The following is a 115343-nucleotide window of genomic DNA, read 5'->3' as shown; positions in this document are numbered from 1 at the left end:
CATTTTCAACGTTTAAATTAGAATCTGTTCAGCTTTTTAAGCATAAAAAATTCGGCATACTACTCCTATACTTAAGTGCTACTTATATAATCGGTATCATATTCGCATTCCTTGGGGTGAAATTAGGCGGAATATAAAAAAGAAAGCGACTCTTATCAGTCGCCTTCTTTCATAAAAAGTATGTTGCCCCATATGGAATTGAAAATAAACCAGCTGGATACACATCATAATGTATACTTTGCACAGGAAGCTGTGAATACGACATATACTGACTCTGCATCATTTGCGCTACTTGTGCTTGTTGTTGCATTTGAATAGCCTGATGCACTGCCTGAATTGTCATCTGTGCCCCGGCCAATGTAATAGCTGGTCCTACTTGCCTTCCAGTGTAAAAATAATGGTTCATCATTATTCAGCTCACTTTTTATTTTTCTTCCATATCGTATGTTCCTATTTCATAGTAAGTGTTTTATCTCGCTTGGTGAAAGCTAATAATCAGTAGGTAATGCACAAAACCCCCACTGTTTAAAGTTTCACTGTATCTATTACTGTTTTTTCAACTTTGAAGTAATAAATCCAAATAGCGACACACCAATACCACTAAAGAACAGTAAATAACTTATTGGTACTAGGAAAAAGAACGGTTCTACAAGCAAACCATTTTCCTCCACTTTACTAGTTGCACCTTGTATTAATAAACAAGTAACTCCTAACGATATCAGTACGATAGCTAATAAATATTTATTTTTCATAATATATTCTCCTTTAACTTCATAATTAATTTTCCATATCCCTTTGACTACCATCATAATAAGCCCCACCACATTACAAGTCAACATTTTTTTATCGTTTTACAATAAACAGTTATTGTTTTAAACAACAAAAAGACTATAGACAATCATTATCTATAGTCTCTTCACTCCATTATTTCGATCTAAAATATTCTTTTTGAAACATACACATTCTTATCGCATTATGGTAGTTGCCATCAACGAAGAACTCATCTTGAAGCTCACCTTCCACTATAAATCCGACTTTTTTATAAACGTGTACAGCTTTTTCATTCTCTTTATCGACAACTAAATATATTTTATGCATATTTAATACGGAAAAAGCGTAATCCATTGCTAAACGCGTTGCATCAGCTGCATAACCGTAACCTTGGTAACTCGGATCAATAATAATTTGGAATTCAGTTCTACGGTGAATATAATCGATTTCTACTAATTCGACCAATCCAACCATCTCATTATCTTTCTCAACGATAAATCGGCGCTCGCTTTGATCATGTATATGTTTATCATATAAATCCTGTAGCTCCACAAAGGCCTCATACGGCTCTTCAAACCAATACGACATAATATGCGCGTTATTATTAAGTTCGTGTACAAACTTTAAATCTTCTCGTTCTAATGGACGTAATTTCAATTCCTTATGCATTCCTATAACCTCCAAGTAAAAGAAACCTCTTCACTTAATTTCTCAATTTTTTTCAATTTCAAACGCCCTATTTACATTGTAAACTTTCAAGTAACTTGAAGGTCAAGGCATAAAAAAGCAGTGCAAACTTATATCTGCACCGCTACTCTTTTCTCAAATCTCTCAAATTTGATATGTATAAAGCAATAACTAAAACAAGAATGGAACCTGCATATAATAACGTCTCAAACGGTTCATCATGTGACACGATAATCAATCGAATTAAAGCCGTAATCCCGATATAAATAAAATAGCGTAACGGAAAATGATAATTCGATTTAAAATATTTAATAATTAATGCGATGAACTCAAAGTATAAGAAATAGACAATAATACTTTCCACTAATTTATAAGATGTATACTTCTTCGCCGAAAATATGTATTGAATAAAAGTAATCGTCTCGTTAATTAAAAAGATCGATAACACAATGGATAATATAATTAAAGCTATATTTAATATCCATTGCAAAACACTAGCTATAACATGATCGATATTAAATGACTTCATTTTCTCTTTAAACTCCCCTTCATATAAGTACCTATTTATTATAGCAAAATTATCATTGGAAAGAAGTTAAATCATATATTCGTCCTTTGTTTTCCCCGGTGTAGGGGATATTCATTGTTTGGAGGAGTCTTTTAACCGCAGAGCTAGATTGCATATTAAGAAAGTCCCTCAATTTGCTATTAGTAGTTATCATGTCAATCAGAAGTGTGTAATCTTGTAAAGCACGTAAATGAGCATGTTTAGACGTACTATTACAGTTTGAGCAACGCCATCCCTGTTTTTCTTCTAACATTGCCATTGTAAAACATTCCTCACACTGTACTCCCCTGAGCAATTCCTCTTTTTTAATTTTATATTGTGCAAGAATATTTTGTCGCTGTGGAAAGTTCTCATTCATAATTTGATTTATAAGTCCTTTTGTATTACCAATTGCTTCTTCTTTATATTGATTTTCAATTTGTTTGATTCTATTAGGTAAATTTGCACCGTGGATAATTTTACTAGGAAGTATTTCATCTGAAGTTTTAATAATTGTACGAGGTGAACTAATTACAACGAGGGATTCCATCGGGATATTATATAAACCATGCAAACTCAGCCATTTTCTCAACTGCATCTCTTGCCGCTTCAGTTGTAAAATCGGATCTGGGAAACCTTCTTCCGAAGTACCATCTGCTATTCGAATGAGCTGATTAAACTTTGCATCAAAGATTAATGTACCAATAATATTTTTTATTTCAAGAAAAAGAAGAAAACGTGAGGAAACTATGAGGGTATCAATTTGGAAATAATGTTTCTGATCAAACAACCTAATATCATGTAAAATACTGTATTCTGTTTCAGATAAGAAACTAAGCGGATATTCAATGGCCTGCTCTCCTTTATAACTAGCCATAAATTTTGCTAGATTTTCAGCCACCATATTCCTTTTGGGATGATGGATAGGCAATCTTCTAAGGAGAGCGTCTAACTGAAGCAAATATACGGGCATTTTCCGCTCTTTCACAATCATTTTTATCCCCCTCCAAAATATATCAGCGCAACTCCAAATATATCGGCGATTTTCGAAATATACCGACTTACCGACAAAAAACGACACACACATCAAAAGCCTATACACAGTATAGCATCACATCAAAAATCGCACTGTAATCATAATGTTAATCCCCCTATTTGATTATGGCATTTTCAAAATGAAAGAGTAACATTCACCGCATGTAAAATTCCTTTTTATAAATATGAAAAAATTTTAGGAATTAGTTTATCTTTTTTTAATGATTTATTTAGAGGGAGTTTATACTCGGCTATTAACATAATAAACGTAGTAACTACTTTCAGAAAGACAAACTATTACTATAATCGCAAACCGTACTACTTAAATTCATAAAATGAGGAGACGATACAAAATGAACAAAAAAACGAAAGCACTATCATCCATACTGCTCGGATTCACATTAGCATTAACAGGTTGCACTGATACTAAAGCCGAAGAAAATCATAGTAAACAAAAACAAGAACAAACTGCTAAAGAGACAAAAAAGGAAAATAAGTTAACGAAAGGCCAAAAAATGGCTAACCTTCTTAGCGATACAAATTGGCAAGGTACAAGAGTGTATGACAAAGATAAGAATGACTTAACAAAAGAGAATGCAAACTTCATTGGCCTTGCGAAATATGATGCAAAGTCCGGCAGATATGAATTCTTTGATGCTAAGACAGGTGCAAGTCGTGGCGATAAAGGAACTTTCTTTGTCACAAATGATGGGAAGAAGAGAATATTAATTTCAGAATCAATGAAGTATCAAGCTGTTGTTGACATGACAAAGCTAAATAAAAATGTATTTACGTATAAACGAATGGGGAAAGATGCTAACGGTAAAGATGTAGAAGTTTTCGTTGAACATGTTCCATATAAAGAAAAAGAACTTTCTTTCACGGATCCGGACAAGCAATTGAACTCTACTACAGGCGATATCGTGAAAAACGTTGACGGAGATAAAATTTTAGGTGGAACCCTTTGGCATGGAACAAAGGTATTAGATGAGGCTGGTAATGATGTAACACAATTTAATTCAAATTTTATAAGTCTAGCAAAATTCGATGACAAGTCTAATAAATATGAGTTCTTCAATAGTGAAACAGGTCAAAGCCGCGGTGACTATGGCTATTTCGATGTTTTACATGAAAATAAAATAAGAGCTCATGTATCAATTGGTAATAACAAATATGGTGCCGCTCTTGAACTTACCGAACTGAATAATAATAAATTTACGTATAAAAGAACTGGTAAAGACCAAGCTGGTAAGGACATAACGATATTTGTTGAACATGAACCTTATAAAGGTGATGTTAAACCACAATTTAGTTTTTAATAAAGTTGGATTAAAAATCCTGTACTGAGCTGCAGGATTTTTCTTATTAAGCAAGAGGACGAAAAGAAAACAGATATACCAGACACAGAAATTAAACCTTATGAAGAAGTACAGAAAGGCTGATTTACCTGCAAAAACAAAAGAAAATTTAGGTGTAAAATAAATTCCTAAAAGTAAAAGGATCATCAATTAATTGATGGTCCTTTTACTTTCCTTACTGATAAAGTGTTAAATCATACTTCCTCCCTTTACTCTCACCGGTATATAGAACTTCCAATACTTGAAGTAACCTTTTCACGATTGAGCTTAATTGCACATTCAGAAGCTCTTCCAACTCACTATTATTAATCGCCTTTTCAATAAGACGTGTTTAATCTTGTAAAATACACTTACTTCTGTGCATAGTTAGAAACACTATTACAACTCGAACACTGCCATCCTTTTTTCACCTTAACAGATGAATATTTTTTTCGTACATAATAAAAAAATAAAAAATTTTGTCACAAAACCCGTTATTCCGGGTTCTCTATAATACAGGCATCAAATGAGAGTGAGGTTTTAACTGACATGTTAAAAATAAAAAAGGAAGACAGGCCTTTTTCGGATGTGACATTTGAAGATTTGTTTAAACAAAACTATGTTTACGTTGTGAAACAGATCGTATGGATTGTCAAAAATCAGACTATCGCTGAAGAATTAGCCCAAGAAGTCTTTTTACAGCTATATCGCAACGATTGGAAGAGAATTGAACACTTACCTGGATGGCTAATAAAATCTTCTACTTATGTAGCGTATAAATATCTACGATCTGAAAAACGACATCAGGCGAGAGTAGATAAAACCATACAATATCATGAAGTACAACATATTTCATCATTAGATGATGACTGGATTAGACAAGAAGAAATTACAAAGGTACAAATGGTACTCCGTAACATGGATGAACGAGATCGAACCATTTTATTGATGAAATTTTCTGGTTTTCAGTATAAGGGAATTGCCGAAGTGCTTCAAATCGACATATCTTCTATTGGAACATTATTGGTCCGAGCCAAACAAAAGTTTCGTAAGATTTATAAACAATTAGAGGAGGCTTAATAAATGAATTGTTATGATGTGGGATTTATTCAAGCATATATGGATGGGGAATTACCTTATGAGACAAGAAAAGAATTCACAAAACATTTAGATACGTGTAACGCATGCCAAGACTTATTACTAGAAATTAGTAAATTAAATCAATGGGAAAATGTCATGTTAGAGGAAGAAATAGTACATTCATCAAAGGAAATCAAAATTGATGTAGACCAAGCGTGGAAAGCATTTGAAAGTCGCGCGAAATTAGAAGATGTTTCTTATATCAATCAAAAACCTGAACAGAAGAAGGGATTATTTACAAATATGAATAAAAAATCAAAACGTTTCATGTATATAGCAGTAGCGGTAGCAGGGCTTTTTTCAACAGCCATGATTCCACAAGTTCGAGTGGCAGCTACAGGTGTTGCCTCTTATTTTTCCAATGCAATTTCAAATGATACGATTATCGATGAAGGAAGAGACGTTACAAAAGGGCAATTTATTCCTCTTGATGAAAAGATTACAGATCAAGGTGTTACAGTATATCTGAAAGAATTATATGTAGCGGATGCACGTATATCCGTTCATTACAAAATTGAAAAAGAAAATGGAAATGTAGTACCGTTTGAATTTGATACAACGGGGTTACAACTTGAAGATGACGGCAAAGTAAATGGTCAACAAGAAAAAAAACCAGAGTATAAGAAAGATGGGTACTTCGGACAATTAGCATTTATTCAAGGAGCAAATGGTGGACCATTCGAACTAAAAGCATCAGGTGAAGAATTAAAGCATATAGGTATTCGTTTTAAGGATAGACCAGAAGGTGTCATTACATTTATCGAAGGTCCTGAAGGGAAAAATTCTTTCAAACAACCACTTACATTAGATATCAATATAAGCAGAATTGGAAAAGTAGCTGGTTCTTGGAAAGGTCAACTTCAAATTGATCCTACCAAATTGAAAAAATAAAGTAAATTTGAATGAAAAAAAGAATAGAACGATGTGTATCCAATACCATGCTTATATTCTTCCTTGTGTTACTTACATTTATTTCATACCTGATTTCTACTCTATCATTTTTAATTTCATAATCATAAAAAGGTAGTATATAAAGTAGCCGGTTCCTTAACATACAGGGAATCGGCTACTTTTTGTCCAAACGCACAATTTTCTTTTTTCGTATGGTGCCCCTACATGCAAAACTTACATAAAATCTAGATGAACTCCAAATAAACTCCAGATACTCGTTTTATGCTAAATGTAATCTTAAACAAGGAGGTAATGGAAAATGTTTAAAACATTATTAGCAGGAACACTTTTAAGTACAGGATTATTAGCGGGTGGTGCAGTAGATACAAAAGATATGAAAACGAACAAACTAGAATCGAATAAAAAAATAGAATGGAGACAAACAAATAAAAATGAAAAAGAATCCGCAAAAAAGATGGACAAAGGTACAAAAATTGATCAAAATCAACCAATATCAGTTACAACAAGTGTAGATGGAACAACAACTTCTTCGCCAATCCATAATTCACCTGAAGACGCAGTGCCAGCAATTCCTAACGAAGATGTGAAATCTAACCATAATCAAACCTTTGAAATGCCTAAGGACACTAAATCAAAACCTGCACATGATTCTTCTAAATAAGCTATAAAATGAAATAGGATCATACCGTCAGATAAGTAATAATAGAATCTCTGTTGCATACAGCGCAGGGGTTTTGATGTTAAAAAAGTTCCCTTCACTAGTCAAAAGTAAATAATGAAAAAAGAAAAATCAGATGTGAAATAATCAATAATTATTAAAAACAAATAAAAGGAGTATCTCTTATTAAATAAGAGATACTCCTTTTATTTGTTGAACCATGTCTTAGCCACAAGCAAAAAGAACCATAAACTTGCAGAAAGTTTATTTTAACTTCCCTATTGATAGGTTAACACGGTAATTCCCGTACTTTAATAGTCGTCCTAGAAAGTTATCCAACTCTTCATTGGAAGAAAAATGTGTTTTTAATAAATAACATCCATCACCACTTATACGATGTACTTCAGAAATCCCTTCTTCTCCTTGAAAGAAATTCATAAACTCATGATGGTTAGCTGTTGTTACGAACAAAGTAACAAACGCAGTCACTACTTGTCCTAATTTGATTCGGTTTATTGCGATTGTGTATTGCTCAATAATCCCTAAATCCTCTAACCTTCGAATTCGATTTCCTACAGCCTGCCCCGTCATATGTATTTTCTGACCAAGTTCTTTCCATTGTATTCTTGAGTTTTCTCCTAATAATTTTAGTATCTCAAAATCTGTTTGATCAATGATATAAACCAATCCTTTCACCGTGAAAGTAGAAAGCCAGAAAGTGTTTCGCCAGCTTATTCTGCTTATCGATACAATTCACTATACTTAGTTTATCCTCTTACATCACATTATTTATCAGTTATATTCACCTATAACATAGAGGACGCAACAAAAAAATACATCTAGATTTAAAGGAGGTTACAAATATGTTATTACAAGAAATCCTATCGTTCAATGAACAATTTGTAGAAAATGAGGAATACACTCCTTGTGAAGCGACAAAAATGCCTAAAAAACGTATGGTTGTTGTTTCTTGCATGGATGCTCGTTTAATTGAGCTACTTCCAAAAGCTTTAGATATACACGATGGTGATGCAAAAGTTATCAGAAATGCAGGTGGTAAAATTGCTTCTGCTTTCGATAGTGTTATGCAAAGTGTTGTAGCATCAGTATATGATCTAAATGCAGATGAAATCTATCTTATCGGACACCATAGATGTGGTGCAAGCCAAACTAATCCAAAAGGAACACTTCAAAAAATATTAGATCGCGGAGTAGCTTCACCAGAAATTTTATCAGCAATTGAATATGCTGGTGTTGACCTTGAAAAATGGTTATTTGGATTCGATGATGTCTGCGATTCAACTCAAGCTAATGTTGATTTAGTAAGAAATCATCCACTTATTCCAAAAGATGTTCCTGTACATGGTTTAGTTATTGATCCTCACACAGGTAAATTAGATTTAGTAGTTGATGGATATAAAACATTACATGGTATGAAAAATTAATTATTACTTAAATGAAGGGAAGTTATTAGATATGAATAGACAAGAAGCTACGCAAAAAATTATGGAAGCAAAAATCACAAAAGGTTTAACATGGGAAGAAATTTCAAAAGTAAGTGAAAACTCTGAGACTTGGGTTGTAACAGCATTATTAGGACAAGCTACAATGACACGTCCGGAAGCAGAAAAAATTGGTAAACTATTAGAATTAGATGAAGAAGTAGTTCAGGCATTAACAGTAGTTCCACTTCGAGGTCAAGTAATGCAAATGCCTCCTACTGACCCAATCTTATATCGATTATATGAAATGATGTTACAATACGCACCAACTCTTAGAGAATTAATCTTAGAAAAAGCTGGCGAAGGTGTAATGAGTGCAATTAACTTCAATCTAGGTGTGGATACACAAGAAGATCCAAAAGGTGGCGATCCTCGTATCGTTATTACACTTAACGGGAAATTCTTACCGTTCCGTACATGGTAATTAATTAAAAATCTATCTATATAATTAAAATGATTTTATAGATTTACAAAATCCATCCTTTTTAATCTAACTGTATAGAAAGGGTGGATTTTTACTATGAGATTCTTTTTCGGCAAAGGAGACTAATATGAATAAAAAATACTTTAATACGAGCTTTAGTATTCTACAGTGGTTTGTGTTTTTATTAGCAAATGCAATTGCATTGCCTATAATTATTGGTGGCATATTCTATTTATCAATAGAATATATCTCAACATTAATGCAGCGAACTTTTTTAGTCGTGGGAGTAAGTTCATTTATACAAGCATGGTTTGGGCATCGCTATCCCATAGCAGATGGTCCAGCCGGTTCATGGGTAAGTATATTTGTCATACTGGGACAAGTAGCTATGCATCAGGGCCAAAGCGCAAAAGACGTGTTGCAACTTTTAGAAGGCGGGTTAATTATTGCAGGTATATTACTCTTCGTTCTTGGTATAACAGGGCTTGTTCATCGAATTCTACGCTTATTTACACCTTTGGTTACAGGCACTTTTCTTTTAATATTATCTCTTCAGCTTAGTGGTGTGTTACTAAAAGGAATGATGGGATTACAAGGAGCTGTAACTCATCCTGATTATACAACGGCTACTATTGCGCTCTTTGTTTTTGCCCTTATTACTTTCTTATCAATTAAAGGGAAAGGATGGATGAAAAGTTACGCTGTGTTACTTGGAATTTCATGTGGTTGGCTTTTGTATGCTGTATTAGGAAAATCATCTCATATGCCTTCACACACACCGTTAGTTAAGTTACCAGAGCTATTTTCTTGGGGCACACCTAGATTCGATATTGGAATGACTCTAACTGCGACTTTATTTACCTTTCTTTTAGTTGCAAATACAATTGCTGCTATTTCGGCTGTAAAACAAGTGGCTCCGTTATCTAAAGAACATGAAAAGCAAACACTGAACCGTGGTGTATGGGTCGGAGGTATATCACATATTATCTCGTCATTGTTCTCTACAATTGGAATTGTACCATTACCTGCATCAGCAGGATTTATTCAACTAACAGGCCAAAAAAAAGTGAAGTCGTTTCTTATAGCAAGTCTTATATTAGCAGGTATTTCTTTTATCCCCTCAATTGTAAACTTTATATCCTTGCTACCAGGTCCTATTGCTAATGCTGCACTTTTAGCAACATTTGTCCAAGTAATAGGCATTTCATTTCAATCCATTTTACGTGAAGAATTAAATCAACGCCGATTAACTATATTAGGAATTTCATTATTAATCAGTTTGGGAATAATGTTTCTTCCAGAAAGTGCATTTAGCGGAATTCCTTCTTCCTTACAATATGTTTTAAGTAATGGATTACTTGTGGGTACCATGCTTGTCATTCTATTGGAACAGTTTTGGAAAGAGTAAAATTTGTGACTAAGTAAAAAAGCGCCCTGCTTACAGGGCGCTTTTTTATACCTAATGACTAATACTAGCAGTTGGGTATAATGTTGTTCCTCCAATTGAAACTTTTATTTCATTTGTTAATGGAACATTTTGTTCATTAATAATTGTTCTCCACCATTCCCATGCAAGACCAGTACATTCTCTTGCTACGATTTTTATATTTTTTGAATTTGGTGGAAGAGGGATAACTGTAGAGTAATGAGCCGTTTTGTCTTTGCCGCTACCATCCCATGTTTTATGTGTTAGTACTTCTTTACCATTTTGATCAAATGTGAATTCATCCCAAGATACATCAAATTGCGCAACGTAAGCACCGTAATGATCCAGTGTCATTTTAGCACTTGAATATTCTGTAGTTGTCGTCTCGATATAATCTGTATTGTTATGAACAGCAGCAGTTGCATTATCTTTTAAAAAAGTACTTGTATATGAAATTGGGTATGCTGGATTTTTAAGACTTAATTCAGCATTATCTTTAATGATATTTCGGATTTCATTGAAATCTTTAGTAACAACCTTGTTATGCTCTTTCGCATCTCCGCCTAATACTACAGCGGTAAAGGTACTTTCTTCAAAAATATCTTTGTACTGTCCACTCGTTTCGACGCTGTTATTCTTAAGTAAGGCTTTAAAAGCAGCTTGTACATCTTTGCTCTTAGATGTTGTTTCTAATTTTACATAAACAGTTCTACCATAAGCTACATTTGAGACCATAACAGGTGGAGCCGAATTACTTACACCTTTACGAGTTAACTCACCAAAAGTAACACTATTATCAAAAAGATCGGATGGATTGTTAGGTAGTTCAGCACTTACGGTATAAAATATTTGCTTATATGCCGCTACCATCACTTTTTTCTCTCCATTTGCAACCGCATTAAAATCAATGTTTAGACTGTTATCAAGATATTTGGCGTTAACGTTAAGGGCACTTGCGATTTGTGATTTACTATAAACCATAGATTCTGTATACTGCATTCTTGCGGGTAACGTATGTGTTTTAGAATACTTTTCATTCCAAGTAGATACTAAATCATCTACTGCTCCAGCCACATTACCATATGTCGGATTTTGGACAGTGATTGTATTTTCTTTTCTCATGCCAGGTAAGTCTATACTAATATTCAAAGGCTTTCTCTTAGCCACTAATAAACTCGGTTGATTGTCTGCAAAAGCTTTATTTGCAAGTTGTACAGCTCCTGGATACGTGCGATTCACTACAGAATCAATAATTGAAATATCGACTGGTGACGTTGTAAGTGATTTTTTCTCGCGTTCCACTACTACAAATTTACCATTTGAATTGATACTTTCTTTCGGAACAAAACTCTCTACTTTATCACCATTTACAGCTAAAACCTCTTGATTATTATATTTAAGATTTGCTATACCAGTATCAATGCCACTAGCATTTTGGGTTACATCAGTTGCATTACTTGCTTGTGTTTCTGCGAAGGAAATAGATGAATAATTAATAGTGCATAGACTAACTAATAAACATGCAAGGAACTTTCTTCTTTTAGTGTTTTTCTTAATATTCAGAAAAATCACCCCGTTCTTTTTTTAGTAAAATATGATAATGATTGATAAATGATAGCTAACTAATAAACCTACATAAATGCTTTTAAAAGTTCTTGAATTAACGGGATTACGCCACCTACAAATTTCAAAACTGCCATTGCGATTTCCATATTATTTCCTCCTTTTTATTGCTATGAAAATGTGATTTATCTTTATGCCCTCATTATAGTGACCCCTTACACTTTTATCAATACACTCTTATATGCAATATTACATACAAAAAAACAAGCTGAATTCTTATAAAAAGTTATACAGAGATATTTTTTTCGTTTGGTAGATACTTGAAAAGGTGAAGCATTCTTTTGCATTTTATGAGTAATCTACAAGTTTATTGTTGGAAGCGTCACAGGACCAGAAGTAATGAAATACCTGAGGGACTGTTGCCAGCAGCCAGAAACATTAAGAGTCATCATGAGCAATCACATAAAAAAAGCTGCTGCCTATAAAATACAGACAGCAACTTCAACTAGGGTAGCTTGCATAATCTACGCAAGTTACAGTATTTTTTTACATTTTGTAACTAATAAACAGCGATTGGACCATAAGGACCATTGATAATTTCTATTTTTGTTTCAAAAATATCTGTCAAAATTTCTGGGTCCATAACCTCTTCTACTGTTCCAAAAGCAGCAATTTGTCCATCTTTCATAGCACAAATTTTGTCAGAATATTTAGCCGCAAAATTTATATCATGCATAACAGTCAGAATTGTTCTTCCGAATTCATTAGCTGCACGTCTCAAATGCTCCATCATTTGAACAGAACGAGCAACATCAAGGTTATTCAGAGGCTCGTCCAAAAGTACATATTCAGTCTCTTGGCACAATACCATCGCTACATATGCCCTTTGTCTTTGACCACCAGAAAGCTCATCTAAATATCTATTCTCTAAATTAGTTAAATCTAAAAAATCGATATATTTAGAAATGATAGCTTCATCCTCTTTAGTTAATCTTCCCTTTGAATAAGGAAAGCGCCCAAATCCAACTAATTGTCTAACAGTAAGCCTAGTTACAAAATGATTTTCTTGTCGCAATATAGTCAAAACTTTTGCTAGGTCTTTTGATTTGGATTCAGAAACATCCATATTCGCTACCTGAATTTGACCTTCATCCATATCTAAAAGTCTGCCAATCATCAAAAGTGTCGTTGACTTTCCAGCGCCATTTGGTCCAATTAAAGAAGTAAAGCCTGCTTTTGGTATTTCAATATCCAAAGGTCCTATTTTTACCTTATCAGTATAGAACTTTTTAACATTATCAATTTTTATCATAAAGCCCTCTTCCTTAAAACTATAGTTAAGAATATGATTCCACCAAATAATTCAATAATAACTGAAACTACACCTTGAGCATGGAATACATGATACATTAAAAAGTATGCACTCGTCATTATTAAAAATCCTATTGCAAAAGCCATCGGAAAAATATATCTATGATCATAAGTTGACGCCGCCTGATAACTCAAAGTTGCTACTAAAAAGCCGTAGAAAGTAAGTGGCCCAATTAGAGCTGTTGAAATGGACATCAAAATAGCAACTAATACAAGCGTATAAATTACACTAGGTTGATATTTAACTCCAAAAGAAGTAGCAACATCCTTTCCTAGTGACAAAACATTCAAATTCTTAGAATGAGCAAAAATTAATACTGCTACAATTATGATCATAGGAATTACAATAGGAAAATATGCAGGATCTGCATGATTAACAGAACCAAATAATCTCGCTTGTAAAATATCAAATTCTGAAGGCGCAAGTAGTTTCCTCATGAAAGTTGACACAGAATTTAGCCCGGTACCAATAATAATTCCAACTAAAAGCATAAGTTGTAAATTCCCGTATTTACCGGAAAGTAACCATCCATAAAGTATCAAACTCATAAAGACCATAACAACGACTTGAAATAAAAATGATCCAATTCCATTAAAATTTATCAATGCACTAGCACCAAAGAAGAATATTGTACTCGTTTGAATTGCTGAATAAAGTGATTCGAAACCTAAAAGCGAAGGCGTAATAATCTTATTATTCGTAATAGATTGGAAAGCAACTGTCGACAAGCTATGGCAAACAGCTGCAATAATCATTGCAACAATAGCTACTATCCTTCTCTTAACAACTGGGATAAAAGAAGGTGAATCTATCGGAACTGGATTGTTATAAACTAAAAGTCCATATGAAGAAAGGAGGCCTAAAGCAATCAATGTTATCAGTACAATCCAATAACGTCTTGCTTCCTTCTTAGAACGAAAAGCACTAGCTGATCTACTTTCATTATGAAGGCTAGAATCGATTTCGACATTTTCTTTATTTTTATATTCTAATGTGATCATCGTAGCCTCCTTGGTTTTCTTTGCCTTAATAAAATAGTAATAAACACGACTGCTCCCACTGTTGCAAGTATTAAAGAAACAGGTACTTCAAACGGCTTTATAATTGTTCGAGAAATGATGTCACAGGCAGTTATTGTCCCCATTCCGATCACACACACCCAAGGTAAATTACTCCTAAGATCATCGCCTCTAAACATCGAAACAATATTTGGAACAATTAATCCCAAGAAAGGTAAGTGTCCAATAACAGCTGCAACAATTCCAACTGCAACAGAGATAAGGCCAGTCCCAAAAAGAACAATTCTATTGTAATTAACTCCAAGGCTTGTTGCGACATCTTCTCCTAGTCCAGCTAAAGTCAATCTATTAGCATACATAAAAACAAGCAAAGTAATGATAACAATCAGCCATAAATATTCATATCTTCCAACCTGAACGTTAGCAAATGAACCTACAAACCAAGTTTCAATACTTTGCGTCATTTGAAAAAGGAGTCCCAAAAAAGTAGACACTGCAGAAATAACTGCTCCAAGCATCAATCCAATAATCGGGACAATTAAAGACGAACGAAGTTTAACTCTTCTTAAAAATAAAAAGAAAATCATAGTTCCTATAAAAGAAAAAATGATTGCACCAGTCATTCTTTGAACTAAAGTCGGGGCAGGAAATAATAAATATACAAAAAGCAGGCCTAAGCCTGACCATTCAATAGTCCCCGTTGTAGTAGGTTCAACAAAACGATTCTGTGTAATGAGTTGCATTACGAGTCCTGCCATCGCCATTGCAGCACCAGTAAGCATTAATGCAACTGTTCTCGGAACACGAGTTATGAAAAACATCTCCATTCCGTCCTCTTGTCCGCGTATATCATAAACTCCAGTAAACAGTGATATAATCCCTAAAATTATAACAATCATAATCGCGATTATAAAAGGTTTTGTCCATAATTTATTGTGATTATAAAACTGGGGTTGAGAAGTATTCTCAACCCTAGAAATTATATTTTTTGACACTGTTTCGTACTCCTTTACACTACTTAGCTAAAGTTTTTGCAATATTACCAAATAACTCTATGTAAGTCTGAATTGATTCATTTGTGTAAGTATCTTCTGGTGCATAAACAACTTGTTTTTTAGAAACAGCAGTTGTGTTTTGAAGAGCAGGTGATTTAGAAATAACATCTTTAGCAGGAGCTGAAGTAGCTGCATCAGATGTTGCAGCATCACGATCTAAAACGAAAAGCCAATCAGGATTTGTTTGTGCAATAGCTTCAACAGAAACGTCATCACCTTTATGACCTGCAGTAGAATTAGAAACTTCTAGTGCTGGAGTCCAACCGAAAATTTCATACATCGGTCCCCAAACGCGACCAGAATGTGGAGCAGCAAAACCAATATTTCCACCAGTAACGATAACACTCATAACTTTATCTTTTCCGTTATAAGCAGATTTTGCTTTTTCAATAGATTTATCAAAATCAGCTACTAATTGTTTAGCTTCTTTATCTTTATCAAAGATTTTCCCTAAAGCAATTGTAGAATCTTTAAGTCCTTTTACTAAGTTTTCACCAGGCTTAGTAGCTTTCTCAGAAACATCAACATTAAGATCAATAACAGCTGCATTTGGCACTAATTTTTTGATCTCTTCGTAATGACTAGCAAATCTTTGACCAACGATTACAAGTTCAGGGTTTGCCGCTGCGATAATTTCAAGATTTGGTTCGCGGTGATTTCCAATATTTTGAACTTTTTCATCCTTTACATATGCTGAATCTGCAGGCATTACATCCTTTGGAGCAGCCGCTAATTTAATTCCCCAATCAGCTAAAGTTTCAAAAGTTCTATTATCTAAAGCAACTACATTCTTTGGATTTACAGGGACTTTAACAGTTCCATGAGCATCAGTGATTTCAACCGTTTTTGGCTTATCACTACTATCACCTTTATTAGCCTTCGAAGTTTCCTTACTTGAATCCGAGCAAGCTACTAACATTAAAGTGAAGATTGCTAGAATACTCACTAATTTTAAAAGCATAGATTTTTTCATACGTATACTCCTTATAATGTAATTTAGTTCGAAAATGATAAAGTCCATAGATTGAATTAGATAGTAACTTTTATGCACCCAAATCGCTATTGATAATCATTTTCATTTGAACATCCTGTTAATTAGTATAGTCATTAGTTCTGTGAAAATCTTGTGAATGGTGTGAGTTAATAAAATTAAATATAAATTGGATACGTTCTCAACTAATGCGCGCTAGAGTCGTCCCCTCCACACTAACCAATAGATAAGCACCTTATAAAGTGAAACTTTATAATCAGTGGGTTTTGTTCATCCCCCACTGATTATTAACCTTCACCAATCGTGCTTTACGGACAGCACGCCCCCCACCTAACTTCTTTGCTTTCGCTGAATTTTGAGGTTGGGGTCTTACTACCCGGCAAATAGCGGGATAAACCATGATTTCTCCTACAAAGCACGCCCATTAATAGCTAATATTTTCATAATTCATTGCCTGATAGAAACATTCTTTTTATAGTTTCCGTCTTTTAATATTTCTCAGAAACTATTTGATTATCAAATTTAATACAAAAAAACGAGTAAAACTGAATGAAACAGTTTTACTCGTTTTTTCTATTATAACAAACTGCACTTTACCTATTATCTTATTTTTATCAATCAACCATTGAATAGCCTCTGCCATGTATCGTTTGAATATATCTGTCTTTCTTCTCACACTTTAATTTTTTTCTTACATACCCAATATATAAGTCTACTACATTGGGATTTACTACTACGTTATATCCCCAAACCTGATTCAAAAGCATTTCACGGCTCAATATTGTGTTTTTATTCTTGATTAAAAATACAAGTAAATCGTACTCGCGCTTCGTAAGTGAGAGATTTTCACTACCTTTTTTCACAATATTGCTAGATGCATCAACAAAGAGATCTTTAAACTGAAAAAAGTTTATCTCATTTTGCTGGATACAGTCAGTTCTTCTTAAAATCGCTTGAACCCTTGCTACTAATTCTTCTTTCACAAATGGTTTTCTTATATAATCATCTGCTCCTGCTTGTAACCCTGCTATACAATCCTTGCTAGAAATATTGTCGGTCACAATAATGATCGGTGTCGTTTTAACAAGTCGTATTTGTCTACAAATTTCTGGTCCGGATATACTTAATGAATCCCAATCCAATATGATAATATCCCAATCTTGTTCATATATTATATTTAAACCCTGGTTTTCATTGTGAAGTTTTAAAATGAAAGAGCCTTCTTGCGTTAGACCGCTTACGATTTTCTTCGCTAAAGACCGTTCATTCTTAATTACTAACACCTGCTTCACCGATGGTTCACCTCTACTTCAATATAACTTAGTTAGATAAAAACATAATTTAAGATTTATAAATGTTAAATCCCTAAAAAAAGCCATTATAACAGCTTATTAGGAGAACTCTATATAATCTTACAATAGATACGGATAGAAACACAAAGGATATGAAGATTTAAATACATATTATTTAATCATTAAGAGTAGCTATTATATAGTAACTGCAATTTGTTCCATCATTGATATTTATTATTTTATTTGGAATATAATAAAAGCATAGTCTACAGAAAAATTTCAACATATTAAAAGCCAATTTTCTATTAAGAAAGTTGGCTTTTTGATTAGTTAGATTCTTATGCAACATGAGCGAAATTATAAATTGTTCCGTAAATTGTAGTACAACTAAAAAGCCCTGTAGGTGGATAAGCTTTGCTAAAAAATCTTTTTAAATTTGCAAAAAGACGAAAACCATTTAGATCTCCGTCTTCACAATATTCTCACCTTACAGTTGATGATTTACAAAAGCCAAAATCATGCCAGCACAAAATGAAATAAATCCAATTAGGACTAAAGGAAGAGTGAAGCCCCCCCAAGCAGGTTTATTAACAAACGCCCTTATTCTAAAATTAATTCTTGCTAAAGACATGATAACGATACCTGCTATTGATAAAATTGTAGTTAGATAAGTCATTTATAACGATACTCCTCTTTTATATTGATTTCGTATTTCCGGAAATTATCTGTTTTAGCAACATATTCTCTACTAAACTCAGCAATTTCTTATTACTGAATTGACAGCGTTTCTTCTTCACATATGTCATATAACACCATAGTTTCTCTAACGCCCCTTTTTAAAGAATTTAAACTCTATTGAAATATAAATACCAGGGATTATAATATAGAAGAATTGAACTACAAATTATCTGTGCAGGTGTTACAGCCTCAATTCGCTCCTAATAAAAAAGGACAAACCAGACGGTTCGATCCTTTTGTTTTTATAACACACTCTCTTATTTTCTAAAATGTCTTAACCTCTTTGCTCTAACACAGCTACTAGTTAATTTGTCCTAACTCATTATGAGGCACCGTTCAATTTGTCTACGATACCTTTATCTATTTTTGCTTGATCTACTTTAGCTATTTTAGAAACAATCCCACGACGATCTTCCCAATCAATCAAATAATATTGATTTTTTTCCAATTTATCTTGTACGGAAATTTGCAGTTTTCTTTCTTCCCCTTTTTTATCGTACACCTTCTCATCGTAAACATGATACGTAAGAACTTCTCCATTACTCAATTTTTCGTTTTCTACTTTAGAATCCGTCATTACTTTTACATAATATTGTTTAGTTGAATAGTATCCATTCCCTGACTTCAGGTAGTAGAAAGCCCCTCCTACTATAGCTAATAATACAAAAATTCTCATGATCCATTTCATACGATAATACCTAACCTTTCTGCTCTACTTGTAAGATTTATATTCATTAACATATAAATCTTCCTTACCTTAAGTATGCTTTATCTAAAAAAAAAGGGGCAATTCAGTTTCCTTACACCCACATTACACTTTTGTAATCCTATCATTCTGGCTTACAACATTATTAGCATTTTATAAAAGAAGCATAATTTTGCCGCAAACAAAAAGACCCTTTGCTCATACTAAATAAAAGAAAGCATAACAAGAGCACTTACCCATAGAATAAGTGCTCTTGTTATGCTTTCGCGATCGTATGATATTGATTTCCTTTAGGAAAGTGTAGTGTCACTTTTGTATATTCGTTCTCTTTCGATTCAATAGAAATATCATGCCCTAATTTATGAGACAATCGTTTCGCTAAATATAATCCTAATCCCGTTGATTTCGTATGAACTCGTCCATTCACTCCTGTAAATCCACGTTCAAATACTCGTCCAGCGTCTTCAAGCTTAATACCAATTCCATTATCTTGAATAATGAGACGCTTTTCATTTTCGCTTTCCTCTCCAATAAACTTAATTTCTCCATGCGAATCAGTATACTTCAATGCATTTGCCACAATCTGATCGACAATAAAAGATAGCCATTTTGTATCACTCTCTACTAAAAGTTGTAAGTTTGTGCGTTTAAATTGAATGCGTTTTGAAATAAATGACTTAGCATATTTTTTCATACTAGCTCCCGTAATCGCCTCTAGAGAAACTTCTTGAATAAAATAATCTTTTGAGAAGGAATCAAGCCGTGAATAATATAAAGCTTGTTCAACGAAGTGATCTATTTTCCCTAACTCATCCTCTAATTTATCAATTAAAATAGGAGTTCGTCGTGAGCTATTAGCGAGATCTATCTATAAGGAGTTATTGTTAGTATTCTTATTCCCAGCTACTATTGGCATCTCCCATGTAATTGTTGGTATGAATATGTTCTCCTTCATTATGGTTGACCTATACTTCCGTATTTGGGTTCCACTGGCGATTTTTGCGGTAATCTACACTGTTTATTACTTAATTACAGTTCAGTTGTATAAAAGTATTGTGCTTCCGAAAGAAAGATAATACAAAAAGCTGGTGACATGCTGTCATCAGCTTTTTTATACCCTTATTAATCATTTATCCACTATACTAATATATGAACTAAATTCTATTTTTAAATTTCAACAACTGATCTGAATAGACGAAAGGAGTTATTTTATTGCAACATGTGAAACAACTACTAAGAAATTCTCTACACTTTTTCTTTAGTAAACAGATTAGAAAATTTTCCGCCTATAACTTAAGCAAAAAAACAAATGCATTTATTTGTATTGCTATTTATATGTATATAGGGACCAAAATCATTTCTATTCTCTTTAACCCCAAGGAGTTTTATGGGCTATGGTTCGTTAATATGAGTTGGCTTATGGTCATGTTACTTTATCTATATTTCGCTAAAAATATTTACTTCGAAATGAAACAAGAACATCAAAAGGTGAAAGAATTGACCTTCTTTTCTCTCTTTGATTCCCATAAAGAATTACCTTATCGAAGGTACATTTACAAGTGCTATACAAAAATATTGTATAGCTTGCTCATCTCTGCATCGAGCTTCAATAGCTTATTACAAATTAATGCATCCATCTCATCTTCTTTTTCAGACCTAATCTCTAATGTGATGCAAATGATTTTACTTTTAAGTGCGGTAACAGTGACTAGCCTTTATCTTGCACTACAATGGACAAATATATTAATGACCATATTATTAATACTCTCTTCAGTTATCACTGGAACGATAATAAGTACTAGTTTATTATCAACGATAGGTAGTTTAACTCATTTTGACCTTTTAAATAACTTCTCCATCATCTTAACAATTTTCATCGGAATTATCGTCCAAATGGGAATTGTATGGATACGACCTCCTTATCAACTAAGTCGTACAGAAAATGCTTTTTTCATATCCAATTCAATGATTGCAACAACGCTATTATTGCTCGTTATTTTTATTCAGGATGTTTCTGTACTACTTGGCGAGGAAATGAATTTTAATATGAGTGATTTTAAAACGAATTTAGAAAAGAAAGCTCAATTAGCTTTATTACCTTATACAATTGGCGCAACCATTAATTTTATGTATATAAAGTTAAAATCTAATCGTATCGCCCAAAAAGCAGAAATAAATATGTTAGAGGTTATTTATTTGTTAGAAGAAAATGACATCGATCGTCTTTCTCCTACACAAAAACAAACAATAGTTACTAAAATCAAGAAATGTGTCTATTACGGTGGAACATCATTCCGCTTACTTCTCCTTACAAATCCAGCAACGAAACAGTTCATAAAAAAAATGAAGTTAGATGAGAGAACTTCCTAAAATCATCTACTTCAGACTTCGGCTATTCTTTCAATAGAATAGCCTTTTTTCATACTTCTGTAAGATTCCTTACAATACTGTAAGCCAATTGTTAGTTACTTCGATGTTTCCAATCTTACATTTTATATAAACTAAAAGTAGATAATCAATCAACAATAAAGACACTTTTAAAGGAGCGAATTCTCATGAAAGAAAAACAAGACTTATTATTCAGCTACATCGCTACCGTTTCTTGCTTAGGCGGTTTCATTTTACTATCTGGCGTTGCCGCTATTATTAAAATCACTCAACAACTTTTCATGTAATATACAAATTCATTGCAATCATACATTATTAAATCACTTAAAGGAGCGAATTCTCATGAAAGAAAACCAAGACTTATTATTCAGCTACATCGCTACTGTTTCTTGCTTAGGCGGTTTCGTTTTACTATCTGGTGTTGCTGCTGTTATTAAAATCGCTCAACAACTTTTCATGTAATATATTTTCATTACTACTTTAAATTTAAAATCATTCAAGATGACGAAAAATCACTTTTTATATAGATAGATTTCAAAATAAGGGTTCCTTACAAAAATGTAAGTTTCCAGTTAGATACATCGATGTTTGCACATATATATTCCTTGTAAACTAATAATTAGTTAGTCCAGTTTAAACATACAAATAACTTTTAGAGGAGTTTTTATATGAAAAAATACTTGCTTCATGCGCAACTTTCGCCCTATTCGCTAGCTTTGCGGTAGGATGTGATGTATCTTCTCCAAGCAAAATTGGTACAGAAGAATACTACGTTCAAATCCAAGGTGAAGGTGAAATTAAAGAAAATAAACGTGTCTATACTTTACCTACTTACGGTGAAGATGGAGGCGAAAAAAAAGTTACTTTCGCTAGTCAAAAACCAAGTAATGAAAAAATGAAAGAAAATGCATTTTTACGCCTTTACATTAAACAAGAGGACAAAAAGAAAACAGATATACCAGACACAGAAGTTAAATCTTATGAAGAAGTACAAAAATCAGATTTACCTGCAAAAACAAAAGAAAAATTAGGGATAAAATAATAAATGATTATCAAAAACAAATAAAAGGAGTATCTCTTGTTAAGCAAGAGATACTCCTTTTATTTGTGGAAGCATAAGTTGGCCGTGTGTTAATTATTAACCCATAAGCTGACCGTGAATTTCACAAAACAGCAAATAAAAATACCTATTAGCAGCAGAGGATATTCAAAATTACTAGCTTATTCATTAGAATCTTTATATGATACACCCATGACCTCTAACAAAGAAGAGGAAATTGATAAAGTCTTGCCGTGGTCAATGGATTTACCATCTAGTTGCAGAGTGCCGAAAAAAAGTGAAGTAAACAAAAAATAACTCTAAAATCAACTTTTATTGTATATTTTGGAGTTACTTTACGTTTACAATTACATGGTAGAGATGATTTCGTGCTTTTTCTTTTGATTTTCTACTTCGCCTTAATAAAAGATTTATTCCTGCTTTCCTACACATACTTAAAAGTAGGAGACTTCTTTCAAATTGTGTTAAAATTTTGTGAGATACTATTCGATATACATTAATAAAGGTGAGGGTACCCAGTGAACAATAACGACAATACATATTGCACTATGGTTATATTTGGAGCAACAGGAGATTTAGCGAAGAGAAAATTATTCCCTTCTATATATAGCCTATATAAAAAAGGACAGCTCTCTAAAAATTTTGCTGTTGTTGGTGTAGCGAGACGTGAATGGAGTGACGATGTATTTCGTGAAAATGTATTAACCTCTATTCAAGAATCAAAAATTGAACCAGGGAATGATTTAGATGAATTTTTAACTCATTTCCGCTACTTAGCGTTTGATGTTACGAATACTGCTTCATACCAAGATTTGAATGCATTAATTACTAACCTTGAAGAACAATTCACTATTCCAGGAAACAGAATGTTTTATATGGCGATGGCTCCTGAATTCTTTGGAACAATTGCTTCTTACTTGAAATCAGAAGGCGTGACAAACTCAAGCGGCTGGAATCGATTGATTATCGAAAAACCTTTTGGACATGACTTGCCATCCGCACAAAAATTAAATGAAGAACTTCGTCACGCATTTGCGGAAGATGAAATTTATCGCATTGACCATTATCTAGGAAAAGAAATGGTTCAAAACATTGGCGTTATTCGTTTTGCAAACGCAATATTTGAATCATTGTGGAATAATAGATACATCTCTAATATTCAAATTACATCCAGTGAATCTTTAGGCGTAGAGGATCGCGGAGGATACTATGACAATTCCGGTGCCTTAAGAGATATGATACAAAATCATATGTTACAAATGGTTGCTTTACTGGCAATGGAACCGCCAATTCGTTTAACAACAGAAGAAATCCGAAGCGAAAAAATTAAAGCATTACGTACACTTCGACCAATAGCAGTAGACGAAGTGGATCAATACTTTGTGCGAAGTCAGTATGGTCCAGGAACAATCAACGGAAAAGAAGTTCCTGGGTACAGAAGCGAAAATAAAGTGGATCCAAACTCAAGAACGGAAACATTTGTGGCGGGTAAATTATTAATAGACAATTTCCGCTGGGCTGGTGTGCCGATCTACATTCGTACGGGTAAACGCATGCAAGAGAAATCAACAAAAATCGTTATTCAGTTTAAAGAATTGCCAATGAATTTATATTCTAAATTAGAAAACAGCGTTCATCCGAACCTGCTTATTATTCATATTCAGCCGGATGAAGGAATTTCTCTTGTTTTAAATGGTAAGAAAATCGGTACTTCTGAAAAGACGAAACCATTTAAACTTGATTACTGCAATGACTGCGTAGACGGAGTAAATACACCAGAAGCTTATGAGAAGCTGATATATGATGCAATTCAAGGCGATGCAACAAACTTTACTCACTGGGATGAAGTAGCGTTATCATGGAAATTTGTTGATGTTATTTCTAAAGCATGGAAACAGGATGTATCAACCGATTTACTTACTTATGAATCAGGATCAATGGGACCTCAAGCTTCAGATGATTTGCTTGCAGAAAACAGCTTACATTGGTGGCCAATTTCCGATGATAGTGACTATTCAATCTAATCCTAGCAAAGGCAAAAAGAGAATTTTTATGAAAAAAGTATATGACATTACAGTACCTATTTACGAAGGAATGCCTGTATATAAAAATAAACCAGAAAAAACAGCCTCAACTTTCTAAAGTTACAAACGGTCATGTAACAGAATCCACATTAAAAATGGATGCTCATACAGGAACGCATATTGATGCGCCTTTGCATATGATCAATGACGGAGACACGTTTGAAACACCTGATATCGAGAAATTGGTGGGCGAAACAAAGGTTTTTGACCTGACACATGTTGAAGGTGGTATTACTTCAATAAAATGAAACTGCCCGTTAATGCAGAATAAAAAAATGGACCAAGATTTCAATCTTGGTCCATTTTTTATTTTATATCCATTTCGTATGGAATGTACCTTCTTTATCTACTCGTTTATACGTATGTGCTCCAAAATAATCGCGCTGCGCTTGTAACAAGTTTGCAGGTAGTGTTGCAGTACGATAGCTGTCATAGTAAGAAATCGCTGCTGAAAATGCAGGTACCGGAATACCTTGTTGTACAGCCAATGAGATAATTTGACGTAATCCGCCTTGGTATGACTCCACAATTTCTTTAAAGTATGGGTCAAGTAAAAGATTCGGTAAGTCAGTGTTCTTCTCATAAGCTTCTTTAATGTTCTGTAAAAAGGCTGCACGAATAATACATCCGCCTCTCCAAAGCATAGAAATGCTGCCAAAATCAAGGTTCCAGTCATATTCCTCAGAAGCTGCCTTTAATTGCGTGAATCCTTGCGCATAAGAACAAACTTTACTCATATATAAAGCTTGGCGCACTGCTTCAATTAATTCTGCTTTTTCAATTCCAAGCGCTGGTTTATCTTTAGGGCCAGATAATAATTTGCTTGCATGCACACGCTCTTCTTTTAAAGCAGAAATACAACGTGCGAATACAGATTCTGTGATAATCGGAAGAGAAATACCTAAATCAAGTGCACTTTGGCTTATCCATTTCCCTGTGCCCTTTTGTCCCGCAGTATCAAGAATAACATCCACTAATGGCTTTCCAGTTTCTTCATCTTTCTTCGTGAAAATGTCTGCTGTAATCTCGATTAGATAACTGTTCAGTTCGCCCTTATTCCATTCAGCAAATATTTCATAAAACTCTTCTGCAGTCAAATCAAGTGTTTGTTTCAAGAAGAAATATGCTTCACAAATTAATTGCATATCTCCATACTCAATACCGTTGTGAACCATCTTTACATAGTGGCCCGCACCATTAGGTCCGATATAAGAACAGCAAGGCTCGTCATTCACTTTTGCAGAGATATTTTCAAGCATATCCTTCACTTTTTCGTATGCAGCCTTCTGTCCGCCCGGCATAATAGACGGTCCCTTCAATGCCCCCTCTTCTCCGCCTGACACACCTGCTCCAATGAAATTGATTCCATTTTCGGCAAGACGTTTGTTTCGGCGAATTGTATCGACAAAGTATGTATTACCGCCGTCAATTAAAATATCACCTTTATCGAGGTGAGGAAGCAGAGAATCAATCGCCTTATCTGTAATTTCCCCTGCATTAACCATTAACAAAATTTTTCTAGGTGATTCAAGTGAGTTAACAAACTCTTCAACCATGTGAGTACCAACCATGTTTTTACCACGGTTTTCCTCAATGATTTCATTTACTTTTTCCTTTGAAATATCATATAGGGCAACAGAATACCCTTTACTTTCAAAGTTAAGTGCGAGGCTTTTTCCCATAACGCCCACACCAACAACTCCAATTTTTTGCTTTGGCATATTTCATCGTTCCTTTCTATGCATGTTACTCTGTCTATATTATAGTATATATACCTAAAGTAACACTTTAATCAAATAATCCATCTTATTCATTTCAATATGCTCCGCCAAGATGCGTGTAAAAGATCATAGGAACACGGCACATCGCCATCAAGTTAAAAAATAAAGAGAAACTTCCATCCTTATCAATTAATCATGAAAAATCACATCATCCAACTTCCGTATCCCACTTATGATCTTGCTCTACAAACACAATGCCTAATTCATGATGTCCACCGCGCTGTTTGAGCAAGGTGAAGCTAACCTTTTGTATCAAGTACTTCTAACTTACAAAATGCCCCTGTCGTCTTGGACTGCAGCGCATCATAAAACTCCTCTGTACTTTTAGGAATCACGCCGTTTATTTTCGTAATAACCTCTCCGGGCCTCAGATTAAATTCTGCACCGACTGTATTCGGGATCGTGCCTAACAACTACTAATCCATCATTGCGCGCTGTAAAATACGCTGGACGCTTTTCATCAGCAAATCGTTCCCTCATTGGCATACGGCTACGATCCGGACATTGACCCGCCACATCTGTAAAAAATAGAATTTTTGTATCTGTTTACTTTTCCAAACCCGAAATATTCTATTTAAATTGTTTTTTAACAATATACATTTTAAATTCATCCCAGTAGAGTGTACTTAATTGGGACGGTAGACTATTTGCCAATTTCCCTAAGGAAAGAGTATCCCATATGACTTATCCCAAAAGTTTAATTGAAAAAATTTTCAGATGTGGCGGGTTATTTTTTGAATCGTTTCCGTACCCCTTTTACTGTCTAGAAAGGTCTATACAAATAAGCTTAGTAATAAAGTAAATCCTAATCCGGCTACGGAAATGATAGTCTCAAGCAAGGTCCATGTTGCAAATGTTTCTTTCATGCTTAAACCAAAGTACTCTTTGAACATCCAGAAACCAGCATCGTTCACGTGTGAAGCAATTAAACTACCAGCTCCTGTTGCAAGGACAACTAAAGCAAGGTTAACGTCAGAGTGACCTAACATTGGGATCACTAAACCGACAGTTGTTAATGAAGCAACCGTAGCAGACCCTAATGAAATACGTAAGATGGCAGCGATAATCCATGCGAGCAAGATCGGTGATAATGAAGTTCCTTTGAATAATTCGGCTACATAGTTACCAACGCCGCCATCAATTAATACTTGTTTGAAGGCTCCGCCTCCGCCAATAATTAAGAGCATCATCCCAATATTTGAGATCGCTGTTGTACAAGATTCCATCACGTTCTTGATTGGAATATTTCTTGCCAATCCCATTGTATAGATCGCAACTAATAAGGATATTAACATGGCAGTATCCGCATTCCCAATAAACTGGATCGCTGCTAGTAAACTATTATCTTTAAATCCCATTGTTTTTTGCAGCAAAGTAATAATTGTAGCGATTGCCATTAAAATAACAGGCAGTAAAGCGGTAAAAACACTGATTCCAAAGCCAGGAGTTTCTTCAAGTTTAAATACTCTCTGCTCGCCTAAAGATTTGATATTACCAGTTTTTGTGAATGCTTCAGGTACTAGTTTTTTTGCAATTTTAGTAAATACAGGTCCCGCTAAAATAACTGTTGGAACCGCTATCATAAAACCATAAAGTAATACTTCACCGATGTTTGCATGCAACTCACCAGCGATAGCAGTTGGTCCTGGGTGTGGCGGTAAAAATCCGTGTGTTACAGATAAAGCTGCTGCCATCGGAATACCGAGATATAAGATAGAAACTTTTAATTCTCTTGAAATAGCAAATACAATCGGAATTAATAATACTAATCCTACTTCAAAAAATAATGCAATACCGATAATAAATGAGGCAGTCACAACAGCCCATTGAATGTTCTTTTCACCAAATTTGTTCACAAGGGTCATGGCAATGCGTTGTGCGCCCCCAGAATCTGAAAGCAACTTACCTAACATCGCACCAAGTCCAAAAACGAGTGCTAAATGACCAAGTGTTCCGCCTAATCCTGCTTCAATGGTTTTAACAATTTTTTCTGGCGGCATTCCAAGTGCTAAAGCAACGCCGAACGATACAATGATTAATGAAATAAAGGTATTTAATTTAAAGCGCATTATCAGTAAAAGTAATGCTAAAATCCCAATTGCTACAATGACTAATGGCATCGTAATTCCCCCATAATATTAGCTGTATTTGTGTTTATCCCCTATTTTTTTGGTAGTAACCCCCAACCTCAAAATTTAAAGAGAGATGAGGAGTGGGGGATCACTGATGAAAGTTTTACTTTATTAAATTTCTTTGATAATTAGCAATTCGTGTATAATCGTCTTCTAATACTCTTGATAGGTTGATAAATATCGGTAGTAATTGTCTATATTCTTTTGTTGCTTCTTCTTTCGGTGTGTGTTTATAGGTGCTGCCAACCATTTCGGAAACGATTTCAAAAGAATCAATTTTTCCTGTAGCATAGAGACCTAATATACATGCACCTAGACAGGAGCTTTCGTAGCTTTTTGGAACAACGACTTCAGATGAGAAAATATCGGACATCATTTGTCGCCAAACGTCAGACCTTGCGAAGCCTCCTGTTGCTTGAATACGGGTCACAGGGCCGTCCATACATTCGATTAATGCTAAAAATACCGTGTATAAATTATAAATAACGCCTTCTAAAGCTGCACGAATCATATGTTCCTTCTTATGTGACATAGTTAAGCCGAAGAATGATCCACGTACATCTGGATTCCATAATGGCGCACGTTCACCTGCGAGGTATGGGTGGAATAATAATCCGTCTGCGCCAGGTCTCACTCGTTCAGCAATTTTGGTTAATACATCGTATGGATCAATTCCTAGTCTTTTCGCAGTTTCTACTTCTGATGAAGCAAGTTCATCGCGAATCCAGCGAAGGACCATCCCTCCATTGTTTACCGGTCCACCAATTACCCAATGTTTTTCCGTTAAGGCATAACAGAATATTCTTCCTTTTTCATCTGTTTGCGGCTTGTCAATGATGGTTCGAATGGCACCACTTGTTCCGATTGTGACTGCAATCTCACCTTTTCTAATTGCATTCACACCTAGATTAGAAAGCACTCCATCACTGGCACCAATGACAAACGGTGTTTGTGAATCGATACCAATCTTTTTAGCTAAATCCGGATTGCAGTTGCTAAATATTTTGGTGGTTGGTACGAGCTCAGATAATTGAGCAGGTGTTACACCAGCAATTTTTAAAGCTTCTTCATCCCAATCTAGTGTTTGTAGATTCATCATCCCCATGCATGAAGCGAGAGAATGATCCACAACATATTGATCAAAGAATTTTTTAAAGATATATTCTTTTATTCCGATATATTTTTTCGTTTTGACTGCGATTTCAGGATAGTCATTCACAATCCAAGTAATTTTACTTAATGGTGACATGGGGTGAATGGGTGTTCCTGTTCGTCTATAAACTTCATGGCCATTCAGTTCATCTTTGATTTTATGTGCCCATGCCTCACTGCGATTATCTGCCCAGGTGATACAAGGTGTCAGCGGATGGTCATTTTCATCCATTGCAATGACACTGTGCATGGCGCTGCTAAATGAAATAAACGATGGTTTTTTATCTGAATGATGTCTCGTTATATTTGAAATCGCTCGCAAAACAGCTTGAAAAATCTCTTCTGGATCTTGTTCCGCTGTGGATATATCCGGTGTGCGAAGTGGGTAACCAATATTCTCTGTTTGGACGACTTCTCCTTTTTCAGTAAATAATACTGCTTTGGTACTTGTTGTACCGATATCTATACCTAACATATAGCTACTCATGTTCTTGCTCTACTCCTTTAGATAACATTTGTTGTGACATCCAGAGGTCTTCAACTTTCCCTTGAACATCATCAAAGTTTTGATGTAAGACCTCAATCATGAGGGCTCGATCTTTTGATTCAATCGCTTTTATATAAAGCTCATGATTTTTGATAATCCGTTCAAAGTCTTCGTATTTTTCCTTGAAACGGGTACGCATTGATAAAAGGACTAAGCTTTCCATAACAGGCTTTAAATTATTCCACATCATCAGGATATGGGAATGATGGATAGTGCGAATAATCGTTTCATGGAATAAGACATCTTGATAAGAAAACTCATCAGCATCATGATATTTAATGGCGATTTTCATCATTTCTATAATTTTATTCAGTTCCTTTACTAACTCGTTCGTGTCCATTTTTACAAGCCGTTCAAAGATAAACGTTTCTATGAGTAAACGAACATCGTATATTTCTTCAATTTCTTTTTCGGTTAAACCAATGACAACTGCGCCCATTCTTTCTAAGCGAATGATATTTTCTGAGGCCAGTACTTTTAATGCTTCACGAACAGGTGACCGACTTACAGAAAAATCGGCGGCTAATTTATTTTCTGATAGAATGGTACCGTTTTCAATTTTACCTGCAATAATACGCATTCTAAGTTCGCTCGCAACACGATCACCAGTAGAAGCTTTTGAAAGCCATTTTTCAGGATAAAGAAATTCCATTGATTCCGTCATAACGTCACCTTCTCATATTAATCAAGTATACTTGTATACAAGTATTATAACTCAGATTTTTAATTATGCAAGCGCTTTACTTTTTGTGTCGATTTTTTAGGAGGACAGCCGAGATATTGGAATTATCTTGAATTTTCAAATCAAGAAGTATAAGTTGGCCATAAACTAAAAGAAGCATAAGTTGGCCAAAACGGCCATCTTATGCTTCTTGTTATATACAAAATAAAAAAACCACCAAATATGTATTGGTGGAGACGGTGGGAGTCGAACCCACGTCCAAAAATATCGGCACTTAAGCTTCTACGAGTGTAGTCGATATATTAGTATTTCGCAAACTCTTCAGCCTATCGACAGGCTTCCAAGTTGCTAGTCTGATTGTTCTCTTCCTTCGCCCTCAGACGGCGAACTCCGGCGTAGTCCACTTAGTTTGAGTCCCTTACCCTACCACATGGACGATGGAGGGAGGAACCTTTAGTGCAATTAAGCAGCTAAAGAAAGATTGTTTTGTTTGCCAATTATAGGCTTTGACGTTTTAACGAGGCCGATCCCCTCGACTCGCAACCTAAGCTCGAACTATCCCTGTCGAATCCGTAACGTCCCCATGATAAAAATGGAGCATACGAAGAAAATATCGTGATAGCTACTAAGAGCTGTTTTTCAATGTGCAACAACCTTACATAAGTTATTATATCATACGCGCGCCGTTTTACAAATGTAAATATCTGTATTACATCTTTTGGCGATCACGGAACACGCGTGCAATCTCACGTTTAGCTTCTTTCTCTTTTAAATCGTGACGTTTATCATATTGCTTCTTACCTTTTGCTAAACCAAGTGCCATCTTTGCAAATCCATTTTTCAAATAGATTCTAAGTGGAACTAATGCGTAACCTGTTTCTTTTGCAGCTCCCGCTAGTTTATCAATTTCTTTTTTATGCAGAAGTAATTTTCTCGTACGAAGTGGATCATGGTTGAAACGATTCCCTTGTTCGTACGTATTAATGTGCATATTATGAACCCATACTTCACCATTATGTACACGTGCAAACGCATCTTTCAAGTTTACGCGACCAGCGCGAATCGACTTAATTTCCGTTCCTTGAAGGACAAGCCCTGCTTCGTATGTTTCTTCGATGAAATAATCATGAAATGCTTTTTTATTTTGTGCAATAACCTTACCTGTACCTTTTGGCATATAACGTCCCTCCTCTATTTTTACTATTGTAACAAATGTAAACAAAAAGCGAAAGTGGCTCGCCCAGAATGTGAGGTGGATGGAGCTTCTGACCTTGAGGCGTTCTTTGCCTCTAGGGAAGAAGCGAAGCCGCCGAACATTCTAGCCACTGTAGCTGGATTAAACAAAAAGCGAAAGTGGCTCGCTCAGAATCTTTGGACATTGGAGCTCCCGACAGAGAAGCGCTTTTTGCTTCGTCCGAGGGAGTGAAATGGCCAATAGATTCTAGCCACTGTAGCTGGATTACAATAAAAAGAAAAAGCCCCGCTTTTCATCAAAGCGAAGCCATCCTTTTCTTACTTACGCTTTTTCTTTTTCTTCTTGAATCCTGGTACATTTTCAAAGAATCCTTTTTTCTTCTTACCATTCCCATCTTTTTTCCCTGACTGGCTAGCAGATGTGGATGTGGAGGTGGAAGCGGATGCGGATGCTTTTCCTTTACCGCCACGGTCAAACTTTCTTCCTGCGCCGCGTTCGCCACCGCGCTCATTACTACGCTCGCTACGTCCACCGCGTTTCTTTCTGCCTGTTCTTGGCTGTTCGATAACGACTGGACGATCTTTGAACTTACGACGAGGTGTTCCTTTCATGCCAACGATTTCAAAGTCGATTGCACGCTCGTCCTTGTTTACATTAATAACGCGAATTGTAATTTCGTCACCGATACGGAACACGTTACCTGTACGTTCTCCAATCATTGCGAAATGTTTTTCGTCATAACGGTAGTAATCATCTGTTAAGTAGCTAACGTGTACAAGACCTTCGATTGTATTTGGAAGCTCTACGAATAAACCGAAGTTTGTTACAGAGCTAATCATACCGTCATACTCTTCGCCAATCTTATCAACCATATACTCTGCTTTTTTCATTTCATCTGTTTCACGCTCTGCTTCAACAGCACGGCGTTCCATATTAGAAGAGTGCTCTGCAATCTCAGGTAAGTTTTCACGCCATTTCGCTTGCGTTTCGTTGTCGACTTTACCGTTGATGATATATTCACGAATTAATCGATGAACAATCGTATCTGGATAACGACGAATTGGTGATGTGAAATGCGTGTAGAACTCCGTTGATAAACCGAAATGTCCTAAGCTGTCCGAATCATAACGTGCTTGCTTCATAGAACGAAGCATAACTGTTGAAATAACTACTTCTTCAGGCTGACCTTGAACCATTTCAAGAATTTGCTGCAACGCACGAGGATGTATTTCATTCGCACGTCCTTTTACTGCATATCCGAAGTTTGTTACAAACTCAAAGAAACGCTCAAGCTTATCTTCTTTCGGATCTTCATGGACACGGTACATAAACGGTACGTTCATCCAGTGGAAGTGCTCTGCTACTGTTTCGTTCGCAACAAGCATAAACTCTTCAATTAACTTCTCTGATACAGAACGATCACGCATTACAACATCAGTCGGTTTTCCTTCTTCATCTACTAACACTTTTGCTTCTTTAAAGTCAAAGTCAATTGCACCACGGCGCATACGTTTTTCACGTAAAATTTGAGCTAATTGGCCCATCTCTTTAAACATCGGTACTAACGGCTCATAGCGTTTGATTAACTCTTCGTCCTCATCTTCTAAAATGCTTCTTACGTCAGCATACGTCATACGCTCTGTCGTTTTAATAACACTTTGGAAAATCTCGTGCTTTACAACATCACCTAGATTGTTGATTTCCATTTCACAAGATAGTGTCAGACGGTCTACTTTTGGATTTAACGAACAAATACCGTTTGATAAACGATGCGGAATCATCGGAATTACACGGTCTACAAGATATACACTCGTCGCTCTCTCTGCTGCTTCAACATCAATTGGAGAACCTTCTTGAACGTAATGACTTACATCCGCAATATGAACACCAAGCTTGTAGTTACCGTTCTCAAGCTTCGTTACTGTAACAGCGTCATCTAAGTCTTTTGCATCTGCGCCGTCAATTGTAACAATCATTTGATCACGTAAATCACGGCGATCTTTTAAATCTCCTTCTGAAATCGTTTCTGGTACACTGTTTGCATGTTCCATAACTTCTTCAGGGAACGCCAACGGTAAATGATGTTTATGAATAACAGATAAAATATCTACCCCTGGATCATTTTTATGACCTAGAATTTGAATAACTTCACCTTCTGCACTTAAACGGTTCTCTGGATAGCTCGTAATTTTCACAACTACTTTATGACCTTCCACAGCGCCCATAGATGCACTTTTCAAGATGAAAATGTCACTCGTCCATCGCTTATTGTCAGGTATGACAAATCCAAAGTTTTTCGACTCTGTATATGTACCAACTAGTTCCTTCGTTCCACGCTCTAAAATACGTACAATTGAACCTTCTTGGCGTGATCCACTTGATTGTGAGCTAACACGTGCTAATACTGTATCGCCATGAAGTGCACCGTTCAACTCTGTAGGCGGGATGAAAAGATCATCGTCTCCCGTTTTCTTCTCATCTGGTACAACGAATGCAAAGCCACGTGCGTGTCCAATTAATTTACCGCGTACTAAGCTCATTTTTTCTGGAAGACCGTAGCGATTACTACGTGTGCGGATAACAAGTCCCTTCTCTTCCATCATTACAAGTGCCTTTACAAAATCTTTAAAGCCTTCAGAACCTTCAATTCCAAATGCCGCTTCTAACTCTTGTATTGTTAACGGTTTATACGCTTCTTCTCTCATAAATAATAACAACTTATCAATATGTTCTTGTATGATTTCTTCCAAGCAGAAATACCTCCTTTAAACCCTTATATTATTTAGTGTATCCGAAAGATGGGGGATGTATAAAGCGAAACTTTAATCATCTCCCAATGATTTTTTACAGTTTTCATAAAATGAAACTTTAATCAGTAGAGGGTTATCCATCTTCACTGATTATTAGCCCACAACCACCGGGATAAAAAATTCCCTTATGAAAAAAAGAGGCAACTAGACCTTACCAATCTAGTTGCTCCAAGAAGTTATATACATCCTCATGTAGCTCTTCACGCTGTTTATCAAGTGTGATGACATGCGTAGAGTCTTCATACCATTTAATGTCTTTTAACGTAGATTCTACACCGTTATAAATAATGTTAGCACTATCTGTATTAATCATTTCATCATGGCGTGCTTGTACAACGAATGTTGGCGCATAAATCATATCCACATTATTGCGTACGTCACGAATTAACTCTTGTAATGCTTTTAATGTATTCATCGGTGTCTGTTTAAATTCAAACATTTCCTTTTCAATTTGCTCTGGTGATTTTTGTTCACGTTTTTTATATTCGCGTGCATATGCCAATATACCTTGGTACATAATTTCTTCACTTTTAATGTACATCGGTGCACACATTGGTACAACACCTAAAATCGGTAATGTATAAGCAAGTTTTAATGAGAATACTCCGCCTAATGATAATCCAACCGCAGCTATTTTCTCGTAACCTTGATCTTTTAAATGCTGGTAGGCATTCATTACATCTTTCCACCAGTCTTCAGGACCTGTATGAACAAGCTGCTCTGGTGGTACGCCGTGTCCTTTATAAATTGGCGCATGACAAGTATAGCCTTTCTTCTCTAAGAAACGCCCTAGCATGCGTACATCAGCTGAGTTCCCTGTGAATCCATGTAATAATAAAACAGCGCGGTCTCCACCTTCAAATGTAAATGGTTTTGGAGATGCTAATTTCATCATGTACTTCTCCTCTTTCTCTTCTGTAATCTAGTCGTATTCTTTCTATATCTAGTGTACCATATTTATATTTCTATAATCTAATTAGAAACATCTTTCAAATGGCAAAACAAAAAAAGAAGAACCATTAGTACATCTTACTAACGCTTCTTCTTTCAATTCTATAAGTTTAAGTACGTAACACCAATTGTTAATGCGAAGAACAATACAGCTAAAACAATTGTAATGCGGTTTAATACCGCTTCAATTCCACGTGCTTTTTGCTTACCAAATAATTGCTCTGCACCGCCTGAAATTGCACCTGAAAGGCCTGAGCTATTACTAGACTGCATAAGTACCATAACAATCATTAAAATCGATACAATAATAAGTAAAACGGATAATAACGTATGCACTTGGCGTACCTCCTACAAAGATTCAGTTATTCCAACTGTAGCATAAATCCTATAGAAAAGCGAGAGCTATAGGGTCGCTCTCGCTTTTCTTCTATTACATAAACATCATTGCAAATAATGGTCCGAGCACGCATGTCAAAATTGCTGTTAATGTCATTGTTACCGATCCAATAACACCTTCATGCTCATTATTTTTCATCGCTCTCATAACACCCATAATATGAGACGCACATCCAAAGCCAATCCCTTTACCAACCGAGTTTGTAACGCGGCTCCATTTTAACAAAATTGGTCCTGTAATCGTTCCGGTAATCCCTGCGATAACGACGAAAGCCGCTGTTAAGGATGGGACACCACCCACTTGTTCAGATACACTCATCGCAACTGGCATTGTCACTGACTTTGGTAAAGAAGATAAAATTAAACTTTTATCTGTTCCCATAAGTGTGGCGATAGCCATATCACTTGCAATCGCCACTGTCGTTCCAACAATTACACCACCAGCAATTGGTACAACATATTTTTGCAGAACATGACGTTGTTTATAAAGCGGGATTGCAAATGCTACAACACCTGGCCCAAGTAACTTCGCAATCCAGCCACCACCACTTTCCATATAATTTTGATATGGTATATCAAGCACTATAAATAAGAAAGCCATTAATCCTGTCGCTACAAGCATTGGAATGGTAAATGGTGTTGGAAATAATTTATAGATTTTTTTAGATAATTGATATAATAGCACCGTAAAAAGAACCCAACCGATTCCGATTAATATTTGGCTCATTGTGTCTCTTTTTCCTTTCTATTCGCAAGGTATTGTCCTGTATGTCCTGCGACAATAATAATTAAAAATGTACTCGCTATAACTGTAATGAAAAGAGAAATTCCTTTACTCATAAAAAAAGCACCGTAATTCATTAGGCCAAGCGTTGGCGGAATTAATAAAAACGGCATAATAGCAACGAGTGTTTCTGCTCCTAAATCAAACCATTTCACTGGAAGTACTTTTAGGCTAAGTAAAACAAGTAAGAAAAACATCCCAATCAAACTTCCCGGAATGGGCATATTTAACATTTCTTGAACCCAATTTCCAACCATATAAAACACGTAAAGAGCAGCAATTTGGACAAGAATCTTTGTAAATTTCATGTTCATCATCCCTCATGTTTATACGATCTTCTGTTAATATCTTTATCATAGTATAAATTGTAAAAAGCTGCAATTTATCAAATCAACAACAAAAAACCGGCATGATATACGCTTACACCCTTGATATGACTGTGTTTCCGAATGAATTTTACGTCAAAAACCTTGACCTATTATGTAAAGTTTATATTTTCTGAATTTAAGGGGTTATTATTTTAAGAAAATAATCTTTTTATTCTTCTCATCCCAAATCTTACATATATATAAATAAGATAGGTGGTGAACATATGCCAAAAAAGGTTCTCATTTTTTGTGATCCTGGAATTGATGATACGATGGCTCTTCTCTTAGCATTCTTTATCGATGAAATAGAAATCATTGGTATTGTTGCAGATTACGGCAATGTTCCAAAAGAAATGGCCGTGCAAAATGCTCATTTTCTTAAGCATGAAATAAAGAATAGAAACATTAAGATATTCGGTGGTTCAGAACGTCCTCTTACTGGTTCCCCTCCTGCTTTCTTTACGGATGTACATGGGAAGCAGGGGCTCGGGCCAATTATCCCTAAGAAAAATGTGACTAACGGAGAAATGGAGAATTTTTTCGAAGTTATTCCTCTTATTGAACAGTATAAAGATGAATTAATCATTGTAAGTTTAGGAAGACTTACCTCCCTAGCAATTTTATTCATTGTATGTAAACAGTTAATGAAGCAAATTAAATCTTATTACGTAATGGGTGGTGCCTTTTTGCATCCCGGTAACGTTACCCCTATTTCAGAAGCAAACTTTTATGGCGATCCTACTGCTGCTAATATAGTCCTTCAATCCGCAGCTAGCATGTACATATACCCATTAAACGTAACCCAGTATTCCGTCATTACACCAGAAATGGCTGAGTACATTGACGCAAAAGGAAAAGCCCCACTTGTCAAACCGTTATTCGACCATTATTACTACGGATATTATAAAGATATCTTGCCGCATTTAAAGGGAAGTCCATTTCATGACACAATACCAATACTAGCTTTATTTGATAACTCTATGTTCACTTATCACCAGTCACCAATTGTTGTCATGACAGAATCTTATGCACAGGGGGCAAGTATTGGAGAGTTTCGATCTTTAGCTCAGCCGAATCCATTTATTGATTGGCCGAGTCAGCAAATCGCAATTGATTTTGATTATAACCGCTTCTTTAAACATTTCATGTCGCTTATGACAGGTGAAAAATTTTAACAAAAAAACAGACCGTGATTTCTCACGGTCTGTCGTTATTTTCTGCAATTATCGTTTGATATTGTAGAAAGATTTTAAACCATCGTAAACAGCGATTTCGCCTAGTTCGTCTTCGATGCGTAATAATTGGTTGTACTTAGCAATACGGTCAGTACGGCTCATAGAACCAGTTTTGATTTGGCCAGCGTTAGTTGCAACTGCGATGTCAGCGATTGTAGCATCTTCAGTTTCACCAGAACGGTGAGATACAACTGCTGTGTAACCAGCACGTTTAGCCATTTCGATAGCTTCGAAAGTCTCAGTTAAAGTACCGATTTGGTTAACTTTAATTAAGATTGAGTTAGAGATACCTTTTTCGATACCTTCAGCAAGTTTTTGAGTGTTAGTTACGAATAAGTCGTCACCAACTAATTGTACTTTATCACCGATACGCTCAGTTAATAATTTGTGACCATCCCAGTCGTTTTCGTCTAAACCATCTTCAATAGAGATGATTGGGAAGTCTTTGCAAAGCTCTTCGTAGAAATCAACCATTTCTGCAGAAGTTAAGCCAGTACGGCCTTCGCCTGCAAGGTCATATTTACCAGTTTCTTTGTTGTAGAACTCAGAAGAAGCAACGTCCATTCCTAAGAATACGTTCTCGCCAGCTTTGTAACCAGCTTTTTCGATAGCTTCGATGATTACTTCTAGAGCTTCACGGTTAGAACCAAGGTTTGGAGCGAATCCACCTTCGTCACCTACTGCAGTGTTAAGACCTTTGTCATGTAATACAGCTTTAAGTGCATGGAATACTTCAGCACCCATACGGATTGATTCTTTGAATGTTGGAGCACCAACTGGTAAGATCATGAACTCTTGGAAGTCAACGTTGTTATCAGCGTGAGAACCACCGTTGATGATGTTCATCATTGGAGTTGGTAATTGTTTTGCATTGAATCCACCAAGGTAACGGTATAATGGAAGACCTACGAAGTCAGCTGCTGCGTGAGCTACTGCCATAGATACACCAAGGATAGCGTTAGCGCCTAGTTTACCTTTGTTTGGAGTGCCATCTAATTCGATCATAGCACGGTCGATACCAGCTTGGTCAGTTACGTCGAAACCAACGATTTCTGGAGCGATTGCTTCGTTAACGTTGTTTACTGCGTTCATAACACCTTTACCAAGGTAACGAGATTTGTCACCGTCACGTAATTCTACTGCTTCGTGCTCACCAGTAGATGCACCACTTGGTACGATAGCGCGTCCGAAAGCGCCGCTTTCTGTGTAAACTTCTACTTCTACAGTTGGGTTACCACGAGAGTCAAGGACTTCGCGAGCATAAACATCAATAATTGTTGACATAATAAATTCTCTCCTTTTTATATAAGCAAATTATTTAATAATTGTTTTACCTGTCATTTCTTTCGGTTGTTCCACATTTAAAAGCGTAAGCATTGTTGGAGCGATATCTCCTAAAATACCACCTTCACGAAGCTCTACATCATTTTTTGTAACGATGAAAGGAACCGGGTTAGTTGTATGAGCTGTCATAGGCCCGCCATCAGCAGTTAACTCCTGATCAGCATTACCATGGTCAGCAGTAATAAGTGCTACACCATCTTTTGCAAGAATCGCTTCTACAACTTTTCCTAAACATTCGTCAGTTGCTTCTACTGCTTTAATTGTTGGTTCCATCATCCCAGAATGGCCAACCATATCACAGTTTGCAAAGTTAAGAATGATAACATCATGTTTATCATTTTCGATTTCATTTACTAAAGCGTCCGTTACTTCGTAAATGCTCATTTCAGGTTTCAAGTCATACGTTGCAACCTTCGGTGAGTTAATTAAGATACGCTCTTCTCCTGGGAATTCAGCCTCACGACCACCGCTAAAGAAGAATGTAACGTGCGGATACTTTTCAGTTTCCGCGATGCGAAGTTGCTTTAATCCCGCTTGCGCAACAACTTCACCTAAAGTGTTATCAAGATTCATTGGCTTGAATGCCACGTAACCATCTACAGTTTCACTGAAGTGTGTCATACAAACGAATTCAGGAATGTGAGGTACTTTTTCACCACGATCGAACTCACGGAAATCTTCGTTTGTAAATACACGAGCAATTTGAATTGCACGGTCTGGACGGAAGTTATAGAAGATAACTGCATCATCATCATTGATTGTTGCAACTGGCGTGTCATCTTCGTTAACAATTACAGACGGCAATACGAATTCATCATAGATACCATTTGCATAAGAGTCTTCTACACACTCTTCTGCTGATTTATAAGTAGGGCCTTCACCATTCACCATAGCACGGTAACATTTTTCTACGCGATCCCAACGCTTGTCACGGTCCATGGAGTAATAACGACCAGAGATAGTCGCGAATTGTCCTACTCCTGTTTCTTTAATTACTTCATTTGTTGCATCGATATAACCTTTTGCTGTTTGTGGTCCAACATCGCGGCCATCTAAGAATGCATGGATATAAACTTTCTCCACGCCTTCTTTTGCTGCTAAACGAAGAAGAGCAAACATATGGTTCATGTGACTGTGCACACCACCATCAGAAAGTAAACCGAATAAATGAAGAGCAGTACCTTTTTCTTTCACGCTTTTAATTGCATTTTGGAACGTTTCGTTCTGATCGAACTCACCTTCACGAATTGCAACGTTTACGCGTGTTAAGCTTTGATATACTATGCGGCCAGCACCGATATTTAAGTGACCAACCTCAGAGTTACCCATTTGACCTTCTGGAAGACCTACTTCCTCACCACAAGCTGTAAGCGTTGTATGAGGGAATTTGTTCCAGTAACCATCAAAATTAGGTTTTTTAGCTTGTGCTACAGCATTCCCGTGAGTTTCTTCACGTAGTCCGAAACCGTCAAGGATGATTAAAGCTGTTGGCTTTCTCATTTTACCGCCCCCAGAAGACCTAAGAACGAAGCAGGCTCTAAGCTAGCACCGCCGACTAAAGCGCCGTCGATGTCAGATTGTGCCATATACTCTTTAATGTTTTCTGGTTTTACGCTACCGCCGTATTGAATACGAACAGCTTCTGCAGCTTCTGGAGAAACAGCTCCTGCAACAACTTTACGGATGTGCGCACATACTTCATTTGCATCTGCAGAAGAAGAAGATTTACCTGTACCGATAGCCCAGATTGGCTCATAAGCGATAACAGTTGCTTTAACTTGCTCTTCTGTTAAACCTGCAAGTGCTTTTGTCACTTGACCTGCTACTAGATCAAATGTTTTTCCGCTTTCGCGCTCTTCTAAAGTCTCACCACAACATACGATTGGTGTTAAACCATGTTCAAATGCTGCAAGAGTCTTTTTATTTACTGATTCGTCTGTTTCAGCAAACATTTCACGACGCTCAGAGTGGCCAAGTACTACGTAGCCTACTTTTAAGTCGCTAAGTGCTACTGGGCTAATTTCGCCAGTGAATGCACCATTTTTTTCGAAGTGCATGTTTTGTGCACCTACTTGTAAGTCAGTTCCTTCAGTTGCCGCTACTAAGCGCTCTAAAAATAGAGCTGGAGAGCAAACTACTGCATCAACAGCTGAAGCTGCTGGGATTTGACCTTTAACTTCCTCTACGAAGCTAACTGCTTCAGATAGAGTTTTATTCATTTTCCAGTTACCTGCGATAATTGGTTTACGCATGCTTTGCACCGTCCTTTTTCTTTGGCTGCTACTTATTTGTCGTTAAGACACACTACACCTGGAAGTTCTTTACCTTCCATGAATTCTAATGACGCACCGCCGCCAGTAGAAATGTGGCTCATTTTATCAGCCATACCGAATTTTTCAACAGCTGCTGCAGAGTCACCACCGCCGATAACAGAGTATGTATCTTCTGCATCTGCTAATGCTTGTCCTACTGCTTTTGTACCTTCTGCGAATGGAGTCATTTCGAATACACCCATTGGTCCATTCCATACAACAAGCTTAGAGTTTTTAATTACATCTGCATAAATTTCACGTGTTTTAGGACCGATGTCCACGCCTTCCCATGTAGAAGGGATAGAGTCGATACCAACGATTTGAGTTGTTGCAGTTTCAGAGAATTCCTCAGTGATTACAACATCAACTGGCATGTAGAAGTTTACGCCTTTTTCTTTTGCAAGTTGCATAAATTCTTTAGCTAGTTCAATCTTGTCATTTTCACATAGAGATTGACCAATTTCATGACCTAATGCTTTAACGAATGTGTAAGCAAGTCCGCCACCGATGATTAGGTTATCTACTTTGTCTAATAGATGACGAATTACACCGATTTTATCTTTTACTTTCGCACCACCGATGATAGCTGTGAATGGACGTTCTGGGTTAGAAAGTGCTTTACCTAATACATCTAACTCTTTTTCCATTAATAAACCAGATACTGCTGGTAGGTAGTCTGCGATTCCTGCTGTAGAAGCGTGAGCACGGTGAGCTGCACCGAATGCATCGTTTACGAAGATATCAGCAAGAGCTGCAAATTCTTTCGCAAGTTCTGCATCGTTCTTTTCTTCGCCCGCATAGAAACGTACGTTTTCAAGAACTAATACGTCGCCTTCGTTCATTGCTGCAACCATTTCTTGTGCAACTGGTCCGAATGCTTCGTCCGCTTTTTTAACATCTTTACCAAGAAGCTCGCCTAAACGTGCTGCTACTGGAGTAAGACGTAATTCTTCTACTGCTTGACCTTTTGGACGGCCTAAATGACTTGCTAAAATTACTTTCGCACCTTGCTCTACTAAATATTGAATTGTAGGAAGAGCTGCACGGATACGAGTTTCATCTGTAATTTTGCCTTCTTTCATAGGTACGTTGAAATCAACGCGGCAAAATACACGCTTACCTTTTAAATCTACGTCACGAATTGATTTTTTGTTCATTGGATTTCCCTCCGACTACTAGTTAGGATTGACAAAACCCATTCAAAAGCTTAACACATTTGCTTCTAAAACGAAAGAAGAGAGAGAGGGAACAAACCCTCTCCCTCGTTTTGTCATTGATTACTTATATACTTAAGAATTAAAGACCTTTAGAAGTCATGTATGCTGCTAAGTCTACTACGCGGTTAGAGTAACCAGTTTCGTTATCGTACCAAGAAAGTACTTTAACCATGTTACCTTCCATTACCATTGTAGATAATGCATCGATTGTAGAAGAAGCTGTACATCCGTTATAGTCGATAGATACTAATGGCTCTTCGCTGTATCCAAGGATACCTTTTAATTCGCCTTCAGAAGCTGCTTTGAATGCTGCGTTTACTTCTTCAACTGTTACTTCTTTGTCAAGTTCAACAACTAAGTCAACAAGAGAAACGTTAGCAGTTGGAACACGTACAGCGCCACCGTTTAATTTACCTTTAAGTTCTGGTAATACTAATGCTACAGCTTTAGCAGCACCAGTAGATGTTGGGATCATGTTTTCAGCTGCTGCACGAGCACGACGTAAATCTTTGTGTGGTAAGTCTAAGATTTGTTGGTCGTTAGTGTAAGAGTGAATTGTTGTCATCATTCCGCGTTTTACGCCGAATTTTTCGTTTAATACTTTAGCAAATGGAGCTAGACAGTTTGTAGTACAAGAAGCGTTAGATACTACGTTGTGGTTAGCTGCATCGTATTGTTCGTGGTTAACACCCATAACTACAGTGATATCTTCGTCAGAAGCTGGAGCTGAGATGATAACTTTCTTAACTGATCCACCTAAGTGTTTCTCAGCATCTGATTTTTTAGTGAAACGGCCAGTAGATTCTACTACTACTTCTACTCCGTAGTCGCTCCATGGTAATTGAGCTGGGTCACGCTCAGCGATAACTTTAATTTCTTTACCGTTAACAACGATGCTGTTTTCGTTAGCAGATACTTCTGCATTTAAAGTTCCGTGAACTGTGTCATATTTTAAAAGGTGAGCTAATGTTTTAGCATCTGTTAAGTCGTTGATTGCTACTACTTCTACCTCAGAGTTGTTAAGAGCTGCGCGGAATACGTTACGTCCGATACGTCCAAATCCATTAATACCAATTTTAGTCATTTGAATTTCCTCCTTGGGGGATTATATTTAAAGGGTAATACCCTTTGTTAACTGTTTTGCTGCACCTTCATCTGTAATTAGAATTGAAGTGTGCCCTTGCTTTATTACAGCCTGTATTGCCTTTGCCTTTGAAGAACCTCCAGCGACTGCAACAACGTGAGATACATTTTGTAAATCTTCAAGTTGCATACCAACCGTTCTTACTTTATGAACAACATTTCCTTGTTCATTAAAGTAGTAACCGAAAGCTTCGCCAACTGCTTCGCTTGCCTGAATCTTTAACCAATCTGCTTCTGAAGTATTTCTGCGACGTGCCATTGTTAACGCATCACCAATTCCATGAATGACGATATTGGAAGATCGAATCAACTCAAGAACTTCTTTCACGGAGGGCTCTGTTACAATGGACGCATATGCTTCGCTACTAACGTGATCCGGAACATACAATAAGCGATAATTACTCATCGTATTTTGTGCCATTTTGGCGCAAATGGTATTGGCTTCTAACTCAACACCTTCTCCAATTCCACCACGTGCTGGGACAAATAGCATATGTAAATCTTTGCAATCAAGTTGCATCATGTCCGCAGCAGCAGCTAGCGTAGTTCCTCCAGCCACAGCAACGATATTATTCACTGTCAGACGGTCTTTTATACAAGTCACACAAGCACGGCCCATCTCCAGTTTGACCCAAGGTGATTCATCACTATCACCAGGGACAACGAAAACTTCATCCAAGTCTAATGTTTCCTTAAGTTGTTTTTCTAAAACCTTTAACCCGGAAATTTCTTTCATAAAGTCTTCCAAAGCAAGAACTAAAGCTGTTCCTTCTTCTGTCAAAGTCATTCCAGAAGAAGCGACGTGAACTAAGTTTTGTTCTTTCAAAACTTGAACTTCACTTCGCAATACTCGTTCTGTCATACCGAGACTTGCTGATAAGTTCCTTCTTCCAATCGGCTGCATGAGCCTGATGTATTGAAGAATTTGCATTCTCGTTTGCATAACAGGTAGCAGATCAGGTAATAATTTTTTTGTGTTCTGAATCCATGAGCGCATATCTTTTCTCCTCACTACATTGGTTCATTTCCCCTTGTGGTCACTTTGTGTCCCGTAGTGACATTTTATGTCCCACATAGGTTAAAAAAATAATCCCTGCTACGTGTATTATTGTAACAGGAGATAGAAACTTATTCAACTCTTAACTGCATTGTTTATATAGTTTATTATGACACCTTTGTGAATGTTACCATATTCTACCTGTTTTCCGCCTATTTCTACAACCGGAATCATTAAATGATATTTCTCCAAAAGGTCATTATCTTCATATATATCTATTTCCTCGATTTGAAAAGAATATTCACATTGTACTTCCTGTAAAACTTGTTTCGCCTGCACGCAAAGGCCACAATCTTTTTTTGTATACAGTACAACTTTCATCTTCTTCACCTATCCGATCGTTTTTCGTAATGACGACGCTGGAATATGCATTTGTTCTCTATACTTCGCCACTGTTCTTCGAGAAATAACGATTTCATGCTCTTCTTCTAATAATTTTGAAATCTTTTGATCTGAAAGTGGCTTCTTCTTATTCTCCGCTTCAACAAGTTTTTGAATAAATTGTTTTACACGCTTTGTAGAAACTGCTTCATCTTCAGTAGTCGAAACGGCATTGCTAAAGAACGATTTCATCTCAAATAAGCCGTGTGGTGTTTGCACATATTTATTTCGCGTTGCACGACTAATTGTAGATTCATGCACACTTAATTCTTCTGCTACTTCTTTTAAAGCGAGCGGTTTTAAATATTCTGGACCTTCCCAGAAGAAATCACGCTGTTTTTCCATTATAATGCCCATTACTTGTAAGAGCGTTTGTTTTCTCTGTTTCAAACTGCGCATAATCCATTGCACATGCTGATATTTCTCCGATACGTAAGAAGCAACTTCACTTTCACTATTATTTAGAAGTGCACTATACTCAGAGTGAATTTCAATTCTTGGCATATTTCTCTCATTCATTTGTAAAACGAGACGATCACCATCTTTTTTCACCGCCATATCAGGCACAATATAAAGTGGTTTATCAGAAGAAAATGCAAGACCTGGCTTTGGTTGTAATGACGTTATACAATTTACCGCACTCTGCAATTCCTCATTACTACACTTCAGCACTTGAACGAGTTTTCGCCAATCTTTCTTCACGAAATAAGCAAAGTGATCCTCTATAATCTCTTCCGCTAATCCATTTCGTCTTTGTAAGCGCTTCAATTGCAAAGTTAGACATTCCCGAATATTACGTGCCCCTACCCCTGCTGGCTCGAGTGATTGGACAAGCTCAACAGAGCGGTCGACTACATGAATCGGTGCGGAAAGGAGATCTGCTAACTCTTCATTCGTTTCTTGTAAATACCCATTTCCATCCATGTTCATAATAATGAAGGAAGCTACTTTTCGCTCTTCTTCTTCTATTTTATAATACTGTATTTGATTTAATAAATGTTGCTGAATCGTTGTTGAATCCACACTGTAGATTTCCATCTGATTCTCGACTTGTTTGCTGGTACTTTTACTGTTGTTAGAGCTCTTTTTCTTCTCCCTCTCAAAACCACCTAACTCAATAAGGGGATTCTCTAACGATTGCTCATATAAAAACTCCGATAATTCTTGTACATTATACTGGAGCATTGTAATCGCTTGCCTTAACTCTTGTGTCATTGCCAAACGTAAGCTTTGTTCTTGTAAAAGACTTGCCTTCAAACTAATCTCCCCCTTGTTTCTATTGTACAATAAGTTTGGTAAAAGGAGAATGCTATCACAGACACCCATTCCAAAATATTATTAATTTATATGTATTAATGAGATTTACAACTTACAACCGAAATTTGAATAATATTGAAATAAAATAATAACGTACAAAAAATTATTACCACATACTAATAGTAAATCTTACTACCAGATATAACAAGAGAGAAATAAAAAAAGGTCCTAACTTACAAATGTAAGTTAGGACCTTTTTACGCGCCCAGAGGGATTCGAACCCCCGGCAGACGTGGTACCGGAAACCACCGCTCTATCCGACTGAGCTATGGGCGCATGATTATAAAACAGACTTCATTTTCTTCTCATAATAATAGCAATAAAAACCATTTAAATCAACAAAAACTCTTTGATAACGCATTATATGTACGCTATTTTCTGCATAAAAACGCCTCCTGATTTTTACATTTAGGAGGCCATTCTTATCTGTCTTATTTATCCCGCCATTTGTGGGCAGTAAGACTCCCACCTCAAAACTCAGCTGGAGCAAAGAAGTTAGGTGGGAGCCCTGCTACCTGTAAACGCCTGATTGGTGAGGGCTAATAATCAGTGAGGATGAACAAAACCTCCACTGATTAAAGTTTCACTTTATCTAGTTTCTCTTTAATCTCTTTTGGAATCTCATTCGGCTGTACTTCTTGGTATGTTTCAATATATTCACCTTTTGTTTTAACCTTTACATACGCTCCCTCTCTAAGCCCACGAGGTGCATAAAACTTAACATCTCTTCCTTCACCTGAAGTGTAATAACCAGTAAGTTTATAGTCTCCAGCTACCTCTCCAACTGTGGATAGTCGGCCAGACTCTTTCGCTTTTACATATACAAAGTCTTCTTTCACAAGCGGATTATATCTATCAGTCACCTCATTATGAGAAAAGCTTGCCACACCAATAACTAATATAAAAATTCCAATTAAACCTAATAATAATTTCTTCATTTTTCTCTCCTTAACATATCCTTTTAACTTGCTTTACGTTCTTTATTCTAGGAGAAAAAGGTTTTTTCCACTATCGCTTATCCTTACATATTCATTACAAAATTGTAATCTACACGTATAACAAACCTAAATTTTCCAATCATAAATTCACCTCAACTCACAAATTATAATCTTTGAATTGATATTCCAAAGGGGGCTTCATTCAATGACTGTAATTACTAAACTAAAGCAAACTGTTTCTGGATTAAAAAGTGCACAAGCTAGCTTAGAGGGATTCGCTCTTGATACGGATAACCAACAAGCAAAGCAACTTTTCCAAACAGCTGCGCAGCAAACACAAACAATTATCGATTCTTTAAACCCACGTGTTGAAGAAGTTCAGCAAGAAGAACCACAATACACACAGCAATAACGAGTCAATCTTGCTGTGAAATAGAAAAAGGATGATATGCAGTCATCCTTTTTCTATCACATTACATATTGCAATAGAAATGGAATGATTATAATGCGAAAACTTGGAATCATAACCGCGTTATTTATGCTCCTATTCGGTTCACTTACCGGATGTGATAATAGCCCGTTAGATAAAAAGGTAAAAAAAGAAGAAGCTAAACGAACGGAAGAAGACAAGGGCCCTAAATTAACAAAAATGAGTACAGAATCATTTAATCAATCTATATCGCAAGACGCTAAGAAAAAAGCTCTTGCTATGGAGGGAATTATAGAAGCTACCGCAGTTAATACAAATTTAGATCTTTACATAGCCGTCAAGCCTGAACATCACGAAAGATTTGGTTTAAAACCTTTACGAAGTAAATTAAAAAAAAAACTAAGTGATGAAAATCCTACTCTCGATATTCGTGTAAGTACAGACAAAAAGATTTTTATGCTCATAGAAGAACTTGAAAACAAAATTAAGAAAAAGAAAGTAAGTAAAGATGGGATCAAAAAACAATTGAAACTCATTCAATCAGAAATGGGATCTAATATTTAAGCTTTTTAAAAGAAAAGGAAGGATTCAAATGTCTAGTAAAGATAAAAATTTAACACCTGTACAACAAGAATATAAAAAATTTGAACAACAGCGCGAACCGAAGCGCCCCGTTTTAAAAAATTGTATAAAAGCTTTTCTCGTCGGGGGATTCATTTGTCTAATAGGCCAACTGATTTCCACCTTTTATATTACGTATTTTGATTTCACTGAACGCTCTGCCGGGAACCCTACCGTTGCAACTCTTATTTTTATCTCCATGCTACTGACGGGATTTGGCGTCTACGATCGCCTGGGACAATTTGCTGGTGCTGGTACCGCAGTTCCCGTTACTGGATTTGGTAACTCTGTTATTGCCGCATGTATTGAACACCGTACAGAAGGCTTCGTTCTCGGTGTTGGTGGTAACATGTTTAAACTAGCAGGATCGGTCATCTTATTTGGCGTATTTTCAGCTTTTGTCATCGCTCTTATTAAAACGATTCTCTTTCAATGGGGAGGGCTGTAAATGTTACAAGGACACCGAACATGGGTATTCGAAAACAAACCAGTTATCATTTCAACAGGTGTAGTCGGCGGCCCATTTGAAGCAAATGGAAAAATCCCTGAAGACTTCGATACCCTGCATGAAGATTTATGGCTCGGACAAGATTCCTATGAAAAAGCACATAAAATTTTGTTTGAAGAGGCTTGTAGCCGCGCTACAGAAAAAGCCAGACTTAGGAAAGATGATATTCAATTCGTCCTCGCTGGAGACTTAATTAATCAAATAACTCCAACGAGCTTTGCATGTCGTACACTCGGAACACCTTATCTCGGATTATTCGGAGCTTGCTCTACTTCTATGGAAGGATTAGCACTCGGAGCAAGTATCGTAAATGCAAAAGGTGCAAAATATTTATTAACCGGTGCATCAAGCCATAACGCTGCCGTTGAAAAACAATTCCGATATCCAACTGAATATGGTGGTCAGAAACCTCCTACCGCCCAGTGGACAGTGACGGGTGCAGGCGCAGCTATTTTAAGTGATACAGGAGATGGTCCAAGAGTAACATCTGCAACGATTGGTCGGGTTATTGATATGGGATTAACAGATCCATTTAATATGGGAGGCGCGATGGCTCCAGCTGCTGTCGATACAATTGAAGCCCATTTACGCGAACGACAAATCGACGCCTCTTATTACGACTTAATCGTAACAGGTGACCTTGGACATGTTGGTCGCCAAATTGCTTACGACCTGCTACATAAACACGGAACAAAAGTAAAGAGCGAGCAATTTCAAGATTGCGGAATCATCATTTATAGAGAAGGACAACCTGTCATAGCTGGTGGAAGTGGTCCTGGATGTTCCGCAACAGTCGTTTACGGGCATTTATTAAACCGAATGAAAAGAGGAGAATTTAATAAAATACTTGTCGTTGCAACAGGTGCTTTACTATCCCCTCTTACATTCCAACAAGAAGAAACGATTCCGTGTATCGCTCACGCTGTTTCGATTGAATTTGGAGGTGCAACGCAATGATTTTTTTCTGGGCTTTCGTTATTGGTGGCCTTATATGCGTAATTGGACAACTTATGTTTGATGTCGGTAAACTTACACCTGCACATACAATGGCAACACTCGTTGTTGCTGGAGCTATATTAGATGGATTCAATTTGTATGAACCACTAATTGACTTCGCTGGGGCCGGGGCAACAGTACCAATTACAAGCTTTGGCAATGCCCTCGTTCACGGTGCGATGGAAGAAGCGGCTAAACACGGAATCGTCGGCGTAATTACCGGTATGTTTAAAGTAACGAGTGCTGGTGTATCAGCCGCTATCATTTTCGGATTCATCGGAGCATTGCTATTTAAACCGAAAGGATAAGAGGTGTTTTCATGACTGTTATCGCTAGTGTAAAAACATGCCTCGCTAGTTTAAGGGGCGCTCAAGCAAGCTTAAGTTCCCTTTCGCTAAATTCAGAAGACGAAGAAACAAAACGCGTCTTTCATGAATGTATGTTAGAAATGGACAGCGTCATCGCTGATCTAAAGGATAGAGTTTCAGTATTAGAACGTGAAGAACCTCAATATAAAGGTTTTTAAGCAGACTGGAGGAAATCGCTATGTCTCACCTACCTGAATGGGCACTTGTCATTCTTCGTTCTGTATTTATATTAATCATTTTATTCGCTATTACGAAATGGTTAGGGAAAAGACAAATCTCTCAGCTCTCCTTTTTTGAATACATAGCTGGAATGACAATCGGTGACATCGCTGCCCAAGTATCTACAGGGCTCGATTCAAAATTTTTCCACGGCGTCTTTGCGATACTCATTTTCGCTGTGGTACCTTTTTTCACAGGAATCCTCTCCTTAAAGAACAAAACAGCTCGGGACTTCTTTGAAGGGAAATCTACCGTATTAATAAAAGATGGAAAAATACTCGAAGATAACTTAAAGAAAGAAAAATATACAAGTGACGAATTACTTGAACTACTCCGGGGAAAAGATGCGTTCAGCGTAGCTGATGTTGAATTTGCAGTATTAGAACCGAGCGGAGAGTTAAATGTATTACTGAAGAAAGATCGCCAACCACTCACAGCAAAAGACATCGGTTTAAAAGTACCGAATGAAAAAGAACCACAAACTGTTATTATGGATGGAAATGTACTAGATGAACCTCTTTCAGCAAGTGGACATAACCGTGCTTGGTTACATTCTGAACTAGAAAAACTCGGCGTTGTCATTGAGAATGTCTTTCTCGGTCAAGTTGATTCGTATGGACAACTTACTATCGATATATATAATGATAAACTCCAAATGCCTTCTCCTCAAAACAAGCCTTTATTATTAGCATCCTTAAAGAAATGCCATGCTGATCTTGAATTATTCTCTCTAGAAACGAAATCAAAATCAGCAAGTGATATGTATAGTAACAACGCAAAACAAATCGAGAAAATTTTAAATAGAGTAACCTATCTTTTAAAAGAATAAAGAATGAAAGAACGCTTCTATACAAAAGGCGTTCTTTTGCCTTTTCTACACCTTTAATCACGTTTAAATTTATGTAATTCGGTTATGATGTTGAAGATACATAAGCAGGGAATTTCAAAAACATAGCGAATAAATCATGGTACAACTACATATTTTTTTGATTTAAAGTGGTTTCGTTTGACCTTTATTGACCATAATTGTATTATAAGACTAAGAAAGCTTTAGAAGGAGGAAATAACAGATGAATTTAATTCCTACAGTAATTGAACAAACAAATCGTGGAGAACGCGCTTACGATATTTACTCTCGACTATTAAAAGACCGCATCATTATGCTTGGTAGTGCAATTGATGACAACGTAGCAAACTCAATCGTTTCCCAGCTTTTATTCTTGGAATCTCAAGATCCAGAAAAAGATATTCACATCTATATCAACAGCCCTGGTGGTTCTATCACAGCTGGTATGGCAATTTACGATACAATGCAGTTTATTAAACCACAAGTATCAACAATCTGTATCGGTATGGCTGCATCTATGGGTGCATTCTTACTTGCAGCAGGTGAAAAAGGAAAACGTTACGCACTTCCAAACAGTGAAGTTATGATTCACCAACCACTTGGCGGAGCACAAGGTCAAGCGACTGAAATCGAAATCGCTGCAAAACGTATCCTATTCTTACGTGAAAAATTAAACCAAATTCTTGCTGACCGTACAGGTCAACCACTTGAAGTTCTACAACGCGACACAGACCGCGACAACTTCATGACAGCAGAAAGAGCTCTAGAATACGGTTTAATCGATAAAATCTTTACAAATCGTTAATAGATTTAAAGCGGAAACGGCTCGTTCAGCTCTGACTGGCTAAGGTTCTTTCGCATAAAAGGCGCTTTTTGCCTTCTTATGCGGAAGGTTCTTAGACACGAAGAGCTTGCCGCTGGAGCTAGATATACTAAAAGCAGAAGCGGCTCGTTCAGAATCGCAGGGTGTTGGAGCTCCTTCATTCGAGGCGCTTTTTGCCTCGAATGAAGGGGCGAAACAACCGGAGATTCTAGCCGCTGGAGCTGGATATAACTAAAAGCGGAAGTGGCTCGTTCAGAATGTGAGGAGGATGGAGCTTCTGACAAAGAGGTGCTTTTTACCTCGACGGAAGAAGCGAAGCCACCGAACATTCTAGCCGCTGGAGCTAGATATAACTAAAAGCGGAAGCGCCCTATTACAGGGCGCTTTTTTATCATGTACTCCCGCTCACATACCCCGCCTAGTATTCACCGAGATATATCAGCGATTTTTCAATTATATCGAACACAACTCAAATTATATCGGCGATTCTTTAAATATATCGACGTTTCGACACAACATATCGACTTACCGACAATTCCCGACAAGCATGAACCACCAACATACCCCCACTTATTGTTAGCCCGCACAAATCAGAATGCCCGCAAGTAACAAAACAAAAAAGCTATCGCACATGCGCGATAGCCATTTATTGTACATATGCAGCTAAGGCTTCTAAAGCTTCCTCTGCATCTGAACCTTCTGTTGTGATTGTAATCATGCTACCAGTTCCGATTGCTAAGCTCATAATCCCCATTATGCTCTTTGCATTAACTGTCTTTCCATCTTTCTCAATGAAAATATCAGAATGAAAGCGATTTGCCTCTTGTACAAACAACGCAGCCGGACGTGCTTGTAAGCCGTTTTTTAATGCAACTTTAACCAATTTTTGAACCACAGCTCCATTTCCCCTTTAACCTCTTATTTTTTTGCTACTGTTTCCCCCGCGCGTAATTTCTCTGCAATATCATCGATTTTACGCAAACGATGATTAATACCCGATTTACTAATTTTCCCCCCGGATACCATCTCACCTAACTCTTTCAATGTTACATCTTGATAATCTCTTCGTAACTGTGCAATTTCTCTTAATTTATCTGGCAAAATATCAAGCCCAACCGTCTCGTCAATATAGCGGATATTCTCGATTTGCCTTAGCGCTGCACCAATTGTTTTATTTAAATTAGCTGTTTCACAGTTAACTAAACGATTTACTGAATTACGCATATCGCGAACAATTCGAATATCTTCAAATCTTAAAAGTGCATTATGAGCACCTATAATATTTAAAAACTCTGTAATTTTCTCAGCTTCTTTCAAATACGTAATGTACCCTTTTCTTCTTTCCAACGTCTTACTATTTAAATCAAATCCGTTCATCAGTTCACATATAGAATCATTATGTTCCTTATATAACGAAAAGATCTCTAAATGATAAGATGATGTTTCTGGGTTATTTACTGAACCACCTGCTAAAAATGCACCTCGTAAATACGATCGTTTACAACATTTCTTCTCGATTAATTCCTGCGATATATTTCGAATTAACGAAAAGTCATCTCGAACAATACGAAGATCTGCTAATATTTCGCGAGACTTCTCAACAAGCCGCACGATATATACATTATTTTTCTTCAATCGCATTTTTTTACGAACAAGTAATTCTACCGTCACATCATATCCTTTTTTCAAAAGCGTATAAATCCTTCTTGCGATTGCTGCATTTTCCGTTTGAATATCGATAGATAAGCGACGGTTTGAAAAAGAAAGCGACCCGTTCATTCGAAGCAACGCTGATAATTCAGCTTTCTCACAGCATTCCTTCATTTCAAGGTTGGTCAACTCTTTCTTGGTTTCCGATGCAAATGACACAGTCAACACCTCCTTATACGATTATTTTGGAACAAAAATCTTGTCCTATATGAATGAGGAGCGTTACCTCAAACGAGGCAACGCACATTTATAGCAGTGAATATAAAATAGAAGCTAACTTTAATGTATCATGTCTTACAACACGCTCATCATACTTCGCTAATTGATCTTGAATGATTTCGATATTATTTGCAGCAAAACGATCTGTATCCACTACAACTGGTCCCGACATTTCTTCCTCATATAACTTACGTAATTCACAAGGAATATCACGATTATTTACAATTGCAGTGTCGATAAATGGTTTACCTAAATGATCATGTAACGCCTGCACATGATCGAACGCAGTATACCCCATCGTTTCACCCGCTTGCGTCATAACATTACACACATATACCTTCTTTGCTTTTGCAGCAAGAACAGCGTCCCCAATTTTATTAACAACTAAATTCGGTAATATACTCGTGTACAGACTTCCTGGACCGAAAACAAGTAAATCAGCCCGTTTAATTTCCATCAACGTTTCATATAGCGGTTCTACATCTTCTGGAGTTAAAAAGACACGATTAATCTTCTTCCCGAAATATGGGATCTTTGATTCACCTGTTACAATTTCCCCATCTTCTAACTCTGCATGAAGTACCGCACTTTGGTTCGCTGCTGGCAATACACGTCCTCTGACATTTAATACTTTACTTGTCTCCGTAATCGCGTGGTAAAAGTCTCCTGTAATCGAAGTCATACCTGCCAATAATAAATTTCCTAACGCATGACCTTTCAGTCCGTCTCCAGTTGTAAAACGGTGCTGGAATAAAGCTTCCACTAATGGTTCTACATCCGATAACGCAACAAGTACGTTACGAATATCACCTGGGGGTGGAATTTCTAGCTCATCACGTAGTCTACCTGAACTGCCTCCATCGTCGGCTACTGTTACAACTGCCGTAATATCAACAGGATATTGTTTTAATCCTCTTAATAAAACAGAAAGTCCAGTTCCTCCTCCCATGATGACAATTTTAGGTTTTCTCTCTTTTTTCATCCCTTAATGGCCCTTTCTCTTCTCCACATCACGATGAGATACATGAACGCTATACTCTGGTTTCAAATGTTTCCCAAGGTACTCTGTAAGCGTAACAGAACGATGTTGTCCCCCTGTACATCCAATCGCAATTACAAGTTGACTCTTACCTTCTCTTTTATAATGAGGCAGCATGAAAGTAATAAGATCCGTCAATTTCTCTAAAAACTTATGTGTCTCATTAAATTTCAGCACATACGACGAAACTTCTTCATCCAGTCCTGTTAATGGCTTCATATGTGGAATGTAGTATGGATTTGGTAAAAAACGAACATCAAATACTAAATCAGCGTCAATTGGAATTCCGTACTTAAATCCAAATGACATAACATTTACACGGAACGCTTGCTCAGTTTCTGTTGAGAATATGTGAACAATTTTTTCTCTTAATTCTTTCGGTTTCAAATCTGATGTATCAAGCACAATATTCGCACGCGCCTTCATATCAGTTAATAGACCACGCTCAGCTTCAATTCCCTTTAACGGCAAGCCAGTTGGCGCAAGTGGATGCGAACGTCTCGTTTCTTTATAACGAGTTACAAGCGTGCTATCTTTCGCATCTAAAAATAAAATATGAGGGATAATCCATGTACGTTCTGATAAATCATCAAGCGCTCCCCATAAATACTCAAAAAACTCTCGGCCACGTAAATCAATACCGAGTGCCACTTTATTCATTTTACCTTTTGAATCCGCCATAAGTTCAATAAACTTCGGCAATAACATCGGTGGTAAATTATCTACACAAAAATATCCTAAATCTTCAAAACTTTGTAACGCTACCGTTTTTCCAGCTCCAGACATCCCTGTAATAATTACCATTTTTATATCATTATTCTCTGTCATCGTATCCTCTCCTTGCAGATTTAACTCGGATCTAATCGATATGAAAGCAACTCAAAATCTGGGGTATATACAAATGTACCGTAGATTATACCATTCCCTTTAATTAAATAATCAATAATGTGATAATCTCCTGGTGCCATTGCTAAGTCATCAATTTTATCAAATGTATGCCAACCAATGATGCCTTCTTCGCTCTCTAATTTGTTTTCTCCTGCAAAATCTGTTGCTAAAAAGGAGAACATCATCCATTCAGAAACAACCTTATCACCTTCTTGGATGACGAAGGTGAAGACCCCTTTTAATGCTGGGTTCTTTAAATAAATACCTGTTTCTTCACGATACTCGCGAACAACGGAATCTCTTACCGTCTCACCACGCTCCATCTTTCCGCCTGGTGCAACCCACCAATTTCGGCGAGGTTTTTGGAGTAAGAGTACTTCATTATCTCTAATTAACACACAGTTTGTCACTCTTTGCATGTTTCTTCACCTCAGCTACTTGCAGCAAAATTTCTCACTGCATACTCATTTCATTATACTATCAAAAACAGTTTGCTACAACGAAGGTGCCAGTCCCCTTTTGCTAAGTAATTGTAAAAATTTTTTCTATAACAAGCAATCAAAATGCCTTACTTCCCATGAATAGCACATAAAAATCCCCTTAACGTTTTTACCGTTAAGGGGACGAAAAATCCTTATTTCTTACCGAAATAAGTAACGACCGCAAATCCTAAAATAAAAGTAATAATTGAACTTACAATTGAAATTCCACCAGTCGGAATGCCAGGGAACACAATGACAATTGAACCGATAACAAGTCCAATAATTGCCGCAAATGTCATACTTTTATAACGATCTAATAAAAAGCTAATCCCTTTACTACTTACAACAAATCCAACCATAACGCCAGCACCGATAACCGCGATTAATGGTAAATTGAGTGTAGTTAAAGCGTTAATTGCTGTCGGGTACACACCAATAATTAATAAAATAAACGATCCGCTAATTCCAGGAAGAAGCATAGCCATACTAGCCATCCATCCTGCGAAAAATAAACCAATTGCATTTAAAATTGTTAACGTCGTAATTGGATCAGCTGCCTTATCTGGTTTAAAAAATGCTGTTATCGCAACAAGAATTGCTGCAATTATTAATAAGACAATATGACCACCTTTAAACGTTGCCTTTGCATCCGCTTCTCTCATTAACATCGGTAATATACTAATAATTAAACCGAGGAAGAAAAATTGAGTCGGTTCATAATGATTTGCTAATAAATATTTAATAACGTGACTTAACGTTAGAAAAGCTGCCGCTACACCCGCTGCAAGTGGGATTAAAAATGCTAAATGTTTTTTCCATTCGCGACTAAAGAATCCGCTAATTGCTGCCAGCAATTGTTCATAAATCCCTAACACAACAGCGATTGTTCCGCCGCTCACACCAGGAATTAAATCACTAACGCCCATACAAAATCCACGATATATATTACGCCATTCCATACTGAATAAATTCCTCATTTCTTATAGTGATTTTTTCCGTAAATTCTAGTATAACAATAAGAAACATTAAATTCTTAATTATTTTTGACAAAAGTTTGACATTTGAACAAAAAAAGAAAGCCACCCATCGGTAGCTTTCTTCTCAAAAGGAAAAATCCCCTTATTTTTCTGTTACAGTTTTTAATCCTTCTAATAACTCTTCTACGTAGTGCTGTGCACTCTGCGCTGCAATACTACCATCGCCTGTTGCAGTTACAATTTGACGAAGCATTTTTTCACGAACATCACCGGCTGCGAAAATACCAGGAACTTTCGTTTCCATACGCTCGTTCGTTTCAACATAACCATTTTCATTTGTAATACCTAACTCAACAAACGGTTTTGATAATGGTAGCATACCGATGTATACGAAAACGCCGTCAGTTTTAACTTCTTGTTCTTCTCCACTGTTTACATCTACAAGTGTTACGCTTCCTACTTTACCATTTGCATCGTTAATTTCTTTAATCGTGTGATTCCAAATGAAATCTACTTTCTCATTTTGGAAAGCACGATCTTGTAAAATTTTCTGTGCACGAAGAGTGTCACGACGGTGAACGATCGTTACTTTTGATGCGAAGCGTGTTAAGAACACACCCTCTTCAACAGCAGAATCTCCGCCGCCAATAACAACAAGTTCTTTCCCTTTAAAGAATGCACCATCACATACTGCACAATATGATACACCGCGGCCACCAAGTTCCGCTTCGCCTGGCACACCAATTTTTTTATACTCTGCACCGCTTGCAACGATAATTGCACGTGTTTTATATTCTTTTTTACCAGCAATAATTGTTTTGTATTCTTTGCCATCGATGATTTCTTTCACATCACCGTATGCATATTCAGCACCAAATTTCTTCGCATGCTCAAACATTTTATTTGATAAGTCTGGTCCTAAAATAGACTCATAACCTGGATAGTTCTCTACATCTTCTGTATTTGCCATTTGTCCACCTGGAATACCACGCTCAAGCATCAATGTGCTTAAATTCGCACGAGATGTATATACCGCAGCTGTCATACCAGCTGGTCCTGCACCAATAATAATGACATCATAAATTTTTTCTTCTGACACACTATTCACTCCCATTCATTCATACACATTAAGTTACCCTCATTATACTGTTAGCATCACTTTTTTCCCAATGATTTGCCTATCCTACGTGTGCGTGCGCTTAACAGCCTGCACATACTTTCGTACAGTCGCTACAGATACATTATATACATCACCAAGCTCTGCCTGTGTCATCTTATTTCTTTGTTCGCCGCGCACAATGTATTCAATTGCCGCTGACCAACCGTACACATTTGTAAAAGTCGCTCCAGATGTATATAAACGTATGAACGTACAAAACCAAAAGTTTAAACACTCTTCGATTAATTCATCGTCTTTTTTCGTATAATTGTATAATGCATCCGCGATTCGCGCGCACTGTTCAAATTGCTGTAAATCAGCTGGGATGCTTTTATGACTATTAAGTAAAAAGAAATATTTTGCAAGTTGCGATACGATTGGAACACCATTTTTCGCTTGCGTTACATCAAAGAAGAATCCAACCTTCTCTGGTGTTGACAACTCATTCATTAAATATAAAGCTAGCATTTTCTCTTCTAGCGTTGTACTTTTCTGAAATGATTTCCGTAACTCTTCAAATAAAAGATTTTGTCCTTCATCTGCTAAATTCAGTGCATTCCACGGTTCTTTTCCTTTTTTATCAGGATGCAACTCTACTACATGTTGCCACATTTTTTCAGCCACTTGCTGATCTTTCATCATATAGGCAGAATATGCAAACCAATAATAAAAACTAACGTCTCCCTCGTATCCTTGACGCTTTAATACTTTGAACCATTTATAGGCACACTCGAAATGACCAATTGTTGCAAGCGTCGTTGCAAGTTTCAAACGATGTTCAAATGAAATCGGATATACTGAAACGAGCTGTCCCGCTAATGCTTCTACTTGTTTATGTTCTCCAATTGAATATAGAAAAATAAGCGTATTACAAAGCGCATGAATATTACCAGGATTTTCCTCTAAAATCATTTCTGTTAACTTAAGCGCTTGATCTACATTACCTGATTGGAAATGTGCAATCGCTAAATTATTATGACCCGACCAAAATTCTGGATATTCTTTCGTAACAACTTCTAGTGTAGCAATCGCCTCTTCTAATTGTCCGTTACGAATGTAACGGTTCGCTTCTTCCTGCATAACAATTAACTCATCTTCATCTTCAATCTCTTCCGCACCCATTGCTTCTTCTTCCATAATCTCAAGCAAATCTAACGTATCTTCTACAAACTCCTTCTCTTCCGCAACTTCTAAATATTGCTCTGCATACTTTTTTGCCTGTTGAAACAAGCCCATATATGCATAATTATTTGCAATAAAATAATAGCATTGCTCAAGTTCCGGATTGGATCTAACAAGCTTTAGAAATATCTGATTCGACTCTTGATATTCACCAGATTCAGATAATGCTATTGCTAGTTGGCATAAAATAAACGGCTCCTTCTCGCTTTGTGCCGCTCTTCGAAAATATTTAATTGCATCTTGCAATTTTTGCCCTTTATAAGCCCTCATCCCTTTTTTATAAAAGAAGTCCGCTAATTGATTAAAAGAGATAACTTGTCCGTTCTCCTTATATATTCTTTGATTTTTCCCCATATATCCTCCAGTTTTTTGTTTTCTTCGTTCACACATTCTTCTATCTATAAGTATAAACGATTCCGTAAAAAACAAAACAGTATATTATAATCAATTATTTCCTTTTTATTCATAAAAAGAGAAGGGAAATGTTACATTTTTAACATCAACCTTCTCTAGTGGCCATTTCCTCTTTCGTATAAATAATACGCATCGGATTTCCGCCTACGAAAGCGCCCTCTGGTACATCTTTATGGACAAGTGTGCCAGCAGAAACGATAGCACCATCTCCAATCGTTACACCTGGTAAAATTGTCGTATTCGCTCCAATCATAACTTCATTCCCTATGATGATTTCTCCGAGTCGATACTCACGAATTAAATATTCATGCGCTAAAAGCGTTGTATTATAGCCGATAATTGAATTGTCTCCCACAGTAATCTTTTCTGGAAACATAATATCTGGCATTACCATAAGTGCAAACGAAGTTTTCTTTCCTACCTCCATCCGCAAAAACGTGCGATACAACCAATTCTTCACGGATAAAACGGGCGTGTAACGTGCGATTTGGATAATAATAAAGTTTTTCATTACCTTCCAAAAAGAAACTGTTTTATACACATTCCACAATGAATTCTCTCCTGAAACAGGATAGCGCGTTGTCCGTCGCACTTAACTCTCTCCTCTACTAAAAAAAGTGAAACTTGAAGTTAGTAGAGAAACATTTCCCCTACTTGCTTACTTGGACCTTTATGAACGGTTCATATTAGACAAAATCGGTAGTAAATCACTCATTTTATCTAGCATAAAGTCCGGTTTGTAAGCCTCTAAATACGCTCTACCTTTCAATGTCCATGAAACCGCTACTGTTTTCGTACCTGCATTTTGTCCACCGACGATATCATGATGATTATCACCAACCATCAATGTTTCTTCTGGTTTTGCATCTAATAATTTCAATGCTTTTTGAAGTGGTTCTGGATGTGGTTTCACATGTTCCACATCATCAATCGTCACGACAACATCAAAAAATTGATCAAGTTTTGAAAGCTTTAATCCCATTTCAACCGTCTGTCTCGCTTTCGTTGTAACGATACCGATTTTATAGCCTTGCTTCTTCAATTCTTGAACAGTTTCATATACAGTCTCATATTCTTCCACTAACTCATCATGATGCTCATGATTAAATTGGCGATAACATGCAATCATTTCTTCAACCTTACTTGTATCCATCTTACTAAAAGTGTCATGCAAAGATGGACCGATAAATGCCAATACATCTTCACGCTTATATTGATTTGGATAATATGTATGTAACGTATGTAAAAAAGAAGAGATAATAAGTTCATTTGTATTAATTAACGTTCCATCTAAATCAAATAACACTGTATTTATTTTCATCGTCCTTAATCCTTTCATTACCTGAATATGAAAGAAGCAGCATCTTATATAAGATGCTACTTTTCTCTAATTTTCTAAATATCTTTTATCAGCTTGCCCCATCTTTCGTCTCACAATAATGAAAATGATAGAAATAACAACAATTCCAATAGACATTACTTGTGCAATACGAAGTGGTCCTAACATTAAACTATCTGTACGCAAACCTTCTACGAAGAAGCGTCCAACTGAATACCAAATTAAATATGTGAAGAATAGTTCCCCGCGGCGTAAATTCGCTTTTCGTAACGCGAGTAGTAAAATAACACCTGCAAAGTTCCATAATGATTCATATAAAAACGTTGGGTGATAATACACACCATCAATATACATTTGATTAATAATGAAGTCCGGTAAATGAAGACCTTCTAAAAACTGTCTCGTTACTTCATCACCATGCGCCTCTTGGTTCATAAAGTTTCCCCATCGGCCAATTGCTTGTCCTAGTAAAATACTTGGCGCAGCAATATCCGCTAACTTCCAGAATGAAAGCCCGCGTCGTTTCGCAAAAAGTATCCCTGTAATAACAGCCCCGATTAAACCACCGTGAATCGCCAAACCACCTTGACGAATATTAATAATTTGACTCGGATTTTGCGAATAATATTCCCATTCAAAAATGACATAATACATTCTCGCAAAAAGAATGGCAATTGGTACTGCGATTAATACAAGATCGATAAATGTATCTTTGTGAATACCTAGCCTTTCTCCCTCGCGAGTCGCTAGCCAAAGACCTAATAGCACACCTGTACCGATAATAACCCCATACCAATAAACAGGGAACGGTCCGAGCTGAATTGCTACGCGGTCAAGCTGTGGTACGGAACCTAGCAGCATATGTATGACCTCCCTCTCCAGAGTCTACTCTTGATTTCCTAACTCAATCGCACTCATTAATCGTTCAGAGAACTGCTGTGCCGCATTGACTCCCATGCGTTTTAATCTGAAATTCATCGCTGCTACTTCAATAATAACAGCCAAGTTTCGACCAGGACGAACTGGAAGTGTAATCTTCGTAAGTTCTGTATCAATAATCTTCATCTTCTCTTCATCAAGACCTAAGCGATCATAATTTTTCTTTTGATCCCAAATTTCAAGATTAATAACAAGTGTAATACGCTTATAATTTCGTACCGCCCCTGCACCGAATAACGTCATTACGTTAATGATACCTAGACCACGAATTTCTAATAAATGCTCAATTAAATCAGGTGAGCTTCCTACTAATGTGTCTTCATCTTCTTGACGAATTTCCACGCTATCATCTGCGACTAAACGGTGACCACGTTTTACAAGCTCCAGTGCTGTCTCACTTTTCCCGACACCACTTTGACCTGTAATCAAAACACCAACGCCATAAATATCTACTAACACACCATGAACAGCTGTTGTTGGCGCTAACTTACCTTCCAAGTAGTTTGTTAAACGACTTGATAATCTCGTCGTCGTTTGAGCAGAACGTAATAAAGGCACGCCTGATTCACGTGATGCTTGTAATAACTCATCCGGTACATCTTGATTACGAGTTACAATAATACATGGCGTCTCCTCAGTACAAAGCGCTTTCATTCTCTCTTGCTTTTGTTCTGTCGTTAACGTATCAAAGAACGTAAGCTCCGTTTTTCCAAGAAGCTGCACGCGATCAGCTGGATAATATGTAAAAAATCCTGCCATTTCAATTCCAGGTCGTGATAAATCACTTGTATCAATCGGACGATGAATCCCTTCTTCACCACTTACTAACTCCAATTGAAATTGTTCAATTAAATCTTTTGTCCTTACTTTCGGCATATGTATAAACCTCCACTCCGCTGCGGGTTCAGTCTCATTTGATGTAAAATTCCATTCTATCGGATATTGTACCATTTTTTTCTGGAAACAAGAAATACGGTTTCTAATAAATAGAAAAAAACATTTCATACGAATCATGAAATGTTTTTCTTTTTGTCATTTTCTCTTTTTTTCGTATAACGGTTCAACAATTGCCTTTTCGATTATCATATTAAAAATCGAAATACAAATTGCCGCAACAATCGCTACACCAAATCCTGATATATTAAATGCGTCTCCCAATAATGAATCTGCCATTTTTAACGTAATCGCATTAATAACAATTAAGAAGAAACCAAACGTTATAACAGTAATCGGTAGCGTAATTAAAATTAAAAACGGCTTTACGAACACATTTAAAACCGCCAATATAATACTCGCAATAATTGCCGTTTGTATATTTGCTATGTAAAATGCGTCTGGTGCAACCCCTTTTAAAAGTCCGGATACAGCAATTAACACAACGCTATTTACAAGAAGTGATACAATCCATCTCATTTCGTTACACATCCTTTTAACATATATATTTCATCATACGCTAATAGTTAATAAACGCAAGTATCCTACAAACACTTATACCAACTTATTCTATTCTATATGCTTGTATACCTACTAACACTCTTACCCGTTTTCCTTTGCAAAATAAAAACCAAGTGTACTTCCCACTCGGTTTTCATAAATAAACTTATTGCGATAATTCTACTTCTTTTATCTTCTCTTTCATTCTTGCTTTATCACGATTTAAAATCTCTTTTAAATACTTACCTGTATACGAGCGTTCTTCTTTTACTACTTGCTCTGGAGTTCCGGAAGCAACGATTTGTCCGCCTTTGTCTCCGCCTTCTGGTCCAAGGTCAATGATATAATCCGCTGTTTTAATAACATCTAAATTATGCTCAATTACAAGTACTGTCTCGCCACTCTCAACAAGACGTTGCAACACTTCTAGAAGACGTGCAATATCATGGGCATGTAAGCCAGTCGTTGGCTCATCTAAGATGTATAACGTACGCCCTGTAGAACGACGGTGCAATTCAGAAGCTAATTTCACACGCTGCGCCTCGCCGCCTGATAACGTCGTAGCTGGTTGCCCTAATTTCATATAACCAAGCCCTACATCTACAAGCGTTTGAAGTTTACGCTTAATTTTCGGGATATTAGCAAAGAACTCTACCCCATCTTCAATCGTCATTGCTAATACTTCAGAAATGTTCTTATCTTTATATTTAACTTCCAACGTTTCACGATTATAACGTTTACCGTGACAAACTTCACACGGAACATACACATCTGGTAAGAAATGCATTTCGATTTTAATAATTCCATCACCGCGGCACGCTTCACAACGGCCACCTTTTACGTTAAAACTAAAACGTCCCTTTTGATATCCGCGTACTTTCGCTTCATTCGTTTGTGCAAACACATCACGAATATCATCGAATACACCCGTGTACGTCGCTGGATTAGAACGTGGTGTACGACCAATTGGCGATTGATCAATATCAATAACTTTATCTAACTGCTCAAGACCCTTAATTTCTTTATGAGCCCCTGGCTTCGCTTTCGCTTTATATAGCTTTTGAGCTAACGCTTTATATAATACTTCATTAATCATCGTACTTTTTCCAGATCCAGATACGCCTGTTACTGCTACGAATGTACCTAGAGGGAATGACATTTTCGCGTTTTTCAAGTTGTTTTCTTTCGCACCGACGATCTCCACTTTACGTCCGTCACCTTTACGTCTTTCAAGTGGTACTGGAATGAACTCTTTACCGCTTAAATATTTCCCAGTTAATGAATTCTCGTCTTGCATCACTTCAGCTGGTGTACCCGCTGATACAACTTGACCACCATGAATACCTGCACCCGGTCCGATATCAAGTAAATAATCAGCAGCCATCATCGTATCTTCATCATGCTCAACGACAATTAACGTATTTCCTAAATCACGCATTTCCTGCAATGTACGAATAAGACGATCATTATCACGTTGATGCAAACCGATAGAAGGCTCATCAAGAATATAAAGCACACCCGTAAGACGAGAACCAATTTGCGTCGCTAAACGAATACGCTGCGCCTCACCACCTGATAAAGTTCCTGCAGCACGACTTAACGTTAAATAATCTAAACCAACGTTCACTAAGAACCCAACGCGCTCCTGAATTTCTCTTAAAATTAAATGAGCAATTTTTTGTTGTTTCTCCGTTAACTCAACATTTGAGAAGAATTCCTGTACTTCTTGAACAGAATATTTCGTTACGTCAGCAATCGTTTTATCACCAACGAAAACAGCTAAACTCTCAGGCTTTAATCGTCCGCCTTTACACTTCGGACAAGCTTGCTCTGCCATATATTTCTCCATTTGCTCACGAACATAATCAGAACTCGTCTCACGATAACGACGCTCGATATTCGGAATAACACCTTCAAATAAAATCTCATTTTCCTTTACTTGACCAAATTCATTCACATAGCGGAAATAAACTTTCTCTTCCCCGCTTCCGTACAATACTTTATCAAATAAATCTTTCGGTATATCTTTCACAGGCATATCCATATCAACGCCGTAGTGATTACATACAGATTGTAAAAGTTGCGGGTAATATTGTGAACTTGTCGGTTCCCACGGAGCAATCGCATGTTCATTTAATGATAAATCCCAGTTCGGAATAACAAGCTCTAAATCTACCTCTAGCTTTGAGCCAAGTCCATCACAAGAAGGACATGCACCGAACGGACTATTGAATGAGAACATGCGCGGCTCTAATTCTCCAATTGAAAAACCACAATGCGGACAAGCATGATGCTCACTAAATAAAAGTTCTTCTTCTCCCATAACGTCGATTAAAACTCGGCCCCCGCCAAGCTTTAAAGCACTTTCGAGTGAATCTGCAAGACGACTCGCAATTCCTTCTTTTACAACAATACGGTCAATTACAACTTCTATAGAATGCTTCTTATTTTTATCTAACGTAATCTCTTCAGATACATCAAGCATTTCACCATCGACACGTACACGAACATAACCTTGCTTCTTAATATCTTCAAGCACTTTTACATGTGCACCTTTACGCCCTGACACGATAGGTGCTAGCACTTGCAGCTTCGTACGTTCAGGATATTCGAGAACACGGTCTACCATCTGTTCTACTGTTTGCGATGTAATTTCAATTCCATGATTCGGACAAATTGGTGTACCAATTCGCGCAAATAATAAACGCAAATAATCATAAATCTCCGTTACCGTTCCAACCGTTGAACGCGGGTTACGACTCGTCGTTTTTTGATCAATTGAAATCGCTGGAGATAAACCTTCAATCGTATCAACATCCGGCTTATCCATTTGCCCTAAAAACTGACGTGCATACGCAGATAACGATTCTACGTATCTGCGCTGCCCTTCTGCATAAATCGTATCGAATGCTAACGATGATTTTCCTGAACCAGACAATCCCGTCACAACAACAAGCTGATTTCTCGGAATGGTTACGTCAATATTTTTTAAATTATGCGCTCTAGCACCTTTTACAACAATAAAATCTTTACTCACTATTTTCACCCTTCCGCTTTTAATTCTAATAGTAAATCTCTTAATTCAGCTGCACGCTCGAAATCTAACGCTTTTGCTGCTTCTTTCATCTCTGCTTCCATCTTCGCAATTGTATTTTCACGTTCTTTTTTCGTCATCTTCTTAGCTGGTGTTGCTTCATATGTTTCCGTATCCTCAGCTGCTGTTGTCGCACGAATAACGTCACGTACTCCCTTTTGAATCGTCTTCGGCGTAATACCATGCTCTTCATTGTAAGCTTCTTGTATAGTACGACGACGCTGCGTTTCTTCAATTGCAATTCCCATTGATCTCGTTATACGATCTGCGTACATAATAACGCGGCCGTTTGCATTACGCGCCGCACGACCAATTGTTTGAATTAATGAACGCTCTGAACGCAAGAATCCTTCCTTATCAGCATCTAAAATAGCTACAAGTGATACTTCTGGAATATCTAATCCTTCTCGTAATAAGTTAATACCGACAAGTACATCAAATTTACCAAGACGAAGGTCACGAATAATTTCAATACGTTCTAACGTTTTAATTTCAGAGTGAAGATAGTTCACTTTAATTCCTACATCTTTCAAGTAATCTGTTAAATCCTCTGACATTTTTTTCGTTAAAGTCGTAATTAATACACGTTCATTTTTCAAAATACGATCTTGAATTTCTCCTAACAAGTCATCAATTTGACCTTCAATTGGTCGTATATCAATTGGTGGATCTAAAAGCCCTGTTGGACGAATAATTTGTTCTATTACTTCTGGTGATTGCTCTAATTCGTATGGTCCTGGTGTTGCCGAAACGTAAATAACTTGATTCGTTTTCTCTTCAAACTCATCAAACGTGAGCGGTCTATTGTCTAAAGCTGATGGCAGACGGAACCCATGATCCACAAGCACTTGCTTACGCGCTTGGTCTCCGTTATACATCGCTCTTACTTGCGGCACCGATACGTGCGATTCATCCATAACAATTAAGAAATCCTCTGGAAAATAGTCTAACAGTGTATATGGTGTTGAACCTGCTGGACGAAGTGTTAATTGACGGGAATAGTTTTCAATCCCTGAACAAAAGCCCATCTCACGCATCATTTCTAAATCATAGCGTGTACGTTGTTCTATACGCTGCGCTTCTAACAATTTACCGTTATCATTTAATTCTTTTAAACGTTCTTCTAATTCTTTTTCAATATTTTCAATAGCAACCTTCAGCTTTTCTTCACGTGTAACGAAGTGAGATGCCGGGAAGATTGCTACATGATCACGTTCTGCTAATACTTCACCCGTTAATGCATTTACTTCTCGAATACGATCGATTTCATCACCGAAAAATTCAATTCGAATACAATGCTCGTCAAGCGATGCCGGGAAGATTTCAACTACATCTCCGCGCACACGGAATGTACCACGCTTGAAATCAATATCATTACGTCCATACTGTACATCAACAAGTTCACGAAGCAATTGATTACGATCCTTTTCCATACCAACTCGAAGTGAAACAACTAACTCGCGGTATTCTTCCGGTGAACCTAAACCGTATATGCACGACACACTCGCAACGATAATAACATCATCTCGTTCGAATAAAGAAGACGTTGCTGAGTGACGTAATTTATCGATTTCATCATTAATTTGCGCATCTTTTTCAATAAATGTATCCGTATGTGGTACGTACGCTTCCGGCTGATAATAATCGTAATAACTAACAAAATACTCAACAGCATTGTTAGGAAAGAAATCTTTCAACTCACTATATAACTGTCCTGCTAACGTTTTATTATGAGCCATTACAAGTGTTGGCTTCTGCACTTCTTTAATGACATTTGAAATCGTAAATGTCTTACCCGTCCCTGTCGCTCCAAGCAACACTTGCTTTTTCTTTCCACTATTAATTCCCTCTACAAGCTTCTCTATCGCTCCCGGCTGATCACCTTGCGGGGAATATTCTGAGATAATTTCAAATGGATGTTCCAACTAAAAACCGACCTCCTCATAAAAATCTGTATTATTATTTTACCACGAATGCCCATAAAAAACCTAAAAAAACGAACAGATATTCGGTAAAGTTTTCGACAAGTTATACATAGAAAAAGGAAGGAATAAAAAACGTCCTTCCTCTATCAATTTTATTTTTTAGGTATATATAATAAGTCATATCCATTGCGCCCATTTTCATTCGCACAATCTATTAACCTATAAGCCGTTTCTGATTCACGTTGCTCTTTAACAATCCTTTTACAACTATCTTTATGTAACCCTTTATGGTCACCAGCAAATTGGTCTTGTCTATTATCTAACACATAAAGTATTTCTTTCTCACTATGCTCTAACGTTTGAAAAACCGGATCACCTTCATGTGTATAATTTACAATTCTTATTTTATCAACTTCCCCTTGTTCCACGTTCAAAACGAACTTTTCGAATTTATCTAGATTAGAAATTTCTGCCCCCTTTGCAACGACATCATTCTTCTTATCAATTGCACTGTTAGGTTGTGAGCATGCTACTAAGCTAAAGAGAACTAGGCATATAAAACCGCTTCTTTTTTCTATTATCATCCTCTCCTATAAAAATTATTTGTATACCCAAAAAGCTACTTTCCTCTATGAAAGTAGCTTCTCGTTTCCTTTCTCCTTCTTCGGAAAAATCACATATGAAAATGAAATTGCAGTATCCGCTAAAAGAATAATAGCCCACACTTGGCTTACACGGCTTGCTGCTTTATTTAAAACGATTCCTGACTCTAACCAATTGCTCCACTGTTCAAATGGAATAAATCCATACGCGAAGAAAAAGAATATATGAACAACAACGAATAAAACAAGATGTAATAACCAAGTTTTCATTTCTTGCTTCGCGTGCGCCATGCCTGTTACTTCAAGTGGTTCTTCGATAATAGGCGCCGGTTCATTCCGCCACTTCGCAACTAATTTTTGTACATATATATCTAATTTCTTCAAATCCTTTTTCCCATAAAAAACTGCATATAATAAGATGATTACCGTAATGATTTGAAAATTAGAGAACTTCCCTGTTTGATAATAGTCCAATACCCCTAAAGTTAAAATAAACACTTCATTTATGAGTAGCACAATCCCCATAATAAAGCTCGCCTTTTTCAAGCGAAATCCATACCTTAGTAAAAAGAATCCAATAGCTGATAGCCAAAATACAATCTCTGCACCAATTAAAAAGTACCATCGATATTCTGCGAGTATACTCATTTATTCCTCTCCCTTTCATCATATATACGAAAAGCCTCATCCATATATACTAGAAGCTCTTCCTCAATTGGATACATACTCATTTTTTGTGAATCTTCTTTTGACTTTCTTACTTCCCACAATTTATCTAAAAATGCTTCGTCACCATTTGCCATCTCTAAACACTTCTGCATTAATTTCTTTGTTGCACCTTGTACCTCATCACACGATGCTTCCTTACCGTCTTTCATAAAGTTACGTAATTGCTTTAATAAATCTACCCACTCTAACACATTCGGATCTTCCTCACTCATATTTGGCAAATTATGAAGTAAATCTTGCTCTTCTTTCGAAAAGACTTCATTTTGAAATATTTCACGTATACGAGGAGACTGTTTCGAAAGCTGAATGAGTTCAAACATAACTTTCCAATCCAGTTCCCCTTCTACATCTACTGAATAAACAACTGCTTGTAAAATACGTTCCATTCGATTAAATTTTTTCTGTTCTTCTTGTACAAACTTAAGTTGCTTTTCAAGCGATACTTTTAAATTGAGCTCATCCGTTATTAACATATTCGTAATCTCTTTTAATGAAAAACCCATTTCTTTTAAAAATAAAATTTGCTGCAAACGAACAACATCTCTCTCGCTATATAACCGATGTCCCCCATCAGTTTTCCCACTCGGCTTTAATAAATTGATTTGATCATAATATCGTAACGTCCTTACTGTAACCCCTGTTTCCCTCGTTAGTTCTTGAATTGAAATCAACTCCATCACCTCTTCTCCTTCATTATAAAAGGTGACGTAACGTAACTTTCAAGTAGTTTGTAAAAAAAATACAAAAAGCTGTTTATACCTTTTGTATAAACAGCTTTTATGGAAATAACCCCTTTTGTATAGTACGCCCACAAGATAAAATAATTGCCCCAACAACAACACTTGTTGCTGTTTTATGATAATGCGCTAAGACTAATAAATAGTATGATAAACCTACAGCACCAATCATAATACATACACTTGGCACTGGATTACGAGAGAAGTTTTGCATCCCCCACAAAAGTGCAAATATAGCCGTCGCAACACATAATACCGCTAATCCCATCCCGTTTCCCCTTTATGCATTTATTTGATTTCCCTTGTTGCTAATACACTCGTCAATGCCCCGCTAAAGATAAGCTTCCTATAAACCTTATAACCTCTTGCTTATTCATACATGATTAGCCTCTTTTTGATTTCTATATTTCCATTTCGGCCAATAGTTCACAAAGAAATAAACAAACTGTCCTAATACAAATAAAACAAACGGCATGCCCGCATTTCCATAAACAATTAAATTGTACAAACTCCATACCGCTAAACTCATTGTTAAAAACAACCCTAAATATTTAAACGCTTTATCCGATTGAAATCTCTCAAACTCATCTTGCATTTTCATTCCTCCTATCGCTATGCTCTTTTTCCAGCCATTACCCCTATGATGAGGCTACCAGCAAATAAGAAACTACATACAGTAAATATTTCTGGCGTAGGTATGACATCTCTGCCTATGACTTTGCTCGCACCAATGTAAACAATAAGAAGAACAAATGCGAATATAAGCGAGACATTTACATGCCTTTTTATATTTTCATTTACTCGCTCATCTGTATCTGGAAGTTCTTCTTTTTTGTACTTACGCTTTTTGTAATACACATATACAGTTAAAAGTAGAATTGCTAAAATATTACTAACTATTAGCAGTAACATCGGTATAGATGGGTCCATAATACGAACTAAAACGTCTCCTCCACATAATCCTAAGACAGTAGCGATATACAACTTTTTAGTGTCATTCATTTTCTCTCCCCTTACTCCAGCGTAAATATTTCCTCTACCTTCATCTCAAAATATTTGGCGATTTTTAGGGATAACTCTAGACTCGGGTTGTAATGATGGTTTTCAATCGCCACGATTGTCTGCCGTGTCACCTGCATCACCTTTGCCATTTCAGCTTGTGTTATATGATGTTGCTTTCTTAATTCTTTAATTTTATTTTTTACACCCATAGGCTCCACCTTCAAAAGTAAAGATATCTTTACTTAAATTATAAATATTTTTCAGTTATAAGTAAAGATATCTTTACAAATTTTCAAAAAACTCTTTTACTGAACATCTTCTCTAACGTAGTGCGATAGGAATTGCATTTATATCGGCGATTTTCCAAATATATCGACTTAACGATAAATACCGACATCCGTAGCGCTATAATCATAAGAAAAAGCTGTCCCAAAATATCTTTTGGAACAGCTTTTTCCTCTACTACATAAATCCTAATGCCCATACAAGAATATATCCAAGAATCGATAGGCAAACCGAGCCAATCAGCCCTGCTACAAATGCTTTGCTTCCTAATTTGCGGAACGTTTTAAACTCTACATTTAAACCGAGTCCTGCCATCGCCATTGCGATAAGCATGTACGCAATGACTACAATATATCCCGCAACAACTTCCGGGATAATCCCAAGCGAATGCACCGCACTCATTGCTAAAAATCCGAAGATGAACCAAGGAATCGGAAGATCGCGCCACGATCCTTTTTCTTTGCTTCCCTCGCTCTTACCAAACCATAATCCAATTAAAATCGCTACTGGCACAAGCATCGCTACGCGCGTTAATTTCACAATAACCGCGATGTCTACAGCCGTGCTACCGCCTGGCGCTGCAGCCGCAATTACGTGAGCAATTTCATGCAGCGTCGCCCCTGAGAATATACCGTAACCGTACGGAGATAAGCCGAGCACTGGGTATAATAGCGTATAAATAAGTGTAAATATCGTACCTAAAATTGCAATAATCGCTGCCCCAACTGCCGTTTCTTCATCTTTCGCTTTCACTTGCGGTGCAATTGCCACGACCGCTGCCGCACCGCAAATTGCCGTCCCGCATGCTGTTAAAATCCCAAGTTTCTTTTCTACTTTAAATACTTTCGTTAGTCCATATACAACGAAAATGGTAAATGTAATGACAACCGCTGCGATGACCAATACTTTCGGCCCAGCCTTCGCAATATCTACAAGATTTAACCGCATTCCAAGTAAGATAATCCCGAAGCGAAGCAACTTCTTACTCGCAAAGTTCGTTCCCGCTATCGCTTCTTGAGGAATCCCGATTGCCGCACGCCAAACCATCCCGATTAGAATAGCGATTACTAATTGTCCCATAATATTTAAAAATGGAAGCTCTGCTAAATATTTCGCGGCAATGGCAATCAATAACGTAATCCCAATACCTTGCGAAAATCCAAAGCCCTTCTTCTTTTGTATAACAAGTGTTTGTTCCACCTTGTACCACCCCAATAATCATATTGGAACATGCATGTTCTTTCTACTTACATTATAAGAGAGTTTTAATAATAAGTTTAATATCAATATTGAATCTCTATCATCATAAATACTTATGATAAAATAAAATCAAAAATAAAGGGGCCTAACAAATGAACGTCGATATTTTAAAGATCTTTGTTACTGTCGTTGAGCAAAAACATTTCTCTCGTGCTGCGGAACTATTAAACCTTTCACAACCCGGCGTAAGCATGCACATACGTAACTTAGAAAACGAATTTGGAACTACACTCATTCAGCGCTCCCCGAAGCATGTCCAAGTTACGGAAGCCGGAAACATATTATACATACATGCAAAACAAATGCTCTCTCTTTATGAAGAAGCAAAACAAGAAATTAACGAACTACATAACGTTGTAACAGGGACACTTCGCATCGGTGCTAGTTTTACAATTGGCGAATATTTGCTTCCAAAAATACTCGCTAACTATGCGAATGAAAATCCACACGTCGAAGTTCATACATTTATCTCAAATACAGAAGAAGTTTTGCAAAGCCTTCGCTCTAATCAAATTGATATCGGCTTAGTGGAAGGCCAAGTCGTATACGCTGATGTAGATGTTGAAACTTTTATGCAAGATGAAATGAAACTCGTCGTCCCGCCAAACCATCCATTGCTCCATATCAAGGGGATTAACGAAAATACATTGCAAGACCAAGTCTGGGTATTAAGGGAGAGCGGTTCTGGCACACGTGCCTATAGCGATCGCTTTATACACCAACATCATTTAAAAATGAAACGCTTCTTTACATTTAGCAGTATTCAAAGCGTGAAGGAAGCCGTTGCAGCCGGTCTTGGCATCGCTATCCTGTCAGATTGGACTGTTCGAAAAGAACTGTTGGCACAAGAAATATTCCACATCCCTGTTCCCAACGAAGAGCTAATCCGTCCATTCTCCATCGTGCGCGGCAAATATTTTATCCCGTCTAAAGCTATTCAAGTCTTTTTAAAACACGTAGATTCTTTTGCGAAAAAACAAAGTTGACCTTCACATTAGTGTGAAGGTTTACAATACATGTAAAAGGAGTGAAACGCATTGCGAATTGGAGAGTTATCAAAAGAAACTGGGGTTAGCGAAAGGGCATTAAGACATTATGAAGAAAAGGGATTACTCCCTTCGAAACGCCTAGCAAATGGCTACCGTGATTTTGATGAAAGTGCAATCGAAAAAGTAGAGCTGATTCAAATGTACTTGCAAATCGGCTTAAATTTAGAAGAAACCGAACGAATGCTACGTTGCCTCGAAATCGAGCCACATCTCTACGAAAATCCGTGTAGTAGTATCCTTGCACTTTACGAAGACAAACTTGATGAGGTAACAAAGCAAATTACATTACTTTCCAACATTCAAACGAATTTACAAAAACACGTTTCACTCCTAAAACAAGCAAAAGAAAAGGGATGATTACATGTTTGTTATACATGGCAGTTCAAGACAAAACGGAAATACGGAAGCTTTAACACATATGGTGATTGATGGGATTGAAACAGAACAAATTTACTTGCGTGATCATATTGTCCATCCAATCATAGATCAGCGACATGATGTAGAAGGATTTCAACCTGTAAATGATGACTATCAACAGTTAATTGAGCGCATGCTAGAGCACAACACGATTATCTTCGCTACACCGCTATACTGGTACGGAATGAGCGGCCACATGAAGAACTTCGTTGATCGCTGGTCACAAAGCTTGCGTGATAAATCTCTTCATTTCAAAGAAAAAATGAAAGGCAAAAAAATGTACGTTGTCATCGTTGGCGGAGACAGTCCAAAACTGAAAGCATTGCCGATTATCGCCCAGTTTCAATATATCTTTGATTTTGTTGGTTCATCATTTGAAGGGTATATTATTGGGGATGCGAATGGACTAGATGAAATCAAGAACGATGCTGAGGCGCTGGCAAAAGCACAATTGTATAATAATAAATTCAAAAATAGCACACAGAAATAAGTTTGACAAATCCATTTGTATGCGCATACAATAAAAATAATATTATGAAAGGAAGGTACTTTGACCAATGAAGTTCTAATTCTCTTATTTATTTCATCCATCACAAATAGTGAACAAAAATGATGAAAACTAGCAGAGGATTAGTCTGTCCATTTGTCGATACTTTCTTTCGAGACGATCATGTAAAAAATCGTTTATTTATGTACGATTTTTACATTGAAGGGCGACGTTTATCCTCTCTAGTGAAACTAGGGAGGTTTTTTTATGACTATTTTAATCGCACGTAATATCGAAAAGAGCTTTGGTGATCGCACCATATTTACGTTACCATCACTAGAAATTCAAGCAAACGATCGTATAGGAATTGTCGGAGTCAACGGAGCTGGAAAATCTACGTTATTACAAATATTAAGTAAAGAAATAGAAGCCGACAAAGGCACAGTAACTCATCATAGTTCAATCGCCATCATTCCACAGCTTAGCGAGGGGATACCGGAAACCGCTTCTTCCCTCGCTAAAGGCAAATGGAATATTTCAAACGTCGCAAATTCAATGAGCGGCGGTGAACGAATGCGCCTAAAGATCGCCCATGCCCTCGAACAAGATGCAGGCATTCTATTTGCTGATGAGCCAACAAGTCACTTAGACATGTTCGGTACAGAGCAATTAGAAAAGGCACTTTTATCTTATAAAGGTGCACTTGTTTTAATATCGCATGATCGTGATCTTTTAGATGCCATATGTACAAAAATCATCGAAGTTGAAGACGGTACTATTCAAGAGTACAAAGGGAATTATTCAAACTATCGAAAGCAAAAAGAACGTGAGCGAATACAAAAGCAAGCAGAATATGCTCAATATATACAAGAAAAAAATCGGTTAGAACAGTCAATTTCACAAAGAAAGCAACGTGCTTCTAGCATGACAAAAATCCCAACACGGTTCAGTTCATCTGAATCTAAACTTTATAAGTGCAGCGGGGCTCATGGGCAAGAAAATGTTAGCAAAGTAGCGAAAGCACTAGAAACACGCCTTGAAAAGTTGGAACAGAAAGAAAAACCGAAGGACTTTTCTCAAGCTCATTTTGACGTACAATACCACACACCAATTCATAGTAAAGCAGTTGTTCAGTTTAATAAAACAACGAAGAAAATAGGGGATCGCACACTATTTAAAAATATGAATGGAACTATTGCTCCTGGTGCAAAGCTTGCTGTTTTAGGGGCAAACGGAAGCGGAAAAACAACTTTGTTCAAAATGCTTCTCGCGAACGAGCGTGGCATTCAGCTTTCGAAAAGTTGTAAAATTGGATACTTTGAACAAACATTATCTATTTTAAAAACAGATAAAACAATTTTAGAAAACGTTCTAGAAGAAACAAACTATACAGAATCGTTCGTTCGAACAATACTTGCAAGACTCCTATTCCGCCGTGAAGATGTTCATAAACCTGTGCACGTCTTAAGTGGTGGAGAACGCATGAAGGTTGCACTCGCAAAAGTATTTTTAGGAAACTATAATATGCTTCTGCTCGATGAACCGACAAACTATTTAGACTTAGCAACGCAAGAAGAATTAGAAATCATGTTACAAGAATATCCTGGCACAATACTTTTCATTAGCCATGACCGTGCCTTCATTCGTTCTGTTGCAGACCATATTCTACAAGTAGATGAGAGTGAACCAAGAGTATTCCACGGTAATTACGAGCAATACACAAAAAGAACAACCGGGGATTCTGTAAACGTTACTGAACAAGAATTATTACGATTACAAACAAAATTAACAGAAATCATCGGCCGAATTTCCATACCAAATCATCACGATGACATCAAATCTCTCGAAAAAGAATACGAAACATTATTAGTTCAAATACAAGAATGTAAAGAAGCGCTCTAATGTCTTCCCTATATATCGACAGGGCCTTCCGCATTTCCCAAGAAATATTGGAACTTCGACATAGAAATATTAGACATAACAACAAAAGGCCGTGCACCAGCACGGCTTTTCACTTTATATTCGGACAGCAGTCCCGCTCACAGCAACCATTAGCATCCCTTCGCGAACTACTTCGTAATCCACGTCGATACCAACAATAGCATTTGCATTTTTTTGTCTTGCGAGAGTTTTCATTTCTTCCATTGCGATGTCGCGCGCTTCTTTTAATTTACTTTCATAAGCGCCAGCACGACCGCCGACAACGTCACGGACAGAGGCGAAAAGGTCACGAACGATATTCGCGCCCATAATCGCTTCTCCATTGACGATATCGATATACTCAATAATTTCTTTTCCTTGAATTGTAGACGTTGTTGTTACAATCATACTTTATAGCCTCCCATATGAGATTTCCACCTACTTATGGTGCACTAATTCAGTACAAATTATATTTACGAACTAAACTGAGCTTCGTATAACCTACTGTATCCTCCGCCTTGCTCAATTAGTTCCTCATGCGAACCTTGTTCTGCAATACCATCTTTATTTACAACAACGATACGATCTGCATTTTTAATCGTTGCAAGCCTGTGAGCAATAACTAATGTTGTACGGCCAACAGATAGTTCTGCAAGTGATTTTTGGATAGCAAGTTCCGTCTCTGTATCTAGCGCAGAAGTTGCTTCATCTAAAATTAAAATTGGCGGATTTTTCAAGAACATGCGAGCAATTGCTAAACGCTGCTTCTGTCCACCTGAAAGTTTCACGCCGCGCTCACCAATAACCGTATCTAAACCGTCTGGCTGCGAGTAAATTAAATCCTCTAACTGTGCTCTCTTTACTGCCTGCCAAATGTCATCTTCTGACGCTTTTAAATTTCCGTAAGCAATATTTTCGCGAATTGTTCCTGAGAATAAGAAAACATCTTGCTGCACAATCCCAATTTGTTTACGAAGTGACGATAACGTCATCTCTTTTGTATCAATGCCATCAATTTGAATCGATCCAGATGATTGTTCATAAAAACGTGGTAATAAACTACATAGTGTTGTTTTCCCTGCCCCTGATGGCCCTACGAAAGCAACTGTTTCACCTGCATGTATTTTCAAACTAATATCGTTTAAAATCGGCTCTTTATTTTCATATCCGAACGTAATGTTGTTATATTGAATATCACCGTGTACATGTTTTACTTCTATCGCATCTTTAGAGTCTACAATATCAGGCTCTGTTCCCAAAAGTTCTACATACCTTTTAAAACCTGCGATCCCTTTCGGATAACTTTCAATAACAGCATTAATTTTCTCAATTGGGCGGAAGAAAATATTCGTTAATAGAACGAATCCGATAAATCCGCCGTACGTTAATTCACCTTGCAGAACAAACCATGTACCACATATTAATACGAAGAGCGTTACGAGACGCATCAGCATATAACTAATCGAAGAATTTAACGCCATAATTTTATACGCCATTAACTTCGTAGTACGGAAACGAGCGTTGTTAACACCAAACTGTTCTTTCTCAAATTTTTCATTTCCGAATGCTTGTACAACGCGAATACCACCAACGTTATTTTCAATACATGCATTGAAATCAGCAACGTCTGAGAATAATCGTCTAAACGTACCTGTCATTTTTTTATTAAAGTAAAGTGCCAACCATAATAAGAATGGAATTACGAAGAATGTTAGAAGTGCTAACTTCCAGTTAATCATCATCATAAATGAAAATGCCCCAATTAAAGTCATTACGGCGATGAATAAATCTTCTGGTCCGTGGTGAGCAATTTCCCCAATTTCCATTAAATCATTTGTAAGACGTGAAATTAAATGACCTGTTTTATTATTATCAAAAAATCTGAATGATAGCTTTTGAATGTGATCAAATAATTTCTGCCTCATATCTGTTTCAATGTTAACACCAAGCATATGTCCCCAGTATGTAACAACATATTGCAAACCTGCATTTAACATATAAACTGCAAGTAAACCGAAACAAGCCCATAAAATAAGCGTCCAGTTTTGCCCTGGCAATAACTTATCGATAAATTGGTTTACGATAAGCGGGAAGCCAAGTTCCAGTAATCCTGCGATAACTGCGCAAGAAAAATCGAGTATAAATAAACCTTTGTACGGTTTATAGTAAGAAAAAAATTTACGTAGCATATATTCCCTCCATTTTCCAAATTAAAAACACTCCCTAAATGATAACCATTATCAAATAATTATTCAAGTTATCCGTCTATGAAACTAAAAATAAGATTAGCGATAGTTGTCATTTTTTGCCGGAAAGTCGATATATTCGAATAATCGCTGATATAAATTTCATTTACTACCTATCCCATCTAAACCAAAAGAAAAGGGTGTCACCTAATGGTGACACCCTCATTTTATTATATAGCTTCTGAATCAAACTCATGCTCCTGCTGGACAAACACAACACCTAATTCGTGATGGCCCCCGGCGTATAATGCCGTTTGAGCAAGACGAAGCTCCCCATTTGTATCTAATACTTCTAATTTACAAAATGCTCCTGTTGTCTTCGTTTGAAGCGCATCATAAAACTCTTCTGTACTTCTTGGAATGACTCCATTTACTTTCGTAATAACTTCTCCAGGCTTTAAATTCATCTCTACCCCAATTGTATTCGGAATTGTATCTAGCACAACGAGCCCATCATTACGTGCGGCAAAGTACGCCGGCCTTGTCTCATCCGCAATTTTCTCTTGCATTGAAATTGTGAAACGCCCAAGCATTGCAACTCCCATCGCGATTATCGCGAATACGTGCCACCAATAACTTGCGATTCCTAAAACGAGCACGAGTCCTGCTAGTCCATATACACGTCTTCCTGTAAATAATAAAGCTTCCGTTGGCTCATAACTTCTAATCGTTCTCATAAATCCAATTAAAAATGGAACGAGGAATAAAGAGTATGTAGTTGAACCTATTGAAACGACAGGCCACCAAGGAATAAAACTTGTCACCGCGTCTCCTGGTATAAGAATAAATACTGGTACAAGCCATAAACGATTTGATTCATGTAGCCCAATTCGTAGCCCACGCTTACCTTTTTTAATTTTCGGCGTAGAATACCGTACTGCATTTTTAGAGATTAATAAACCCTCTACAACGAGCATAACGCCTAGTAAAATAGCAAGGGATACAATCGTACCCTCTTCACCTTCTCCAAGCTGTAAGAAGGAAACTGGCACCTTAGACGATAACAACACGAATGCAATAGCGATACCGAACGTATACGCTACAGATAAATAGCGATACATAGCAGTTAATCCAAATAATAACGTCCAAAGTAAAATTGCCCATAAACTCGCTTTTGAAACGACGAGCCCGAGCCCAATCGTAATAATAGATACGATTAATCCGTACTTAATACCTGCAAATAGAGTTGTTCGCAGTTCAAACCAAATATCATATACTTTAAAAGAAAAATCTTTTCGTTCTCTTAATATACGTAAGTATCCAACGAAGATACTACTAATTAAAAATACATAGACAGCAGGGTGTAAGAAAAAACGTCCAACTGCTCGTAGTATTTCAAAAAGCCATGCCTCCACGAATTCATTCACCACCATTTATATCATTCTTTCTTTTTATCTTATCATATTTAACACATAAAAAAATACAGGCATCAAAGTGCCTGTATTCTTTCTTATTTCGCTATTAATTTCAATGCCGTTTGTAGTTGTAAATCGTTTTCTCCAGAACGGATTTTTTCAATGATTTTATTTTGAATTGCTTCAGCTGTCTTTTTATCAAGTTGTCCTGTCGCTTCCATCTCATTTGCATTTTGGAATGCTTTCAGTGCTGATTCTGTCTCTTTACTAAAGTATCCATCATCACGGCCTGGTACATATCCTAAGCTCTTGAGCATTTCTTGCGCGTGTTTTACTTGCACATCATTCGAATTGTATGAAAGTGTCTTTTCAATTTGAATTGGTGTCGCGTGATAATAATCTGGTTGCTTCACTTCTACAGTTGGCGCGATTCCTTTTTTATGAATCCAATTACCGTCCGGTGTTAACCATTTAAACATCGTTAATTTAATGTTACTGCCATCTTTAAATGGAACAGCCTGCTGAACAGTACCTTTACCAAACGTTTTTTCACCAATTAAATCGTATCCTTCTCCTTCTTTTAGCGCACCAGCTAAAATCTCTGAAGCAGAAGCACTTCCGTTATCAATTAATACTGAAATTGGATATGACTTTCTCTCTTTCAATTCCGTAGAGAATTTCTTCTTCTCACCATTTCGCTGTTCTACTTGCAACATTGGCTTTTTATCTGTCATGATGTCTCCTAGTATGTCCTCTACACTATTTAAATAGCCACCAGGATTACCACGTACGTCAATAACTAAGCCTGCTATATGTTTCTTCTCTAATTCTTTTAACTGATCCTTAAATTCTTTCGCAGTATTTTCAGCAAAAGAAGTAATTTGCATATAACCGATATCTTTTCCGCTCTCTTGCTTTACGGAACTAAATACAGTGAAGATTGGAATCTTTTCACGCTTAATTTTAAATACAATCGGATCAGCCAATCCTGCGCGCTTAATTTCAATTGCAACAGTCGTTCCTTTTTTACCACGAATTTTCAATACTGCTTCTTCACGTGATAAATCTTTCACACTATTTCCATCTACAGATAAAATTTGGTCATTTGGTTTAATTCCTATCTTTTCTGCTGGTGAACCTTTAATTGGCGATACGATAATAAGCTTACCGTCCGTTTTGTTCACTTCAGCTCCAATCCCTTCAAGTTCAGGATCTAGTGATTGACTAAACTGTTTTGCCGTTTCTTTATCCATATACGTGGAATAAGGGTCCTTCAGCGTAGACAACATGCCTTGTATTGCACCTTCGACTAACTTGTCGTCTTTCACGTCTTCCACATAACGTGAATCAATTAGTGCATACGCCTCATTAATTTTTGCCAAATTCCCTTGCGCTGTGCCAGCATTACCATTCGATACTGTTTGCGTTACATACGCTGGGTTTATCCCAAACCAGTACATACCACCAAACATCCCGCCAGCACCAATTAAAAATGCAACAACCATTCCAATAATTGCAACTCTACGTTTCAATGCGGAATTCCCCTTTCCAGAACACACAGGTGGTGTAGCAAAAGGCATCACACGATGTGTGATGCCTTTACCTATTTCTACTATATGATAAGCTTGTACGAATTATGTTTGCAACTTTTTATACTTTTAAGAAGCGACGAATTGACATTACACTTCCCCACATACCAATTAATGCACCGATTAACACTAATAAACCAGCTAATTGGAATACGAACGGGTTGTATGGTAGAAGCTCGAAAATTGTTCCGCCAAGTTTTTCATTAAACACACCTTGCAATGAATTATATATAACTAAAATTACTCCGATTGGAATAATTGATCCTAATACTCCTAGGAATAATCCCTCTAACAAGAACGGCCAACGAATAAACCAGTTTGTTGCACCAACAAGTTTCATAATTTCAATCTCAGTACTACGAGCATAAATTGTAATTTTAATTGTGTTAGAGATTAAGAACATCGCTGTGAATAGAAGACCAGCAATTAGCAGAATCCCGATATTACGACCAGTTTTTACAGTATCAAATAATTTTTCAACTTGGCCTTTACCGTATTGAACATTACTTACAAACTGCATTTTCTCAATCTTTTTCGCGATTGCTGCTGTATCAGTCGGCTCTTTCGCCTTTACAACAAATACGTCTTTCAGTGGGTTATCTTGCTCAAATAGTTCGAACGTTTTTCCACTATCACCTAAGCTTTTAATTAAACGTTTCAACTCTTCTTCTTTAGAAGAATATTTAATAGAATCTACTTTCGCAATTTTACTCATATCTTCTTCTAATTTCTTTTGATCAGCTTCTTTTGCTGCTGGATCAATATGCACACGAATTTCCACATCTTGCTCTACTTTCGTCGCAAAATGGTTCATATTCATAATCGCTGTTAAAAAGACACCTACAAGTAATAATGTAACCGTTACTGCACTAACAGAAGCAAACGTCATCCATCCGTTACGGGATAGATTCTTTACACCTTCTCGCAAATGTCGACTAAGGGTCTTAGTCTTCATATCCGTATCCTCCCTCAATCTCGTCTCGAACAATTTTTCCGCCTTCAATCGCGATTACACGATGACGAATTGTATTTACGATATCTGAGTTATGCGTCGCCATAACAATCGTTGTACCACGCTCATTAATGCGCGTAAAAATCTTCATAATATCAAGAGCCGTTTCAATATCTAAGTTACCTGTTGGCTCATCGGCAATTACAACCTTTGGTCTATTTACAATCGCTCTTGCGATCGCCACACGTTGTTGCTCTCCGCCTGAAAGTTCACCTGGAAGTGCATCTGCACGATCATCTAGACCTACAAGACCTAACACTTCTGTAACACGTTCACGAATCGCATCTGGTTCTTCTTCAATTACCTCTAAAGCAAACGCAACATTCTCATATACCGTTAATTTAGGTAGCAATTTAAAATCTTGGAAAATCACGCCTAATTGACGACGGAAATACGGAACATCTCTTTCTGCTAATGTTTCAATTACAAGTCCATTTACATTAATTGATCCTGTAGATGGTTTCTCCTCACGATACATCATTTTAATAAATGTAGATTTTCCGGCTCCACTCGGTCCAACTACGTATACGAATTCACCTTGTTTAATGTTAACTGTGAGACCAGCAATGGCTTTCATACCATTTGGGTACTCCTTATAAACATTCGTCATTTTTATCATTATTTATCACCCAATACTTAATGATTTTTTTCGAAATACTTTTCTGTACATTTGAAAATAAAAGAATAACCTTATTCTCGCTTGACCATTCTTGTTGAAGGTAGCTTCCATACATGCTTTTTATTAGCACCGCTACTCTATGTAATATATTTCAGCAAAATTCTACAAACCTCATTGTAACATCAAACGGTTTCCAGTTCGGATACATTTTTGTTACAGTTATGTTACATCCCCAAAAAAGGTAAACGAGCTGATTGTATTGCTTAACCTAAAGCGCTTTTCGGTCAAGTTATACAATCAGCTCGTTTATTAATTACGTTTCTTATTTATGTTCAGCTAACCACTCAGCTACTTTTTTCGCGTCCTCACCTTGAATAAGTCCAGGTGACATTGAGCCGCGACCTTTTTTAATAATTTCTTCGATATCTGCAGCGTCATACTTACTGCCTACTTTTCTTAAATCAGGTCCAGTTGCTCCTGCTAAATCTTTCGCGTGACAACCAGCACAACTTCTTTGGAAAATTTGTTCTGCACTATCTGTACTTGCAGATTGTTTCGACGGTTTACTTTCTTCTTTATTTCCACATGCTCCTAAAGCAAAAACGACTGATGTTCCTAACGCAATAGCCAACAATTTCTTTTTCACTTCTATCGCTCCCCATTGTTGATATTCTTTTCATTCATAACTAGGCAATAGTCCTCATAACACACTCAATATTCATTATAAGCATTATCTTTATATAGAAAAACCAAGGTGTATTTCATATTTTTTACAAATATATCGAGAAGCCTAATAAAATAAAGCTTTCACGAATTGTTTCAATTCTGTGAACACCTTAGAAAGTTCTATAAAGAACCTCTTTCTTCAAAGCAAATTAAAAAATTCCATATAAGGTCCTACTCTATTACCGCTTTGTTTTACTATTCTCTACTTTTTACAAAACAATATGCAGCGTTGTATTCTACATATAATCTCATCAAAAAGAGAAGTTGTCGTTTTCAACTTCTCTTCTTCATTATTTCATCAATATAAATAAGATAAACCTCTTTATATCCTCTTTTACCTCAGCATGTGCCAACAATCCTGTTGGCTTTTTCTCTTATTAAATACGAGAACGTAAATACGCATCAATAAATGGATCAATTTCTCCATCCATAACTGCTTGTACGTTACCCACCTCTGTATTTGTACGGTGGTCTTTCACAAGAGAATACGGGTGGAATACGTAAGAACGGATTTGGCTACCCCATCCGATTTCTTTTTGTTCCCCGCGGATTTCATCTAATTGTGCTTGTTGTTCTTCTAGTTTCTTTTGATATAATTTTGCTTTTAACATTTTCATCGCATGCTCACGGTTTTTAATTTGAGAGCGCTCTGACTGACATGTTACAACCGTATTTGTCGGTGTATGCGTAATACGAACCGCTGAATCTGTCGTATTAATGTGCTGCCCACCAGCTCCACTTGCACGGTACGTATCAATTTTCAAGTCTTCTGTACGCACTTCAATTTCAACTTCATCATTGAACTCAGGTACAACTTCACAAGATACGAATGATGTATGACGACGGCCTGAAGAATCGAACGGTGAAATACGTACAAGACGATGTACACCTTTCTCTGCTTTTAAGTAACCGTAAGCGTTATGACCTTTAATTAATAAAGTAACACTCTTAATACCAGCTTCATCACCTGGTAAGTAGTCAACCGTTTCTACTTTAAATCCACGTTTTTCAGCCCAGCGTGTATACATACGTAATAACATAGAACCCCAGTCTTGTGACTCTGTTCCACCTGCACCTGGGTGTAATTCTAAAATAGCGTTATTTTTATCATAAGGATCGCTTAGCAGTAACTGAAGCTCATACTCATTCATATCTTGAATTAAAGTTTTCACTTCTGACTCTAATTCCTCATGTAAATCCTCATCATACTCTTCTTTTAACAGTTCATGCGTCATTTCTAAGTTTTCGAACGTCTCATCTAACTGACGGAAACTTCCAACCATATCTTTCAGCGCATTCGCTTCATTAATTACAGCTTGTGCGCCTTGTTGGTCATCCCAAAATCCTGCGCCCATCATTTTTTCTTCTAACTCTGCAATTTGTTTTTCCTTAGTAGGGAGGTCAAAGAGACCCCCTAAAAGCCGCTAATCTCTTAGCCATTTTTTCTAATTCTTGCCTAATTTCTACTAATTCCATTTCCTTCACCTCTATGTAATTGCTGTTACTTTCATACGAAAACAAGGGAAACTCTCTCCACTTATTACGGAGAGAGTTTAATCCTTTTTATTATATATTTTTGATGTAAAAGTTTGCAAAGCAGTCTGAACTACAGTTTCCTATTACTGCCCAATGCCACAACAGTTTTTATATTTCTTGCCACTACCGCATTTACATAAATCATTGCGTCCCATTTGGTCACCTTTTACAACCGGTTTTTTCTTCGCTTCTTCGCCATCGCTAGATGGATGAACAGCTTCACCTTGAACAACTTCTTGACGCTCTAAGTTTTGTTCAATTTCGGCTTTCATAATGTAACGAGAAATTTCCTCTTCGATAGAAGCAATCATTGACTCGAACATTGCGAATCCTTCCATTTGATACTCACGAAGTGGATCAATTTGACCGTAAGCACGTAAATGAATACCTTCACGAAGATGATCCATCGCATCAATATGCTCTGTCCATTTCGTATCTACAACACGGAATACAACAACTTTTTCGAATTCACGCATTTGCTCTTCTGGCAGAAGCTTTTCTTTGTCGTTGTAACGCTCTATTAACTTCGCGATAATTGGCTCGCTCATTTCCTCTGGAGCAAGGCGACGTAATTCTTCTTCTTTTACATCTCCTTCTTGCAGAAGGTTTGTATTTAAGTAGTCAACAAGACCTTTAATGTTCCAATCTTCTTCAATTTCCTCTTGTGTATGAAGCGCAACAGCACGTTCTACCGTAGATTTCATCATACCTTCAATAATACTGCGTAAGTTCTCAGAATCCATTACTTCTTGACGCTGTTTGTAAATAACTTCACGTTGCTGACGAAGTACATCATCATACTGCAGTAACTGCTTACGTGCATCATAGTTATTTCCTTCTACACGTTTTTGTGCAGATTCTACCGCACGAGAAACCATTTTACTTTCGATCGGCTGTGAATCATCCATACCAAGACGATCCATCATCGCTTTCATATTATCAGAACCGAAGCGGCGCATTAGTTCATCTTCCATAGACAAGTAGAACTGCGTTACACCAGGATCCCCTTGACGACCAGCACGACCACGTAACTGATTATCAATACGACGGCTTTCATGACGCTCTGTACCGATAACTGCTAGACCAACGTTTTTAATATCGTCTCCAAGCTTAATATCCGTACCACGACCAGCCATATTCGTCGCAATCGTTACAGCACCTTTCATACCAGCTTCTGCAATGATATCCGCTTCACGCGCATGGTTTTTCGCGTTTAAAATGTTATGGCGTACACCTTTACGTGTTAACATTTTTGAAATAAGCTCTGACGTTTCAATTGCAACTGTACCAACAAGAATAGGTTGCCCTTGTTTATGACGATTTACAATATCCTCAACAACTGCATTGAATTTACCTTCCATTGATTTGAAGATTAAATCAGCACGGTCATCACGAATAATATCTTTGTTCGTTGGAATTACGATAACATTCATATTGTAAATGCTACGGAATTCTTCTTCTTCCGTTTTCGCTGTACCAGTCATACCAGATAACTTTTCATACATACGGAAATAGTTCTGGAACGTAATTGTTGCGAGTGTCATACTTTCATTTTGAATTTCTACGCCTTCTTTTGCTTCAATAGCTTGGTGTAAACCTTCGCTATAACGACGACCTTTCATAAGACGACCAGTGAATTGGTCTACAATTACGATTTCGCCTTCTTGTACAACATAATCTGTATCAAGGTGCATAACAACGTGTGCACGAAGCGCCTGATTAATATGGTGAAGAAGTGCTACATGTTTTAAATCGAATAAGTTATCGATATGGAAAGCTTTCTCAGCTTTCGTAATACCATCTTCTGTTAACATTACATTTTTCGTTTTCACATCAAATGAATATTCTTTTTCATTTTCTAATGTACGAACGAATGCATTGGCAAACATATATAGCTCTGCTGATTTTTGAGCTTGTCCAGAAATAATAAGTGGCGTACGTGCCTCATCGACTAAAATGGAATCGACTTCATCGATGATAGCAAAATGAAGTGGACGCTGAACGCACTGCTCTCTATATAACACCATGTTGTCACGTAAGTAATCGAATCCAAGCTCGTTATTTGTGCTATACGTAATATCAGCAGCATAAGCAGCTTGCTTCTCTTCACGTGACATACTATTTAAGTTAATCCCTACAGTTAGGCCAAGGAACTCATGAAGTTGTCCCATTTCACTTGCATCACGTTGTGCTAAGTATTCATTGACTGTAACAACGTGAACACCTTTTCCTGTTAAAGCATTTAAATATACAGGTAAAGTAGACGTTAACGTTTTACCTTCACCCGTTTTCATCTCAGAGATATTCCCTTCATGTAAGGCAATACCACCCATTAACTGCACACCATATGGACGCATTCCAAGAACACGAGTTGCTGCTTCACGAACAACCGCAAAAGCTTCAGGAAGTAGATCGTCTACTGTCTCACCTTTTGTTAAACGCTCTTTAAATTCAAGCGTCTTTCCTTTTAATTGCTCATCAGTTAGTGGCTTAATAGATGATTCTAATGCATCAATTTGCTCAACTGTCTTCTGCATACGTTTAATTTGGCGTTGGTTAACATCGAACACCTTTTTTAAAATACCGATCATAGGGAATACGCTCCTCTTTTTATTAAAATAAAACTTCCGATTGCTTTTTTCTTTCTCTCTTTACAATCAGTCGTTATAAAAATCAAATATATGTTATGCCAATTTTTCTCCTAATTAAAAAACTAAAATGTATAAACCTAATGATAATTGTAACACTTGTCTTATAACTATGACAACAATCGTCCAAATGTCTAGCCCTATATTCAGAAAAAGTTTGTATTTCATTTGTTCCAACAAACTATTCTCTCTTCGCTACAAATTTTGTATTAAATCTAAGTAGTATTCTTTTAAGTTCTCTTTTAAAGAAGATGGCTCAATTATTTTTATAGTTTTACCAAAACTAGCTAGATACGAGATGATAAAGTCAATTTCAGCAGGCTCATAAGTTCCTATTAAATACGTCCCTTCATGTTCCTCCCGTAATTTCATCGAAGGATATTGTTGTTGCTTAAATATCTCTATCCCCCTCGCAGTAATTGAGCATTTAAATTGAATAGCTTGTTCAGTTGCTTTCCAAAGACTATGTGCGTTATGTATATTTATATTTTCCAAATCCAGACTATCCTGAGCATCTACTATTTCTGACGACCTAATACGATCACAGCGAAACACTCGATAAGCAGATTTATCTAAATCGTAAGCCTGACAATACCAATAACCTTTCATTGCATAAATCGAAATCGGCTGAATACGGCGCATTGTCGTTTGTTTCGGCGTTACATAGTTTATAGTTAAAGCCCTATTTTGAACAGCGGCTAACAAAATCTCTTCTAGATAACCACATTCATGTGCTTGTTCCGAATGAAAAAAGGAAACTCTTTTTTGCAAGTTTTCAATTTGCTCACGCTGTTTTGATGAAACACTATCCAAAAACTTCTTATTGATGGAACGAAACGAGATTTGAAAGGGAATACTTACAAAACTACTTAGTGCTTGCATTGCAAAATAAAGTGCTAAAACTTCATGATTTGTAAATAAAATCGGTGGTAATGTCATCGATTTTATTAAACGATATCCTCCATATCGACCATACTCTGCAAAAAGAGGTACACCCATTTCCTCTAAAGATACAATATCACGTAAAGCTGTCCTTTTTGAAATTTGAAATTCATCCATTAAATCTTTCAATGTGAATGTTTGTTTTTGATTAATAAAGCGTAGCATCTGATTTAAACGTTCAACTTTTTTCATAAACTCTCCCTATAGGTGCCAATGTGTGGCACCTTATACTTGTATAGTAATAAGTGTAAACATATTATGAAGGAGGCAATACAATGAACTTTGAAGTAATCACTTTTTTATCATTAAATGGGCAAGGTGCTAAAGCAATTGCATTTTACGAACAGCATTTAGGTGCAAAAGTTTTATTTAAAAAGAATTATAAAGAAATGAAAGAAATAGATCCGAATTTCACGTATAAAGAAAGCCAAGAACATTATATTACCCATTCCGTTTTACAAATTGGTACTAATAAAATTATGATTGCAGAACAGGCAGTGGATTCCACACGCCCTTGGCAATTAAGTAATAGCTCATCATTATGCATTCAATCTAAAGATTTCCAAACCATTGAAACACTCTATCACAATCTAATTCAAAATGATGAGGTTTATATTTTAACACCTTTTGAAAAAAACTCCTTCAGCCCGGGTTATGCCATTGTGCGAGATCCTTTTGGAATAGTAATACAATTAACCGTGACAAAACATGACTTCTAAATTTCATTACGAATTAGCCATTAAAATTCATATCAATATTACAAGATAAGGAAGCAAAAAAACATATAAAAAAAGCGTAGCCATTTTGGCTACGCTTTTGAATAATTATTTAGTTTCGATTAAACCATATTTCCCGTCTTTACGGCCATATACAACATTAGTTTCATTTGTATCAGCATTTGTGAAGACGAAGAAACTATGTCCTAGCATATCCATTTGCAAGATCGCTTCTTCAACGTCCATCGGTTTTAAATCGAATCGTTTTGTACGTACAAGTTCTAATTCATCCTCTTCTACCGCATCCAGAACAGCTACTGCTTCCGGAAGGATAAAGTTAGTTTTCACAGAACCTTTCTCACGTAACTTACGATTTACTTTTGTTTTATGTTTACGAATTTGTCGCTCAATTTTATCAACTACTAAATCGATGGCAGCGTACATATCGCTATTAGTTTCTTCTGCACGAAGTAATAAATCTGTAAATGGAATTGTTACCTCGATACGTTGCTTGTCAGAGTACACTTTTAAATTAACCTTAATCTCTGGGAATGTATCAAAATAACGCTCTAATTTACTTAGTTTTTTCTCTACATATTCCTTTAATGCTGGAGTTACTTCAATATTTTCACCACGAATGTTGAATTTCATAGATGAATTCCTCCTTTCAAGCCTATGTACTATAATTTCGACATTGGCTTAAAAACTCCTTCTAATTTTTTTAAAAAAATTAGTGGAATTGCGATTTTTTTATCATTTTTTGTTGAAATGAAAAGATGCATCGTTTCTATCTTTATTTTATCCTATTAACATCGTGAATAACGAATGTAACTGTGGACAATTGGTTACAGAAAAGAAACAACTTTTTGACAACTTACCCACAACAAAAAAGCCCTTGTTACGAGCAAGAGCTTTCGCCATCTATATAATGCTGCTAAAAATACAGCTCTATCTTTTCCCAAAACTTAATTTTTACAGTTTCACAACATTAGCCGCTTGTGGTCCACGTGCTCCATCAACAATATCAAACTCCACTTGTTGACCTTCTTCTAACGACTTATACCCATCTTGTTGAATAGCAGAAAAATGAACAAACACATCGTCACCATCTTCACGCTCAATAAACCCAAATCCCTTTTCTGCATTGAACCATTTTACTCGTCCTTGCATGTTCATTCCATTCCCTTCACTCTTAAAATCAGGGCATTCGCCCCATATTCTGACTATAACGAATGACAAGACTTTTAGTCAAAGAAGATTTGTCGTCTTTTTATTATTCCTTTCGACATTCACATATTAACCTCTATAAAGCGTCAAACAAGAAACTTCTCTCGCTCCTCGATCATACAAAAGGCTTCCAATTTGCCTAACAGTAATTCCTGTCGCATACACATCATCCACGATTAAAACACGTTGCTCATGAAACATCTCTTCTCCCTGAAAATAAAAAGAATTAACTCCCGATATCCTTTCTTTAAGCTTCTTCTTACTTTGTTTTTCTGTTTCAATTCTTCTTAATGATGTACAAAATATTTTGACAGGCAAACAAGAAGCTAATAACTCAGCTTGATTAAAACCACGCTCGTATTCTCGCTCTTCACTAAGAGGGACCGGAATCACAGCTGAAACATTCGCAAAATATTTTTGAAAAAGACTTCGAATAGGCTGATGAACAATATGTACTAATTCAGCATCTCCTCGAAATTTAAACTGTGCTAATATTTCTTTCATTCCTTCATCATACACATGCAACGAACGATTTATGAGAGACGGAAACCTCTGCTCGTTCGCCCACCTTATGCAATCCGTACAAATATCACCGTTCTTATATTCCGCTGGTACAAGTTCTAAAGGCCGACCACACTCCTTGCAAATATCCCCTATAATATAGGAAAGTTTTTGCTCACATCTATCACATATATACTTTTTATGAGGCTTAACAAAAAAAGTGTACCAACTAATCGCATACAAAATATATTCATCACAAAGTAGACAATGCATCAATCTATCAGTCCTTGTTTTTTAGCATTTTTATTCATACTTTGAATATGTTTTTTCGCGCGCACCATCGCCTCTGTCTTTCCATAATGAAAATAGATGACATCTCCATCCGGTTCATCAGCGCTTCTGCCAGCACGCCCTGCGATTTGAACGAGAGCACTTTCTGAAAATATTTCTTCCTCAGCTCCTAAAATTGCCACTTGTAAATTTTTCACAGTTACTCCTCGTTCCAAAATCGTCGTTGTAACTAATAAAGGGATTTCTCCCTTCCTGAAAGCTGCTACCTTCTCTTTTCTCGCCGGATCTTCTGCGTACACACCATCAATTTGATTGTTTAATGATTTTAATAAGTGGCTAATTTCTTCTACATATCGCACATGAGGAACAAATAGAAAAATGGGGTATCGTTTAGATAAGTACATATTTAACCATTGTAATAACGCACGAGGGATTTTTTTACGCATAAGACCCTTCTTCCAATTTCCGCACCACCGAAATATCGGGACTGGCAATGGATGACGATGATAACGTCCTGCAATAATAACCCCTTTTTGCTTACCATTCTGTAATTTACGCTTCCAATTTTCATCTGGAGTTGCAGTTAAATAAATACGTGCTGCCTCCTCTTTCATCGCTTCGTTTACTGCATAATGCAACATCTTATCCGCATGATATGGAAAAGCATCTATCTCATCTACAATCATGACATGGAACGCTCTATAGTAACGTAACAATTGATGTGTAGTCGCAACGATTAACGCCGCATCTTTTTCTCCGTCTAAACTCCCTCCGTATAAAGCAGCTACATTTATATTCGGAAACACTTCTTGTAATCTTGGTGCTAACTCAAGTACAACGTCCGTTCTCGGCGTTGCAATGCAAACTCTCTCTCCCCTTTGTAGTGCCTCTGCAATTCCACGAAACAACATTTCTGTTTTTCCAGCCCCGCGCACCAGTACAGCACATTCACTGACCCTTCCCATCGTTATACACTTATGACAATACGTACATACTTTACTGCACCGTTTACATACAAATGATGCAAATAGTCGTTGCTCTATATTGCCGCAACGCTGGCACGTATATTTTGAAAATTTCTTAATTACACCTTGCACACAAACGACTTCTCGGTTCCTTTTCAAATGATCCAATTTATCCTGCAAATCTGAAGAAAGTTCTTTTAACAATAACTGTCTACCAGCTAACATTATCAATAACCACCTCCAGCACTACTATAAATCCTTCTCTTTATCTCGTAAAAACTCAAAAAAGCCGATAACCTACTTATAAAATAGTAAGCTATCGACTTTATACACGTATTTTATTCAATTATAAATCCTAGAATCTACCGTATCCTAAGAAATGTTTTTGGTTGTACGAACTGTTAATATCACCGTACGCAATCCCTTTATCACTCGCATGAATCATTTGTCCATTTCCAACATAAATACCGATGTGAGACGGACCATTTTTATAAGTGTTTTGGAAGAACACTAAATCTCCAGGCTGTGGGCTACTTACTTTAGAAACTGAATTCCAATATCCATTAACATCTTGACGACCTACACCATAAATGTAAGAAATGAATCCACTACAGTCAAAACCACCGTTTGATGGAGATGCACTTGCCCAAACATAAGGCATACCTAAGTATTGTTGTGCTTTACCAATTACGCCAGGAACCGGAGTTGGACCTGGTGCTGGCTCTAGTTTTTTGTTTTCTTGTTTAGGTGTCTCTTTTTTAGGCTCTTCTTTTTTAGGCTCTTCTTTTTTAGGTTCTTCTTTTTGAGCTTGTCCACCATTATTCGCTGGTGCAGCTTGCTGTGCTGGGGCTGCAGCTGGTTGAGCTTGTGCTTCTTTAGCCGCTTGTTCTGCTTGTTTTTGAGCAGCAGCTTCTTGTGCCGCTTTTGCTTGCGCTTCTTCTTCCGCAATACGTTGTAATTGCAGTGCTTGTTTCTCAAGATCTTTCAATTGACTTTCCGTGCTTGTCATCGTAGTTACAACTGTATCCATTTTACCGCTTAAATCGTTTACCGCTGTTGCTTTTTTCTCTTTTTCAGCGTCAAGTTCTTTCTTATCAGTTTCAATTTGAGCTTGTGCTTCTTTTAATTCTTTTTGTTTTTCTTTTACTGTCTCAACATCTTTTTTCACGTTCGTTTGATCTTCTTGTTGAGTTTTCATGATATCTTCGTCAGACTCAAGAATTTTAGACATAGAATTGAAACGATCCACTAAATCTGCAATGTTTTTAGAGTTTACAAGAACTTCTGTTACAACGTTCGTGTTCGGTTGTTCTTGTAGTGCAACTAAACGTTTTCTTAATAACTCTTCACGTTTTGCAATCTTTGTTTGTAATTCTGCAATATCTTTATTTTTCTTTTCAATTAATTGCTCAGTATCAGAAACTTTTTTCGTTGTTTCATCAAGTTTTGCAGCGTTCTCTTGAACAGACTTATCTAAACCTTGAATTGTTTTGTTTAAGTCGTTCATTTGTTTTTGTAATTCATCACGTTCTTGTTGTTGTTTATGTAAAGTGTCATTTTGTGTGTTAATTTGTGAGTTCACGTCAGAAATTTTATCCTCTGCAAATACATTTGGTGTTAGCCCTGAAAACATTAACCCTGCAACTAATGCGCAAGATGCCATTTTTAGCTTTTTCATTTTATTTTTTACACCGCTTTCTTTTTTCATTTTCCGTATATAACCTATTAAAATTTATACCATAATTCGGGAGTTTTTTTGCTAATGTTACGGTTTTGTAAAATAAATGTAATATTACATTTATCTCTATAGCAAAATATATCTAAATTTGTATATATATGTAGAATTTTAGGTGACTTCCGACATTTTTTATAGAATTGAAAAAAACGTAAGGGAATCCCTTACGTTTTGAAAATACTCCAAGTATGAATGAGATAGAAACGTTACTTCATCCATTTCTCAGCCCAATTTTGGACTTCATCCATAACACGTTCCAACGCTTTCCCTTTATCAGTTAAACCATACTCGATTCTAACTGGTACTTCTGGGTAAACATTACGAACTACAATACCTTCACCTTCTAATTCCTTTAAACGTTCTGACAACATACGATCGCTCATATTCGGTATAATATCTGCGATTTCTCTAAAACGTTTCGGCTCTTCCAACAAAGATTTAATAATTAAGCCAGTCCATTTCTTACTAAGCAATGTAAAAGCTGACTCAAACTTTGGACATAAACAAGAATTATGCTCCATATGTTTCACCTCTCTTCCATTATAAAATAGTTTCTTGTAAAAAGTAAGTAATAAAACTTTCCTCATTATTTAATTTTACGTACATTTTACCATTTCCAAATATTAACTTGTCAATTCTTCGTAAAATACCCGTAAAAAACCCTCTTCAAGTAAGAGAGCTTTTACATCTTTATCACTTCGTATACCAGCCTAAACCAAGCGCACCTTCACCTAAATGCGTCCCAATTACAGCTCCGAAATAACTCGTACGAATTGTAACGTGAGGGTATATCTCTTCTAATTCTTGTTTCCATTCATTAGCTTCCTCTTCACGATTCGCATGAATAATAACAGCCTCCATAGGCACACCTTTACTTGCCTGCTCATCAAAGATTTCAACGATACGTTTTAATGCTTTTTTACGCGTACGAATTTTTTCGAATGGAATAATTATTTTATCTCTAAAGTATAATACTGGTTTTACTTGTAACAAACTGCCGATGAAAGCTTGCGCGCTATTTAATCTTCCACCGCGCTGTAAATGATGTAAATCATCTACTACAAAATAAGCATCCATCGTTTTTTTCATTTCATCAAAGCGAGCGATAACCTCTTCTGGAGCTTTCCCTTCACCTGCTAATTTCGCACCTTCACGCACGTAAAATCCTTGTACTTCACAACTAATTTCAGAGTCGTACGTATATACATCGATACCATCTACCATCTGTCCAGCTGTCGTTGCCGTTTGGTATGTACCACTAATTCCACTGGAAAGGTGAATGCTAATAACTGCATCATATTCTTTAGATAACTCTTCATATAACTCTAAAAACTTTCCAATTGCTGGTTGCGAAGTTTTCGGAAGTTCTTCTTGTTCACGTACTTTTACATAAAAATCATTTGCTGAAATTTCAGCCTCTTCTTGATAAGATTCCGTTCCAAACACAACGTTTAATGGAATCATATATATATTGAGTTCATCACGAATATGCTTCGGTATATATGCTGTACTATCAGTAACAATAGCTGTTTTCATTTTCGTACCTGCCTTATAAAAAATTTTTATTCCCTAATTTTACACGAAAACGAGAAAAGGTGCATCCATACATAAAAATGCCAATTAGAAATTATAACCACCCTCTCGACAAATTACAACAACAAGATCAAATCCTCATCAAAAATTTCAACATATTTGCAAAAAATGTTTGAATATAAAAACAACCGCTTTTAAAATGTAAAGTACTAGTCATTTTGAAGAATAGGGGCGTATACCATTGTTATTACAATATTTAACAATCAAAGGCTACGGCGAGCACGAAATTGTCATTCAAAAATCAAGATTCATTTGCTATGTGAATCGCGCCACAACAGAAGAGGAAGCTCAAGCATTTATACAAAAAATAAAAAAACAAAATTGGAATGCAACACATAATTGTTCTGCATATTTAATCGGTGAACAAGATCAAATTCAAAAAGCGAATGATGACGGTGAACCGAGCGGCACAGCTGGTGTACCTATGTTAGAAGTATTAAAAAAACGAGGTCTAAAAGATACTGTCGTCGTCGTTACACGCTATTTTGGCGGCATTAAACTTGGTGCTGGTGGATTAATTCGTGCATATGGAAAATGTACAAGTGAAGGTCTTAACCATGTCGGCGTTGTTGAACGAAAACTAATGCGCGTTATGCAAACAGAAATTGATTATACGTTGCTTGGCAAGCTAGAAAATGAATTACGTAATTCAGAATATGCCATTAAAGATATACACTATCTAGAAAATGTCACATTCGATACTTATGTAGAAGAGGACAAAAAACAACCTTTCATAGATTGGATGATTGAATTAACAAATGGGAAGTGTACAATTAAAGAAGGAGATATGTTGTACTTAGAACAAGACGTTATCTAAGAATAGCTAACTTATCGCCTCTAAAGATTAATGTAGTGAATTAATTCCCTACAAATGAACTAAGGAGATTATATATGGAAGAACGTTATTATCATCTCCAAAATAGCAGAATAAAAAAGAAACGTAGAAGAAAACTTTTCTTCTTTCTTATTTTCGCATTTTTATTTGGTAGCGTAGGACTTTATGTATTAAATTCCTACACTTCTCTCATGGGGATGTACAGTGGATTTAACCGTGAAAAATCTAAATTACGAGCAGAAGATGTGGAAATCACAAAAAAACCTTTCACAATACTAATTATGGGTATTGAGGATTACGCAACAGATGGTCAAAACGGCCGAACAGATTCACTTATGTTCGCGACAGTTAATCCAAACTCAAAAAAGGTTTCACTTATGAGTATCCCTCGCGATTCTCGTGTTAAGATTGTTGGTAAAAATAAAGAAGACAAAATTAACGCTGCCCATGCTTATGGTGGAGAAAAAATGGCAATTGACACCGTCGAAGGATTTTTAAAAGTCCCTGTTGATCATTATATTAAAATTGATTTCCAAGGCTTTAAAGGTATCGTTGATGCTGTTGGAGGTATTACAGTTGATGTTCCTTTTGATTTCGAGGAGCGCTCCGATATAGATTATTACAAATTAATTCACTTTAAACAAGGTAAACAAGACTTAAACGGTGAAGAGGCACTCGCTTACGTCCGCATGCGAAAGCAAGATCCTAACGGTGACTATGGCCGAGCAGCGAGACAAAGGCAAGTACTGGCGGCTGTTGCCCAACAGCTAAATTCTGCTTCAACCGTATTTAAAATTAAAGATTTAACCGCGGTAGTTGGGAAATATATAAAAACCGATATTCCTATTTCTGACGGACTTGCTCTTTACAATAAAATCTCTGGATTCGACCCACAAACGATCCAAACATTAAAGCTTGAAGGAGAAGATAAAAAAATTGGTGGTATTTATTATTTCCTTCCAGACCCAATCAGTGTAGAGACAACTCGTAACGAGATATTAAAAGAAATAGGGGAAAAAGAACAAGCCCCAACAGAAACTACAAAAAATGAGAGTACAAATTCTGATTCTAACTCCATCGCAAAACAAAAGAAGGAACCGAGTGAGAACAAAACACCACCACCTCCTCCTTCTACAAATGCTCATGCAGAGTGGATTATGAGGAATCATGAATAAAAAAAGCCAAATCGTATACGATTTGGCTCTTTTTATTTCCCGCGATTGTTGTGGGCTAATACTAAATGAAGGATGCAACCTTCCATTTAGTAAAGTTTCACTTTATTTGTTGAAGTGTTGTAAAATCGCTTCTACAATACGCTCTGATGCACGACCGTCGCCGTAAGGATTAGATGCTTTCGTCATCTTATCATGAGCTTCTTTATCTGATAACAACTCATCAGCAAGACCAAAGATTGTTTCTTCATCTGTTCCTGCTAATTTCAGCGTACCTGCTTCGATACCTTCTGGGCGTTCCGTCGTGTCACGAAGGACAAGAACTGGCACACCTAGTGACGGTGCTTCTTCTTGTACACCACCAGAATCAGTTAACATTAAGTATGAACGAGCTGCAACGTTATGAAAATCGATTACATCTAGCGGCTCAATTAAATGAATGCGGCTATGCTCGCCTAAAATATCATTCGCTATTTCACGAACAACAGGATTCATATGAACAGGGTATACAACTTGTACATCTTCGTGTTTATCAACAAGACGCTTAATTGCACGGAACATATTGCGCATTGGTTCCCCTAAGTTTTCACGACGATGTGCTGTCATAAGTACAAGACGATCATTTCCAAGTTTTTCTAATACCGGATGGCTATAAGTTTCTTTTACAGTCGTCTTCAGTGCATCGATCGCTGTATTTCCTGTTACGAAAATGCGTGACTCATCTTTATTTTCTTTTTGTAAGTTCGTTGCTGATTTTGTTGTAGGTGAGAAATGAAGATCCGCCATTACACCTGTTAGTTGGCGATTCATCTCTTCTGGATATGGAGAATACTTATCCCATGTACGAAGTCCTGCTTCAACATGTCCTACTGGAATTTGATTATAGAAAGCAGCTAAGCTTGCAATAAATGTCGTCGTTGTATCACCATGCACAAGTACGATATCAGGCTTCGCTTCTTTCATTACTTTATCTAAACCTTCTAAACCACGTGTTGTAATATCAATTAACGTTTGACGATCTTTCATGATATTCAAATCGAAATCTGGCGTAATTCCAAAAATATTTAATACTTGATCTAACATTTGACGGTGTTGTGCTGTTACAGTCACAATCGATTCAATTTTTTCTGGGTGCTTTTGCAATTCTAATACAAGAGGTGCCATTTTAATTGCTTCTGGTCGTGTCCCGAAAATTGTCATTACTTTTAAACGTTCAGTCATTTCATTACCTCTTTTCTTTCACTAGTTACAACTTCTATTATCGCATATAAAAATATGCATGTGAAAATACACTTTTTAACGTACCTGAGAAACATTACTATGACAGACGCCTTTTCGCCCAACTGAGTAATAATCTAACCCCTGCTTCTCGGCATCCTCATTAGTATAACAATTTCTCCCATCAAATAGAATAGGTTCCCTCATAAGCTGTACATACTTCTCTAGCGGATAATTTCGAATTGATTCCCATTCTGTTACGATAAAAACTGCATTTGCCGCTCTAATCGATTCGTCTATACACTCAGCGTATCGTATAGCATTTCCAAATATACCTTTTACATTTTGAATAGCCTGCGGGTCATATACAACCACATCTGCACCTATATTAATTAATTCTTGTATTATAATAAGAGAGGGTGCTTCTCTAATATCGTCAGTATTCGGTTTGAATGCTGCACCAAGAACCGCAATCCGCTTCTTCTTCATATTTATCATTTTCTTCGCTTTTTCTATTAACAACAACTGTTGTTTATTATTCACTTCAATGACTGCTTTCAACAAGCGAAAATCATGAGAAACATTCCCTGCAATTTGCACAAGTGCTTTCGTATCTTTCGGAAAACAAGACCCTCCATATCCGATGCCTGCATTTAAAAAAGATGCACCAATTCTCTTATCCATCCCCATCCCTGTAGATACATCTAATATATCTGCACCCACCTGCTCACATATATTGGAAATCTCATTAATAAAACTAATCTTCGTAGCCAAAAAAGCATTAGATGCATATTTAATCATCTCAGCACTTCGAATATCCGTAATATACGTTTGTAAGCTTAATTTGCTGTACAAATTCTCTACTTTCCTTGCTGCTTCCTCACTACATGCTCCAATTACAATGCGATCACCATGAAACAAATCATAAATACCAGAACCTTCCCTGAAAAATTCTGGATTCGATACGATATGTAATTCGTGTCTACCTTGTAGTTTCTCCTCAATCCATTCCCTCATCGCATCATTTGTACCTACTGGAACCGTACTTTTCGTAACAACAATAATATCGTTATTCACATATGTTCCAATATCATCACAAGCACTACGAATATACGTTAAATCTGCTGTTCCATCTAATAAAGATGGTGTTCCAACTGCAATAAATATAAACTCTACATCATTAAATGCCGTTAGTCTGCTTGCTGTAAAAGTTAAATGACCGTTCTCATACTCTTCATTTATTAATTCATTTAATCCACATTCATAAATAGGTAACTCGCCTTGTTTGATCCGTTCAATTTTTTCACTATTTATATCAAAACATGTGACTGAATGCCCCAATTTCGCCAATCCTACTCCAGTAATCAATCCAACATATCCGGTACCTATTATCGTAATTTTCATTTTCATTTCGCACAGGAATATACATAAGAAAATATACGAATACATAGAATACCCCCTGTGCTTCTCCCTCTCGCATTAAAAATAAGAAAACTTTTTTCTTATTTGTTATATGAATTGTCTTTTTATTCATTTTTAAGATTTTGTAAAGTTAAATGATGCAATATATATAAAATGTAAATTCCCACATTTTAACACGGAACTTACTCATTTTTACGTGCAACACTTATAATAAAATACTTGTTATAGAAGAGGCAAATACACTGTCATATTTCAAGTCGCAATATGAACAACCTTCTCAGACGATCCAACATTCTATTTACAATTGTCATATATTCTATGCACTTCCATTTACAGCTAAAAGAAAAAAAGATTGAATTCTAATCTTTTTGTGATACCATATGTTATGAGCCTGTAAATAAACATCATAATTTTCAGATAAATACAATTAGAAAAATTACGTTAAACTATAAAAGGTGGGGTATTAATGGACTCACAAGTGATTTATGCCATTTTGGCATCTTTCATCACTGTACTCGTCGTTACTCCTTTAGTTATTAAATTAGCTTTCAAAATAGGAGCAACAGATAAACCAAACGCACGTAAAGTACACCAAAAAATTATGCCTCGTCTTGGCGGGTTAGCAATTTTCATCGGTGTAGCTGTAGGATTTGTTGTCGGTGGATTGTACGAACAAAGAATGCTATCGATAACTTTAGGTGCTATCATTATTGTTATCATCGGGATTTTAGATGATATGTACGAACTATCTGCGAAGGTAAAATTCGGTGGACAACTATTAGTTGCCATCATGATTGTAAAAAGTGGATTATTAGTGCAAGTATTATATATTCCAATTCTTGGAGATACTGAACTCGGATGGCTTGCTTATCCAATTACAGTATTTTGGATTGTCGGTATTACAAATGCCATCAACTTAATTGATGGATTAGATGGATTATCCGCAGGGATTTCATCTATCGTACTTGCAACGCTAGCATATATGGCCTTCACTAGCCCATGGGGTACTGGAGCAGCTATTATATTACCTCTAGCACTAATCACATTAGCAAGTACAATTGGATTTTTATTCTACAACTTCCATCCTGCAAAAATCTTCATGGGAGATACAGGAGCACTATTTTTAGGATACTGTATTTCTGTTATATCGTTACTTGGATTATACAAAAGCGTAACGTTATTCAGCTTTATCGTTCCAATTATTATTTTAGGTGTACCTATATTTGATACGACGTTTGCAATTATCCGCCGTATCGTAAATAAAAAGCCTATTTCAGCACCAGATAAGTCGCATTTACATCACCGTTTGCTTGCAATGGGATTCTCTCATCGTAAAACGGTACTAATTATTTACGCACTTGGTATTTTCTTTAGCGTAAATGCAATCATTTTCAGTAGTGCGACACTATGGTTATCCATTATTCTTCTTTTCGTTTTAATCTTCTTTACAGAAATTATTGCTGAAGTAATCGGTCTTGTACACGAACGTTACAAACCAATTATTTCCTTCTATAAAAAAGTGAAAAAACGCGAAGACTAATTGTAGTATAGCCTTTACTTTTATGAAATATTCAAATAGCATCCTCTTTTTCATAAGAGGATGCTATTTTTATTTTTTAATCCTTATTCCCCATTTCCAAAATATAGATTGTTTGAGAGTGCCTCTATTGGAGAAAGATATACGTATAACGAAAAAAGTATCAAATTTTCATTTTTACATCTTGATTGTCAAACTGAGGGTGAATGTTATGATCAAGCGATTACTTCAATGTATAATTTTATTTTTAACTATTACTATGTACGCATCATCTAATACAGAAGCAACTACAGACATTCAAGCAGAAGATCCACAAAGCACTCAAACTACCTCTCCTACAAAAAAAATTGCGTACTTAACATTTGATGACGGACCGAATAAATACACACCACAAATTTTAAATATTTTAAAAGAGAAGAACGGAAAAGCAACTTTCTTCGTTATTGGCGGAAAAGTGCCACATTATAAAAAAACGATGGAGCGATTGATTAAAGATGGACATTATATTGGTCTCCATAGTATGTCACATGATGTAAAACGTCTTTATACTGGCGATCCATCAATTTTAATTGAAGAAATGGAGCAAACCCAAAATATTGTCCGGCAAATTACACATCTAAATACACATCTCGTTCGTGTCCCATACGGTAGCATGCCTTACTTAAAAAAGAATTACCGCGACGCACTCGTATCTTCCCAGTATAAAATGTGGGATTGGACAATTGATACATATGACTGGAAAAGCTATGATAATCCTTCCGCAATACTAGAAAGAGTGCAAAATCAAAGCGATGAACAAATAGAGGTTATTTTAATGCATGATTCTAGTGTCACAGTGCAAATACTTCCAAAAGTAATTGATTATTTGCAATCACAAGGATATAAACTACTTCCCTACAATCCATCTTCCCATCTCGAAGTGAATTTTTGGAAAGACACAAGATTGTAACAGCTTTAGTGCTTATATACTAAAGCTGTTTTATTTTCCTCTTCCCACACTTCCCATTTTTGTGTAAAATTTTAAATAGTGATGAAGTTTCGAGGTGAATAGAAATGAAACGAATAGATCTCATTTTTAACGCAATACAAAAAGGGAATTATACAGAAGGTGTAACAGCATCAGAACTCGCTACACTTCTACAGTTAGACCGTGCAAATGTTAGTAGCGACTTAAACAAGCTCGTGAAAGATGATCGTTTATTAAAAACGAGTACACGTCCTGTCCGTTTTTATATAGAAACGAATACTTCATTGGAAACGCATTCAACAAAGGGTACTTCATTAGATACATTTGCAATTGAAAATACAAGCCTAAAAATTGCAATTGAAAAAGCAAAAGCTTCTATTCTCTACCCTCCAAACGGTATGCATACTTTACTACTTGGAGAAACAGGGGTCGGAAAATCGATGTTCGCTTCTTTAATGCACGAGTATGCAATTGAAGTGGAACAACTTCCAAAAGATGCGCCTTTTATCGTCTTTAACTGTGCTGATTATGCAAACAATCCACAACTACTACTTGGACAGTTATTTGGGATAAAAAAAGGAGCTTACACAGGTGCCAGTGATCAAAAAGGTTTAATTGAAAAAGCCCATGAAGGAATCCTTTTCTTAGATGAAGTACATCGTCTCCCTCCAGAAGGACAAGAAATGCTCTTCACATTTATTGATCGCGGAGTATATCGCCGCCTTGGAGAAACAGAAAATGAACGTAAGGCACAAGTATTAATTATTACTGCAACAACAGAAGAACCAAACTCATTTTTATTAAAAACATTTACAAGACGTATTCCAATGACCGTTACGCTTCCACCACTTCGTGAGCGAACGCATAAAGAACGCTTTGCTTTATTGCAACTATTCTTCACAAATGAAGCAATTCGTCTAAGGAAAGAGATTCATGTTAGTCCAAATGCAATGCGGGCTTTCGTCTTTTACAATTGTCCAAATAACATCGGCCAATTGAAAACGGATGTACAAATTGCCTGTGCGAAAGCTTATTCTGATTTCGTAACAAAAAAACGTGATTCTGTCGGTGTTTCAAGTACAGATTTACCTTGGTATATGAAAGAAGGACTGTTTATCGAAAGAAAGAGCCGTCACCTATACCAAATACCAAATGAAACATTTGTATTTACAGGTGATGAAGGCTGGAGCAAGCATAAAACAGAAGATGAAAAACGTTCTTCTATTTACGATTATATTGATTATAAATATGAAGAACTTCAAGCACGCGGCATTGAAGAGGACGAATTAGAATTACTAATAGAAAATGATATCCAAAGCTTTTTCGTTCAATATTTTAACCAAATGTCTAAAAAAACAGGTCATGAAAATGTTTTTAAAATTGTGGATCGTAATATCGTTTCCGTATGTGAAAAAATTGCAGAACTAGCTGAAAAACATTTATCTAAGACTTTTGATGAAAAAGTGTTTCTTGCTTTAAGTTTACATGTACAGACAACTCTACAACGATTACAGGGCGGGAAACAAATTCACCACCCACAATTAAATCAAATTCGTACGAAATATAAAGAAGCTTTTTCCGTAGCGATGCAATGTATTCAACTGTTAGAAGAAGAATTACAAATAACAATGCCTATTGATGAAGCAGGCTTCTTAACAATGTTCTTCGTTGTTGACCCAATTCCTGCCTCACAAACAGAAGTAAAAGTATTAATATTAGCGCATGGTAATGCCATCGCAACAGAAATGGCAAACGTCGCAAACGAACTTCTCGGTATTGATGAAGTAACTGGTATTGATATGCCCTTGCATGAATCACCGAAAGATTTCTTAGAGCGTGTTAAGGTATATATGAAAACACTTCAAAATGTAAACGGGCTTCTCTTACTTGTTGATATGGGATCTCTCGCTTATATTGGTGATATATTAGAAACTGAGTTCAAAATTCCTGTACGTGTTCTTTCCATGACGAGCACACCGCATGCACTAGAAGCAGCTCGAAAAGCTCAGCTTGGCTACTCATTAGATGCACTATATGAAACAGTGAAGAACTTAACACCGTTCTATTTAAATGTACAAGAGGAAAAGAAAAAGCCGCTGTCACCAATGAAATCTGTTATTTTAACAGCTTGTTTAACTGGTGAAGGAAGTGCTTTAGCAATTCAAAAAATGTTAGAGAACTATTTACGCTTTGATAAAGACTTAATTGAAATTATTCCGATTAGCATCGTTCACGAAAAAGATTTAACAAAAATGATCGAGAACATAAAAAAAGAGCGTAATATCATTTGTATCGTCACGAATTTCGATGTGCAAGTACCATGCTTAACATACCACTTCCAAGACATTGTGAACTACACAGCGATTCAGCCAATTCAAGAATTAATTACGTATGAAGAAACATATGCGAAAATGGCTGATATTCTTGAACAACAAATGCAGCGTAACGATGGCGCATTACTCATTAAAACAATTCGTTATGCATTAAATACAATTCAAGAATTAATTTCTTTACAGCTAACTCCTGACAGTTTAATGGGTGTGATTTTGCATATGAGCTGCATGGTTGACCGTCTTCAAAAAGGGGAAAGTCTCCTCCCTCATCCTGATAAAGAGAAACGAAGACAAGATGAGTACTGGATGTATATGAAAGTAAAAAAAGCATTGCAACCTATTGAAAATACATTTGAAATACAAATACCAGATGACGAAGTATTTTATGTAATGGACTTCTTCATCAAAAATCAACCTGTAGAAAATTGATCTAGGCGATATTTTAAATATATCGACTTACCGACAATACTTCATAAAAACGGCAACCAGTATAATTAAAAAAGGCTGTTCCAATTTTTTGGGACAGCCTTTTTTCTACTTCTTTACTTTCCTGATTCTCCCCCTTATTTCTCCCTTCTTATTGGACTTCGTATAAACATTTACATATACATTCGCCTGAATAATTTCTTGAAGTAAGCTGTCAAAAGCTCTCCCCTGTAAGGGCCCTTCAAAATCCTCCACATTAGCTACACCAGTAACGACTCCTTCATTTACACTAATACCTTGCTTTAGCGGACCAAACAAACTTAAAACAACTGGACCAATTTGATCTGCTTTCCCTAAATGAATTTGACATGATGTAACTTTTTCAACATTTTTCAATATGACTCGATATTGCAACTTCTTTAAATCCTCACTAAAAATAAACTCTGTTACACCATAAGCTTCTGTATTTACAGGAGGGATTTCCCTCTTCCCTGTTAACCTAGCAAAGAAATGTGTTGTCATACTGGCATTCTCCTCATATAAATTTCCCAGCACTACTTCTACTACTTTATGGTTTAGACATAATCATTTATGACTTTTTCAATTTTTAATTACAACTAAAAGATTCACAAAATCTTTACATAGAAATCATTTCATTCACTTTATTGCCTCTTGTATAATGCACTTAGAAAAACATTCTTGGAGGTCATTTTGAAAAATAACAACTACTCTTTTCGATTATTAATGGAGATTTTTCTCGTCTCATTTAAATTAGGACTCACTTCGTTTGGAGGCCCTGTCGCTCATCTTGGGTATTTCCATCATGAATACGTGCAAAAGAGAAAATGGATGGATGAACGAAGTTACGGAGACTTAGTAGCACTATGTCAATTCCTTCCTGGACCAGCCAGCAGTCAAGTCGGTATGGGGATTGGATTATTACGCGGGGGATTATTAGGAGCTATTATTTCATGGATTGGATTCACTTTACCGTCTGTGCTTGTTTTAGTTTTCTTCGCCTCATTCCTTAATCAGTTCGATCTTGGAAGTGCTGGCTGGATTCATGGACTAAAACTTGTAGCAGTCGCTATTGTCGCTCATGCAATATGGGGAATGGCGCAAAAATTAACGCCAGACCGAAATCGTGCGACGATTGCTATTGTAACTGCTGCAATCGCCTTACTATGGCCAAGTAGTTGGACACAAGTCATTCTCATTATAGTATCTGGCTTTATTGGTTGGTTTTTATATCGCGGCCAACCAGTTAACCAAGCTCACAAAATAAACGTCCCTATTTCAAAAATGGTAGCAATTTCTTGTCTCATCTTATTCTTCGGACTATTAATACTGCTACCAATGTTACGAACGTACTCTTATTTTATATCTTTATTTGACAGCTTCTATCACTCTGGTGCACTTGTATTTGGCGGAGGACACGTCGTACTTCCTCTTCTTGAAAGTGAGTTTGTCCAAAACGGGATGATGACAAAAGAACAATTTCTGGCTGGATACGGATTAACACAAGCAGTACCAGGACCACTCTTTACATTTGCCTCTTATATAGGAGCAGCGCTAAATGGAACCGCCGGAGCAGTTGTTGCCACAATCGCGATCTTTCTTCCTGCCTTCCTGCTCGTTATTGGCGTCTTACCATTTTGGGACAGTGTAAGGAGAGTATCCTACATACAAGGCGCACTACTTGGAGTGAATGCAGCCGTTGTCGGTATTTTACTAGCAGCTTTTTATGATCCAATTTGGACGAGTACAATTATGAATTCTGTAGATTTCATTTTTGCTTCTCTTCTATTTTGCTTACTCGCTTTTTGGAAAACACCGCCTTGGGTTATCGTTATACTTGGAGCCTTTGGCGGATATGTTCTATCCATTTTATAAAGTGAAACTTTAATCAGCCCTCACCAATCGGGCTGTCCAGCAAATAGCGGGATAAATAGAAAAAACGACGGCATTATGTAGCCGTCGTTTTTCTATTAAAACTTCACAAGCTCTATTCCTTTAGGTAACTCGCTCTCTGTTAAAATACGCAACTCTTTCACGCGATCCATTACGTAAGAAGAACGCTTCACAAGCTCTGGATCAATATAAGCTGGATGCACCATAATTTCTACCGTTTGCTCACCTTGTACTCTTTCTTTTAACTTCACGAAGTAATCTTCCTTCACACCATCCGCGTAAAAGTCACTGTAAAACACGTCAGAAAATGGGCGTACTGCTCGATCTTCCTCACAACGACGAATTGGAACATTATATTTAGCCGCTAATCTCTCAAGAACATCGTGCAAGATTGGCAATCCGTGTACGTGATGATGGCTATCTAAATGAGTTGGTGTTAATCCGTAAGATAAGAATTTCTCAATTTGAGCAGTCCATTCTCTCTCAACTTCTTCTGGACTTACCTTCCCTTCCCATACGACGCTTTGTTTATGAAACGATCCATCGTTACTTACAAGTGATGGTACGTCTCCAAGAAGCGGTTTCCCTGCCGTTAATACGAGATGTACTCCTACCCCTAACGTTTTATACTCTTTCGCTAAGCGTACTGCATGTTCTGTCCCTGGCATATTCATCATCATCGTCGTTGAATTTACAAGCCCATTTTTATGTCCATCAATAATTCCGTAATTTGTACCTTCTGTAAGACCAAAATCATCTGCATTTACAATTAGCTTAATCATCGTAATACCCCCTACTAGAATTAAAAAAAGCGGGCTAAATAGCGCCGCTTTTTATTTCTCTATCTTTTTAAAGAATTGTGGAAGATGCTCTTTATGTGCTTCCAACATTTCATCTAAAATTTGTTTTGCAACTTTATCTGATGGTACAAGTGGATTAATTGTCATAGCAAGCAGCGCCTCATGATAATCTCCTGTAACAGCAGCTTCAATTGTTGTGCGCTCAAATGATTTAATTTGCTGTACTAAACCGCGAACTGGTACTGGAAGATCTCCAACTGCAATTGGTTTTGGACCTTCTTTCGTAATAATGCAGTTCACTTCAACAGCAGAATCATGTGGTAAGCTTGCAATTGTTCCGTTGTTTCGTGTATTAACAGGCTGGATATCACCTTTATTATTATAAATAGACGTAATTAAGCTACATGCTGCGTCACTATAATAAGCTCCGCCACGTTTTTCTAATTGTGGTGGCTTAATATCTAAATTCGGGTCTTTATATAACTCGAATAAATCATCCTCTAATTGTTTTACTACTTCTGCACGTGTACCTTTTTCAATTGAAGCTTCTTTCTCTTCTTCTAACATTTCACGTGTTTTATAGTAGTAACGATGGTATGGACATGGAATTGCACGCAGGCCGCGAATAAAGTCTGGCTCCCAGTTAAGCGCAGCGATATTTTCCATTGTGATTTGCTTTTCTGGATCTGTTACAAGCTCTAACACACGATCCATTACACTTACTCCATCTAAGTATACATCTAATCCGTATACCATATGATTTAAACCTGCGAAATCTACATGTACCCGGCTTGCATCTACTTCGAGTAATCTCGCAAGACCCATACGAATTCCGATTGGAACGTTACACAGACCAACTACTCTTTGAATGTTTGTATAACGAAGGACAGCTTCTGTTACCATACCAGCCGGATTTGCGAAGTTAATAAGCCATGCGTTTGGACAAAGTTCCTCCATGTCCTTACAAATATCTAAAATAACAGGAATTGTTCTCAGCGCTTTAAATAAACCACCAGGACCATTCGTTTCCTGACCGATTACATCATATTTTAACGGGATCGCTTCATCTTTTGCACGTGCCTCTAATAAACCAACGCGAAGCTGTGTTGTTACGAAGTCAGCACCCTTTAATGCCTCACGACGATCAAGTGTTAAATGAATATTAATTGGTAAACCTGATTTTTTCACCATACGTTTCGCTAAGTTACCAACGATTTCTAACTTTTCTTTTCCTGCCTCAATATCTACTAACCAAATTTCACGAACAGGAAGCTCATCATAACGTTTAATAAATCCTTCAATTAACTCTGGTGTATAACTAGATCCACCGCCGATTGTAGCAATTTTAATTCCAGTCATGCTTTATTCCCCTTTCGCTTCTAGCTTTTTATAAAGGTCAATAAATTCTGCTGCTAATTCTTTTACTGTAATCGCATTCATTAAATGATCTTGTGCATGAATTAAAAGAACACTAATCTCTGTTTTTTCTCCTCTTGCTTCTGATTGTATGAGCTCTGTTTGGAAATGATGCGCTTCATTAATCGCTTCTTTCGCCTTTGCCATCGCTTCGTCTGCTTCTGCCATTTTCCCCTGTTTGGCAAATTGAAGTGCCTCCATTGCAAAGCTTCGTGCATTACCACTATTTAAAATCAATTGGAATGGAATTTGTTCTGCTGTAGTCATCATAATTACCGCCCTCTCTATTATGGTTCAACTGATTTAAATACCCCTTCAGTTTGAACATGTCTATTAAATTATTATTTTATTAATGATAGTTTGGTGTTCTTGTAGATGGGTCTCATCTTTCTGAACATGATATAAAGGTAATTGTTCTCACAGACAATACTGTCTGTGAGAACAATCTCTATGTTACATAGGTACAGAGTTGTTATTTCCTTGCGCTGCTGCTTTTTCAGTACGAACAACTGAACGGTCACATAACACAACGAATGGATAATAGATTACCATTGCAATTATAAAGTTGAATAACTGTAGAATCGCACCAGAAATATGTCCACCTGTTACAAGATAACCACTAATAATTGGTGGTGTTGCCCATGGAATCATCACAACTGTTTTTGGTACCCATCCAATAGATATAGCTGTATAAGAAGTAATTACTAATACAATTGGTGTTATGATAAACGGTAAGAATAAAATTGGATTTAAAATAATTGGTGTACCAAATATTACTGGTTCGTTAATATTGAATGCACCTGGTCCAATTGATAAGCGAGATACACCGCGCAATTGTGCACTTTTTGCTACAAGTAATACCACTACTAAGAAAGCTAATGTTGCACCAGAACCACCAAGATATACGAAAGTATCAAAGAATGGTTTTGTAACAATGTTTGGAACATCAAATGCAGATGTGCCACCTTTGAATAAATTAATATTTTTCTCTAGTGCCGGTAAGTATAATGGCTCAATAATACCACCAACGATATTTGGACCATGTAAACCGAAGAACCAAAGAAGATGAACAAGGAATACAATGACAATTGCACTTGGTAATGTCCCTGCTAAACTTTGCAGTGGTGATTGAATCGTATTAAAGATAAATTCATGAACACTTGTACCAGCTAATTTCACTGCTAATTGAATACCTGCAACTGCTGTTAAGATAACAAATGCAGGAACTAAAGCTGCGAAAGATCTTAAAACTGCCGGTGGTACTCCATCAGGCATTTTAAATGTAATTTCTCTTTGTACAAAGAAACGGAATACTTCAGTAACAAGGAGTGCCACAATAATTGCTACGAATAACCCTTGTGCACCTGTCCAAGCTAAATCCAATCCGCCTTCTTTCGGTGTTGTTGGCGTAAGAATAATTAACGCACCAAATGAAATAATACCTGCTGACAAACCATCAACGCCGTAAGATTTTGCTAAGTTATAACTTGTTGTAAATGCTATGATTAGTGCTAGAATCGCGAAAGAACCAGTCCACATTCCACCGCCAACTTGTTTCCACGTTTCACCAAACAAACCTTTCATGAAATCTTGGAAAGCCTCAGATGGAAAACCATTAATTAGTGATGCCAGTGCACCAACTAAAATAAGTGGCATAACTGCAATAAATCCATCACGGATCGCAGCTAAGTGACGTTGCGATCCAATTTTACCAGCGACAGGAACAATATACTTCTCCATAAATGCAATAAACTTTTGCATTTCGCTTCCCCCCTAATTATTTTTTAAGTTTTAATGCGTGATCTAAAACTGCTTCTCCATTCATCATGCCGTAGTGCATTGGATTGATAACGTCGATTCCAACGTTTCTCTCATCAGCAAGCGCTTTCATTGAAGAAAGCATGTAACGAACTTGTGGTCCTAGTAATAAAACATCTGCTTGATCGATATTTGTTTTTACTGCATCCCCAGATACAGCCCAAATCTTTCCTTCTAGACCGCGAGCTTTTGCGGCCGCTTCCATTTTTGTAACTAGTAAACTTGTAGACATCCCTGCTGAACAACATAATAAGATATTCATTTATAAATCCCCCTTGTGTGGTATAAAAAATTTATTTTTTTTATTTTTCTTTACGCTTTTATTAATGCAATTACCGTGCCAACTTTTTAAAACGCCTAAAATCAGCGTTTTTTCGAGCAATTTATTTGTGTGTTACCGCTTTCAATTAGTGTGTCACCCGAAAAACACACAGTGTGTTATAAAACAACACGCTTTTAACACATAACTGTATGAAAATAGATTAGTGTTTAGTTGTCTAGTTGGGTTTAAAACAAAAAAACACTAAATTTTTTTAAAACGTGAAAATATAATAGCGAAAAATATAATATTTCGAATTAAATCAAAAACAAATACCTATTCAAGACACTCGTCTAGCTATTGTCCAGTCAAACTCTATTGAATTACATAAAATAGAATAAAATAAAGTATTTTGAAAGGGGATTCCAATGCCAAAGCATAGAAAAAAGAATAGAATGAAGATTTATAGAATACAGTTTCAAAATAAATGGTATAAAAAAGAAGAGGGTTCTGAATTAAATTCAGACACGTATAAACTAGACAAACAGGACACTGAAGATACGCACGACAACCAAGACAAACAGGACAAACAAGACAAGCAAGATAAACAAGACAAACAAGACAAGCAAGATAAACAAGACAAGCAAGATAAACAAGACAAGCAAGATAAACAAGACAAGCAAGATAAACAAGACAAGCAGGACAAACAAGACAAGCAAGATAAACAAGACAAGCAGGACAAACAAGACAAGCAAGACAAACAAGACAAACAAGACAAGCAAGACAAACAAGACAAGCAAGACAAACAAGACAAGCAAGATAAACAAGACAAGCAGGACAAACAAGACAAACAGGACAAACAAGACAAGCAGGACAAACAAGGTAAACCAGACAAACAAGATAAACCAGGTAAACCAGGTAAACCAGGCAAACAAGATAAACAGGACAAACAAGATAAACAGGACAAACAAGATAAAC

The 115343-nt window shown here is 36.7% G+C and carries 114 protein-coding genes, 1 tRNA gene, 1 other RNA gene and 5 pseudogenes (1 of these 121 running past the window's edge); 36 read left to right on the top strand and 85 right to left on the bottom strand.

The annotated features are described in order from the left end of the window. Positions 1–137, top strand: partial view of a fluoride efflux transporter CrcB gene (gene crcB, locus JDS80_RS17460; protein ID WP_098888400.1) — the end only. 220 nt of this gene lie to the left of the window's left edge; only the last 137 of its 357 coding nucleotides appear in the window; its start codon lies beyond the left edge, outside the window; the stop codon is at positions 135–137. Positions 138–169: 32 nt separating this feature from the next. Here crcB and JDS80_RS17455 read toward each other — a convergent pair whose 3' ends face one another. The 5 genes from JDS80_RS17455 to JDS80_RS17435 all read right to left on the bottom strand — a co-directional run bounded on the left by JDS80_RS17455 (position 170) and on the right by JDS80_RS17435 (position 2999). Continuing rightward, positions 170–409, bottom strand: a complete 240-nt coding sequence (locus JDS80_RS17455; RefSeq protein WP_000980974.1) for a DUF3947 family protein — start codon at positions 407–409, stop codon at positions 170–172. Positions 410–545: 136 nt separating this feature from the next. Then, positions 546–752 carry a DUF3955 domain-containing protein gene (locus tag JDS80_RS17450; protein ID WP_098888491.1) on the bottom strand — a complete coding sequence of 69 codons (207 nt, stop codon included), beginning with the start codon at positions 750–752 and terminating at the stop codon, positions 546–548. A gap of 172 nt (positions 753–924) precedes the next feature. After that, positions 925–1440 (bottom strand): spermidine N1-acetyltransferase, encoded by a 516-nt coding sequence (gene speG, locus JDS80_RS17445; protein ID WP_071748071.1) that lies wholly within the window; start codon positions 1438–1440, stop codon positions 925–927. Positions 1441–1582: 142 nt separating this feature from the next. Next, entirely contained in the window at positions 1583–1987 is a 405-nt protein-coding gene (gene psiE / locus JDS80_RS17440) for a phosphate-starvation-inducible protein PsiE (protein ID WP_071748070.1), read from the bottom strand. Between the two features lie 52 nt (positions 1988–2039). After that, positions 2040–2999, bottom strand: a complete 960-nt coding sequence (locus JDS80_RS17435) for a nuclease-related domain-containing protein (protein ID WP_199639376.1) — start codon at positions 2997–2999, stop codon at positions 2040–2042. A 394-nt stretch (positions 3000–3393) separates the two neighbouring features. Between JDS80_RS17435 and JDS80_RS17430 the strand changes: the two genes are divergently transcribed. From JDS80_RS17430 to JDS80_RS17415, 4 genes are all read left to right on the top strand, one after another. Beyond that, positions 3394–4359 carry a DUF4822 domain-containing protein gene (locus JDS80_RS17430; protein ID WP_098888402.1) on the top strand — a complete coding sequence of 322 codons (966 nt, stop codon included), beginning with the start codon at positions 3394–3396 and terminating at the stop codon, positions 4357–4359. Positions 4360–4926: 567 nt separating this feature from the next. Further along, the gene (locus JDS80_RS17425; protein ID WP_199639374.1) at positions 4927–5457 is read left to right on the top strand and encodes an RNA polymerase sigma factor SigX; all 531 of its coding nucleotides are present in this window, start codon (positions 4927–4929) and stop codon (positions 5455–5457) included. 3 nt (positions 5458–5460) lie between these two features. After that, positions 5461–6408, top strand: coding sequence for a DUF4179 domain-containing protein (locus JDS80_RS17420; RefSeq protein WP_199639372.1), 948 nt, complete (start codon positions 5461–5463; stop codon positions 6406–6408). A gap of 319 nt (positions 6409–6727) precedes the next feature. Continuing rightward, positions 6728–7090 carry a hypothetical protein gene (locus JDS80_RS17415; RefSeq protein WP_199639371.1) on the top strand — a complete coding sequence of 121 codons (363 nt, stop codon included), beginning with the start codon at positions 6728–6730 and terminating at the stop codon, positions 7088–7090. A 261-nt stretch (positions 7091–7351) separates the two neighbouring features. On the opposite strand, the gene JDS80_RS17410 is transcribed toward JDS80_RS17415, so the two are convergent. Next, entirely contained in the window at positions 7352–7783 is a 432-nt protein-coding gene (locus JDS80_RS17410) for an Lrp/AsnC family transcriptional regulator (RefSeq protein WP_071748064.1), read from the bottom strand. Positions 7784–7950: 167 nt separating this feature from the next. On the opposite strand from JDS80_RS17410, the gene JDS80_RS17405 reads away from it, so the two are divergent. The 3 genes from JDS80_RS17405 (at position 7951) to JDS80_RS17395 (ending at position 10421) form a co-directional block, all read left to right on the top strand. After that, positions 7951–8532 carry a beta-class carbonic anhydrase gene (locus tag JDS80_RS17405; RefSeq protein WP_199639370.1) on the top strand — a complete coding sequence of 194 codons (582 nt, stop codon included), beginning with the start codon at positions 7951–7953 and terminating at the stop codon, positions 8530–8532. Positions 8533–8563: 31 nt separating this feature from the next. Then, on the top strand, positions 8564–9013 hold the full coding sequence (gene cynS / locus JDS80_RS17400; RefSeq protein WP_071748062.1) for a cyanase: 450 nt from the start codon (positions 8564–8566) through the stop codon (positions 9011–9013). A 127-nt stretch (positions 9014–9140) separates the two neighbouring features. Then, a complete protein-coding gene (locus tag JDS80_RS17395; RefSeq protein WP_199639369.1) occupies positions 9141–10421 on the top strand; it encodes a purine/pyrimidine permease in 1281 nt (426 codons plus the stop codon). A gap of 51 nt (positions 10422–10472) precedes the next feature. Here JDS80_RS17395 and alo read toward each other — a convergent pair whose 3' ends face one another. The 9 genes and pseudogenes from alo to JDS80_RS17350 form a co-directional block, all read right to left on the bottom strand. After that, entirely contained in the window at positions 10473–12011 is a 1539-nt protein-coding gene (gene alo / locus JDS80_RS17390) for an anthrolysin O/cereolysin O family cholesterol-dependent cytolysin Alo (RefSeq protein ID WP_098888406.1), read from the bottom strand. 550 nt (positions 12012–12561) lie between these two features. Next, a complete protein-coding gene (locus tag JDS80_RS17385) occupies positions 12562–13314 on the bottom strand; it encodes an iron ABC transporter ATP-binding protein (RefSeq protein WP_002139178.1) in 753 nt (250 codons plus the stop codon). Continuing rightward, entirely contained in the window at positions 13311–14375 is a 1065-nt protein-coding gene (locus JDS80_RS17380; protein ID WP_098888407.1) for an iron chelate uptake ABC transporter family permease subunit, read from the bottom strand. The genes JDS80_RS17385 and JDS80_RS17380 overlap by 4 nt, the downstream gene beginning before the upstream one ends. Then, complete coding sequence (locus JDS80_RS17375; protein WP_098888408.1) at positions 14372–15388, bottom strand: ABC transporter permease; 1017 nt, start codon at positions 15386–15388, stop codon at positions 14372–14374. Before JDS80_RS17375 ends, JDS80_RS17380 begins: the two co-directional genes overlap by 4 nt. A gap of 19 nt (positions 15389–15407) precedes the next feature. After that, complete coding sequence (locus JDS80_RS17370) at positions 15408–16421, bottom strand: siderophore ABC transporter substrate-binding protein (protein ID WP_199639368.1); 1014 nt, start codon at positions 16419–16421, stop codon at positions 15408–15410. A gap of 632 nt (positions 16422–17053) precedes the next feature. Further along, a complete protein-coding gene (locus JDS80_RS17365; protein WP_071748055.1) occupies positions 17054–17731 on the bottom strand; it encodes a response regulator transcription factor in 678 nt (225 codons plus the stop codon). Positions 17732–18218: 487 nt separating this feature from the next. Further along, on the bottom strand, positions 18219–18407 hold the full coding sequence (locus JDS80_RS17360) for a hypothetical protein (RefSeq protein WP_071748054.1): 189 nt from the start codon (positions 18405–18407) through the stop codon (positions 18219–18221). A gap of 384 nt (positions 18408–18791) precedes the next feature. Beyond that, positions 18792–19157 carry a YxeA family protein gene (locus JDS80_RS17355; RefSeq protein ID WP_071748053.1) on the bottom strand — a complete coding sequence of 122 codons (366 nt, stop codon included), beginning with the start codon at positions 19155–19157 and terminating at the stop codon, positions 18792–18794. Positions 19158–19431: 274 nt separating this feature from the next. Beyond that, positions 19432–20013, bottom strand: a pseudogene (locus tag JDS80_RS17350) (ATP-binding protein); the annotation flags it as partial. On the opposite strand from JDS80_RS17350, the pseudogene JDS80_RS17345 reads away from it, so the two are divergent. From JDS80_RS17345 to JDS80_RS17320, 6 genes and pseudogenes are all read left to right on the top strand, one after another. Further along, positions 20006–20251, top strand: a pseudogene (locus tag JDS80_RS17345) (ABC transporter permease); the annotation flags it as partial. The pseudogenes JDS80_RS17350 and JDS80_RS17345 overlap by 8 nt on opposite strands. A 136-nt stretch (positions 20252–20387) precedes the next feature. Further along, positions 20388–21545 carry an AcrB/AcrD/AcrF family protein gene (locus JDS80_RS17340; RefSeq protein WP_199639367.1) on the top strand — a complete coding sequence of 386 codons (1158 nt, stop codon included), beginning with the start codon at positions 20388–20390 and terminating at the stop codon, positions 21543–21545. A gap of 360 nt (positions 21546–21905) precedes the next feature. Continuing rightward, positions 21906–22025, top strand: coding sequence for a DUF4027 family protein (locus tag JDS80_RS17335; protein WP_180237307.1), 120 nt, complete (start codon positions 21906–21908; stop codon positions 22023–22025). A gap of 214 nt (positions 22026–22239) precedes the next feature. Next, positions 22240–22605, top strand: a complete 366-nt coding sequence (locus tag JDS80_RS17330; RefSeq protein ID WP_199639400.1) for a DUF1093 domain-containing protein — start codon at positions 22240–22242, stop codon at positions 22603–22605. 566 nt (positions 22606–23171) lie between these two features. After that, positions 23172–24647 (top strand): glucose-6-phosphate dehydrogenase, encoded by a 1476-nt coding sequence (gene zwf, locus JDS80_RS17325; RefSeq protein ID WP_199639398.1) that lies wholly within the window; start codon positions 23172–23174, stop codon positions 24645–24647. 28 nt (positions 24648–24675) lie between these two features. Then, positions 24676–24943 (top strand): annotated as a pseudogene (locus JDS80_RS17320) (cyclase family protein); the annotation flags it as partial. Positions 24944–25018: 75 nt separating this feature from the next. Here JDS80_RS17320 and gndA read toward each other — a convergent pair. The 7 genes and pseudogenes from gndA to smpB form a co-directional block, all read right to left on the bottom strand. Further along, positions 25019–26428, bottom strand: coding sequence for an NADP-dependent phosphogluconate dehydrogenase (gndA, locus tag JDS80_RS17315; RefSeq protein WP_071748049.1), 1410 nt, complete (start codon positions 26426–26428; stop codon positions 25019–25021). Positions 26429–26636: 208 nt separating this feature from the next. Next, positions 26637–26962: pseudogene (locus JDS80_RS17310) on the bottom strand (PDZ domain-containing protein); the annotation flags it as partial. Positions 26963–27261: 299 nt separating this feature from the next. After that, positions 27262–28608 (bottom strand): gluconate permease GntP, encoded by a 1347-nt coding sequence (gene gntP, locus JDS80_RS17305; protein WP_071748048.1) that lies wholly within the window; start codon positions 28606–28608, stop codon positions 27262–27264. A gap of 115 nt (positions 28609–28723) precedes the next feature. Further along, a complete protein-coding gene (gene gntK / locus JDS80_RS17300) occupies positions 28724–30259 on the bottom strand; it encodes a gluconokinase (protein ID WP_071770837.1) in 1536 nt (511 codons plus the stop codon). After that, positions 30252–30983, bottom strand: a complete 732-nt coding sequence (locus JDS80_RS17295) for a GntR family transcriptional regulator (protein WP_071748046.1) — start codon at positions 30981–30983, stop codon at positions 30252–30254. Before JDS80_RS17295 ends, gntK begins: the two co-directional genes overlap by 8 nt. A gap of 246 nt (positions 30984–31229) precedes the next feature. Continuing rightward, positions 31230–31584: a transfer-messenger RNA gene (gene ssrA, locus JDS80_RS17290) on the bottom strand. 126 nt (positions 31585–31710) lie between these two features. Then, positions 31711–32178, bottom strand: a complete 468-nt coding sequence (smpB, locus tag JDS80_RS17285) for an SsrA-binding protein (protein ID WP_001123920.1) — start codon at positions 32176–32178, stop codon at positions 31711–31713. Between the two features lie 54 nt (positions 32179–32232). Here smpB and JDS80_RS31265 point away from each other — a divergent pair, with 54 nt between their 5' ends. Further along, a complete protein-coding gene (locus JDS80_RS31265) occupies positions 32233–32427 on the top strand; it encodes a hypothetical protein (protein ID WP_242477371.1) in 195 nt (64 codons plus the stop codon). An 86-nt stretch (positions 32428–32513) separates the two neighbouring features. Here JDS80_RS31265 and rnr read toward each other — a convergent pair whose 3' ends face one another. From rnr to JDS80_RS17260, 5 genes are all read right to left on the bottom strand, one after another. Continuing rightward, positions 32514–34946 (bottom strand): ribonuclease R, encoded by a 2433-nt coding sequence (gene rnr, locus JDS80_RS17280; RefSeq protein WP_199639366.1) that lies wholly within the window; start codon positions 34944–34946, stop codon positions 32514–32516. A gap of 211 nt (positions 34947–35157) precedes the next feature. Beyond that, a complete protein-coding gene (locus JDS80_RS17275; RefSeq protein ID WP_165616086.1) occupies positions 35158–35898 on the bottom strand; it encodes an alpha/beta hydrolase in 741 nt (246 codons plus the stop codon). A gap of 161 nt (positions 35899–36059) precedes the next feature. Then, positions 36060–36293, bottom strand: coding sequence for a preprotein translocase subunit SecG (secG, locus tag JDS80_RS17270; RefSeq protein WP_000557262.1), 234 nt, complete (start codon positions 36291–36293; stop codon positions 36060–36062). A 94-nt stretch (positions 36294–36387) separates the two neighbouring features. Beyond that, positions 36388–37080: an LrgB family protein gene (locus JDS80_RS17265; protein WP_071748043.1), complete on the bottom strand. Its 693-nt coding sequence runs from the start codon at positions 37078–37080 to the stop codon at positions 36388–36390. Beyond that, positions 37077–37454 (bottom strand): CidA/LrgA family holin-like protein, encoded by a 378-nt coding sequence (locus JDS80_RS17260; RefSeq protein ID WP_180237309.1) that lies wholly within the window; start codon positions 37452–37454, stop codon positions 37077–37079. The genes JDS80_RS17265 and JDS80_RS17260 overlap by 4 nt, the downstream gene beginning before the upstream one ends. Before the next feature lie 275 nt (positions 37455–37729). Here JDS80_RS17260 and JDS80_RS17255 point away from each other — a divergent pair, with 275 nt between their 5' ends. Continuing rightward, a complete protein-coding gene (locus JDS80_RS17255) occupies positions 37730–38680 on the top strand; it encodes a nucleoside hydrolase (protein ID WP_098888419.1) in 951 nt (316 codons plus the stop codon). Positions 38681–38728: 48 nt separating this feature from the next. Here JDS80_RS17255 and eno read toward each other — a convergent pair whose 3' ends face one another. The 10 genes from eno to JDS80_RS17205 form a co-directional block, all read right to left on the bottom strand. Beyond that, positions 38729–40024 (bottom strand): phosphopyruvate hydratase, encoded by a 1296-nt coding sequence (gene eno, locus JDS80_RS17250; protein ID WP_002124088.1) that lies wholly within the window; start codon positions 40022–40024, stop codon positions 38729–38731. 30 nt (positions 40025–40054) lie between these two features. After that, positions 40055–41584, bottom strand: a complete 1530-nt coding sequence (gene gpmI, locus JDS80_RS17245) for a 2,3-bisphosphoglycerate-independent phosphoglycerate mutase (protein WP_071770840.1) — start codon at positions 41582–41584, stop codon at positions 40055–40057. After that, on the bottom strand, positions 41581–42336 hold the full coding sequence (gene tpiA / locus JDS80_RS17240; protein WP_199639364.1) for a triose-phosphate isomerase: 756 nt from the start codon (positions 42334–42336) through the stop codon (positions 41581–41583). Before tpiA ends, gpmI begins: the two co-directional genes overlap by 4 nt. A 32-nt stretch (positions 42337–42368) precedes the next feature. Continuing rightward, positions 42369–43553, bottom strand: coding sequence for a phosphoglycerate kinase (locus tag JDS80_RS17235; protein ID WP_002124084.1), 1185 nt, complete (start codon positions 43551–43553; stop codon positions 42369–42371). 139 nt (positions 43554–43692) lie between these two features. After that, the gene (gene gap, locus JDS80_RS17230; RefSeq protein WP_000161237.1) at positions 43693–44697 is read right to left on the bottom strand and encodes a type I glyceraldehyde-3-phosphate dehydrogenase; all 1005 of its coding nucleotides are present in this window, start codon (positions 44695–44697) and stop codon (positions 43693–43695) included. Positions 44698–44724: 27 nt separating this feature from the next. Then, a complete protein-coding gene (gene cggR / locus JDS80_RS17225; protein ID WP_071748039.1) occupies positions 44725–45753 on the bottom strand; it encodes a gapA transcriptional regulator CggR in 1029 nt (342 codons plus the stop codon). A 135-nt stretch (positions 45754–45888) separates the two neighbouring features. Then, positions 45889–46134, bottom strand: a complete 246-nt coding sequence (locus tag JDS80_RS17220) for a glutaredoxin family protein (protein WP_064476221.1) — start codon at positions 46132–46134, stop codon at positions 45889–45891. Positions 46135–46143: 9 nt separating this feature from the next. Then, positions 46144–47451 (bottom strand): RNA polymerase factor sigma-54, encoded by a 1308-nt coding sequence (gene rpoN, locus JDS80_RS17215; RefSeq protein WP_199639362.1) that lies wholly within the window; start codon positions 47449–47451, stop codon positions 46144–46146. Between the two features lie 260 nt (positions 47452–47711). Further along, a tRNA-Arg gene (locus tag JDS80_RS17210) sits at positions 47712–47787 on the bottom strand. A gap of 299 nt (positions 47788–48086) precedes the next feature. Continuing rightward, entirely contained in the window at positions 48087–48449 is a 363-nt protein-coding gene (locus JDS80_RS17205) for a YxeA family protein (RefSeq protein WP_071748036.1), read from the bottom strand. 205 nt (positions 48450–48654) lie between these two features. On the opposite strand from JDS80_RS17205, the gene JDS80_RS17200 reads away from it, so the two are divergent. From JDS80_RS17200 to clpP, 8 genes are all read left to right on the top strand, one after another. Then, positions 48655–48861 carry a DUF1657 domain-containing protein gene (locus JDS80_RS17200; protein WP_000216167.1) on the top strand — a complete coding sequence of 69 codons (207 nt, stop codon included), beginning with the start codon at positions 48655–48657 and terminating at the stop codon, positions 48859–48861. Positions 48862–48954: 93 nt separating this feature from the next. Beyond that, complete coding sequence (locus tag JDS80_RS17195) at positions 48955–49443, top strand: YhcN/YlaJ family sporulation lipoprotein (RefSeq protein WP_071748035.1); 489 nt, start codon at positions 48955–48957, stop codon at positions 49441–49443. 28 nt (positions 49444–49471) lie between these two features. Then, positions 49472–49948 (top strand): stage V sporulation protein AC, encoded by a 477-nt coding sequence (gene spoVAC, locus JDS80_RS17190; protein WP_071748034.1) that lies wholly within the window; start codon positions 49472–49474, stop codon positions 49946–49948. Continuing rightward, positions 49949–50965 carry a stage V sporulation protein AD gene (spoVAD, locus tag JDS80_RS17185; protein ID WP_098888422.1) on the top strand — a complete coding sequence of 339 codons (1017 nt, stop codon included), beginning with the start codon at positions 49949–49951 and terminating at the stop codon, positions 50963–50965. Next, positions 50962–51312: a stage V sporulation protein AE gene (spoVAE, locus tag JDS80_RS17180; RefSeq protein WP_000575919.1), complete on the top strand. Its 351-nt coding sequence runs from the start codon at positions 50962–50964 to the stop codon at positions 51310–51312. The genes spoVAD and spoVAE overlap by 4 nt, the downstream gene beginning before the upstream one ends. Before the next feature lie 11 nt (positions 51313–51323). Continuing rightward, on the top strand, positions 51324–51530 hold the full coding sequence (locus JDS80_RS17175; RefSeq protein WP_000215893.1) for a DUF1657 domain-containing protein: 207 nt from the start codon (positions 51324–51326) through the stop codon (positions 51528–51530). A 20-nt stretch (positions 51531–51550) separates the two neighbouring features. Beyond that, a complete protein-coding gene (locus tag JDS80_RS17170) occupies positions 51551–52420 on the top strand; it encodes a DUF421 domain-containing protein (RefSeq protein WP_098888423.1) in 870 nt (289 codons plus the stop codon). 241 nt (positions 52421–52661) lie between these two features. Then, positions 52662–53243 (top strand): ATP-dependent Clp endopeptidase proteolytic subunit ClpP, encoded by a 582-nt coding sequence (gene clpP / locus JDS80_RS17165; protein ID WP_001049163.1) that lies wholly within the window; start codon positions 52662–52664, stop codon positions 53241–53243. 664 nt (positions 53244–53907) lie between these two features. On the opposite strand, the gene JDS80_RS17160 is transcribed toward clpP, so the two are convergent. The 23 genes from JDS80_RS17160 to JDS80_RS17050 all read right to left on the bottom strand — a co-directional run bounded on the left by JDS80_RS17160 (position 53908) and on the right by JDS80_RS17050 (position 74617). Further along, on the bottom strand, positions 53908–54156 hold the full coding sequence (locus JDS80_RS17160; protein ID WP_002124065.1) for an HPr family phosphocarrier protein: 249 nt from the start codon (positions 54154–54156) through the stop codon (positions 53908–53910). 23 nt (positions 54157–54179) lie between these two features. Then, entirely contained in the window at positions 54180–55130 is a 951-nt protein-coding gene (whiA, locus tag JDS80_RS17155) for a DNA-binding protein WhiA (protein WP_071748029.1), read from the bottom strand. Between the two features lie 88 nt (positions 55131–55218). Then, entirely contained in the window at positions 55219–56172 is a 954-nt protein-coding gene (locus JDS80_RS17150; RefSeq protein ID WP_000712191.1) for a gluconeogenesis factor YvcK family protein, read from the bottom strand. A gap of 3 nt (positions 56173–56175) precedes the next feature. Then, a complete protein-coding gene (rapZ, locus tag JDS80_RS17145; protein WP_000138460.1) occupies positions 56176–57057 on the bottom strand; it encodes an RNase adapter RapZ in 882 nt (293 codons plus the stop codon). Between the two features lie 20 nt (positions 57058–57077). After that, complete coding sequence (locus tag JDS80_RS17140) at positions 57078–57536, bottom strand: NUDIX hydrolase (protein ID WP_001190080.1); 459 nt, start codon at positions 57534–57536, stop codon at positions 57078–57080. A 215-nt stretch (positions 57537–57751) separates the two neighbouring features. Further along, positions 57752–58558, bottom strand: coding sequence for a DUF368 domain-containing protein (locus JDS80_RS17135; RefSeq protein ID WP_071748028.1), 807 nt, complete (start codon positions 58556–58558; stop codon positions 57752–57754). Between the two features lie 160 nt (positions 58559–58718). After that, complete coding sequence (gene trxB, locus JDS80_RS17130; protein WP_044738134.1) at positions 58719–59675, bottom strand: thioredoxin-disulfide reductase; 957 nt, start codon at positions 59673–59675, stop codon at positions 58719–58721. A gap of 84 nt (positions 59676–59759) precedes the next feature. After that, entirely contained in the window at positions 59760–61271 is a 1512-nt protein-coding gene (locus JDS80_RS17125; RefSeq protein WP_098888425.1) for a tetratricopeptide repeat protein, read from the bottom strand. A gap of 145 nt (positions 61272–61416) precedes the next feature. Next, complete coding sequence (locus tag JDS80_RS17120; RefSeq protein WP_071748026.1) at positions 61417–61923, bottom strand: acyltransferase; 507 nt, start codon at positions 61921–61923, stop codon at positions 61417–61419. A 78-nt stretch (positions 61924–62001) separates the two neighbouring features. Next, on the bottom strand, positions 62002–62652 hold the full coding sequence (gene ppaX / locus JDS80_RS17115; protein ID WP_071748025.1) for a pyrophosphatase PpaX: 651 nt from the start codon (positions 62650–62652) through the stop codon (positions 62002–62004). Between the two features lie 66 nt (positions 62653–62718). Further along, positions 62719–63531, bottom strand: coding sequence for a prolipoprotein diacylglyceryl transferase (gene lgt / locus JDS80_RS17110; RefSeq protein ID WP_000924237.1), 813 nt, complete (start codon positions 63529–63531; stop codon positions 62719–62721). Positions 63532–63555: 24 nt separating this feature from the next. Then, positions 63556–64485 carry an HPr(Ser) kinase/phosphatase gene (hprK, locus tag JDS80_RS17105; RefSeq protein ID WP_002016091.1) on the bottom strand — a complete coding sequence of 310 codons (930 nt, stop codon included), beginning with the start codon at positions 64483–64485 and terminating at the stop codon, positions 63556–63558. Between the two features lie 156 nt (positions 64486–64641). Continuing rightward, positions 64642–65022 (bottom strand): phage holin family protein, encoded by a 381-nt coding sequence (locus JDS80_RS17100; RefSeq protein ID WP_071748023.1) that lies wholly within the window; start codon positions 65020–65022, stop codon positions 64642–64644. A gap of 187 nt (positions 65023–65209) precedes the next feature. Then, a complete protein-coding gene (uvrA, locus tag JDS80_RS17095; RefSeq protein WP_071748022.1) occupies positions 65210–68080 on the bottom strand; it encodes an excinuclease ABC subunit UvrA in 2871 nt (956 codons plus the stop codon). Positions 68081–68085: 5 nt separating this feature from the next. Continuing rightward, complete coding sequence (gene uvrB, locus JDS80_RS17090; protein ID WP_071748021.1) at positions 68086–70062, bottom strand: excinuclease ABC subunit B; 1977 nt, start codon at positions 70060–70062, stop codon at positions 68086–68088. A 152-nt stretch (positions 70063–70214) separates the two neighbouring features. Continuing rightward, the gene (locus JDS80_RS17085; protein ID WP_071748020.1) at positions 70215–70646 is read right to left on the bottom strand and encodes a DUF4362 domain-containing protein; all 432 of its coding nucleotides are present in this window, start codon (positions 70644–70646) and stop codon (positions 70215–70217) included. Positions 70647–70691: 45 nt separating this feature from the next. Beyond that, on the bottom strand, positions 70692–71312 hold the full coding sequence (locus JDS80_RS17080; RefSeq protein ID WP_071748019.1) for a hypothetical protein: 621 nt from the start codon (positions 71310–71312) through the stop codon (positions 70692–70694). Further along, positions 71309–72070 carry a MerR family transcriptional regulator gene (locus tag JDS80_RS17075; protein ID WP_071748018.1) on the bottom strand — a complete coding sequence of 254 codons (762 nt, stop codon included), beginning with the start codon at positions 72068–72070 and terminating at the stop codon, positions 71309–71311. Before JDS80_RS17075 ends, JDS80_RS17080 begins: the two co-directional genes overlap by 4 nt. Positions 72071–72170: 100 nt before the next feature. Continuing rightward, positions 72171–72398 carry a hypothetical protein gene (locus tag JDS80_RS17070; protein ID WP_071748017.1) on the bottom strand — a complete coding sequence of 76 codons (228 nt, stop codon included), beginning with the start codon at positions 72396–72398 and terminating at the stop codon, positions 72171–72173. A gap of 105 nt (positions 72399–72503) precedes the next feature. After that, positions 72504–72725, bottom strand: coding sequence for a hypothetical protein (locus JDS80_RS17065; protein WP_199639360.1), 222 nt, complete (start codon positions 72723–72725; stop codon positions 72504–72506). Positions 72726–72742: 17 nt separating this feature from the next. Continuing rightward, positions 72743–73132, bottom strand: a complete 390-nt coding sequence (locus JDS80_RS17060; protein WP_071748016.1) for a hypothetical protein — start codon at positions 73130–73132, stop codon at positions 72743–72745. An 11-nt stretch (positions 73133–73143) separates the two neighbouring features. Then, a complete protein-coding gene (locus JDS80_RS17055; protein ID WP_071748015.1) occupies positions 73144–73341 on the bottom strand; it encodes a helix-turn-helix transcriptional regulator in 198 nt (65 codons plus the stop codon). 253 nt (positions 73342–73594) lie between these two features. Further along, positions 73595–74617, bottom strand: a complete 1023-nt coding sequence (locus JDS80_RS17050) for a putative sulfate exporter family transporter (protein WP_199639359.1) — start codon at positions 74615–74617, stop codon at positions 73595–73597. Between the two features lie 152 nt (positions 74618–74769). On the opposite strand from JDS80_RS17050, the gene JDS80_RS17045 reads away from it, so the two are divergent. The 4 genes from JDS80_RS17045 to abc-f all read left to right on the top strand — a co-directional run bounded on the left by JDS80_RS17045 (position 74770) and on the right by abc-f (position 78532). Further along, on the top strand, positions 74770–75663 hold the full coding sequence (locus JDS80_RS17045; protein WP_071748013.1) for a LysR family transcriptional regulator: 894 nt from the start codon (positions 74770–74772) through the stop codon (positions 75661–75663). Positions 75664–75714: 51 nt separating this feature from the next. Next, positions 75715–76083 carry a MerR family transcriptional regulator gene (locus JDS80_RS17040; protein ID WP_002016114.1) on the top strand — a complete coding sequence of 123 codons (369 nt, stop codon included), beginning with the start codon at positions 75715–75717 and terminating at the stop codon, positions 76081–76083. Positions 76084–76087: 4 nt separating this feature from the next. Further along, positions 76088–76633 carry a flavodoxin family protein gene (locus JDS80_RS17035; protein ID WP_199639357.1) on the top strand — a complete coding sequence of 182 codons (546 nt, stop codon included), beginning with the start codon at positions 76088–76090 and terminating at the stop codon, positions 76631–76633. Between the two features lie 264 nt (positions 76634–76897). Continuing rightward, positions 76898–78532, top strand: a complete 1635-nt coding sequence (abc-f, locus tag JDS80_RS17030; protein ID WP_071748011.1) for a ribosomal protection-like ABC-F family protein — start codon at positions 76898–76900, stop codon at positions 78530–78532. Positions 78533–78646: 114 nt separating this feature from the next. Here abc-f and JDS80_RS17025 read toward each other — a convergent pair whose 3' ends face one another. The 10 genes from JDS80_RS17025 to JDS80_RS16980 all read right to left on the bottom strand — a co-directional run bounded on the left by JDS80_RS17025 (position 78647) and on the right by JDS80_RS16980 (position 91415). Next, positions 78647–78958 (bottom strand): heavy metal-binding domain-containing protein, encoded by a 312-nt coding sequence (locus tag JDS80_RS17025; RefSeq protein WP_002068307.1) that lies wholly within the window; start codon positions 78956–78958, stop codon positions 78647–78649. 65 nt (positions 78959–79023) lie between these two features. After that, entirely contained in the window at positions 79024–80739 is a 1716-nt protein-coding gene (locus JDS80_RS17020) for an ABC transporter ATP-binding protein (RefSeq protein WP_071748010.1), read from the bottom strand. Positions 80740–80966: 227 nt separating this feature from the next. Continuing rightward, entirely contained in the window at positions 80967–82151 is a 1185-nt protein-coding gene (locus tag JDS80_RS17015) for a PDZ domain-containing protein (protein WP_180237312.1), read from the bottom strand. A 95-nt stretch (positions 82152–82246) separates the two neighbouring features. Next, the gene (locus tag JDS80_RS17010) at positions 82247–83683 is read right to left on the bottom strand and encodes a S41 family peptidase (protein WP_472926351.1); all 1437 of its coding nucleotides are present in this window, start codon (positions 83681–83683) and stop codon (positions 82247–82249) included. 118 nt (positions 83684–83801) lie between these two features. Then, positions 83802–84695: a permease-like cell division protein FtsX gene (gene ftsX / locus JDS80_RS17005; RefSeq protein WP_071748007.1), complete on the bottom strand. Its 894-nt coding sequence runs from the start codon at positions 84693–84695 to the stop codon at positions 83802–83804. Continuing rightward, positions 84685–85371 carry a cell division ATP-binding protein FtsE gene (gene ftsE, locus JDS80_RS17000; RefSeq protein WP_071748006.1) on the bottom strand — a complete coding sequence of 229 codons (687 nt, stop codon included), beginning with the start codon at positions 85369–85371 and terminating at the stop codon, positions 84685–84687. The genes ftsX and ftsE overlap by 11 nt, the downstream gene beginning before the upstream one ends. Positions 85372–85693: 322 nt before the next feature. Beyond that, the gene (gene cccB / locus JDS80_RS16995) at positions 85694–86017 is read right to left on the bottom strand and encodes a cytochrome c551 (RefSeq protein WP_071748005.1); all 324 of its coding nucleotides are present in this window, start codon (positions 86015–86017) and stop codon (positions 85694–85696) included. Between the two features lie 457 nt (positions 86018–86474). Continuing rightward, positions 86475–87573, bottom strand: a protein-coding gene (gene prfB, locus JDS80_RS16990; protein ID WP_098888432.1) for a peptide chain release factor 2 whose coding sequence is annotated in 2 segments (ribosomal slippage) — positions 86475–87500 and positions 87502–87573 — 1098 coding nt in all. Because the reading frame shifts where the segments join, the coding sequence is not laid out codon by codon here. Positions 87574–87716: 143 nt separating this feature from the next. Continuing rightward, the gene (secA, locus tag JDS80_RS16985; protein WP_098888433.1) at positions 87717–90224 is read right to left on the bottom strand and encodes a preprotein translocase subunit SecA; all 2508 of its coding nucleotides are present in this window, start codon (positions 90222–90224) and stop codon (positions 87717–87719) included. Positions 90225–90476: 252 nt separating this feature from the next. Beyond that, complete coding sequence (locus tag JDS80_RS16980; protein WP_098888434.1) at positions 90477–91415, bottom strand: helix-turn-helix transcriptional regulator; 939 nt, start codon at positions 91413–91415, stop codon at positions 90477–90479. A gap of 83 nt (positions 91416–91498) precedes the next feature. Between JDS80_RS16980 and JDS80_RS16975 the strand changes: the two genes are divergently transcribed. After that, positions 91499–91942, top strand: coding sequence for a VOC family protein (locus JDS80_RS16975; RefSeq protein ID WP_098888435.1), 444 nt, complete (start codon positions 91499–91501; stop codon positions 91940–91942). 105 nt (positions 91943–92047) lie between these two features. Here the strand turns inward: JDS80_RS16975 and hpf are convergent, their stop codons facing one another. The 7 genes from hpf to JDS80_RS16940 form a co-directional block, all read right to left on the bottom strand. Continuing rightward, on the bottom strand, positions 92048–92590 hold the full coding sequence (gene hpf, locus JDS80_RS16970) for a ribosome hibernation-promoting factor, HPF/YfiA family (protein WP_002034758.1): 543 nt from the start codon (positions 92588–92590) through the stop codon (positions 92048–92050). A 321-nt stretch (positions 92591–92911) separates the two neighbouring features. Then, a complete protein-coding gene (cspC, locus tag JDS80_RS16965; RefSeq protein ID WP_001990088.1) occupies positions 92912–93109 on the bottom strand; it encodes a cold shock protein CspC in 198 nt (65 codons plus the stop codon). A 126-nt stretch (positions 93110–93235) separates the two neighbouring features. Further along, the gene (locus JDS80_RS16960; protein ID WP_199639355.1) at positions 93236–93940 is read right to left on the bottom strand and encodes a ComF family protein; all 705 of its coding nucleotides are present in this window, start codon (positions 93938–93940) and stop codon (positions 93236–93238) included. Then, positions 93940–95148: an ATP-dependent helicase ComFA gene (locus JDS80_RS16955; RefSeq protein ID WP_199639353.1), complete on the bottom strand. Its 1209-nt coding sequence runs from the start codon at positions 95146–95148 to the stop codon at positions 93940–93942. Before JDS80_RS16955 ends, JDS80_RS16960 begins: the two co-directional genes overlap by 1 nt. A 130-nt stretch (positions 95149–95278) precedes the next feature. Next, positions 95279–96631 carry a C40 family peptidase gene (locus JDS80_RS16950; protein ID WP_199639351.1) on the bottom strand — a complete coding sequence of 451 codons (1353 nt, stop codon included), beginning with the start codon at positions 96629–96631 and terminating at the stop codon, positions 95279–95281. Between the two features lie 233 nt (positions 96632–96864). Beyond that, the gene (locus JDS80_RS16945; RefSeq protein ID WP_000400851.1) at positions 96865–97179 is read right to left on the bottom strand and encodes a winged helix-turn-helix transcriptional regulator; all 315 of its coding nucleotides are present in this window, start codon (positions 97177–97179) and stop codon (positions 96865–96867) included. Between the two features lie 172 nt (positions 97180–97351). Continuing rightward, positions 97352–98194: a DegV family protein gene (locus JDS80_RS16940; RefSeq protein WP_000844771.1), complete on the bottom strand. Its 843-nt coding sequence runs from the start codon at positions 98192–98194 to the stop codon at positions 97352–97354. A gap of 238 nt (positions 98195–98432) precedes the next feature. On the opposite strand from JDS80_RS16940, the gene JDS80_RS16935 reads away from it, so the two are divergent. Both JDS80_RS16935 and JDS80_RS16930 read left to right on the top strand, forming a co-directional pair. Beyond that, the gene (locus tag JDS80_RS16935) at positions 98433–99068 is read left to right on the top strand and encodes a YigZ family protein (protein WP_071734660.1); all 636 of its coding nucleotides are present in this window, start codon (positions 98433–98435) and stop codon (positions 99066–99068) included. 74 nt (positions 99069–99142) lie between these two features. Then, positions 99143–100261, top strand: a complete 1119-nt coding sequence (locus JDS80_RS16930) for an LCP family protein (protein WP_000392810.1) — start codon at positions 99143–99145, stop codon at positions 100259–100261. 102 nt (positions 100262–100363) lie between these two features. On the opposite strand, the gene wecB is transcribed toward JDS80_RS16930, so the two are convergent. Then, a complete protein-coding gene (gene wecB / locus JDS80_RS16925) occupies positions 100364–101479 on the bottom strand; it encodes a non-hydrolyzing UDP-N-acetylglucosamine 2-epimerase (RefSeq protein ID WP_000140120.1) in 1116 nt (371 codons plus the stop codon). Positions 101480–101554: 75 nt separating this feature from the next. Then, complete coding sequence (locus JDS80_RS16920) at positions 101555–102925, bottom strand: UDP-glucose dehydrogenase family protein (protein WP_199639349.1); 1371 nt, start codon at positions 102923–102925, stop codon at positions 101555–101557. A 439-nt stretch (positions 102926–103364) separates the two neighbouring features. Here JDS80_RS16920 and JDS80_RS16915 point away from each other — a divergent pair, with 439 nt between their 5' ends. From JDS80_RS16915 to JDS80_RS16905, 3 genes are all read left to right on the top strand, one after another. Then, entirely contained in the window at positions 103365–104438 is a 1074-nt protein-coding gene (locus JDS80_RS16915; RefSeq protein WP_000378308.1) for a glycosyltransferase family 4 protein, read from the top strand. 208 nt (positions 104439–104646) lie between these two features. Next, complete coding sequence (locus JDS80_RS16910) at positions 104647–105384, top strand: polysaccharide deacetylase family protein (protein WP_199639347.1); 738 nt, start codon at positions 104647–104649, stop codon at positions 105382–105384. Between the two features lie 104 nt (positions 105385–105488). Further along, positions 105489–108164 carry a sigma-54-dependent transcriptional regulator gene (locus JDS80_RS16905; protein WP_199639345.1) on the top strand — a complete coding sequence of 892 codons (2676 nt, stop codon included), beginning with the start codon at positions 105489–105491 and terminating at the stop codon, positions 108162–108164. A 105-nt stretch (positions 108165–108269) separates the two neighbouring features. Here the strand turns inward: JDS80_RS16905 and exsM are convergent, their stop codons facing one another. Continuing rightward, positions 108270–108683, bottom strand: a complete 414-nt coding sequence (gene exsM / locus JDS80_RS16900) for an exosporium regulatory protein ExsM (protein ID WP_098319242.1) — start codon at positions 108681–108683, stop codon at positions 108270–108272. Positions 108684–108872: 189 nt separating this feature from the next. Here exsM and JDS80_RS16895 point away from each other — a divergent pair, with 189 nt between their 5' ends. After that, positions 108873–110054 (top strand): chromate transporter, encoded by a 1182-nt coding sequence (locus JDS80_RS16895; protein ID WP_199639343.1) that lies wholly within the window; start codon positions 108873–108875, stop codon positions 110052–110054. A 95-nt stretch (positions 110055–110149) separates the two neighbouring features. Here the strand turns inward: JDS80_RS16895 and chbG are convergent, their stop codons facing one another. The 5 genes from chbG to JDS80_RS16870 form a co-directional block, all read right to left on the bottom strand. After that, positions 110150–110854 carry a chitin disaccharide deacetylase gene (chbG, locus tag JDS80_RS16890; RefSeq protein WP_071747992.1) on the bottom strand — a complete coding sequence of 235 codons (705 nt, stop codon included), beginning with the start codon at positions 110852–110854 and terminating at the stop codon, positions 110150–110152. Between the two features lie 51 nt (positions 110855–110905). After that, complete coding sequence (gene celF / locus JDS80_RS16885) at positions 110906–112231, bottom strand: 6-phospho-beta-glucosidase (RefSeq protein WP_199639341.1); 1326 nt, start codon at positions 112229–112231, stop codon at positions 110906–110908. A 3-nt stretch (positions 112232–112234) separates the two neighbouring features. Beyond that, positions 112235–112558, bottom strand: a complete 324-nt coding sequence (locus tag JDS80_RS16880; RefSeq protein WP_000989047.1) for a PTS lactose/cellobiose transporter subunit IIA — start codon at positions 112556–112558, stop codon at positions 112235–112237. Between the two features lie 183 nt (positions 112559–112741). Continuing rightward, a complete protein-coding gene (celB, locus tag JDS80_RS16875; protein ID WP_071747990.1) occupies positions 112742–114049 on the bottom strand; it encodes a PTS cellobiose transporter subunit IIC in 1308 nt (435 codons plus the stop codon). 16 nt (positions 114050–114065) lie between these two features. Then, on the bottom strand, positions 114066–114368 hold the full coding sequence (locus JDS80_RS16870) for a PTS sugar transporter subunit IIB (protein WP_071747989.1): 303 nt from the start codon (positions 114366–114368) through the stop codon (positions 114066–114068). 425 nt (positions 114369–114793) lie between these two features. Here JDS80_RS16870 and JDS80_RS16865 point away from each other — a divergent pair. After that, positions 114794–115343: pseudogene (locus JDS80_RS16865) on the top strand (polyamine aminopropyltransferase); the annotation flags it as partial.

It is taken from the genome of Bacillus cereus group sp. N8, assembly GCF_016483685.1.
In the GTDB taxonomy this organism is placed as follows: domain Bacteria; phylum Bacillota; class Bacilli; order Bacillales; family Bacillaceae_G; genus Bacillus_A; species Bacillus_A proteolyticus.
This window is presented reverse-complemented; position numbering and strand designations above follow the sequence as displayed.

What these genes read in the sequence shown, in the direction of transcription:
- JDS80_RS17455 (WP_000980974.1), bottom strand. Translation starts at nt 409, where the DNA reads ATGATGAACCATTATTTTTACACTGGAAGGCAAGTAGGACCAGCTATT.
- JDS80_RS17450 (WP_098888491.1), bottom strand. Translation starts at nt 752, where the DNA reads ATGAAAAATAAATATTTATTAGCTATCGTACTGATATCGTTAGGAGTT.
- speG (WP_071748071.1), bottom strand. Translation starts at nt 1,440, where the DNA reads ATGCATAAGGAATTGAAATTACGTCCATTAGAACGAGAAGATTTAAAG.
- psiE (WP_071748070.1), bottom strand. Translation starts at nt 1,987, where the DNA reads ATGAAGTCATTTAATATCGATCATGTTATAGCTAGTGTTTTGCAATGG.
- JDS80_RS17435 (WP_199639376.1), bottom strand. Translation starts at nt 2,999, where the DNA reads ATGATTGTGAAAGAGCGGAAAATGCCCGTATATTTGCTTCAGTTAGAC.
- JDS80_RS17430 (WP_098888402.1), top strand. Translation starts at nt 3,394, where the DNA reads ATGAACAAAAAAACGAAAGCACTATCATCCATACTGCTCGGATTCACA.
- JDS80_RS17425 (WP_199639374.1), top strand. Translation starts at nt 4,927, where the DNA reads ATGTTAAAAATAAAAAAGGAAGACAGGCCTTTTTCGGATGTGACATTT.
- JDS80_RS17420 (WP_199639372.1), top strand. Translation starts at nt 5,461, where the DNA reads ATGAATTGTTATGATGTGGGATTTATTCAAGCATATATGGATGGGGAA.
- JDS80_RS17415 (WP_199639371.1), top strand. Translation starts at nt 6,728, where the DNA reads ATGTTTAAAACATTATTAGCAGGAACACTTTTAAGTACAGGATTATTA.
- JDS80_RS17405 (WP_199639370.1), top strand. Translation starts at nt 7,951, where the DNA reads ATGTTATTACAAGAAATCCTATCGTTCAATGAACAATTTGTAGAAAAT.
- cynS (WP_071748062.1), top strand. Translation starts at nt 8,564, where the DNA reads ATGAATAGACAAGAAGCTACGCAAAAAATTATGGAAGCAAAAATCACA.
- JDS80_RS17395 (WP_199639369.1), top strand. Translation starts at nt 9,141, where the DNA reads ATGAATAAAAAATACTTTAATACGAGCTTTAGTATTCTACAGTGGTTT.
- JDS80_RS17385 (WP_002139178.1), bottom strand. Translation starts at nt 13,314, where the DNA reads ATGATAAAAATTGATAATGTTAAAAAGTTCTATACTGATAAGGTAAAA.
- JDS80_RS17380 (WP_098888407.1), bottom strand. Translation starts at nt 14,375, where the DNA reads ATGATCACATTAGAATATAAAAATAAAGAAAATGTCGAAATCGATTCT.
- JDS80_RS17370 (WP_199639368.1), bottom strand. Translation starts at nt 16,421, where the DNA reads ATGAAAAAATCTATGCTTTTAAAATTAGTGAGTATTCTAGCAATCTTC.
- JDS80_RS17360 (WP_071748054.1), bottom strand. Translation starts at nt 18,407, where the DNA reads ATGACTTATCTAACTACAATTTTATCAATAGCAGGTATCGTTATCATG.
- JDS80_RS17355 (WP_071748053.1), bottom strand. Translation starts at nt 19,157, where the DNA reads ATGAAATGGATCATGAGAATTTTTGTATTATTAGCTATAGTAGGAGGG.
- JDS80_RS17335 (WP_180237307.1), top strand. Translation starts at nt 21,906, where the DNA reads ATGAAAGAAAACCAAGACTTATTATTCAGCTACATCGCTACTGTTTCT.
- zwf (WP_199639398.1), top strand. Translation starts at nt 23,172, where the DNA reads ATGGTTATATTTGGAGCAACAGGAGATTTAGCGAAGAGAAAATTATTC.
- gndA (WP_071748049.1), bottom strand. Translation starts at nt 26,428, where the DNA reads ATGCCAAAGCAAAAAATTGGAGTTGTTGGTGTGGGCGTTATGGGAAAA.
- gntP (WP_071748048.1), bottom strand. Translation starts at nt 28,608, where the DNA reads ATGCCATTAGTCATTGTAGCAATTGGGATTTTAGCATTACTTTTACTG.
- gntK (WP_071770837.1), bottom strand. Translation starts at nt 30,259, where the DNA reads ATGAGTAGCTATATGTTAGGTATAGATATCGGTACAACAAGTACCAAA.
- JDS80_RS17295 (WP_071748046.1), bottom strand. Translation starts at nt 30,983, where the DNA reads ATGACGGAATCAATGGAATTTCTTTATCCTGAAAAATGGCTTTCAAAA.
- smpB (WP_001123920.1), bottom strand. Translation starts at nt 32,178, where the DNA reads ATGCCAAAAGGTACAGGTAAGGTTATTGCACAAAATAAAAAAGCATTT.
- JDS80_RS17275 (WP_165616086.1), bottom strand. Translation starts at nt 35,898, where the DNA reads ATGAAATTAGCATCTCCAAAACCATTTACATTTGAAGGTGGAGACCGC.
- JDS80_RS17265 (WP_071748043.1), bottom strand. Translation starts at nt 37,080, where the DNA reads ATGAGCCAAATATTAATCGGAATCGGTTGGGTTCTTTTTACGGTGCTA.
- JDS80_RS17260 (WP_180237309.1), bottom strand. Translation starts at nt 37,454, where the DNA reads ATGATGAACATGAAATTTACAAAGATTCTTGTCCAAATTGCTGCTCTT.
- JDS80_RS17255 (WP_098888419.1), top strand. Translation starts at nt 37,730, where the DNA reads ATGCCAAAAAAGGTTCTCATTTTTTGTGATCCTGGAATTGATGATACG.
- eno (WP_002124088.1), bottom strand. Translation starts at nt 40,024, where the DNA reads ATGTCAACAATTATTGATGTTTATGCTCGCGAAGTCCTTGACTCTCGT.
- gpmI (WP_071770840.1), bottom strand. Translation starts at nt 41,584, where the DNA reads ATGAGAAAGCCAACAGCTTTAATCATCCTTGACGGTTTCGGACTACGT.
- tpiA (WP_199639364.1), bottom strand. Translation starts at nt 42,336, where the DNA reads ATGCGTAAACCAATTATCGCAGGTAACTGGAAAATGAATAAAACTCTA.
- JDS80_RS17235 (WP_002124084.1), bottom strand. Translation starts at nt 43,553, where the DNA reads ATGAACAAAAAATCAATTCGTGACGTAGATTTAAAAGGTAAGCGTGTA.
- gap (WP_000161237.1), bottom strand. Translation starts at nt 44,697, where the DNA reads ATGACTAAAATTGGTATTAATGGATTTGGACGTATCGGACGTAACGTA.
- cggR (WP_071748039.1), bottom strand. Translation starts at nt 45,753, where the DNA reads ATGCGCTCATGGATTCAGAACACAAAAAAATTATTACCTGATCTGCTA.
- JDS80_RS17220 (WP_064476221.1), bottom strand. Translation starts at nt 46,134, where the DNA reads ATGAAAGTTGTACTGTATACAAAAAAAGATTGTGGCCTTTGCGTGCAG.
- JDS80_RS17205 (WP_071748036.1), bottom strand. Translation starts at nt 48,449, where the DNA reads ATGAAGAAATTATTATTAGGTTTAATTGGAATTTTTATATTAGTTATT.
- JDS80_RS17200 (WP_000216167.1), top strand. Translation starts at nt 48,655, where the DNA reads ATGACTGTAATTACTAAACTAAAGCAAACTGTTTCTGGATTAAAAAGT.
- JDS80_RS17195 (WP_071748035.1), top strand. Translation starts at nt 48,955, where the DNA reads ATGCGAAAACTTGGAATCATAACCGCGTTATTTATGCTCCTATTCGGT.
- spoVAC (WP_071748034.1), top strand. Translation starts at nt 49,472, where the DNA reads ATGTCTAGTAAAGATAAAAATTTAACACCTGTACAACAAGAATATAAA.
- spoVAD (WP_098888422.1), top strand. Translation starts at nt 49,949, where the DNA reads ATGTTACAAGGACACCGAACATGGGTATTCGAAAACAAACCAGTTATC.
- spoVAE (WP_000575919.1), top strand. Translation starts at nt 50,962, where the DNA reads ATGATTTTTTTCTGGGCTTTCGTTATTGGTGGCCTTATATGCGTAATT.
- JDS80_RS17175 (WP_000215893.1), top strand. Translation starts at nt 51,324, where the DNA reads ATGACTGTTATCGCTAGTGTAAAAACATGCCTCGCTAGTTTAAGGGGC.
- JDS80_RS17170 (WP_098888423.1), top strand. Translation starts at nt 51,551, where the DNA reads ATGTCTCACCTACCTGAATGGGCACTTGTCATTCTTCGTTCTGTATTT.
- clpP (WP_001049163.1), top strand. Translation starts at nt 52,662, where the DNA reads ATGAATTTAATTCCTACAGTAATTGAACAAACAAATCGTGGAGAACGC.
- JDS80_RS17150 (WP_000712191.1), bottom strand. Translation starts at nt 56,172, where the DNA reads ATGAAAAAAGAGAGAAAACCTAAAATTGTCATCATGGGAGGAGGAACT.
- rapZ (WP_000138460.1), bottom strand. Translation starts at nt 57,057, where the DNA reads ATGACAGAGAATAATGATATAAAAATGGTAATTATTACAGGGATGTCT.
- JDS80_RS17140 (WP_001190080.1), bottom strand. Translation starts at nt 57,536, where the DNA reads ATGCAAAGAGTGACAAACTGTGTGTTAATTAGAGATAATGAAGTACTC.
- JDS80_RS17135 (WP_071748028.1), bottom strand. Translation starts at nt 58,558, where the DNA reads ATGGAATGGCGTAATATATATCGTGGATTTTGTATGGGCGTTAGTGAT.
- JDS80_RS17125 (WP_098888425.1), bottom strand. Translation starts at nt 61,271, where the DNA reads ATGGGGAAAAATCAAAGAATATATAAGGAGAACGGACAAGTTATCTCT.
- ppaX (WP_071748025.1), bottom strand. Translation starts at nt 62,652, where the DNA reads ATGAAAATAAATACAGTGTTATTTGATTTAGATGGAACGTTAATTAAT.
- lgt (WP_000924237.1), bottom strand. Translation starts at nt 63,531, where the DNA reads ATGCTGCTAGGTTCCGTACCACAGCTTGACCGCGTAGCAATTCAGCTC.
- hprK (WP_002016091.1), bottom strand. Translation starts at nt 64,485, where the DNA reads ATGCCGAAAGTAAGGACAAAAGATTTAATTGAACAATTTCAATTGGAG.
- JDS80_RS17100 (WP_071748023.1), bottom strand. Translation starts at nt 65,022, where the DNA reads ATGAGATGGATTGTATCACTTCTTGTAAATAGCGTTGTGTTAATTGCT.
- JDS80_RS17085 (WP_071748020.1), bottom strand. Translation starts at nt 70,646, where the DNA reads ATGATAATAGAAAAAAGAAGCGGTTTTATATGCCTAGTTCTCTTTAGC.
- JDS80_RS17080 (WP_071748019.1), bottom strand. Translation starts at nt 71,312, where the DNA reads ATGAGTATACTCGCAGAATATCGATGGTACTTTTTAATTGGTGCAGAG.
- JDS80_RS17075 (WP_071748018.1), bottom strand. Translation starts at nt 72,070, where the DNA reads ATGGAGTTGATTTCAATTCAAGAACTAACGAGGGAAACAGGGGTTACA.
- JDS80_RS17070 (WP_071748017.1), bottom strand. Translation starts at nt 72,398, where the DNA reads ATGGGATTAGCGGTATTATGTGTTGCGACGGCTATATTTGCACTTTTG.
- JDS80_RS17065 (WP_199639360.1), bottom strand. Translation starts at nt 72,725, where the DNA reads ATGCAAGATGAGTTTGAGAGATTTCAATCGGATAAAGCGTTTAAATAT.
- JDS80_RS17060 (WP_071748016.1), bottom strand. Translation starts at nt 73,132, where the DNA reads ATGAATGACACTAAAAAGTTGTATATCGCTACTGTCTTAGGATTATGT.
- JDS80_RS17055 (WP_071748015.1), bottom strand. Translation starts at nt 73,341, where the DNA reads ATGGGTGTAAAAAATAAAATTAAAGAATTAAGAAAGCAACATCATATA.
- JDS80_RS17045 (WP_071748013.1), top strand. Translation starts at nt 74,770, where the DNA reads ATGAACGTCGATATTTTAAAGATCTTTGTTACTGTCGTTGAGCAAAAA.
- JDS80_RS17035 (WP_199639357.1), top strand. Translation starts at nt 76,088, where the DNA reads ATGTTTGTTATACATGGCAGTTCAAGACAAAACGGAAATACGGAAGCT.
- abc-f (WP_071748011.1), top strand. Translation starts at nt 76,898, where the DNA reads ATGACTATTTTAATCGCACGTAATATCGAAAAGAGCTTTGGTGATCGC.
- JDS80_RS17025 (WP_002068307.1), bottom strand. Translation starts at nt 78,958, where the DNA reads ATGATTGTAACAACAACGTCTACAATTCAAGGAAAAGAAATTATTGAG.
- JDS80_RS17020 (WP_071748010.1), bottom strand. Translation starts at nt 80,739, where the DNA reads ATGCTACGTAAATTTTTTTCTTACTATAAACCGTACAAAGGTTTATTT.
- ftsX (WP_071748007.1), bottom strand. Translation starts at nt 84,695, where the DNA reads ATGAAGACTAAGACCCTTAGTCGACATTTGCGAGAAGGTGTAAAGAAT.
- ftsE (WP_071748006.1), bottom strand. Translation starts at nt 85,371, where the DNA reads ATGATAAAAATGACGAATGTTTATAAGGAGTACCCAAATGGTATGAAA.
- secA (WP_098888433.1), bottom strand. Translation starts at nt 90,224, where the DNA reads ATGATCGGTATTTTAAAAAAGGTGTTCGATGTTAACCAACGCCAAATT.
- JDS80_RS16980 (WP_098888434.1), bottom strand. Translation starts at nt 91,415, where the DNA reads ATGAAAAAAGTTGAACGTTTAAATCAGATGCTACGCTTTATTAATCAA.
- JDS80_RS16975 (WP_098888435.1), top strand. Translation starts at nt 91,499, where the DNA reads ATGAACTTTGAAGTAATCACTTTTTTATCATTAAATGGGCAAGGTGCT.
- hpf (WP_002034758.1), bottom strand. Translation starts at nt 92,590, where the DNA reads ATGAAATTCAACATTCGTGGTGAAAATATTGAAGTAACTCCAGCATTA.
- cspC (WP_001990088.1), bottom strand. Translation starts at nt 93,109, where the DNA reads ATGCAAGGACGAGTAAAATGGTTCAATGCAGAAAAGGGATTTGGGTTT.
- JDS80_RS16960 (WP_199639355.1), bottom strand. Translation starts at nt 93,940, where the DNA reads ATGCATTGTCTACTTTGTGATGAATATATTTTGTATGCGATTAGTTGG.
- JDS80_RS16955 (WP_199639353.1), bottom strand. Translation starts at nt 95,148, where the DNA reads ATGTTAGCTGGTAGACAGTTATTGTTAAAAGAACTTTCTTCAGATTTG.
- JDS80_RS16950 (WP_199639351.1), bottom strand. Translation starts at nt 96,631, where the DNA reads ATGAAAAAAGAAAGCGGTGTAAAAAATAAAATGAAAAAGCTAAAAATG.
- JDS80_RS16945 (WP_000400851.1), bottom strand. Translation starts at nt 97,179, where the DNA reads ATGGAGCATAATTCTTGTTTATGTCCAAAGTTTGAGTCAGCTTTTACA.
- JDS80_RS16940 (WP_000844771.1), bottom strand. Translation starts at nt 98,194, where the DNA reads ATGAAAACAGCTATTGTTACTGATAGTACAGCATATATACCGAAGCAT.
- JDS80_RS16930 (WP_000392810.1), top strand. Translation starts at nt 99,143, where the DNA reads ATGGAAGAACGTTATTATCATCTCCAAAATAGCAGAATAAAAAAGAAA.
- wecB (WP_000140120.1), bottom strand. Translation starts at nt 101,479, where the DNA reads ATGACTGAACGTTTAAAAGTAATGACAATTTTCGGGACACGACCAGAA.
- JDS80_RS16920 (WP_199639349.1), bottom strand. Translation starts at nt 102,925, where the DNA reads ATGTATTCGTATATTTTCTTATGTATATTCCTGTGCGAAATGAAAATG.
- JDS80_RS16915 (WP_000378308.1), top strand. Translation starts at nt 103,365, where the DNA reads ATGGACTCACAAGTGATTTATGCCATTTTGGCATCTTTCATCACTGTA.
- JDS80_RS16910 (WP_199639347.1), top strand. Translation starts at nt 104,647, where the DNA reads ATGATCAAGCGATTACTTCAATGTATAATTTTATTTTTAACTATTACT.
- JDS80_RS16905 (WP_199639345.1), top strand. Translation starts at nt 105,489, where the DNA reads ATGAAACGAATAGATCTCATTTTTAACGCAATACAAAAAGGGAATTAT.
- exsM (WP_098319242.1), bottom strand. Translation starts at nt 108,683, where the DNA reads ATGACAACACATTTCTTTGCTAGGTTAACAGGGAAGAGGGAAATCCCT.
- chbG (WP_071747992.1), bottom strand. Translation starts at nt 110,854, where the DNA reads ATGATTAAGCTAATTGTAAATGCAGATGATTTTGGTCTTACAGAAGGT.
- celF (WP_199639341.1), bottom strand. Translation starts at nt 112,231, where the DNA reads ATGACTGGAATTAAAATTGCTACAATCGGCGGTGGATCTAGTTATACA.
- JDS80_RS16880 (WP_000989047.1), bottom strand. Translation starts at nt 112,558, where the DNA reads ATGATGACTACAGCAGAACAAATTCCATTCCAATTGATTTTAAATAGT.
- celB (WP_071747990.1), bottom strand. Translation starts at nt 114,049, where the DNA reads ATGCAAAAGTTTATTGCATTTATGGAGAAGTATATTGTTCCTGTCGCT.
- JDS80_RS16870 (WP_071747989.1), bottom strand. Translation starts at nt 114,368, where the DNA reads ATGAATATCTTATTATGTTGTTCAGCAGGGATGTCTACAAGTTTACTA.